This window comes from Methanobacterium sp. BRmetb2, assembly GCA_003491285.1.
Classification (GTDB): domain Archaea; phylum Methanobacteriota; class Methanobacteria; order Methanobacteriales; family Methanobacteriaceae; genus UBA117.
In genome coordinates, this window is sequence record CP022705.1 from 1,968,528 (window position 1) to 2,083,870 (window position 115,343).

Below are 115,343 nucleotides of genomic sequence, written 5' to 3' on the forward strand. Positions count from 1 at the left end.
CAAACCAGACTTTGAATTTTCAACTCCTAATGCTGCTGTTGCTGCTTCGAAAAGAGGTCTTAACGTACTAGTTTTCACAGTTGGAAAGATGAACCGGAGCATAATTCGAAAATTAGATGATGATGGAATAGAATATAAATTGTATGATGTGGTTTTAGAGGATCAGGAAAATTAAGTTAAATTCTAATTTTTTCATAAAAAATATTTAAAAAGTTGAAAATAGAGTTAAATTGAGATATTTGATTATTAAAGATTATAAACGTATTTTGCTGGAACTATAGTGGCACCACCATCTTTTAATACTTTTATTAACTGGTTTATATCTTCTGTTCTTAGCAGTACAATTGCTTTTTCTTCTTTTTCATCAACAAATGCATAAAGATATTCCAGGTTGATGTCAGAGTTATTCAGGATTTTAAGAACTGAAGCTAATCCCCCTGGTTGGTCTGATAATTCCACTGCAACTACTTCATTCATTTTTACAATGAAATTGTTTTCATCCAGTATTTTTCTTGCAGTTTCTGGTTCAGGAACAATCAGTCTCAAAATACCAAAATCTGAGGTATCTGCAATGGACAATGCCCTAATATTTATTCCAGCTTCACCGAGAACATTTATAGCTTTCCATAATCTTCCTTTCTTATTTTCTAAGAATATTGATATTTGTTTTATTTTCATGTTCATAACCCCTTTGATTTATCATTTCTAAATTTAACTCTTTTAATTAAATTTCCCTTTTATCAATAACTCGCACCGCTTTTCCTTCACTTCTTGGAATAGTTTTTGGTTCAACTAAGGTAACCTTAACTCTTAATCCTATTTCATCTTCAATATAACTTTCTATGCTCTTTTTAATACCTATTAATTCTTTAACTTCATCAGAGAAAAGTTTTTGGGATGCTTCGACCCTTACTTCAAGTTCATCCATTAAATGTGGTCTGGTAACAATGATCTGGTAGTGGGGTTCTATACCATCTATTTTTAGAAGAGCTTTTTCAATTTGGGAGGGGAACACAGAAACTCCACGTATCTTAAGCATATCATCAGTACGGCCAGTAATACGTTCCATCTTGATAAATGTTCTGCCACAACCACATTTTTCATTTTTGAGAGAGGTTATATCCTTGGTTCTAAACCTTATTATGGGCATACCTTCACGGGTTAGTGTGGTTAAGACCAGTTCTCCTTTTTCTCCCGATGACAGAGGTTCTAATGTTTCAGGATCAATTATCTCAGGATAAAAATGATCTTCAAATATGTGCAGTCCACTTTTTTGGTTACATTCAATGGCAACACCAGGCCCCATTATTTCCGTCAATCCATAAATATTGAATGCAGGCACACCAAACCTTTTTTCAATTTCCTGTCTCATTTCTTCAGTCCACATTTCTGCACCAAAGCCTACGGCTTTTAATTTGCATTTTTTAGGATCTACACCTTCACTAATTGCTACTTCGGCTAAATATAACCCGTATGACGGGGTGAAGATCATCAATGTGGATCCAAAATCGCACAGTATTTCAATCTGTCTTTTGGTTTGTCCAGTAGATATAGGAATCACTGTGGCCCCTATTTTTTGTGCACCATAATGTACTCCAAATCCTCCTGTAAATAGGCCGTATCCATGAGTATTCTGTATAATATCCTCTTGGGTAAGACCCATCATTGTTAAACCACGAGCCATTACCTCACTCCATATATCAAGGTCCTTTTTAGTATAACCAGAAACCACAGGTTTACCAGTTGTTCCTGAAGATGTATGAACTTCGATTATATCTTTTCGCGGGACTGCAAACATTTCAAAAGGATAGGCTTCTCTTAAATCATTTTTAGTTGTGAATGGAAGCTTTTCAATGTCTTTCAAGCTTTGAATGTCCTCTGGTTTCAGGTTTACATCATCGAATTTTTTTCGGTAATAGGGAACATTTTCATAGGCTGTCTTCACTATTTCCTGTAATCTTTCTAATTTTAATTGTTCCAAGTCATCCTTGGTCATGCATTCTGCTTCTTCATTCCAGATCATATATTTTCACCTGATTTATATTGATTTAAATTGATAGGTCCCTTATCAACCTTATTACAAATAATTAATGAGTTTACTTAATCAAAAAATTCTTGTTAATAAATATTTCTTGAATTAATATAAAATTTACTAAAAAAGGATGAAGTTTTTTAAATTATTAAATAAATTTACTAAAAATAAATAAAGAAATAATTTCAATAAAAGAGTTAATCCTTTAATTTTTAGAGTTAAATTTTTCTAATTAGGAAAAATTTTAAGAATTAATATCATTTAAGCAATTTAATAGAATTTATTTAAATAATAAATTAAAAAAAAGATTTAAAAAAATAAGAAAATTTTTTTTAGCTATGGTGAGTTAAGCCATACTTCTGTTCTTTTGTTTACCTCATCCCAGTTTACGATTTTCCAGAATGCATCTACAAAGTCAGGTCTTACATTTTTGTAATCCAAATAATATGCATGTTCCCAAACATCAAGTACCATGAGTATTCTAAAGTTTGGAATGACATTCACATTGTGTTTTTCAATTTGCATTATGAAAAGTCGATTAGTACCTTTGCATAGTGTTAATGCGGCCCATCCAGAACCTTCTGTACTATTAGCAGCCTGTGAAAATTCTTTTTTGAATCTTTCAAAACTTCCAAAGTCTTTTTTGATATACTTAGCAAGAGTACCTTCTGGTTCTCCTCCACATTTGCTGGCCGGCCCCATGTTCTCCCAGAATAATTTGTGTAACATGAATCCTCCCACATGGAAGGACAATTCTTTGGCCACAGCCTTAACATCAAAGTCTATATCTTGATCCCTTTTGTCAAATTTTTCAAGTAAGGCATTAGCTCCATTAACATATCCTTGATGATGTATAGTGTGGTGTATTTTTAGTTGTTCTTCTGAGATGTACGGTTCTAAATCTGTATAGTCATATGGTAATTTTGGTAATTCATAAAACTTTTTTTCCATTGTTTTCCCCCCTTATATTTTTTAATTACCATTTATAGTATGTTCTGTAACATAACCACCAGTCATAGCAGGTATATTGTTCGCACCGTTTTTTAGCGGTTTCAACATCTGCGGCAGGTGGAATTATTAGGCCTTTACCGATGAGTTCATTTTCTGGCCAATTAGCGGGTATGGCCACTCCTTTTTCTTCTACAGTTTTGAATCCTTCTAACATCCTCAATATTTCATCCATATTACGGCCTAATTCCTGTGGATAATAAAGAATAGCCCGTATAATTCCTTCAGGATCAACTATGAACACGGCCCGGACTGTGTTTGTTCCTTTTGCCGGATGAATAAGTCCCAGAATATCTGCTACCTTACCAGTATCTGCAATTATAGGGAAGGTAATTTCAGTGTCTAAATTGTCCTTTATCCATTCAGTCCATTTTATATGTGAAAATACTTGATCAACACTTAAACCAATTAGTTCACAGTTTAATTCACGAAATTTATCATATCTCTTCTGGAATGAAACAAACTCAGTTGTACAAACTGGTGTAAAGTCTCCAGGGTGGCTAAATAGTACAAACCATTTTCCTTTGAACTCTTTTGGTAATTTCATCATTCCATGGGTGGTTTGAACCTCAACTTTAGGGAATTTGTCCCCAATTAATGGCATTCCTCTACCTTTTTTCTTGATTTTTCTTAATTCGTATATTTTTTCTCCCATAATATATCCCCATTTTCTATCAAATAACTTCCTACGCTATCCTTTTTTATTTTTTATATTTATTTAATTATTTGGAAAAAATGAAAAAATAAAGAAAAATTATTCTGCAGCAGGTGGGTTAAATACTCTTTGACCTAATTCGTTATCTAACATGAATAGACTACCAGAATCACCAACTGCAAGTTTAATTTTCTGCAGTACTCCGCTGGAAGATTCTTCTTCTTCGACCTGTTCTGCAACAAACCACTGTAAAAAATTGTTGGTGGCATGGTCTTTTTCTTCAATTGCCAGATTTACCAGATCGTTTATCAAACCAGTTACCTTCTGTTCGTGTGCATATACATGCTCAAAAACTTCCAGTGGAGATTCCCATTCAGTTTGAGGTTTCTCAATCTCATCCAGAATAACCCTACCCCCTCTTTGAATTATGTAGTCATGAAATTTCATTCCATGGGAAACTTCCTCTTGGGCTTGTATCCTCATCCAGTTTGCAAAGCCACCTAAATCAATGGATTCAAAATAGGCGTTCATTGCCATGTACAGATATGCAGAATATAATTCTGCATTTAATTGACTATTTAATGCATTTTGTATTTTTTCTTCAAGCATACTAAATACTCCTTTTTTGTTTGATTTTGGTCATTAATTTGACCTATTTTTTAAAACAATTTCATCAGCCAATTTTTCTATTTTTTCAAGATCTTCATCTTTAGGCAGTCCCTTAACTAAAACTGGTTCCATAATTTCAATATTAAGATTGGATATCATATTTTTTAACTGTTCAATGGTTCTACCGCCCCACCCGTATGACCCAATTATTGATAAATATTTTGTTTTAGGCCGTAGTATATTGGCTAAATAGGCTAAGTAAACTGCTAGGGGATGAGGACCCGTTAAAACTGTGGGGGTAGCAATGATTAGGGTTGAAGCATCGACTAATGCTTCAGCTATATCTCCAGTATCTGAATTAACTAAATTAAAAGGTTTAACTACCATACCTTTATTCACAAGCGATTCTATGAGGTGATCAACCATTATCCTCGTGCTACCATGCATAGATACATAGGTAAGAACTACCTCAGCATTTGTTTTATCGGATATCCATTCTTTATACAATTCTAAAACGAATTCTACATTTTTATGAAGTGGGCCGTGACTGGGGGCGATTATGTCTATATCCACTTTACCAATTTTATTGATATTACCTGCAATAATTTTGCGAAATGGCATCATTATTTCAGCGTAATATCTTTTAAGGGGACTATATAGCTTATTTTCATCTTCAATGGATAATTCACTTGTTGCCATGTGGGAACCGAAAAAATCACAGCTAAATAATAACTTATCTTCCCTTAAATAGGTGACCATGGTTTCGGGCCAGTGCACCCAAGGAGTGAAAATGAATTCCAATGTTTTGCCTCCTAGGGCTAAGGTATCTCCATCATCAACTGTGTAAAATTTTTCTTCTGGAATTAATAAGAGATTTTTAAGTAATTCTTTGCATTTATTGTTTGTAACAACCAGGGCACGGGGGTATAATTGAATTATTTCAGGTAGTGTTCCAGAATGGTCCTGTTCGGCATGATTAACTATGATATAATCCACGTCGGCGTTAATTTGTTTAAGTTTATCAATTAATTCTTGGCCTTTAGTGGGGTCCACTGTATCAATTAATGCTGTTTTTTCATTGCCTACCACGAGATAAGAATTGTAACTGGTACCTTGGGGCAAAGTTATTAATTCATCGAATAATCTTCTATCCCAATCTTCTGATCCTAAAAAATAAATATTTGGTTTAATTGTCCTTAGAGACATATTAATCCATCTTTTTGAAATTTTAACTTTTAAATATTAATCTACTTTTTTAAACTGGTCTTTACCTACACCGCAAATAGGGCATATCCAGTCGTCTGGAAGTTCCTCGAAAGGAGTCCCTGGATCTATTCCTGAGGCAGGATCTCCTTCTTCGGGGTCATATACGTATCCACACATCTCACATATATATTTATCCATTTTATACCTCCACACTTTATTCATGCACATTTTTATAGTTTATTTAATTATTGTAGTTTTCTATTATATTTTTACAAATGATCTTTTTGGCGCACCACAGGAAGGACATATCCAGTCATCTGGCAATTCTTCAAACGGTGTTCCTGGTTTTATTCCTGAACGTTTATCCCCTACTTCAGGGTCGTAGATATAACCACAAATTTTACATTTATACCGATCCATTAAATTCACCTTTTTAGGTTTTACCACCTTTTATTCATCGGCCGGAAACGAATTTTCCCTGCTCCACAGTGAGGACATGCCCAACTGTCAGGTATATCTTCAAAATTTGTTCCAGGTTCAATTCCAGACCTCGCCTCACCTTTTTCCGGGTCATAGATATAACCACACACTGAGCATTTATAGGCCATCATTTAAACCTCCCCCTTTTTCAAAATTAAAAATTTAACTCATATATTATATTGATTTTCAATATTTATACATTTGTCCTTTTTTTTATTTTTTGATTTAATAATTGTTTTTTTAAGGATTTATATATGCATTGCTCTTTTTTAGTTAAATAAATTTTTTATAATCATATTTCTTGGATTTATTAAATAAAAATTAGTAATATACTTAATTAAGGTCAAAAAATATGTTTGCATTGTTCAAAGAAGATTTAAATTGATTAAATTTTAAAATTTATTATAAATTTGTTAAAAATCAAAAAAATAATCTTTAAATCTTAGTTTTTATAAAAAAAATTAATTATAATCTAGTTAAAGGGTTAATAAAAATTAAAATTAATTAAAAAAATAAATAGGGCATTTTAGTAATCGAATTTTTTCATGATTAAATTCACCTTATCTATTTTTTAACAAGCAGAACAGGAATATCCGTTGATTTTATGGTGCTTTCTGCCACGCTCCCCATTAGAAGTTTTTCTAAACCACTTCTTCCATGAGTTCCAATCACAATGGTATCGGCGTTGGACTTTTTTGCAATCTTATTCATATCATGGACTGGATTTCCCACAATCAATATTTCTTCAACAGGAACTCCTTCTTTTTCTCCTTTTTCTCTAACATTTTTAAGGATGTTATTCCCCTCTTCTTCTAGAACAGAGTATGGATAAATGAGCTTTTCATCAATTACATATACCGCTACAATTTTGGCGTCTACCTTTTTTGCAAGTTCTATAGCCACATCTTCAGCTTTAGATGCGAATTTTGAGCCATCTGTTGGAACTAAAATTGTTTCAAACATTATTTCACTTTCCTTAAGTGATCTCCAACTACAAAATCAACTCCACCTAAATGAAGAATGGGTTTAATCTTTTCAACATTCAAAAGACCATCTTTAAGGGCGTTTTTCCTGATTTGGGTGCTAACAACTCTACCTACTATCAAGTTGTGATCACCAGCCTCTTTAATCCACTCCACTTTACATTCTAAGTGCCCAATACATTCCTCAATTTTGGGCGGAGCCACACTTTCGGATGGGATTTGAGTTAAACCAGCTTCTTCAATTTCATTAACACCATAAGGGAACTTTTCTCCAGTAACCCACAGTTTTTCTAAAATATCTTCGTGGGGAATATTAACTACAAATTCTTCAATTTCAGAAATATTTCGGTAAGTATCATGGCTTGGTACTGATGCAAAGGCAATTAAAGGAGGGTCCATTGACACAGGCATGGTAAATGAGAATGGGGCTGCATTAACTTCATTTTTTGAATTAATTGTGGTTACAATAATGGTTGGTCGGGGTGCCAGTATTCTATAAGCATTATTACTATCTAAATTTTTGAATGCCATTTTAACATCTCTAAATATTACTCTATTAATTAAATAATATGTTTTAACCAATTTTAATATTATTCTATTGTTGTTGATCTTTAAGAGTTTTAATTTGGAATTATTCTGTTTTAAGTGGTCTTTTTTTTAAGTATTTAGCTTCACTTATTTTAATAAATTCGTTACATAATTTTCCGGGTTTACCATCCATAACTAATTCACCATCTCGAATCATAATGGCCCTGGTTGAAACTTCTTCAATAAAATCAACATGATGGCTTACCATGATAATAGTAGTATTGAATTCTTTGTTAATCTTCTTGAGGGCATTGGATACATTTCTTAAAGTTAGGGGGTCCAGATCCCCAAAGGGTTCGTCAAGTATCAATACTTCTGGGTTTGATGTCAAAACTAATGCTAAAGTTGCCCGGACTTTTTGGCCTCCAGACAATTCATAAGATTTCCTATCAAGAATTTCCAATGGTAAATCCAGTGCTTCAAAAATAGGTTTGGCATATTCTTTCACAGCTTTTTCAGGGAAACTAGGGAATAATTCGTGTAAAATTTCAGGGTCTAGTCCAATATTTTCTAAGCGGAATTTTGCTTCATTTTCTGGAAGGTCAGTGAGTTGATAGAGAACATCCAGAATAATATCACTTATACCCATTTCTTCTGCTTTTTTACGGGCCTCACCAATAACATTCTCACCTTTAACTCCTAATCGTGAGGCTATCTGCTCTTTCACGGTTGAATGATGTACTAGAGAAAATTCCTGATGCATAAATCCTAATTTACGCCTTAAAGCCATTCTCAAAAGTCCAGGCTCATGCATATTAATCCATTCACCATCTAACTTGAAATAAACTTCACCTGAATCAGGGAAATCTAGACCAGCAATCATTCTAAGTAAAACCGTTTTTCCAGATCCACTGGGTCCTATTATGGATGATATTTCTCCTTTATTTATTTCAAAATTGATATTTTCCATTTGAAGGACATTTCCTCCTTTTAATAGGAAAAATTTTCGATTAAGATTTTCAACCTTTATAACAGGTTTACCTAACTTGGAATCATCCACGTTTTCATATTTACTGTCAATATCCTTTAAAAATTCTCCAACTATCTCTTTAGGATTTCCTTCGTCGATAATTTTCCCTTTTTCCATTAAAATCAATTTATCAGCTAAATATTCATGAACTTCCGGCAAATGTGAAACTAGTATTACTGTAACACCTAACTTTTTGTTGATATTTTTAATTGCATCTAAAATTTCCTGTTTAGTTTTTGGACAGGACATAGTTGCAGGTTCATCTAATAATAAAATTTTTGGTTTTTTTGCAAGTTGCCTGGCCATAATTAAGCGTTGTTTTTCTCCCCCACTTAATACTGGTGCAAAATGATCTTTTTTATTTCCTAGCCCTACAACATTCAAAATTTCTAATGCTTCTTCTCCAAATTCGTCGAAAGCATTGTCAAAATCAGTTAAAGCCTCGTCACCATATTTAGTTCCGTTTAACTTTCTTAAAACATTTTGAAGTGCAGTTTCTGACCATAAACCAAAGGATCGCTGTAGGTGAATTGCGGTTGCTTTTTTTAGTTTAGTGAAGTAGTAAGGGGTAGAATCTGGTGATAATTTGATATCATCTACAATAATTTCGCCATGATCAAATGATTCCACACCTCGTAAAATTCTTAAAAGAGTGCTTTTTCCTGAACCACTCATCCCAATTATTCCAACAATCTCTCCATCTTCTGCTTTAAAACTAATATTATCTAAGGCTTTTATCTCTGTACCATTTTTAATTTGAAATGTTTTGGATAAATTTTTTACTTCTATCATTGGCTATCCCCGTTAATTGTGAAAAAATAACTTTTTTTTATTGAATTTTATACTAAATTTAATTTGTCAATACATTATAATAGATTTTCTATTAATAAATTTCCAGATAGTAATTAATAAGATTTAATAAGTTTATATTATATAGAATGTTTAATATCTTTAAAAACATCAATATACAATAACAGTATTAAAATTTGGAATATAGTATTAATAGTACAATATGTGGTGATATTATGAGGGGTTTACTAGTTGGGAGAATGCAACCAGTTCATAAAGGTCATCTTCAGGTTATTAAACGAATTTTAGAAGAGGTTAATGAAATAATAATTTGTGTAGGCAGTGCTCAACTAAGCCACACCATTAAAGATCCTTTTACTGCAGGTGAAAGGATTATGATGCTTACTAAAGCCTTAAGTGAAAATGGTATATCTGCTTCCAGGTACTATATTATACCGGTACAGGATATAGAGTGCAATTCAGTATGGGCAGCACACATAAAAATGTTAACTCCTCCTTTTGACCATGTATACACAGGTAATCCTTTGGTTCAACGGCTTTTTATCGAAGACGACTTTGAAGTTACCGAACCTCCGCTTTTTAACCGTGAAATTTACTCGGGAACAGAAGTTCGAAGAAGAATACTTGAAAAGGAAGATTGGCAGGATTTAGTTCCAAAATCAGTTATCAAAGTAATCAAAGAGATAGATGGTGTAGAAAGGATGAAACATCTTTCCAAAAAGGAAGCTCATTAGACATTTTAAATTGGAGATAAGAGTTAGTGATATAATGCTGATTAAAATCATCGAGAAAGGTGAAGATATAGTAACAATCAATGATTTAATTAATTATGTTGAGGATAATCCAAAAATTGACCATTGTGGTGCAATATTCACATTTCAAGGAATAGTAAGAAGTAATGAAAAGGATAAAAAAATCAAAAAATTGGATTTGAGCACTCCAAATACTAAAAAGACAGAAAAAGAACTGGAAACTATTATAAAAAAAATCAAAAACAAGTATAAAATAATAGATGTTGCTGTAGTCCATTATGTAGGCGAATTTTATGTGGGAGATCCATTATTTTTAGTGGCTGTTGCTGGTTCTCATAGACAGGAAACCCGCGAAGCATTAAATGAAATTATTGAAAAAACGAAACATGATTTAGATTTTAAAAAAGAAGAATATACAGATAGTGGAAAGAATATTATTATGTCTGGAGGTTAATTTTCAATAATATTTCTTAAATAACTTTTTAAGCTCATGGGGGTATGAATTGAAATTTATAAGGGACAGTGTGCATGGGAATCTTCAATTAAAAAATTTTGAAGTTAAATTAGTGGATACGCCTCAAGTTCAAAGGCTTAGAAGAATTAAACAATTAGGTTTTACCTATCTGGTTTATCCTGGTGCCAACCACACCCGTTTTGAACATTCCATGGGGGCTATGTTTTTAGCATCAAAGTTAGCTGATCATCTTGATTTAGATGATGATGAAAAAGAAATAGTGAGAATTAGTGCTATTCTTCATGATGTGGGGCACGGCCCATTTTCACATGTATCTGAAGCTGTTTTAGATTATTCGCATGAAATTTTTACATCGAAGGTTATTAAAGAATCCCAAATTGCAGATATATTATCGGAATCATTCGATCCAAGGGAAATTATTGATGTAATTAATGGAAAAGGTCCACTAGGACAGATTATATCTGGAGAGTTGGATGTGGATCGAATGGATTATCTTCTTAGAGATTCCCATTACACAGGGGTTGCTTATGGAGTAATTGATGTGGAACGTCTTATATATAATATGAAACTTAAAAAAAATTTAGTTCTTGATATAAAAGGAGTTCAAGCTGCTGAATCAACTTTAGTAGCCCGTTATTTTATGTATCCCAGCGTTTATCAGCATCACACCACCCGTATTGTTAATTCCATGTTTAGAAGGTGTTTGAGAAAACTTTTTGAGAATGGAGACGTTGTTCAAGATAAAATTTATGAATATGATGATACTGATATTATTTCTATTTCTAGGGCTAAGGAAGGATTCATCAAGGAAATAATGATTCGGTTAGATAATAGAGATCTGTTTAAAAATGTATTCTGCTTAAAACTTGATGAAATAGACTATCCTGAGGAAATTTTTAAAATAAGTCGAGAAGATATTAAAAAATATGAACATGAAATTTCAGAGGATTTAGACATCCCTGCTGATTATGTTATAATTGATGTACCGGAATATCCTTCTTTTGACGAAATGCGGACTTTAGTATCAGTTGATGAAGATATAGTTAAATTAAGTGAGATATCTAGTATTGTAGGTGCTTTGAATGCTGCTCGTTTTAATCATGCAGATTTATGCATCTATCTACCAGAAAATTATGCTGGTAGAGCTTCAACATTTTCCTTTGAAGAATATCTTAACCTAGGACAAAAGTAAATTTATTAAAGAAAATTTTTGGACTGGAGTAAATGTAAATTAATTTAATCTTAAAGAATTATAAATAACATTCACAAATAACTGAAGTGAAACTATGATAATCGTAGCTATTACCGGTGCTAGTGGAGTTATATACGGATTAAATCTTTTAAAAGCTTTAAAAGATCTTGAAATAGATACTTCACTAGTTATTACAAATCCTGCAAGTATAATTTTGGAACATGAATTGGGCATGGATGAAAATGATCTAAAAAATCTTGCTACTCGTTTATATGACTCTAATGATCTTACTGCATCCATTAACAGTGGGTCTTGCCGTTTTAATTCAATGGTTATTGTGCCTTGTACCATGAAAACTTTGTCTGCCATAGCTAATGGATATGCCAGTAATGCCATAACCAGAGCAGCTGATGTGGCTCTCAAGGAAAAAAGAAAGTTAATTGTTGTTCCGCGTGAAACTCCACTAAGATCAGTTCATTTAGAAAACATGCTAAAAATTAGCAGTGAAGGTGGAGTAATTCTTCCTGCAATGCCTGGTTTTTATCATAATCCCAAAAACATTGATGATATGGCTAATTTTATTGCTGGTAAAATATTAGATGTGATGGGAATTGAAAACCATCTTTTCAAGCGCTGGCATGGTGAAAAACCATGAATGATGATTCTAAATTTTTAAAATTAGATGATGTCCCCGGCCCAACCAAGGAAGAGGTTCGGTGCTTAGTTGTGTGTAAATCAGGCGTTTCTAATGATGATGTAGTTCTTGAAATTGGATGTGGCACTGGAGGTTTAACCTCTGAATTTGCAAAAAGGGCTAAAAAAGTTTATTCTATTGACAAAAATCCCAAGGCAATTAGTTTAACCTCAAAAAATTTAAAACTGCAAAAACTTGATAAGAAAGTGGAACTTATTCCTGGAGATGCCCTTGATGTAATAGATAAAATCCCAAAATTTGATATTTTAATGGTCGGTGGAAGTAGCGGCGATCTTTCTCAAATCCTTAAAAATGGGTTTTCCAATCTCAATGAAAACGGCAGGATTATCATTACTGCAATCTTGCTTGAAACACGTGTTGATGCAATAAAATCCTTACAAAAATTGGGTTTGTCACCATACATTGTAGATGTGTCCATTTCAAGAGGTAAAATAATTGAGAGAGGAACTATGATGTATGCCCAAAATCCTGTAGCAATTATATACGCGTTTAAGGGCAAATAATTTTTTTAATGGATAATTCCTTTGTTAATGTTTTATAGAATATGGAAAAAAATGATTTAAGGTGTTAAATTAATCATCTACCTTTGAAATATCCTATCAAATTTATTATTTACTATCATTAAATATTTAGGGAGATAATATGCAAAAACTGGGCTGGAGATTTCGATTAGGTGTATTTTTGGTAATTTTATCTATAGCTTTTTATGTGTTTCAGTACCTTATTTTTCATAAACTGGACACGGAACTTTTTTATATTGGTATTGACATCTCATTTTTACCTATAGAGGTTTTAGTGGTTGTACTGGTGATAGAAAGGGCTATCAATGAAAAAGAGAAAAAGATCATGCTTGAAAAGTTAAATATGGTTATTGGTGCATTTTTCAGTGATGTTGGAACCGAACTTATTAAAAATATCGGATTTTTTGATCCAAATCAAAAGGAAATTCGAAATTATTTAATAGTGAATAATGAATGGGATGAGGATCGTTTTTTAAAGATTTCAGAGCAAATTAAAAATTTGGAATTTGAAATTCAACTGGACAGTTCGCATTCAGATTCATTGAAATACTTAAACGATATGAAAACTTTTTTAGTAAAAAAGAGGGAATTCTTGTTACGTTTGCTTGAAAATCCTAACTTACTGGAACACGATAGTTTCACAGATATGTTATGGGCAGTATTCCATTTAACAGAAGAATTGGAAAAGAGAGAAGATCTATATAATCTGTCCAAAGTAGATTATGAACATCTTGCTGGTGATATTAATCGTGCATACGGTTTATTAATATATGAATGGTTGCAGTATATGGAACATCTTATGAACAATTATCCATATCTATTTTCTCTAGCCCTAAGAACAAATCCATTTGATCCAGATGCCAGAGTAGAATTTACGGAGTAAATCCATACGCACTGTAAAATTGAAGGACAAAACTAACAGTTCTTTAAAATGAAATCCAAATCATTTATATACCTTGAATAATATACTTCTAAAAAACTCAAGGTTGGTATTAATGAAGAGACTAACTTTAGAACAGTATAGAGAAATGGTTGATGAAGTAATAGAATTTAAAAAGCAAAATGGTGAAATGCCTGAATTCACCATGATAAACGGAACAAAAATTGAGAAAAAAAATATTATTGATATAATTGAAAGGGTTAATAAGTTCGTTCTCGAGATGGGCCGAAACCCTCGAAGTGTAGATATCCAAACCTTTGATGTTGAGCAATACAATTTAGTTACAATGAAGTAATATCTTCTGGGCGGTTAATATTTTTAAAACTGTCTTTTGACTCATCTAAATATTTAACATTAATATATTTCATCTTTAAACATTGAGTCAAAGATTTAACATCATTTACTCCATTTTTAAGGAGTTTTTCAATTTTAGGTACGGCCTTTTTTTTGTAGATAGAGTGTAGTGGCTCTATTTTTCCATCATCCCACTGGGGAATAATTCCATCATATTTATTAGTTTTTTGATATGAATTTTCTTTTTCAAAATAATAGAAAATGTTTTTTATAAATGATTCAGATACGAATGGAGAATCGCAGGGTAATATTAAAGCATGATCAGATTTTATTTTTGATAAACCAGTCATTATTCCTGCAAGAGGACCTTGATCCGGTATTTTATCATTTAAAAATAATATGGAGGTTTGCTGATATTCTTTTTTTTTAACAATCTTTTTATAAACATCAATTTGCTTTTTATCTCGAAGTACAATTAATATTTCATCAAAAAAATCTTTTAAATTATTTATACTATGTAAAATCATGGGTTTATCATCTAAGAAAAGTGATCCTTTATCTCTACCCATTCTTATGCCTTTACCCCCACATAATATTATGCAAGATTTCATAAAATTAAAATCCTTTCTTTTTTAATTTAGTTTAAGAGAATTTGTTATATCTAAAAAATAAAAATAGTTTATGCCTTTTTAGGCATATTACATTAGTCGAGTGCTTGGATAATTAGGACTTTCATTGGTTATCAAAAGGTCATGGGGATGGCTTTCGGTTATGCCGCTGGCAGTTATTCTAATTAATCTGGCTTTTTCCTGCATTTTTTTAATATCTTTCGCACCACTGTAACCCATAGATGCTTTCAGTCCGCCTACCAACTGGAATAAAATTTCGCTTACTGGTCCTTTATAAGGAACTACGCCTTCAACACCCTCTGGTACTAATTTGGCGTGTTTCATTGGTCCTTTGACTTCCTGGAAATATCTGTCAGTTCCAGCTCCGAATCCACCAGTCATTGCTCCTAGGGATCCCATACCTCGATACTGTTTATATTTTCTTCCATTCATTATCACTACCTCGCCGGGAGCTTCGTATGTTCCTGCAAGTAAGTTTCCAAGCATTACAGAGTCAGCACCTACAGCTATTGCTTTGGCAATGTCGCCTGAATATCTTAGCCCTCCGTCGGCTATTATCGGAACATCATACTCTCCTGCAACATCTGCAACTTCCGATACAGCAGTTAGTTGCGGAACTCCTACACCGGCAATTATGCGGGTTGTGCACATTGATCCAGGACCAATACCAACTTTTAACCCATCAACTCCTTGTGCAATCAAATCTTCTGCTGCTTTTTTGGTGGCTATGTTACCAACGATAAGATCGGCATCAATATTTTCTTTTATTGTTCCTGCATACTTTACTACATTCAAATTATGGGCATGGGCACAATCCACAGCTATGATATCTGCACCAGCCTCATCTAAATCCATAGCACGTTCTAGATCAAAAGGTCCTGTGGCTGCAGCTACCAAAAATCGTCCTTTCTTGTCTCGGGATGCATTTGGATATTTTTTCCGTTCCAATATATCTTTTATAGTTACAATTCCCACGATTTTGTCATTTCTAACCACGGGAAGTCTTTCAACCTTGTTTTCGTAGGCTATATCTAATGCTTCTTCAGGAGGTATATCTTCAGAGATAGTTACTACCTCTTCAGTCATTATTTCCTTAACCTTTTTTTGAGCATCAGAGTTTAATATAGGTTTAATATCCCTTCTACTTATAATACCAATAACTTTTTCATTTTTTACAACAGGTAGTCCGCTGATTTCTTGTGATTCCATGATTTCATGGGCATCTTTTAAGGTAGCATAGGGTTCTGTGGTTATAACATCTCTTATAGTAAGATCACTGGATCTTTTTACCTTTTTCACTTCTTCGACCTGTTCATGTATGGTCATGTTTCGATGAATTACACCAAGACCGCCTTCCTGTGCAATAGCAATTGCCATCTCAGATTCAGTAACAGTATCCATGGCCGAACTTACCACAGGTATATTTAAATCATGGTTTTTAGAGACCCTGGCTACAGTGTTCACATCTTTTGGTTCAACAGATGAAGGGTTGGGAATAATTAAAAAATCATCAAATGTATAACCAACTTCTGCATCTTTTAACTTCTTAGAGTACATTAGAGCACCTCATAAAACTTTAAAGGTTCAAATCCATATGAAGAATAAAAAGTACTATTAAAATATTGCCAAAAATATGAAATTTTAATAATATCAATTTATTTTGAATGGAATTAGTATTAGATCAATTATTTTGAATTTATAATTATTAAAATTATATCCTAATTTTCTTATAATATTAGGGAATTAAAAATTTTCAATCATTTTTTTTAAATCAGCTACAGCACTACTCTTTATGGTTCCAGAATTTCTGTCTCCATCTGAACATACAGCACCTCTAATACCTACAACATCACATTTTAATCTATATAAAATTGATAATTGGTCTTTTTGGATTGAACCGGCAAGGGCAGACTTTAACCCATGATCATGGGCATCCTCTACAAATTTTTCTAGAACTTCTGTGTTCATAAAATCAAATAGTGTTTTACCGTCTTTAACTGCAGTATCTACCATGGCCAGATCAGCATCAGCTGCAGCTGCAACTTTAGGTATTTCCATAGGATCCACTGCACCAACTCGATGAGCATCTGCATATCCTGATGCTACAACCAGCGCATCTTCATTCAAGTCTTTAACAGCTTTAACAACATTTTTCATAACTTCATAGGCCTGATCATAATTTTTAGTTCCGTACAATCCTACTTTTATATAATCTGCCCCTGAAACTACTGCACCTGTTGCTGCCAGAGAAATTGTACCTGGTTTGTATGGTACATCTCCCAGAGTAGCACTGACCTGCATACCTTCAGGAGTGATTTTTTTTATACTTTTAATAATCCATGGAAAATTTGCACCTAATGATCCTTCTTTTGGATTTTTGACATCGACTATATCTGCACCGCCTTTAATGGATTCCAGTGCTTCTTCAGTGTTTATTGGACTTATCAACAGAAGCAAATCATATACCTCCTATTACTATTCAAGTCTTAAATCTAATATTTAAATTTATGGTTACAAATCAATTAAAAACCATTGTTTTTGGTTAATACTGAAATTAATTTTCATGTAAGATAACACTCTCTCTTAAATAAAAAGAAATTGTTTGAATTTATTAGAAGGGACTTCCTTTTTTCTTTATGTTATCTACAATTTTAACATGTTTTTGGTGGAAACATCCTGATTTTACAGAACCTATACGTAATTTTTCTATAATTTCGTTAGTGGGAATATTCACGGGACATTCCAGGGTACATAAACCGCATAAAGTACATGAAAACAGTCCAGATTTGAATGATGTTTCCTGGTTTTTAATAAATTTACTAAAAGCAACACCTCTTCCTCCTAAATAACCACGGTATCCAAAGTCAAATCCCACAGCATTGTAAACAGGACAGGAAACAATACAACTTCCACACCCAATACACCATAAACATTTTTTTAGTGCACTGCTTCTTCCATTATCCATTAGTATTACCACAACTTTTTTGGCACCATACATATCTTCTATCAATCTTTTTTCAATATCTGCAGTTTTTGAAGGTCCAGAGATAATATTAATATATGAGGGGACTCTGGTACCTGTAGCATACATAGTTTCCAGTTTCACTACGGATATTGCCTCTTCTATAGTAGTTACTAGCTTGTCTATACCCACTAATACTATATGTGTATCCATCATTGAAACCAGGTTTACATTACCTTCGTTATGTACAATAACAATTGATCCATCATCAGCAGCCACGGAATTGGCTCCAGTTATGCCTATTGAACATTCTGATAATTCTTCCAGTACATTGGATTTTACTATATCTATAATTTCCCGTGGTTCAGGATTTACCTTAGAACCTAAATTTTCTGAAACAATCTCTGCAATTCTCTCTATATTCAAATGAAGAGCTGGACCAATAGGGTGACATGATTTATTGTTTTCAGGATTTAGCTGAACAATTCTATCGCCTAAATCAGTTTCTACAAGTTTTACTTGTTTAGATTTTAGATAATCTGAAAGGCCTATTTCAGATATAGTATTTGATTTGGATTTGCCAATTATCTTATTATTACCTATAATTTTATGGATAATTCCAAGGGCATCATCAGCAGTTTCTGCATATTCTAATTCTATTCCATTTTCTTTAAATCGATTCTTAACACTCTCTATCAAAATAGGCAGATTATCTATAGCGTTTTCCCTTATATTTTTAACTCTATCTATAAGGTCTTTAGTTGTTTTATCGTCTAACAAATCTTTCCTGCGCTGTTCCATCAATTGAAATGATTGCCTCATAGTTTTTAAATGGGACTTATTCATCTTCCAACCCCATTAAAATGATTTCAGATAAATCCAATACTTTTTCACCTTTTTTACATGCGGAATTAAGATTTAAAGTGCAAAAAGAACACGCGGTTGTAATAAGATCTGCACCAGTTTTGCGGGCGTCTTCCATCCGCATAGATGCTATTTCCTCAGAAATTTCGGGGTAAGCGGATCTTACACCACCCCCAGAACCACAACATCGGGCATTTTCTCTATTTTTTTCCATCTCAACTAAACTTCCTAAACTTTCAACTACAAAGCGGGAAGCATAGTATTGGTTGCAGTGACGACCCAGATGGCACGGATCATGGTACGTAATTTTTTTTGGAATTTTATTCAGTTTGAGTTTTCCAGATTCAATTAAACCCTGGAAAAATTCAGAACTATGAACAACATCAAGTTTCACGTCAAATAATTCTTTATAATCCTGTTTCAGTGTTCGATAGCAGCCTGCACATGAAACTAATATCTTTTCATCTTTTAAAATTTCGAGATTAGAATTCATTAATTCAAATGCCTCTTTGCAAAAACCAGTCCTCATAAGGAATGAACCACAACACTTTTCATCACTTAATATTTTGTAATTTACGCCTGAAACTTCCAGAATCTTTTGAGTGGCATCAGATATTCCTGTAAGTTTTTCTCTTATCACACATCCTCTAAAATATAACATTATGACACCTTTAAATGAATACCAGAAAATAGTCCTCTTATGAGCTATTTGGAAATATTTTTTACTTGCAAATAATTTATTTTTATTTTATATTTTTATGTCAATAAATCTTCTTGCACTACCAATTTTAATGACTTAACTTTCTGAACCTACTGTTCTTCTAATTTAAAAATTTCATTTATTGTTAGAAAGTTTCAATTACTTTACTAATTCATTATAAATCTCTTCAAGTTTTGACGCTATTTTTTCTCCTTTATACATTCTGACATAGTGCAACCCTTCAGATGATAATTTATCATATGTCTTATTATTTTTTAATAAATTTTTTATCTTTTCAGCTAAGTCATTATAATTTTCTACCTCATAAAACAATCCACCTTTGCCATGACTTGCTTCTAATAAAGGAGGGATATTGGAAGCTACAAATGGAACTCCTAATCCCATGGCTTCTACAATTACTATTCCAAATCCTTCAACATTACTGGCCAAACAGAATACATGTGATGCTTTAATGGTTTTTAAAACATTTAAGTGGCTTTCTACAAAACCATAAAATTTGATATTATCCTCTAAATTGAACTTTTTAACCATTTGTTTAAGGTCTTCTTCTTGGGGACCGGTACCTATTACGATGCATTGAATATTAGGGATATCTTTTTTCAAGATATAAATAGCTTTAATTAAGTCATCAACTCTTTTATAATCAACTAAACGGGACACGCAGCATATTGTAGGATTATTAAATTTATTCTCTTTAATTGATGGTACTTCCACAATATTGGGCACAACTTTTATTTTTTTTTCTGGAACATATTTTTTTAATTTTTCTTTTGTATAATTGGAAACCGCGATAAACTGGTCAAAGTCTCGGGATAATGTATATCTTTCCAGAATCTCCCCGGTTATACCTGTAAAACCAACATTTTTCACCCATTCACCAATCCATACATCATGATATCTGGCTATGCAGGGAATTTTGAGTTTCTTAGACAATTTCCAGACTACTGGATAGGTTATGAAGTTGTAAGCAGCAATTATATCAAAACTCTCTTGTCTACCCTTATCATAAGCTGCCTTCATAAAAGATAATCTATCCTTAAATGAACCTGCTTGAACATATTTTCTGCTTTTTCCACATCTAATTATGTTGATACCATTTATATTATCCTTTTTCTTGCTTCCTTTTTCATTGGAGGTAACAACTGTAATTTGATGTTTTTTGGAGAGATAATAAGCTTCATTAAAAGCAGAAGCTTCAGCACCACCTTTAACTTCTAAATCTCCTGTTTTTGGAAAATATTCAGTAAATATACCTATTCTCATTTTAACTCCCTAAAATAATAACTTGAAATCATTTAAAATAAATATATAAAATTATAATGAATAAATTTGATATTTGCCCTGAAATTTATTCTTTTTCTTCTTTTTTTGACTTTTTCTCATTTTGCAGTGCCATTTCCCTTACCAGCTTGGTCATCTCATTTTCCAGACTTTCAATCATGGTGTATATTTTGAAAATAAGGTAATAACATCCAATTAATCCTAAAATAAGGGCTAGATCTAATCCTCTTCCAATATTTAGGATATTTGCCAAAATACTGGTGGATTCAGGTAAAAGAGAAACAATGATAATTATTAACCAAATGATCATCCATAAAAATAACATCCCTAAAGATGTTTTTCCTTCTTTAAATCTTATTAAAGAAATTATTATACCAATCAACCCAATAAAAACTCCCACTACTTGATATATCATATTAACACCCTTTTCAAAATATCTACTACCATTTTTGAAAGAATTTTTAATCCTTCTACGGTATTTGTTCCTTTAGAAAGCGAATAATCTGTGTATATAGTTTTAATGGGTATTTCTTCCATTTTAATATTATTGTTTTTAATCTCACGCAGTATTTCAGATGAAACCCCATATCCTCTCAAATGAATATTTATCTGTGTTGCTGCTTTTCTATTAAATGCCCTCAATCCTGATTGAGAATCTTTTACATTAACTCCATAAAATATCCTGGTTAAATTATTCATTATTTTATTACCAATTTTTTTAGATTGTGGCATACAATCAAAGTTCCTGCTACCTATAACAGCGTCTGCTAGACCTTTAAGAATAGGATCACATATTTTTTCAATATCTGCAGGGTCATGTTGTCCATCAGCATCGAAGGTTACAATGATATCAGCACCTTTTTTTAACGCAGCATCAATTCCAGTTTTTAAAGCAGCGCCCAAGCCTAAATTTAAAACATGTTTGTATAAATATAATTTGTGTTTATTAAGGATTTTTGAAGCAATTTCATAGGTTTTGTCAGTTGAACCATCATCTACTATGATAATATTATAGTCTCTCTTGATCAAACTGTTTAAAACATTTTCAAGAGTATTCTCTTCATTATAAGCTGGTACAATAATAAATATTTTTTCTGAATTGTTCATGAGATTATAGCCTCTAAACCAGCTGATTATTTTTATTTAGATAAATTTAATGATAAAAAGTTCAAATATATTTTCATTTTATCTAATTCCTACTAAATATTGGGGACTTTGTGAATATTAATTATTTGATTATTCAGTTATCTTTTTTGCAAGTTCTGCTACTCTTTTACCAAGATTTTGGGAGCTTTCAATACCAAATGCATCGTTTTCTGTGTCTCCTATGGCTCCGCCTTTTCCAGTTCCACCATAATGGGCCAGGGGTTTCCCATCTCCCACAATTACCATGTCATGTATTAACATAAAATGATGAATTGCAGCACAGGTTGTTTCTTGGCCACCATTGCGAGCCCCTCCAACAGTGATTGCTCCACCTATTTTATCTCTAAGTTTGAAATCTGTACGCAGTGGTCTGGTTCGATCCATGAACATCTTAGTTTGGGAGGTCATACTGCCGAAATAAACTGGGCTTCCTATGATTATGCCTTTGGCAGTAATTATTTCGTCTATGATACTTTGCATATCATCATAAATAGAACATTCACCAGTGGATTTACATATGTCGCAGGCAATACATGGTTGGATATCCATCAAACCAATATTAATTAACTGCGTATCAGCACCAACATTTTCAGCAGCTTTTAAAGCTTCTTTAACTAAAATACTGGTGTTACCTTCGTTTCTAGGACTTCCCACTATTCCTACTATTTTGACCATGTTCTCACCTTGTAAATATAATTTTATAAATTCTTTTTTCACAAATTCTGAGTAATAATTTAAACTACAAAACTATAATAATCAATAATAATATCAAATTTCAAAGAGGACCAACATTGGGTCTTCCTTCCCTCATACCCATTCCAGATTCTCTCTTTAGTTTATCTGGTTTAAACAACATTTTAACAACGTTCTGTGCATGTTCACGGGCGCGGTTTTCAGCTAACATTTTCAAATCTTTGGCGTCCTGACCTTCATCTTCATGTACAAATACTTCGATTATATGGGTGTTTGTCATTAGCTGAGCATATATCAATCCCATAGAAGCTTCATGGGCACATGTTTTATCAATCTTCTCGGGACCGGGCATTCCAAGGGCCATTACAAGTTCACATCCTTCCTCTTCAATCAGTTTTTTTGAAGCCACAGGAAGATCCTTTATACCAGGCACAGTACGTCTAATAAATTTCATGTTACCTACACGCATTTTAATTTCATCGATAACATGTTCGGCCATGTTAAAACGTGCAAAAGTGGTGTCACAGATACCAATTTTCATTATATCACCTTAATAATGGTTTTAATTGATTTATATGAATTGAAGAACTATTTCTTTTTGGAAATGTTCTATGAATATGTAATTTCCATCCTATTAATACAGTTTTACATTTTGTTTAACAGTACTAATACTTATGACTGTTGTAATTATCATTATTCTAACATTAAAGAAAAAAATGAGTTAAGGAATTAACTGTTTAATTTATTAAAAATTCTTTTTATTGTTAATTTTTCTATTTATTCTTGTTTTGGCTTCATTAACCGTGAGTGGGTATGTTTCTCCAAATGATATTTGATCTTCATTTTGAAGTCTCTCAAAAAGGTGAGCTATGTGTGGAAGCCTTAACTTAGCATCTCTTATTATTCTAGCATCTTCAAATACTTCTTGAGGGCTTCCTTCTTTAATAATTTCGCCTTCACTTATTACATTAACTTCGTGGGCATATATGGGCACCATGTCCACATCGTGGGTGGCTATAATAATTGTCATGCCCTCTTTATTTAATTGGTAGAGCAATTTCATAATATGGAAAGCTCCCTTAGGATCGAGGCCGCTTGTGGGTTCATCGAGCACCATGATTTTGGGTTTCATGGCCAGTATACCTGCAATGGTTACACGTTTTTTTTGGCCTCCGCTAAGGTAATGCGGGGCTTTTTTTTCAAAACCTTCCATACCAACTCGTTTTAAAGCTTCTTTAACCCGTAATTTAACTTCTTCTTTTGACAGATCCAGATTCAGGGGACCGAAGGCCACATCTTGCTGGACAGTGGGGGCAATAAGTTGATCGTCCGGATTTTGGAAAACTAAACCAATATCTTGTCTAATTTTGATGAGGCTTTGTTTTTCGTATTTTATTGGAATATTATCTATTTTTACAGTTCCTGAATTGGGTTTAAGTATACCATTGAAATGCAAGAATAGCGTGGACTTTCCAGAACCATTTGGACCGAGAAGTGCAACAATTTTACCCTTAGAAGCTTTGAAATTTACTTTGTTGAGGGCTTTTGTTCCATCAGGATAAATATAAGTGATATCTTTTGTTTCAACAACATTCATAGTAATGCCTCATGTGGATTTAAATTCAGATTATGGTAATACAATTTACATCTTTTCATGTAACCAGTAATAATTTTATATGATGGAAATATCTTGCTTCTTCTATAATCTCTAAAAAATTACCATATAAATTTAGTAGGTTAAAAAATTTTGAAATTTCCTGTGACATATACTCCAATGGCAAGAATTATTTCAAATAATATTAACAAGGTAAAGTTACGAGTTCCAATACTTTTTATATTTTCAGATTCTTTTATTGTTTTCATTGAACCATCATAGCATCTTGATTCCATTGCAATATATGCTTGTTCACCTTTGTTCCATGTTTTTATGAAGAGATTGCTACCTAACATGCCCATGGACTTAAAGGTTTTTTTAAGGGAAGAATAACCCAAACGTGTTTCCTGGGAGTGGTAAATGTTAATTGCTTCATCCAAAAATAAGAATATGTAACGGTACATTAACATTGCAATTTCCAGAACAATTTTGGGGATTTTAAAAAGTTCTAGTATTGAAAAAAGCTCAGTCATTGGCGTTGTGAGGGCCAAAAATGCTAAACAAGTAAAACAACCCATTATTCTTGCAAATACGAGAAGTCCAAGTTGAAAACCGTCCTGGGTCACTGCAAGATTAAATATTCCAAGTTCCAGGATATGTGTGCCAATTCCAAAAAATATGGCCATAAAAGCAAAGGTTAATAATGCAAAAGAAAATGGAAAAACGAGAAATTTTAAATAGAATTTTACCGGAATTTTAGCTTTAAATATGATAATAACTGACATAAAAAATGCTATAATGAAGGGTACAACTGGTGATGTAGATATTAAACTCAACAACATAGTCAAAATTGCAAATAGAACTTTAAAGTATGTATTTGTATCTTTGAGATTGTTGGAATGAGCATAGTTATCCAGTGTGTTTTCAAACATGTGATCAACAGTATTTCATTTTCCTTCATTATATTTTTTTCACTATTTACATTTAATCAAGTATTCCATATTTATTTTCCGCTTTTTTTCTTTTTTTCACTGTCTTGGCCTTTATAATATCCTAAAACGTAGCCTATGATAATTGCTCCAATTGCTGCTTGTAGAGCAAATAGTAGACTTTCTATTTCACCACTCGGTGGTTCCCAGATGGAATTATACCATGGTTCATAACCTGTTTCTTCTACAATTTCAGCAGCTGCACCATCGGCTCCACCAAAATAACCTTCATCTTCTCCTAGACCACTATACATAGCAAGGGGGATGATACATATTATTGCAACTAAAGCCAGTAAAATAATGGGTTTTTTGTCTACCATTTAAGTCACCTCGGGTGCTTTTTTTGCAACTTCTTCTGTTTTTTTAGGCCCTATGACTTTTAAAGTTCTTAAAATATCTGGTCTTAGTTTCATGATATAATCAAATATCACAACTGTAAGAAGACCTTCAGCAATTGCTAGGGGTACTTGAGTGTAAGCAAATACTACCATAAACTTGACAAAAGCTTCTCCAAAGGTGGGTATTGGGAAAGCTAATGATAGTTGAGTTGCAGTAGTTACATAAGTTAGCCAATCTCCAAGAACCGCAGCAAAAAATATTCCAATTGAAGGGGCCCAACCTATCTTCTGAATACCTTTATACACTAACCACGCAGCAAATGGACCTACAATCCCCATAGAGAAAATATTAGCACCAAGAGTCGTCAACCCTCCATGTGCTAGAAGTAACGCCTGGAATACAAGAACGATCGCTGCTAAAACACTTGCAGCTGCAGGACCAAACAATACAGCTCCTAAACCATTACCTGTAGGGTGAGAACAACTTCCTGTAACAGAAGGCATTTTCAAAGAAGATAAAATAAACATAAATGCACCTGAAACAGCTAATAATGGTTTTGATTCTGGATTTTTATCTGTAATTTTTTTAATCTGAATTATACCATATACAACAACAGGTATTGAAATTAAATACCATAATAAACACCATTGCCAAGGTAAGAAACCTTCCATAATATGCACATTAAAGCCTCCTTTAATTTTTATCAACTATACTTGAATAAAAATAAGTATATAAAGTTTGCTATATGGATCTGGTAATTGATACAAATTTAATTAAAATTAGAATTCTAAATAAAAAAAAGTTAAAAACAAAAAATAATAAAATTCATGAAAATATAAATTTTCAAGAATTATTTTAATATAATATAAAAATCAATTTATTCCACTATTTCAGCAAAAGCAAAATTTCTTCTAGTTGAAGTAATTTTTATTTTAACTTCATCGCCAACTTTGGCGCCTGAAACAAATACAACAAAACCCTCTACACGAGCAATTCCGTCGCCATCTCTTCCGAGATCTTCAATTTTAACATCATATTCGTCTCCTTCATTAATAGGAGAATTTCCTCTATTTGAGTAGTTATCTCTACCGTAACTATTTTTAAACAATTTATCACTTCCGAAATAAGCCATGAAAATGGCTAATCTTATATTGATTTTTAGACTATATAAAGTAAATGGTAATTTAGCTTTTTTAAAACATCAAAAATAGTCATTATTTCAAATTTCATCAAAAAAAAATTTTTTATCAAAAATATTTATCAAAAATAAGATTAATCAGTTAAGTTTTTCTCATTATTATGGTAATGTTTTCTTAATTTTTCAATGCTTAAAAATGGATTAATTTGAATATCCATTTCAAAAATAATTTAAACAAAGCCTCCCAATTAAGATCATGGAAGTACAAAACAATATTATTCTGGCAATGGATGTTCGCAAACTATCTAAAGGTTTGCAGATAGCCGAATCCATATCTGATTATATTAATACCGTGAAAGTTGGTTATCCTTTAGTTCTAAGTGAAGGACTCGAATCTATATCTATAATTAAAGATAGTTTTGATTTCAAGGTTATTGCAGATTTTAAGGTTGCAGATATTCCAGAAACAAATAGTAAGATATGTGATCTTACCTTTGAATCCGGGGCAGATGCGGTTATTGTTCAGGGATTTGTAGGGGAGGACAGTGTAAAAGCCTGCTTAGATCGGGCAGTAGAACATTCCAAGGAAGTCTTCCTTCTAACTGAAATGTCCCATCCTGGAGCATCAAGATTTCTTCAAAAAGTCTCTGAAGATATAGCTCAGATGGGGGTTGAAATGGGAATAACTAATTATGTGGCCCCTTCCACCAAACTTCACAGATTAAAAGAGATCAGAAAAATAGTAGGAGATTCCTTTATTATCTCACCAGGGGTCGGTGTACAGGGAGGTACTCCTAAAGAGACGCTTCACTATGCTGATGCATTGATAATTGGAAGATCAATTTATGAGTCCCAAAACCCTAGAGAGTCTACTAAGTCTATTATAGACAGCATCAAACTTTAAACCGGCAATTTCATAGAATAATTCAAATAGTATGAAATAGATGATGGTATAATATTGCATAAACTCTATTCCTATAATTTTAAAATTAGGATGGAAAATCTGGATTAACCCAAAAAGGGATAACACTAAAATAACCAGTTTAAGCGTAAATCTGTATTTAAAAAATAATCCAAAAAATTTACTCCTTTTTGAAATAGCTGTATTATCATTTCCAATTTCATCGATATAGGCAGCTAAAGCGCAGATCACTAACGTCCCTATCCCCATCGAAGGAATGCCGAATATTAGAGCAATACTTAGAAAAACCAGAGCAGTGATAATATGATGGATTCCATCAATTTTTTTAGAAAGCAGAGTCCCAATAAATATTCCAAGAAAAATATAAGCTGCATCAGCACTGGTTACAACAAGATAACCAATTGTCAAACCGCAAATTACTCCAAAAATTATTGCAAGGGTCTTGTTGTCTTCCTGGTCGTAGCTGTCATCGGATAATTTCATAAAAAATCCGGAAAGGCTGTAAAAAATGGCTTCTAACATGCAATATTTCCTCAAAATAGTAAATAATTGTTGATATTTATCTTAATATTATAAAAGTATTCAATTCATTAAAACTTCAATCTTTTGCATCATTTTTATTTAAAATTTCCATGGCCCCGGCCAGTATTAGGGGAAATATAATAGTTACATCTCCAATAACAGTTACCAGATTTGATCCCGCCTTAGCTTTTGCCCAAGATTTTGCTTCTTCTAGTGGTGCTCCTCCCAGACTTCCTGTCTCGCTTCTATCCATGGTTATCTGTATGGCTGCATCAACACCTCCTTTTAGAAGGTTAGATGCTAATGCGTAGTGTTTCGGAAGGCCTCCACCTAGTATCACTGCAGCTACTTTTTTGGAGCTAAAAACTTTATCTGAAAGTTCATGCATATCCCCTACTGCATCAAGTATTAGATCCTTAGTTTGTGTATACATCCATAGCTGCAAACCCAACATACTATCAATTAATCCTGGAGCATAAATAGGAACATTATTTAAAGAGGCATTCCTTAAAATTGAATTTTCGTCGTCAATCAGTTCTCCTATTTTAAATATTAGTTCTCTAATATTAAGCTGTGAAGATTTAGAGGTGATTTCATCCAAAATTTCACTAATTCTCTTTTCCAAAACTTCAAAATCTTCTGATCTGGTGTAGAGATCACCAATTCGGCCTATTCCCTTTTCACATAATTTTTCGTCGTCTTTTTCATAGCCACGGTAGTGATGACCACCGAAAGCCTCCAAAAGATCGTGGGTTATATTGGCGCCGCTGGTGATAATTATATCCACATATCCATTTTTGATCAAGTCGGAAACAACTTTTCTAAGGCCACCTGGTACTAGGGGTCCGGCAATACTTAAAAAAACAGAGATTTCCGGATCATTGATTACTTTGGCCAGTAATTTGGTTGCTTTTTCAACTTTCCCAGCACCTAAAACTCCTGATTTACCCATCTCTTCTATTAATTGGAGAACTGTCATCTCCTCTTTTATGGCCATGTGTTCAATCTTCAGCTTTTCCACATCCTAAATAAATACGATTATTCATCATGTAAAAATAGTTTAAATAAAATTCATTAAAGTTTAATAATTTGAATATGCATTTTAAATGTAATTTAAAATTAGATATTTATATAATATAATTTGATGGGTATATTAAGAAAAGTTCATTAACTATATAATATGATTCATGTGTTAAGAAAATTAGTATATCCATTTAAAATTATTTTAAACCTGCAATTTTATCTAAAAGGTCTGTGCGGGTAACAATGCCAGTTGCTATTCCATTTTCATCCACAACAATTAACCTTCCTATCTTCTTTTTGTTCATGATTTCTATTGCGTCGGCTATCATTAAATCATTTTCAACTGTGATGATATGTTTAGACATGACTTCTTCCACTTTGAAATTTTCCTTTCCCTGAGCAATAGCATGGGTTATATCACTCAAGGTTAATATGCCCACAACATTTCCTTTATCAATAACTGGGGCCCCTTCAATACCATTTTCCGATAGGGTTTTAGCAGCCATTTTAATATCAAAAGAAGGGTTTAATTCAATCAATTTTTTTGTAGCCACCTGCATAACAGTTTTCTTAGGAATACTCCTTATGCTGGTGGTATCCAAGAGTAATATGTTATCCATATCATCTCTACCTACTACCACACCGTTAACCACCAGTTTGTTTACAGGTGTTGGACCAACTCTTATTTTATCTCCAAGATCCACCTGTTTAATATTGCCTACAGCTTTTATTGCAGCTTCACACTCGCCAGGATGGGGAATACTGGTAAATTCTATCTTGGCCACTGTTAAATCTTTAATCTTTACCTCATCTTTGTAGATAGGTACCTGGGTCTCCTTGTCACTGTAATTAATATTCAGTTGGTGATAAGCTTCTATGGTAGGTTTATATCCCCCTCTGGGACCTGGAACTCCTTTAACCAGCCCTAAACTTCTTAGAGATTGCATCTGATTTCTTATGGTTCCGGGATTTCGGTTCATTATCTCGGCAATTTCTTCACCCTTAATTGACTTACCTTCTGCATTACGGTACAGATTAATCAGACTTTGCAAAATCTCTTTTTGGACGGATGTGAGCATTTTATCACCAAATATTATTTGTTATTATTTATAATTATAATTATAAATCTATCATGGTTATACATATATATGTCTTTGTATTTTTGGTGAAAAAGAGTCTGGACTTTTTTAATGTTTAACTCTCTGCTTATTAATCTTAATTTATTACTAAACTATAGTGTTTGTTATTATCAAATATTTCATAAGCATGTGGGCTGATATTCATTTAATAATTGTTTTTTTATTTGCTTCTGAAAAATTATAAATTATTCATATTTTTTAACTTTTTATTAAAATAAGAATCCATAGAGAGTATACAACTCTTGGGGGTGGGAGAGGGGTGATATAAGAGAATTTAATTGCATCCCTTATATCTACCAGATGGGATTTGAATCTGGTAAATATTAATGTAAAAGTTTATGTATATAAACTTTTCTATATATTAAAATTACGGGTAAAATTAATGATTTAGCTGTTTATTTTTTGCTATTTTTTTATAAAAATAAAAAAAGTATATTATCTAATTTAATTAAGATTTGGGAGGTGGAGGATATGGAAAAAAGTAATTGGGGGGTTTTTTCTCCATATCCTTTAATTCATGAATGATTTTTGAATGATTCACTCATGCTCAGTTATAATGTAAAAGTTTATATATATAAAAGTTTCTATGATATACACATTAATAAAAAAAGGTGATTTAAAATGTAAGATTTACTTGGAATTGGAAAATGGGAAATGCTAAGTGATGTTAAGCCTGTAAACTGTAAAATGAATACTCAATCTGGAGCAGTTATAGTTGGATAGCTTTGTGATGTTACTGAGTGTTCAGTCTATGGTGTACTGGTGTCCTTTTAACTGGTAGATCCTATTCTATAAAAAATTGGTAATTAAAGAAAAGTATTGAATTGAAAAATTTTTTAGTTTAAACTATTTCATAACTTTAAGTTTTATATTTAGGAGGCGAAAATATGAAAACTTTAAAAATTACTTCAGTGATTCTGCTATTTGCATTTTCATTGAGTTTGGTATCAGGAGCTACTGCAGTTGAACAATCTAAACTGCAAGACTTTAAAATTCCTGAAAAAGAATTAAATGTAAAATTAAATCATAAATTTAAGATTAATCTGAAAAGTAATCCTACAACAGGTTATAAATGGGTTGTTTATTACAATCACAAGTTTTTAAAACTTGTAGGTGAAAAATATATCCCTGATAAACCTATATTTGATGGAAGTGGTGGGCACACTATATTCTTATTCAAAGCTTTGAAAACTGGTAAAACTGACGTAGTCCTTAGATATACTAGACATACAACCAAAGAACTTCCAGCAAAAGTGGTTGTTTACCATGTTAAAATCCACAGATAATATCGGGTAAAATTTATTTTTATTTTTTTAATTTAATCTTAAGAATTTCAATATAAAAAAAAGTTCTTTTTTGTTATATTTTTCCAAATGGGCTACAAATTAGAATTATTTGTGACTTATTTAAAATTTATTTTTATTTTGAGGTGATATGGAGGATATGTACAAAAACTTGGGCTATAAAAACATCCTCCATATCTATGCATTTTCGATGATTTCACTTCCTCAATTATAATGTAAAAGTTTATATATATAAAAGTTTCTATATATTAAATAAAAATATATATTAAATAAAAAGAGTGATTGAAAATGGAAGACTTGCTTGGAATTGGAAAAATAGGAAACATCAAAAGCGAGTTTAAACCCATAATTTGTAATTTGAATCATCAACCTGGACAGGTTTTAGTGGGATGGGCTTGTAGTCGCACTAACTGTAATTTATATGGGATATGTCCTTTTAGTTGGTAAAATTTTTATTTTTAATAGGTTTTATTGGATATGTAATAGTTGAATTTTAAATTATATCACGATTTTAATTACTTTTTTTAAACCATACAACTTTAAATAAAATCATTAAAAGTGACAATCATGATTAAAGAGAGTTTCAAATTCTTTTTTAATAAATTTATAAGAAAACATGTCCTAACAATTATTATTGTATTAGCATTAAGTTTTTTCACTTTAGTATTCTCTTTTATTAGTCCTTTACTAATAAAATCCCTGGTTGATAATGTTTTTATTGCAAGGAAAGACGATTTATTTTTTTATATTGTAATGGGAATTTTAGGAATGTATATTATATCATCTGTTTCCAGTTATTTCAACAGTTATGTAAGCGGAAAACTGCAATTAACACTCTTAAAAGAAGTGGCAGAAAGTTCATTCAGCGTAGTACAGTACACATCCCTCAAAAATAATCAAAGCATCAAAGTAGGAGATTTAATAACCCGTATTATGAGCAACAGCCAGGTAGCTATAAACATACCGGTTAGGATCATTCCTCAGTTTTTCATGATTATCGTAAGTATCATTGTCCCATTTTTAATTATGTTGTCTCTTAATCTTCAATTAGGACTTATTATCCTGAGTCCTGTAATCCTATTTGCATTAACATCTTCTATTTTTGGTAAAAGAATGGAATCAATTCAAAAGATATTTCTGGAATCTAATGCTTCTCTATATTCATTTTTAAAGGAAAATTTTTCTATAATTCCCTTAATTAAAATATTTAGATTGGAAAAATGGTCTCAAAATAAATTTAAAAAGGAAATGGACAATTATTATAGTATTTCACTGGATTATACTAAAACCGTTTCTTTAAGTTCTGCTTTAAACTCTTTAATTTTAGGTGTACCTATTGTTTTACTTATTATTTCCGGGGGGTACAGGGTTATGGATGGAACTATTAGTCTTGGAACTTTCACGGCTTTTATAGCTTATACTTCTATTTTTTTCTCCCCCATATCCCAGCTATCCAGTATATGGACATCTTATAAGAGTTCACTACCTGCTTTTGACAGAGTAAAAGAAATTTTTGACATGGAATCTGTAGATAATGGAGATCGGGAAATTGAAATAAAAGAGGGAAAGATACAATTTGAAAATGTTTGGTTTTCATATAATGGTAGACATATTTTAAAAGATTTTAATGCCACATTTACTAAAGGTCTAAACTATATAGTGGGTGAAAATGGTACGGGGAAAAGTACTCTTCTTAAACTGATCTGCGCCCTTTATCCTGTGGATAAAGGGGTTGTTACAATTGACAGGCAACCTATAATGGAGGTAAAAAGAGAGAGTTTAAATCATAATGTTGCTCTGGTATTTTCAGATCCCTATCTATTTGACAGCTCAATTTATGAAAATATTAGAATTGGAAACTTAGAAGCTGACAAAGATGACATTGTACGAGTAGCAAAACAGGTCAAAATTCATGAATTCATTGAAAGCGCTCCTTACAAATACGATACAAATGTAGGTGAAGATGGATTATCCTTGTCCAGTGGAGAAAAACAGAAAATTGCCCTAGCACGGGCCATTTTAAAGGATTCACCTATTATTCTTTTAGATGAAGTAACAAAATCTATTGATGCAGATTCGAGAGAATCAATCAACGAAGTTATTTATAACCTCAAAGAGGATAAAACCATTATTATGGTTACTCACAATGCACATGAAATTGATGTAAATGGCAATATCATATATTTAAATCACTAATGATTTTTTCGTTTTATCAAAATTTTATAACTCTATTTTACTATTTTTTAACTGAAACCAAATTGCGAACATAAAAGCAATTAGAATGAATATTGTGTAGGTTTCATTAATTCCTACTACAAGGTATAAAAAAGATCCCAACAACATGTATCCTCCAATAATCCATCTAAAATTTTTTATTATTTCTTGCATTATTTCATCCTTCTATATTATATTTAGATATTTTTTTATTGAATTAGACATGGAATAGCGCATTCAAAGGTCAAAAGGTCTTCCATATACTTCAATCTTACATTTCCTCTTTCTCAATTATAATGTAAAAGTTTAAATATATAAATATTGCCATAAATGTAGGTGAGGAGGTTAAATAAAATGTCTGATATACTTGGAATTGGGACTTTGGGAACTTTTAAAAGTGATGTTATTATGGTCGATTGCAAAATGAATGTTCAAAATGAAATGGTAAGATATGGATGGGTTTGCCGCCGAACACATTGCGTATTTTATAGTAAGTGCCCTTTTAGCTGGTAATATATGGGGTATTACTAATGAAAATAAAAAATAGACTTGCTAAAAATACTTCATATTTACTAATTGCAACCATTATCAGTAATGTAACTTATTTTTTCGCTGTAATGTACATGGCACGATTTTTAGGTGTGGAAAAGTTTGGAATTATTGCTCTAGCCATATCATTTACTGGAATTTTTTCCATATTTACAGATTTAGGTTTGAACATGTTAACTGTAAGGGAAGTATCACGAGATAATTCCTTAAAATCAAAATATATTGGAAATACAATAGGCATGAAAGCTGTTTTAGCTATCATAACTCTTATATCTGTTTTAATATTTACTTTACTCCTAGGTTACGACTCCAAAACAATTATGGTCATTTTTATGGTTACATTAGCAATTGTGATCAGTTCTTTTTTCTTGACATTTTTTTCTATCTACCAGGCACTGGAAAAAATGGAATATCAAGCCATAATAACTGGTTTTGACAATATTTTTATGTTAGGAGTGGTAATGATTGCAATGTATTTTTCACTGGATGTCATTGCTTTTGCTTCTATTTATTTAATTAGGAACGCTCTTGTTTTAGCTTACATGTTTGTGGTTTACATTAAAAGGTTTAAATTGCCACAAATCCAGTTTGATTTCTCATTTTGGAAGAGAACTTTAAAAGAGGCTCTACCTTTCGCATTATCTGGAATATTTTTAACCCTATTCATCTGGATTCCCTCTATCATTCTTTCGGTCATGGCTGGTAAAGAAGCCGTTGGTTTTTATGGTGCTCCTAATAAACTAATATTTTTCTTTATATCTCTTTATTCTGTCTATATGATTGCAGTATTTCCAGTAATGTCTACTTTTTATAAAAATTCTAAAAAGTCTCTCAAATCTGTTTATGAACATTCAGTTAAATACACACTAATTATTTGCGTTCCCATAACTATGGTTATATCCTCATTATCGCCTCAAGTTATCGAAATCATATTTGGAAATGCATATCTTCCTTCAAGTATTGCTCTGGCTATTCTTTCATGGACACTGGTACTGGTTTCTTTAAATGGAATATCTTCAAATCTTTTAGGTTCTGTTAACCGACAATTAACAGTAATCAAAATCACAGTCATTGGTATTATAATAAACGTATCAGCAAGCCTTCTTTTAATACCAAAATTTAGTTTTATGGGTGCTTCTCTTGCTACAATAATAACCGATGTTTTTGTTATGATTATTTTATTGTACAGCATTATACAAATTAATTATGCAGATTATAATCTATTTAGAGATATACCTAAAATTGTAATGGCCATTTTTATTATGGCACTGGTTATTTTTGATTTAAATTCGATAAATTTTATTTTTAAAGTATTAGCAGGCTTTGTCTGTTATTTAATCATCATAATAACCGTTGATAAAAAGGATTTTTCATTAATAAAAAAAATTTTTAGAATTAATTAGTAATTATACTTATCTAATGGAATTCGCATTGTTTTTGAATGTACTATATGGACCATTTTATAATAATAGAAACATATATAAATATTAAATTTAAATTTTTAATTGAAACATCAGTTTAAAAAATACATTGGAAATTAAATTCTTTAATAACCAAAAAAATAAAAAATGAGGAATTATATGGGCTGTATTACTATATGCATATCTGATGAATTGGAAATTGCTTTTAGAAGAATTTCAAGACTTTCTTATGGTGAAAAACAGGGAAAATTATCTAGAGGGGCTGAAGAAGCATTATATAAATGGTGTAAACAGAAAATTGAAGAATTAAACGTGGATGAAAATGAAATTTTCGATTAAATGGGGGATAAAATGTCAAAAAATGAATACAAAAGCTCTCCAGGAAATTCAAACGATAAAAAAGTTGATGATGATATTTTTGGCGAAGTAAACAAATTTTTAGAGGAAAAAGAACAGTATATTAGAGAATCCGTTATCGGAACCAGAATTATTGAAGAATTAGGAGTGTTTAAACTGGATGTGGGCATTAAAAAAACTTATTTGTGCACTAAAAACGATAATCCTAATGTTTACCGAGTTTTAACTAAGATTATTGAAAACTTTATTCAATCCTACGGTGGTACTGCTACAATTTACCCGAAAGGAGACCAGTTATGTGTAGAACTCATTACACCTAAACGAGGAGTATAGGGTGGAAAAATGCCAAAAGTTAAAATATTGGTTGTTGAAGATGAGAAGATCTTGGCTATGCAGCTAGAAATGAAACTAGAAAATCTAGGATTTGAAGTAATTGGATTAGTTTCATCAGGTACGGAAGCAATTGAAAGTGTTAAAAAAGAACAACCAGATCTTATTTTAATGGATATATTACTCAAAGGAAATATGGATGGAATAGAAGCCTCTAAACTTATTCTTAAGCTGTATGATATTCCTATTATCTACTTAACTGCTTATTCTGATGATGAAACTCTTATAAGGGCGGAAAAAACTTGTCCATATGGATATATATTAAAACCATTTAAAGATAATGAACTTAAAGCCAATATTAGGATGGCTATCTACAAACATAAATATCAAAAAGCCAATGTTATGGATTTCGAAGATATTTATCGTGAAGTAACCATGTTCTTGGACGAAAAAGAAGATTTACTTAGGAAAGGCCTTTTTGAAGGTGAAGAGTTTGCTTGGCCATTCCATATTGATATAGGGATTAAAAACATCTACATATCTATTGATAGAAATAATAAAGAATCTTATAATGCTTTTTATAAATTGTTAGAGGATATAATCTCAAAATATACTATATCTGAGGAAAATGAGATTAGTGTATATCCCAAAGGAGATGAACTTTGTTTAGAATTTACTAAACAATAATATTCATTTCTATTTAATCTACTCTTTTTATTTTTATATTACATTTTTTAAAGGCAGTTTTAACTGATAAAGCATCGTAATTTATTTTCAATAAGTCCATTTAATGATCATCCCATTTAATTAATTCCATGCATCATTATTGAAAGCTTTTTGCTAATAATTAACAAAATTACAGCAGCTATTGCAGACATAACCACAAAGATCATGAAAAATGAAAATAATCCATCGATTGGTATTCCACATAAAGTAGGAAAAGGGTTTGAAGAGCTGGGATACAAACTGCTTAAAAGACCAGCAATAATATTGGACGCTGCTGTTGAAAGAAACCACACTCCCATTAATAAACATGAAAATCTGACTGGAGACAATTTAGATACCATTGACAGTCCAATTGGGGAGATACACAGTTCACCAAGAGTCATTACAAAATAAACTGCTACAAGATACCAAGGACTAACCTCTGAGCTTCCAGCGTCTATCATTTGTGCTGCAGGTAAAAGAATTATAAAAGATAGTGAAAGTAAAGCTAATCCAATAGCCATTTTTAGAGGTGTTCCCAGTTCCCAACCATTATTTTTTAGTTTAGGCCATATAGTAGCAAAAAGGGGTGCAAGTAACAGGATAAACAAAGGATTAATTGATTGGAAGAAGCTGGGTGGGATCACATAATTATTAAGTGAAGAAATAGTTCTGTCAACGCTAAATTCCGCAAAAAAGGTTAATGAAACTCCTGCCTGTTCAAATGAAGCCCAGAAGAAAATAACAAAGAATGCCAAGATAAAAATAATTGAAATGCGTTGTTTTTCAATCTTTGTTAAAGGGCCATTACAATCTTTTTTTAGTTCCATTAAATGGGATGGTTTTAATCCTAAACCTTCACCACTGGGAGTTACAATATACTTATTTTTACCTAAAACAAAGATTATCAGTCCTATAATCATCCCCACACCAGCAGCTAGAAAGCCGTACATAAAATCTGCAGGATTTCCAGTATTACCTAAAGTTCCAACTACAAGAGGTGAAAAAAGAGCTCCTAAATTAATACCCATGTAAAAGATAGTAAATGCAGAATCTATCCTATGATCATTCTGAGGATATAAAAATCCCACCATTGATGATATATTTGGTTTAAAAAAACCATTACCTATTACCAGTAAAAAAAGACCGGTTAAGAAAAAAATTTCCTGATTGTTAAAAATAAAATAAGAATAGCTAATAGGGATGGTGGAAGGAACATAAAAATAACTGCTTAAGGCCAGTGAAAACTGTCCAAGAGCCATTAGTATACAACCGGTAACAATAGATTTTCTATTTCCCCAATATCTATCAGCAATATAACCGCCAAGGAGTGGTGTTAAATATATGAGTCCAGTATAGTAACCATAGATGGTGGATGTAAAGCCTGTGTTAAATAGTAAGGCTTGAATCATGTACAGTGATAAAATGGCCCTCATCCCATAATAACTAAACCTTTCCCACATTTCTGTGAAAAAAAGAATGTAAAGACCTTTGGGATGTCCATGTATCATTTGATGTCTCCTGACTATTTAGAGTTCTTTTTATGTAATTCGGAGTCAATTAATCCACAATAGTTTTTATTTTCATTCAGCATCTTTTTTTATTTCTTAATTTACTGTTGCGATGGCCATAAACAAAATAAACAATTAATCCAATGATTAGACTAATGGCAAATCTCTCCAGAGTAGTTGATGAAAGTTGAAAAATCAAAAAACTACAAAACAGTATAGATAAGATAGGTATAACTGGAACTAGAGGACACTTGAATTTACGTGGAATGTCTGGGCGCTCTCTTCTAAGGATTATTATGGACAAAGCTAGGAAAATAAATGCAGATAAAGTTCCAATATTAACCAGTTCAATGATTAAACCTAGGGGAAGAAATGCTGCAATTAAAGAAGCTATTGCTCCTACAATAATAACACTGGCAATTGGAGATCTCCAATTTTCATGTACTATTGAAAAAATGTTAGGTAAAAGACCGTCACGGGACATGGAAAAGAAAATTCTTGTCTGTCCAAATAGACTGGTTAGTAAAACAGATGTTAGTCCAAATATTGCGCCAAAAGATACGATCGAAGCCGCCCAATTAGCCCCCACTTCTTCTAATGCAAATGTAACCGGTGCAGCAGTATCTAAAAGACTGTAAGGTACCATTCCATTCAATACAGCTGCAACAACAATATATAAGATAGAACTAATAATTAAAGACCCAATAATACCGATAGGGAGTGTTTTTTGAGGATTTTTTGTCTCTTCGGCTGCTGTTGAAACTGCATCAAATCCAATATAGGCAAAAAATACCATGGCCGCACCTTGAACTACTCCAGTCCAACCATAGGGTATAAAAGGCTGATAATTAGATGGTTTAATGAAATTTATTCCAACCAAAATAAAAAGCAGGATTATGGATATATTTATGATCACGATGACTGCATTAAAACGGGCGCTTTCTTTTACACCTAGAGCAAGAACTCCTGTTAATAATAATATGATAAAAAATGCAGGCAAATTTATAATGCCTAATCCTGGTGGATTAGTAATTAACTGGGGTAATATCATTCCCACAGAATTTAAAAGTCCCACAATGTAGGACGACCATCCAACTGCAACAGCAGATGCAGAAATGAGATATTCAAAAATCAGAACCCATCCAATCATCCAGGCCCATATTTCTCCCATAGCCACGTAGGTATAAGTATAAACACTTCCGGATATAGGAACCATGGATGAAAACTCTGCATAGCATAAAGCTGTAAATACACATGCTACAGCCGAAATAACGAATGATAATACTAGCGCCGGTCCAGAATAATTAGCTGAAGCGACTCCTGTAACAATAAATATTCCTGCTCCAATAATGCAACCTAAACCCATTATTATTAAGCCTAAAGGGCCTATAGCACGTTTAAGTGATTTTCCAGAATTTTTTTCATCCAGTAAATCGTCTATAGGTTTTTTAGAAAATATTTGACTCTTCATTATTTCCCTATGCTTTTTATTTGGCTGAAATTTCTTCGTGTGTTGGAATCTGTTCTTTGTCTAAAAGTTCTCCCATTTTATTCGTGCCTAACCTGTGCCTTCTATATAAGAAATAAATTAAAAGTCCTAGTATCAACCAGACTGCGAACATTTCAATTGTAAGAAAATTTAATTGTGTTATTAATCCTAAACAGGCTATTATTGAAATAAATGGGACAATGGGAACCAATGGACATTTAAATTTACGTGGGATATCTGGTCTCTCCTTTCTAAGGATAATTACGGATATTGCAAGAAATGTAAAAGCAGAAAGTGCGGAAATATTTACCAATTCAAAAATGCCTTCCAATGGTAAAAAAGCAGATATTATGGCAGCAGTAGTCCCCACCACCAATATACTAATGATAGGTGATTTAAATTTGCTATGAACTTTAGTTAATTTTTTAGGCAGTAAATTATCCCTGCTCATGGCAAAAAGAAGTCGAGGCACTACAAATAAGCTAACTAAAATAACGGTAGTAAGTCCTGCTATTGCACCCACAGTTACTATGGCCATGGCCCAGTTAGCTCCTACCAGTTCAAGGGCAAGCTGGACTGGAGCACCATTATTTGCAAAGAGGCTATAATTGACCATTCCATTCATAACTGCTGTAACTATTATATACAGTATGGAACACACTATAAGGGAACCTATTATTCCTATAGGTAATGACCTTTGAGGATCTTTAGCTTCTTCGGCAGCTGATGCTACTGTATCAAATCCAATATAGGCAAAAAATACCATAGCTGCTCCTTGAAGTACTCCGGTTAACCCATGGGGAGCAAATGGTTGATAATTGGAAGGATTGATGAACTGGGCTCCTACCACTATAAATAACAGAATTACTATCATTTTAACTGTTACAATTGTTGCATTAACTCTGGCACTTTCTTTAGCACCTAAAACAAGTACACCAGTTAATAAAGCTACTATTAAAAATGCAGGTAGATTAATCAGACCAGTTCCAGTTAAAGGTGAACTGGTTATAACATCGGGTAAAACAAATCCCATAGAACTAAAGAATCCGGAAGTATAGGTGGCCCAACCAATTGCTACTGTAGAACCAGCCATAATATATTGGAGTATGCCAGTCCAGCCTATCATCCAGGCCCATATTTCCCCCATGGTTATGTGGGTATAGGTATATATGCCACCAGTAACGGTAATCATGGATGCCATTTCTGCATAGCACAATGCTGTAAAACCACAGGCAATACCTGCAATAACAAAAGATAAAATTAATGCGGGACCAGAAGTAGCTGATGCCATTCCCGTTACAATAAATATTCCCGCACCAACTATGGCTCCGATCCCCATAATAATAAGTCCTACAGGACCTAATGATCTCTTCAATTTTTCATGGGAAGCATTACAATTTAAACATGATTCTATATCCTTTTTTTTAAATAAACTACACATTATTACCACTTTTTTTTTAAAAACAAGACCTATTTTCCAAGTTGGATCTGTTTTTTAAGTTTTTTTGCCTTTATAAGGCATTTTATACATTATACCACGGAATCCATATTTTTTTATCATATCTAAGTATTTTTTTTCGGGCATTCCAAATGTTGGAGGTGTCATGGTAGGATCATAGATTTTACCATCCCATAATACCACCATGTGAGAATATTGTCCCGTTTCATGTTGTATTGTCACCAGCTGTATATTCCCTACTCTTTCCTGGTAAAGTACACTTGCAAAATCCTCTGATTTATTTTTACAATTGTATGTTTTTTCATTATACTCAAGATCGGCAATTTCATAAAAGGAGTTATTAATTAAAAGATCGTCATATATTACTTCTGTTCCTGTTTTTAATCCACTATTTACTAAATTTGTCTTATTAGAATCATATTCATAAGATAATACTGTATCTGCCGTAAAAAAGATCAATATAAAAAATATGATAATAATTTTTAGTTTTTTCAATTATCTTGACCCAACCTTTATAATTTTCACTTTTCAATGAAAATTTAAAACTTTAAATATATAAAGATTGTGGTATTTATTGTTAATATATTATGAAAAAGTAGTATTTTTCATATACCTTTTTTAAAATAAGGAGTTTTTAATTCCATTTCTGTATATCAGGGATTTATGAATTATTCAGATAGCTTAAACATAAAATTTAAATTAATAATCAATCATTCACAATTTAAGAAAAAGGTGATGCATATAATTAAAAAATTATTTATTAAATTATCAAATTCCCTTTTTTAACAGTTTTTAAATGAAAGGTTTAATTGAACAACGAATAAATTTTAATATTGTATATGTAGATAATATAATACATGGGATATAATATAAGGGGGAACTTAAATGAATGAAAGCGAAATTAAAGAATTTGTAAAGAATTTCAAAGGCATGACCTGGGATGAATTGGATGATGTGTTATGTGTAATGAGCAAAGATGATATGGAAAATGCAATCCGTATGATCAAAGCGAGATTTGGATAGTAAATAAAATTATTTTTTTATTTTTATTTTGAATTTTACAATATTTCCTCCATTTACATCTTATTCTTCTTAAAATATAGTTAAAGTATTACTTTTTAAATTGTTATTGAAATTATTAGATTCCCTCATTTTTTATCTTAGTTTAAAGAATAAATACTTTAGAGAATCTAATTTGGTAAAGATTTGGGTATAATTCTGGAAAAACTATTTTTATACTCCCAAACTAATTTTAATTAAATAATAAAAGATTATTTTCGAAATTAAAAATTTGTAAATAAAAAAAGAGGAATTTTATGGTTTATGATATGTTATTACCCTCCCTACCTTTCATAATAGGTTATTTAGGAACCTATTTTTTGTACAGGGGAGGTTTTATAAGAAGATCAGTCCATGTAAACATTTGGAATTTAATAATTTGCTTTGCATTTATTGTTTCTGGAGGAGCAGGTTTTATATTACTGGTCTTATTAGAATTAGGAATTATATCACCTATAAGCTTGCCGTTATTGTACTGGCATGTTGAATTAGGTTTAACACTTGCACTAGTAACAGTATTCCATTTTCACACATATTGGAAGACGTCTAAGAAGATGTTCACTATAAATAAAAGGAGGCTGAAATCATAAGGGAACGTTTAATAAAAGCCTTAGCAACCATACCTCTTGTGGCTGCATTTTCAATGTCTGGAAGTTGTGCGGCTGGCTGTCCCTATGGTCTCATAAATGATCCCTACCCTGGTCAGTGCCCTCGTTACCTTGATGCTAATGGGGATGGATTTTGTGATCTGTCCCAAACAACTACTACAACAACCGATACCTCAACTTCTTCATCAGAAGATGATACAGTATCTACTGGTTCTGTAGATGATTCCACAAATGGTAATGGCCATAATGTTGATATTGTTGATACAGATGATCCACAAAATGCAAGTTCCTTAGGTGATACTGGAAATATTGACGGAAACTTGGCTGATGAGGGTGGTGGATATTATTTACTGCCAGTTAGTATACTGTTAATATCAGGATATCTTTTTACCCATTATTTGTTTAGTAAAGGAATATTAAGTCGTCAAAAACACAAAAAACTATGGAATCTATTTGTAACTGCAGGTTACTTAGGTACAGGAGTAACAGGAGTTATTCTTACATTCATGATAAATATGGGAATAAAAACTGCGTTGAATCCTTCTATAACTTTTTGGCATGTTGAATTTGCAATTTTGATGGTTATAGGGACATTTATACATATCCATCTTCATTGGAAACCATTCAAGAACATATTTAAAGTTTTATTTGGTTTTAAATCTTTTAAAGACAAAATTAAGTTTAAAAGGACTGTTAATACGTTGAAATAATAATCTTTCCTTTTTATTTTTATTTTAAATATTCTCGAATTTCAGCTTATATCCTAACTTTATTTGTTCAAAACTCTCGGGGAGAATGATTTATTGTTTATTGAATTGATTTAAATTCATTAAATATAAATTAATCAAAAAATAAAATATCATTATAAATATTTTTTGGGGGGGTATTACATTTGGATAACGAGCTAAGAAGAGAAATAATTGCAAAGTCTCCTATTACTTTTAAGGGGCTTAGAAAATTGAATATTGCTGCGGGAAGCCTGCACTTTATTCAAGGAATTTTGATGCTGATTTTAGGGGTATGGTTAGAATGGAGCCAGGAACTGTATACCTTTTATTTAAACTTTGAAGTTATTCCACCAGACACATTTAAAATATTGCCTGATCCTCAGGTAGTGTTTACTGTGGAAAATCTGGGAGCTATACTCGCGTCATTTCTACTGATTTCTGCCATTGCCCACTTTTATATTGCCTTTGTTCGAAATAAAACATACAATGAAAACCTTAAAAAGGGTATGAATCCCTACCGATGGTACGAATATGCATTTTCCAGTTCTATTATGATAGTGATTCTCGCCACATTTGTAGGTGTGTGGGACCTATGGTCACTGGTAATGATCTTTATATTAAATGCCATGATGATTATGTTTGGTTATTTAATGGAGAAAATTAATCAGTATCCAAAAAAGACCGACTGGACACCATACTTATTAGGTTGTATTTCAGGATTAACCCCGTGGGTAGTTTTAGCAGCGTACTTTGTTGCGGCACTGGGATCTGCAGAAACTGAACCACCGTCCTTTGTATATGCCATACTTTTAATTTACTTTGTACTCTTCAACACATTCTCAATCAACATGGTCTTACAATACAAGGGAATAGGGAAATGGAAAGACTATTTATACGGTGAAAGAGTTTACATTATTCTCAGTTTAGTAGCTAAAACACTACTAGCATGGATAGCATTTGTTGGAATATTTGCACCTTAATTCCACCTTTTATTTTTTTTAATGAGGTGATTAAATGGCATTATTAAACGATTTAAAGAAGAAAGCAACTAAAGAACTTGAAAAACAAACAAAAAATAAAGGCAGTAAAGAATTAGAGAAAATAGCTAAAAGGAATTGAAAAAACGGCTTAAATTTTAATACACCCATTTGTAACGTCAATTTTTTTATCTTAAAACAAATTAATCATTTTTTTATATAATAGTTCATAGCAAAACTCGATTTAGATGATCACAAAAAAATCGTTTGGAGAAGAACGGAAAGATTTTAACCATTATGAGTCTGTTTGGGGAAGTAATTTTATAATATATCCTGAAATTCCCTTAAAAAGTGTTTTAAATCTAGATCTTCTAAAATTTAATTCCACAGCTGCAGATATCCTCTTAGAGTCATCAATAAATTATGTAGTATGTGATAAAAATGGAAATCCTTTGTTTTTTTTAGATTTTTGTCTTTGGAATTCAGACCTAAACAATGGGTTTAAAGACTATAAAAATGTATTAAAAAAAGAAAGAAAAGATAAGATCAAACTTAAATTAGATATTTCCAGAAATAATAACATTCCATTTCATTTTGTATCATTTGAAGAACCTTGGGAATATCTACCTGATAATTCCTTAAATGAAAATGGGCTCATTTTAACTATCATTGATAGTATAATAGGAGAAACTCTGATAAAAAAAGATCTTAATGGTTTTCTCGAAAATCTACTGGAAGATTTAGGGATGGATTTAAATGCCATGAATCAGGAGGAAAAAAAGCAATATTTAGAGGATCTAATTTCTAACTCTCCTTTGGAACTTAAATGGGATCCACTGGTCAAAAAAATCGAAAAGGTTCATAACATTTTATTATATAAAGGAATAATAAAAACCGAGTTTAAAATTCCTTTATCTATACCAGAACTTCCACTGATCAATGACCTAAATGATGAATTGAACCTGCAAAAAAGGAGAAAAATCTTCCAAAGGAGTAATTGGCATGGAAGTAGAATATCATGTAAAACTGATCAGGATAATATTCAAAAAGAGGCATGGATTAGGAATTTTGAGGATTCAAAAGGTTCAACACTAATAATTACTCAAAATATTGCTCGTATGTTGACATATTACCAAATTGCAAATACTCATGGATTAAAAATATAAATTAATACTGTTTGTAGAATTTTAAATAAATATAGAATACTGAAGTAACCAACTATATAAATTAATAGAAATTATATAACCTATTTTCACGATATATAGTGTAATATAATTCTATAAAATTTTAAATATAAACTGGAACATAATCCTATAAAAAATGGGTAATAAACTGATTAAAGTTTTAGATATATGATTACAAGGTGTTTAAATGGCATTTCATGTAATGTTAGTACCTACTTTAGGTTGTCCTTCTAATTGTGGTTATTGTTGGAGTTCTGAAGAAGGATCTCCTGTGATGAGCATTGAGGTAATAAAGGAAGTAGTAGAGTGGCTTAAAGATTTTCGCGATGAACCTGTAACTTTCACATTTCATGGTGGAGAACCGCTCCTGGCTGGATACGACTTTTATAAAGAGTCTCTTCCATTATTATCTAAAGATTTAAGTCATCTTAAACCGGCTTTAGCGCTCCAAACCAATCTATGGTTACTTACTCCGGAGATGGCATCTCTTTTCAAAGAATATGATATTCCTATTGGATCCAGCATAGACGGTCCCCCTGAGTTAAATGATTTTCAACGTGGAAAGGGATACTATGAAAAGACTATGAAAGGATATGAAATTGCAAAAGAACACGATCTTCGAGTCAGTTTTATATGTACATTTACTTCCCATTCTATAAACTATAAGGAGGACATATTCAATTTTTTCCTTGAAAATAAATTTAATTTGAAGTTACACCCTTCATTGCCATCTATACGTGATGAAGAGCCTGAAAAATGGTCACTACCTCCAGAAGAGTATGGAGAATTATTAATTTATTTGTTGGATAAGTATTTGGAACATATGGATGAAATTTCTGTCATGAATATTGACACTTTATGTAAAAGTGCATTCATCCGCAGGGGCACAGTATGCACCTTTGTGGATTGTATGGGAGATACCTTTGCTATTGGCCCTGATGGGAGTATTTACCCATGCTACCGTTTTGTGGGAATGGATGAATATATAATGGGAAATGTCCGGGACCATCCCAGTATGAATGAATTGAATCAATCTGCTCCTATGAAACTTTTAGATGAGTTCAAAGATTTTGTGGATAAAGAATGTAAAAGATGCACCTATATTAAATTCTGTAGAGGCGGATGTCCTTACAATGCTTTAGCCGTCAGTGAAGATAAGATAAACTGTGTTGATCCTCACTGCACTGCATATAAAACCATATTTAAAGAAATAACTAAAAGAGCTACTAAAGAAATGTTAAAATCTGCCACCATGGGGTTAAGTCTTGAATCGGACACAGAAAAGAAGACCAAACCAACTATAATGTCCATAATGTTGAGGAGTTCTTAAATTTTAAAAAACATGTATTATAATGATACTGAGATGATAAATAATGAAACTTGAAGATTTGATAAAAGAATGCCCAAAATGCGGATGTAAAGATAAAACAGTAAAGAGAGATATAGAACCAGTTCACAAGGCCCATGCAACAACGAAGGATATAACATGCAGTGAATGTGGATATGTATTTGAATCAGCTAAAGAAGATAAAAAAGAAGATTAGTTAAATGGCATAGTGGAATAAAACAGAAAATATTCTTATTATATAATTTACATAACTTTTCAGGTTTCCACTTTTTGTGAACATGTACTAACTAAATTAATATATAAAAAAAAATAGTATTACACTTGTGTGAATTATTATATAATATGATGTAATAATTAATATTAATGTCTTCTAAATTTATTACTCACTTAAATATTTTTTATCAGTTAAAATAATATTCTACTGAAAACCTATAATTTCAATTAAAATAATCTAAATAAATTAGTTGATTTAAGAAATAAAATAGAACTTTTAAATAGTATAAAAGATTAAAAGAGTTAAATCGATAATAATGGGAAATAATTAGAAAATAGAAAGGTTAGATAACATGAAAGTAATGGAATGGTGTATGTACTGTGGGGAATGTGCAGGTGTTTGTCCACGGTGTTTAATTGAAGTTCGTGAATCCAACTTAAGATTTGACGAGAAAAATTGTAAAGATTGTCAAATATGTATACAAGTATGTCCAGTCCGGGCATTAGAAAAGGAAGAATAATTAAGGTGATTATATGATAATAGATACAGATGTTCTGGTAATAGGGGCTGGGCCGGCTGGTTCTACCGCCGCAAAACACGCTGCTATCAATGGAGCAAAGGTTATAGTAATAGATAAAAAATCAGAGATAGGAGCACCAAAAAGGTGTGCCGAAGGAGTATCAAAGGACGGTTTGGCTAAATTAGGAATTGAGCCAAGCAGCCGATGGGTAGCCAAGGAACTCAGCGGAGTAAGACTAGTTTCACCAAATGGTACTGATGTGCTTCTTGACGATGACAAAGTAAAGCTGCCTGAGTCTGGATACATATTGGAAAGGAAAGTTTTCGATAAACATATGGCCATGGATGCTGCCCGTGCTGGGGCAAAAATATTGATCAAAACTATTGCCACCGGCATGGTAAGAGAAAACGGCCAGATTGTGGTAGACGTGGAATCTATGGATGAAAAGTTTCAGATTAAGGCTAAAATAGTGATTGGTGCTGATGGTCCTGAATCAAGAGTGGGTAGATGGGCTGATCTTAAAACAACAGTTAAACCTAAAAATATGGAATCATGCGCCCAATTTGAGATGGCCAACCTGGAAATGGCATATCCGGATTGTATTGACTTTTACTTTGGCAGTGTAGCCCCAGGAGGATATGCATGGATATTCCCTAAGGGAGATGATATGGCCAATGTAGGTCTTGGAATTTTAACCACCCAAACCGATAAAACTGCCTACGAACATCTTCTGGAATTTGTAAAAAACAATCCAGCAACGCGTAATGCTCAACCAGTGGAATTAAATGTTGGAGGCGACCCCGTGGGAGGTATGCTTAAAGATATTATCGCCGATAACGTTATGGTGGTTGGAGATGCAGCCAGCATGGTTAATCCATTAACTGGCGGCGGAATCATCAGCGGAATGACCGGTGGTATGATTGCAGGACAAGTAGCAGCAGATGCTATCAAAGACAAAGATTATTCTAAAAAGAGACTAACAGAATATAAAGATAAGGCTAAAACAGAGATAGGAGATTCATTCATCAAGTATCTCAAAGCCAAGGAATATCTTCTAAGTTTATCTGATGAAGAGTTAGACTCTATTGCAGATGCATTCCAGGATGCGGAACTTGATTCAATAAATACGAGTGAATTGATCAAACTATTAATTAAAGTATCTCCAAAGGCCCTTCTAAAATTAGGCAAGCTGTTTTAGATTCTGAATAAATCCTAAAACATAACCTTCTTTTTTTTATTATATTTTCATCTCCAGTAAGTTACAATAATCTCAAATACTTTTATCTGAAAAATTATACTCATTTTTTTAAATTTATTTTAGTATAACTATTTTTTGAGATGTGTTTTATTCTTGTTATTTCCTGTGAAATTCAGGTATAGGCCTACTCAAATTAGATATCAACCTGTAAATAGAATAAAAATTATACAAATTAAAAAAAATACCATCGCTACCTTGTGATATAAAATATCTGCAAGCTTAATCATTTTATCTTTCGCATAGAAATTTGATAGATAAAGTGGAATAGTTGATAGAAATGAAGGTAAAACTGCTATTACAAACTGGAATATATTCATTTCACCTACTGAAAATATGTATATTAATAAAATTGCGAATATTATGGAAATTATGGTGGTAATTACTTTTTTAGATTTATACATAAGATAAGTTCCCATACCGGCCAAATACATCAATAAATACACACTTAAAGGGACCAGAAATATATCTCCAAGTAAAACACAACAGGATGCGATTCTAAGAATAGTATTAGTAGCAGTACTGGTTAAAGGAGCTAAAAATGTATCTTTAAGTCTGATGGGGGGTACAGTATATACAAACTGGTTTAAAACCATTAATCCTAATATTATACTGAAAAGAGGGGTTAAAGTTGTCAGTGAAATTATAAAAACTGATGATAATATAACTACAATAAATGTAATTATCCATTTTTTGTCGATTTTATTCTGGATAAATGCTCTTGATCTTTTTATCTTATCTTTTCGATCAACTTCCAGGTCAGTTAAATCATTTAAAGCATATAATGCTCCCCATAAAACACAAACCAGTAATAACCCTTCCAATATCTCAAATGGATTTTTGATAATCATATCTGAAAAATAAGCATAAGTTAGGGCGAGTAGATACATATTAATATTTTTAGCAGCCCAACTAAGTCTTGTGGATTTTATAAGAGTTTTAATCATTTCAATACCTATGAATAAATAATGTGAATTTTTTTAAGTTTTTAAAGTATTTAACCATTTTTTAGATTATAATCTTTTTCTATATGGGATAATATGTATCGTGGTTTTAATCCATATTTCTTGATATATTTTGTTATTTCTCTTTCATCTAGAGTGGGGTAATGCGCTTTAACTATTTTAATTATTTCTTCATCTGTATATGCTATGGTTACCACATCAAAAAATAAATTCAACATTTTTTTAAATATTAGAGAGATTACTCCCAGATCCGAGAATAAATCATATTTTTCGCCACGTATATAAATTCTCCAGGCAGTTTGAAATACTATGTTGATATTTTTAAATTTCTCCCGCTGAGAGAAGTACTCCTTAATACATAGCCAGTAAAAATAAAATGATCTAAAACCTTTTGAATCACTCCATCTACTAAAACCCACCATTTTATCATTATTTAAATGGGTGTCATGAAATTTATCCGCAAATAAAATAGCATCATACTGGGATAATTTTTGAAATAGTTCATCAGAGGATTTCACACCTAAATCTTTTTTAAGTTCATGAATAACTTTGTTGAAAACAATTAGGGGGCTTGCATTTTCATCTTTTAATATAAATTTAGGTTCATAATATTTTAAATCTAGATCATAGAGAGCAAAATAAATATTAGTAGATTTACCAGTACCAGGGGCCCCAATAATATGGATAATCTTTCCTCTACTTGTTTTTAATGTATTAAATAATTCGTAAATTTTTTTATAGGATTTTGATTTAATAAAAATAGCATTATCCAAGATAGAACTCACCTTATGTTTTACTTGGATCTTTGCTGAGTTAACTTCATTATTTACCATCATTAATTAATAAACTTTATTTAATTATATAATTTACTTATTATTATAAAAAAATCGTTCTAAAAATAATTATTAGGATTAAGGAGGGACTAGTTCCCATTATTTATCGTAAAAAAATATTTAATAGTATAATAGCATATAACATTAGATAATTAACTATGAATATAAATAATTAGTAATTGATAATTTTATTGTAAAATTCATTATTAAACAGGAGTTATAATTTTGAAAATAAAGGGTGAGGAAATTAAATGTTAGGATTTCAAGCATGGGTTATTATAGCTGCATTTTCATTTATTGGTGAAATGTTAACTGCAGGATTCTTTTTGTTATGGTTTGGTATAGGTGCATGTGTGGCAGCAGTACTAAGTTACATGGGATTTTCAGAGGTCATCCAGATATTGGCATTTATAATAATATCATTAATTCTACTTGCAGTTTCAAGGCCATTAGCTTCCAGAATCACTAAAGAACCAACAAAAAAAGCAGCATCAGATAGATTAATCGGGAAAAAAGGATTGGTAATTGAAGACGTATTGCCTGAAACCGGAGGTCTAGTTAAAATTGATGGAGATACATGGAGAGCAATTTCAAATCAGAAAATAGAGAAAGATAAACCGGTTGTAGTTGAATGTATTGAAAGTGTGAAATTAGTGGTTAAACAAGTGGAAGATGAGGTTAACCATTAAAAATTATGTAAGATTTTTTTTGGAATAAGAATAATTATCTTAGAATATGAGAATAAATTGAATAATAGGAGGATTTAATATGGATTTAATAACATTGGGAATTATTTTACTGGTGCTTTTTGTACTTGCATTTAAGGCATTAAATATTTTAAGACCATATCAAAAGGGAGTTGTTGAAAGACTAGGAAAATATCAAAGAACCGTTGAAAGTGGTTTAGTAGTTATAATACCCTTCATTGAAACCATTAGGAAGGTGGACTTAAGGGAACAGGTAGTGGATGTTCCTCCACAAGATGTGATAACCAAGGATAACACAGGAGTGGTTGTTGACGGTGTCATCTTTTATGAAGTTGTTGATCCATTCAATGCAGTATACAATGTGGTTAACTTTTACCAAGCCATAACTAAACTGGCACAGACTAATTTAAGGAATATAATAGGGGATCTGGAACTTGACCAGACACTTACTTCCAGAGAAATGATTAACACCCAATTAAGAGAAGTTTTAGATGAGGCTACTGATAAATGGGGTACCAGGGTTGTCCGTGTGGAAATTCAAAGGATTGAACCTCCTAAAGATATAGTAGATGCCATGTCCCAACAGATGAAAGCTGAAAGAATGAAAAGAGCAGCTATTCTTGAAGCTGAAGGTTACAAACAGTCCAAAATTAAAAAAGCTGAGGGTGATAAACAATCTGTGATTTTGGATGCTGAGGGTCGAGCCGAGTCTATAAAGAAGGTAGCTGATGCAAATAAGTACCAGGAAATAACCATTGCTGCTGGTGAAGCACAGGCAATACTAAGTGTTTTTAAGGCTATACATGAAGGAGATCCTACCAATGACCTACTGGCGTTAAAATACATGGAAACTCTTCAAAAAGTAGCTGATGGTAAGGCCACTAAAATATTCTTACCTCTGGAAACATCAGGTGTTTTAGGTTCAATAGCCGGGATAGCTGAGTTATTCAAGGATAAAAAGGAAATTAAAGATTTAAATATAGGGGAAGTTAAAAAATAATTTTTTTTAAATCTTTTTCTTTTTTTATTTTAATTATAATTCATGAATTGTATTTAAAAAAATTTAATTAGTTTAAGGTAATATAAATATTTTAAATAGGTTTTTGAATGTTTTAGATTGTAACTATTTATTTATTCATGGTGGTTATTTGAATAAAGCACATGGAGTAGAAACCGATGGCAATGGTGCCAATTGGAAGCCAAAAATAAAAAAATATATAGTTCCAGTAACACTATTGGTAATTTTAACGATTATAGTAAGTTGGATTGCATACCAACGTGTTTTAATTCAAGTAAATATAGGTCCTGGTTGGGATACTTTTGCGTTTCTGGCTAATGCAATGGATTTTGCAGGTAAAGGATTTGGATATGCAGAATTTGACAGACCACCATTTCTATCATTTTTAACTTCAATACCTTTCAGATTAGGTTATACTAATGAGGCCACTATCTTCTTTGTGGACGGTATATTATTTGTCTTTGGAGTAGTAGGATTATATCTATTTTTAAAGTTGCGCTTTGACAGTATTCAAAGTTTTTTAGGAGCTTTATTGTTTGCTTCATTTCCTGTTATATTGTCATGGGTTGGTTTAGGTTATACTGATGTGGCAAGTGTTTCTTTCTCTATATGGGCTTTATATTTATTGGTATTGGCAGTTAAAAAAGATTCAAGGTTTTTTTATTTATCTTTTCCAGTTGCCATGATGGCTTTTTTAACAAGGTATACTGCAGGTTTAATACTTTTTCCCATACTTTTTTATATTTTAATAAGTGGTCGATATCTTCAAAACTTTAAGAATATGGTTATAGGAGTTATTGGATCCTTTATTGTATTAATGCCTTTTTTGATTTTAAATAATGAAAAATTAGGCGATCCCTTTACACCATTTTTCTCATTTTTTGCAGGGTCAGAAACCTCTGGTTTAGAATCAATAGCATATCAACCAAATCCTTTCTACTACTTAGTTAATTTGCCCTCTTATATTTCTAAAGACTCGACTTTTAGTATGTGGTTAGTGTACATAATCGTTTTTATTATAATAATAGGCATCGTACTATACTTTTACGATATATTCAAATTGGAATTGATGAAAAGACGGGTTAAAGGACACATTTCCAAAATTTTTAATATTGAAAGAACTAGTACTAAAATTCAAGCTGTTATATTCCTTATTTTTTTAGTATTATTTATTGGTACATTTAATAGAGTATCTTACATGACTAGTGAGCTTATCTTCTTTGTCCTTGGATTTTCTGCATTTATTCTCTTAAAAGATGTAAAAATAAAAGATGTAGAAATCGATTTACTGTTCTTATCATGGTTTATGACATATTTCATATTTCACAGTACATTTGCAGTTAAAGTTGATCGCTATTTTGTAACAATGGTGCCAGCATTCTCCTATTTCATAATTTTAGGATTAAGTGAAATATCCAATAAATTAAAACTTAAAAGTAAAGAAATCAATTTTACTTCTTGGATAATCTCAATATTTTTAGTGATTATTATACTTTCATCTACAATATCATTCATTAATGCTATGCCTAACAAGAAAGATTATATTGTTGAAGATTCCAAAAAAGCTAGTGAATTCCTCAAAAATTATGATTCATCTTATAAATCAAAATTAATTTATTCAGATGTTTGGCCCACATTCAGTTGGTATTTAGAAGCTAATATTAAACCCATGCCTTCATTTAATGATATTAGGGCTTATAATCATGAATTAGAGAAATACAATGTTGATTACTATTTGACTATTTATGGAAATAGAAACTTAACTTCTTATGATAAAATTGGACAATTTGGAACAGTAGGTGTGTATAAGAAAAACTTAAATAAATTTGAAACTAAACCGGTCATGCTTTATATTGGAAAAAACTGGCAAAATTATGTAGAAAATGTTTTGGGTTTCAAAGCATTTATTATAAATGGATTAAGTATGGATTATGGTGCCAAAGAATATGATATTAAAAAGATGAATGAAGATTTGTATCTAGATGATTATTCATTAGATGAGCTAAAAAAATATGATGCAGTACTCCTTTACAATTTTGCTTGGCATGACCAGCATAAAGCGGAAAATTTAATATTAACTTATGTTAAAGATGGTGGCACGGTAATAATAGATCTTTCTGGTAATTTAGATGGCATTTATTATGGTTTAGATGATTCTATATTTTTAAATACATTAATAACCAGAAAAAGTTTGAATGAAAATCCAAAAATTGTTTTTAGCTCGAACCTTACAAACGAATCGATTAAATTCTCTCCCTTTATAACTGAAGATGGTGGAATTTGGTATGGGGCTAATTACGAAGCTCTTGGAGAAAATAAGATAAAAAATCTTGTTGTTGCTGACGGGAAGACGTTGATAGGTATTCAAAAAATAGGAAAAGGAAAAATCATTTGGGTTGGATATAACTTATTTTTCCATGCTTTTTATTATAATAACACTATTGAAAAAGAGATGGTAAAAGATATATTTTCTCTATATACTAAGAATTGATCTTCAAAGGAAAGTTAATTTATGAATTTAAAAGTTATTCTTGCCAAAAGAGACAAATTAATCAAACTTACCATATCTCTTTTAATATTAATCTTTTTATTCAATTTTATTGACTTTAAACTATTTTTTGATAGTATTAAAAATGTAAATCAGTTATTCCTTTTGGCCCTTCTGTTTGTGCCATTGAATATTTTGCTTCGAGCTTACAGATGGAAGATAATTCTAAATCATTACATCAAAATTGTATCTATTAAAGATTCATTTGTACTTAATCTTGTAGGTATTGCTTTAAATATATTTTTACCTGCTAGTTTTGGTGATGTCGCAAAATCTTACTATGGTTACAAATGGCATGGATATAAAGAAGAAATGTTGTCATCCAGCATATTAGATAAATTTTTGGCTCTTTTTTCAGTCTTTATTATTGGTAGTTTAACATCGTTTTTAATAGGATTATATGTATATTCTACATTATCTATAATTTTATCTGTGTTAATGGGAATTACAATATTCTATCCAAAAATAGTTCCCTGGAGCATATTAAATAAGATAACATCTTATTTTATTAAACAGGAGCTAAATGAAAAGAAATTGAAGTTTGCGTTTAATGTTTCAAATAAAATCAAAATCTATTCCTTGTCTATATCGTTGTTGGCATGGTTATTGTTATATTTACAATTTTATTTAATATGTTTATCTTTTTCTATTGAAATTAGTTTTATTTACATCCTAGCAGTATCACCATTAATGAATATAGCTCTATTGTTTCCTTTTACAATTAATGGATTGGGAACGGGGGAAGCTATGGTAACATACCTTTTTAGTATTATTAACATATCCCCTACATTGGCTGTATTGGTTTCTTTAGTTTCACAGATAGTAAATGCCATAATACCAGGAATTTTTGGATTTTTCTTTATTTTAAGGAAATGATTTTTATCTGGTTTCTCATATATTCCATTGGAGTTGAAAAAAATTGAAAGTTTGTATTGTTCCATCTATGTTCCCGAAATATCTAGGGGATTATTATGGTTCCTTTGTTTTTGAAGAAGTTGTTAAACTAGTAGAAAATGAAAATGAAATTCATGTTATTACTCAACACAATTCTGGAATTCCTTATGAAGAATTTATGGAAGGAATTCATGTTCATAGGTTCAAATGGTTAAAACCTAAAAAATTTAAAGCTCTTGTACATTTTACTGGATTTATTGACTATTTAAGATTAATTACATACTTATTTTCTTTATTTTTCTCTTTGATGATTTTGATGAAAAGATATGATTTTGATGTTATTCATGCTCATTCAGTTATTCCAACAGGATTTATCGCATCAATTGTATCTAAACTATTTAATAAACCTTTAATAATAACAGTACATGGAATGGATATTAATAATTTCTTAGGGAATTTTCTCATGTTAAAGTTAATAGTCTTTTCTTTGAATTTATCTAATAATATCATTACAGTAAGTAAAGACCTATATGAAAAAATAATACAGTTGGGTGTAGATAAGGATAAAATAATAATTTTAAGAAATGCAATTGATATAAAAAGATTTAAACCAAAAAAGAATAAACAAATCAGGAAAAAATTCAAAATTGATCCTGAAGATAAATTAATTTTATTTGTTGGGTATTTAGACAAATTTAAAGGTATTTTTGAGGTTGTTGAATCATTTAATATATTAAAATCTAAATATAAAAATTTAAAATTAATGTTTGTAGGTAAAGGACCAAAAAAGATGGAAATACAAAAAATTGTTTCAAAAAATAAAATGGAAGATGATGTTATTTTCACTGGGCAAGTTAAGCCTAAAAAAATTCAAGATTATTATCAGGCTGCTGATTTTTTCGTTTTACCATCCTATTCTGAGGGAGGAGGTCCTCCATTAGTTGTCTTAGAAGCTATGGGATGCGGAATTCCTGTAGTAGTTAGTGATGTTGGTGGCATTCCTGAAGTATTGGAAGATGGAAAAAATTGTTTTTTAGTGCCTCCTCAAAACATTGAAATATTAACCGAGAAATTGGGAAAACTTATTGAGGATGAAGAATTATCCAAAAAATTTTCAATTAAATCGGTTGAATTAGTTCGTAATTATTTTGATATTAACAAAAAAATTATAAAATTGCTTAAAATTTATGGAGAAACATCCTAATTTTCATTTTTTTATTAAATATCTTTTTAATAATTTGTTCTCTTTTTGAATAATATAAAGTTCCCTTTTCAAATTACTTATTTGGGTTGCCACAAATCCGAAAATTAATATTTGAATACCTGAAATTATCATTAAGACCATAAACAACATTAATGGTCTGTTAGGATCAAGAGAACCGTTTAAATATTGGTTAAATAAGTAAATTGCACTTATAATCCCTATAATTAGCATGAAAAACCCAATAAATCCAAATAATATCATTGGTTTTTCATAGAATGAAAATAATAAATGGGAAATGGTGGTTGCTCTAAATCTTAGCTTTGACTCCCCCAATTTTCTCCCCTTTAAAACAGCAGGTATTTCCTTAAATTTATACCTTGTAGCACTGGCTTTGGATAGGATTTCAAGGTTAATGGCTGTACCACTTGATTCTAAATCAAGAGAATCAAGAACATCTTTTCTATATGCTCTTAAGATTCCAGTGACAGTACTTAAATTTTCATCCATGGAAAATCCTACGAATTTGTTTGCCATTTTACTTATAAAAAGTCTAAAAAATGGCACTTCTTCAACTGTTCCTCCAGCCATGTAAGGAGAACCAACCACTATGTCTATTGTTTCATCCTTTTCAAGCTCTTTTACCAGTAAGGGAATATGATTGGGAGAATAACTAAGATCAGCATCTATTGTTACAATTATATCGTATTTAGCTTTTTCAAAACCAGTCCTTAACGCATAACCCATTCCCAAGTTAGTTTGATGTTTTAGTACTTTTACATGTTGATTATTAGATGAAAATTTCTCTGCCAGTTCATAAGTCTGGTCTTTACTACCATCATCTATAACCAAAATTTCATAATCATCATAATTTTGTAGAACTGCTGCAATTTCAGCCAGAGTTTTTGTAACATTTTCCTCCTCATTATACATGGGAATGATTATTGATAGTTTCATGGTACTAATTGAGAAAGAATTATAAATATACTTTGCTAATCTTTGTATAATGAAAATATTAACCATACTTGGAACTAGACCCGAAATTATTAAATTATCTCCACTAATCCCATTGTTGGATAAAGAATTTGAACACACAATAGTCCATACTGGACAACATTACTCTTATCAGATGGATAAAATATTTTTTGAGGAATTGGAGTTAAGGGACTGTGAATATATTCTAAATGTAGGTTCTAGTACTCATGCCAAACAAACAGCAAATATGATGGTTAAAATAGAAAAAGTTCTGATAAAAGAAAAACCGGATATTATTGTTGTTCAAGGTGATACTAACTCAACACTTGCTGGTGCCCTTACTGCATCAAAAATGAACATTCCTGTAGTTCACGTTGAAGCGGGGTGCAGGTCATTTGATAAAAGCATGCCCGAGGAGATAAATCGTATAATAACTGATCATTGTTCTGATCTTTTGTTTGCACCTGATAATCAAGCTTTTAAAAATCTAATTAATGAAGGTATTAATGAAAATCAAATTTATATAGTGGGAAACACTTCGATTGATGCTTGCATACGAATTATGAAAATATCTAGTTATGATATATTAAAGAAATTAAATTTAGAGAAAAATGAATTTGTTTTACTAACCATTCATCGCCAGGAAAATACCGAACATGAAAAATTAAAGGATATTTTAAAGGCTATAAACGAAATTTCAGAAAAAATGAAAATTGTATTTCCAATTCATCACAGAACAAAGAAAGTGATTGATAATTATAACATTAAATTATCTGAAAATATCATTTTAACTCCGCCTTTGGGTTACAAGGATTTTGTTGGTTTACTATCTAATTCAAAATTAGTCATGACTGATTCTGGAGGTATCCAGGAAGAAGCAGCTGTTTTAAATGTTCCTTGTCTGATTTTAAGAGATAATACTGAATGGGGGTATCTGGTTGAGATTGGAAAAAACATGTTAATTGGTTCCAATTACAATAAGATAATGGAAAAAGTAGAGGTTTTAATGAATAATAAGACACTTTTAGATAATATGAGAAATATTAGAGCACCAATAAAAGTTGGCGCAGCTAAAAAAATTGTTGATATATTAATGGAAGTCAATACTAATTTATAGGCCTATTGCTTTGAAAATAAAACCTTCATTAGTCACATCTTCTGGTTTGAATATACGCCTACCATCTACAAAAATACATTTATTAACTACATCATTTCTCACTTTATTCAAATCCAGCTTTTTGAATTCTTCATGTCCAGTTGCGATGATTATGCAATCTACTTCTTTCAAGCATTCATACATGTCATTGTAATGTTCAACATTTAGATCAGTAACATGGCTTATGTAAGGATCAAAAGTCTTAATTTTTAAATTATATTTATCTAAATAATTAATTATGTCTTTAGATGGTGAATATCTGTAATCATCTGTATTTTCCTTGTACGAAACTCCTAAAATACCTATAGTTGATCCTTCAAGATCTTTCCCTGCTTCTTTTAACCCCTCTTTTACAAGATCTACTACATGCTGTGGCATAAAGTCATTTATTTTACGGGCATTTTCAAGCAGATTAACATCCAATCCTATTTTTTTGGCTTCATCAATTAGATAATAGGGATCCATAGGTATACAGTGGCCTCCTACACCTGCACCTGGCCTTAAAATGTTACAAAATGGTTGTGTATTGGCAACATCTATAATTTCCATAACATCTATTCCTAATTTTCCAGATAGTAATGCCAGTTCATTGGCAAAGGCTATGTTAATGTCACGGTAAGTGTTTTCCACAACTTTTTCCATTTCTGCGGTCTTAGGATTTTTAACAGTTATAACACCCTTTTCATTTATGAAACTGTACAGTGCTGAGGCAATTTCAGTACTCTTTTTATCAATACCACCCACAATCTTAGGATAGTTTTTTCTTATATCATCCACTACCTGGGGTGATTGTACTCTCTCTGGACAAAAAGCCAGGCCAAAATCTGCACATGCTTTAAGACCACTTTCCCGCTCTAGAATATCTTTAACTACTCCTTCAGTTGTACCTGGAGGTACTGTACTTTCAATTATTACAATACTTCCTTTTTTAAGGCCTTTTCCTACAAATTCAGTTGCTTTCTCGACTGCTGTAATATCTGGCTCTTTGTCAGTGCTTATAAGGGTGGGTACAACCATTATGATTATATCACTGTCTTTTGCAGCTCCTGTTGAATCAGTGACGGCTTTGAATTTACCATTTTCAATACATTTTTTTAGTAATTCAGGAACTTTAGGTTCATAGTGTGGTAAAATTCCTTTGTTCAATAGTTCAACTGTTTTCAGGTTAATGTCCACGCCAGTAACGTTTAATCCACTATTTGCAAAAACAAGTGCCAGAGGTAAACCTACTTTACCTAAACCAACCACCATGATTTTTAAATTTGAGTTTTGTAACGATTTTTTTATTAAATCATTATCCATTTCCATAAGATTCATAATATCACCTGTAATGGTTAAATTTTCATATTATTGACTTTTTCTATTGATAATATATTTAATAATGGGATTAAAAAAGAAGAAAATTTTTTTAAAAATTAACCTATTCTGTTAGGTACTTTAAGGTAGGGAGGAAGTGGTTTTATTCGGGCTGGTGCCCCTATAGCAAGATACCATGGTGGAACGCTTCGAGTTACAATTGCACCTGCAGCAACCATGGCTCCTTCACCTACTTCCACGCTTGATAAAAATGTGGAATTTGCACCAATGGACGCTCCTCTACGTATAATGGGACCTTTAAGTTTATAATCAACTCGAATAGGGTATTTGTCATTAGTAAAACATGCACAAGGACCGATAAATACATTATCTTCTATTAAAACATTGGTAGGTATGTATACATTGGATTGGATACTTACATTATTTCCTATTCTGCAGTGACCTTCTATCACTGAATTAGTACCTATTAATACATCATCACCGATTACTGTTTTTTCACGAACTATAACGTTGTGACCGGTTCTGAAGTTATTTCCTATTTTTACATCGTCATAAATAATGGAATTAGATCGTATAAGTGAATTTTTTCCTATAAGGGGAGATTTGCTTCCTTTCTTATATTTAACACCAATGTCTACATTTTCAGTATTTTCAGTTCTAACTGGTATTTTGGTGTTTTCATTTTTGAAGAAAAATTCTCTGAAACTTGACATTATTTACCCCTTCTTTTTATTAGATTTATATGGTTAAATAGGTTTCCAATATGAAATATGGCATTGGTCACACTTACACCTATATCAGTTTTGGCATCTTTAACTCCATTTTTAAATCCATTTACAGGTCCTTCCACTTTCCAATCTGCAGGTTCATTTAAAACATGTAAAAATGCGGATAGTCTAAAGCAGAATATTATTAATCTGTATATTGGTAGTAATAAAACATAATGGAATGATTCTTCAATTTTTTCCTGAGTAGCGGGATTAGAATGATGGTATGCAAACAATATAACAACAGAATCAATGAAAACATAGAACAGGTACATTAAAAGAGCTACTAATGGTAATATTGATATATAAAGCCCTAAAATAGGGAACATCAATAATATAAATACCCATATTATCCTGGGAAAAGCAATGGTGTGATCAATAAATAAGATTCTGGGAAGTCCCAGTAAATCGTAGTATTTGAAGGTCTTTTTTTTCAATGTTTTTATGTAATTAGTAATTTTGGATTTGATATAGGAACCTGCCAGATTTATGAGTTTAGGGTCTCTTTGATCTTTTATAATTCCCAAAATATCTTTTAAAGTTTCCTGATCTAGGCGAGGTTCTTCCTGACGCATTGCTGCAACTTCCAGCTGCCCCCGAGACCATCTAACTCTCTGAGAATAGAGGGTGTCATAATCAGTTATAGCATCTGCAAAGGCAACTGCATCCGGAACATTAACTATTTTGATCTTCTTTTTATGAAGCATCATGGTTGCGTGCATGTCTTCAGAAACAGTCACTGGCCAGTATCCTCCGATTTTTCCGATAATATTTCTTCTAAATGCTGAAAAAGCTCCGGACATTGTATAAATTGAATATACAAATGATTGATAGCTTCTTTCAAAGTTGAAAGAGCTCAAATATTCTAAAAATTCTGATTTAGAAAAGAACATTTTCATAAAATCGTCTTTTTTTGTTTCATCCCACTGTATTTCTATGTATCCGGTGGCTGCTCCTACTAATGGGTTTTCAATGAAAGGTTTTGCAATATTTATCAGTGCACTGCTAGCAATTTTTATGTCGGCGTCAATGGTTACTATTATTTCGCCTTGGGTTTGTTTTATTCCTGTATTTAAGGTGTGAACTTTACCTGTATGACCTTTTTCAATAATTTTAATTTCTTTTCCATGAATAATGGCATCAACCTGACATCTTTTAACAATATTTACAGTCTCATCCGTAGAGCCGTCGTCAACAACTATCAATTCCAATTTATTTTTAGGATAATCACTTTCTATCAATGAAATTAAACATTTTTGAATATTAGCTTCTTCGTTATGGGCTGGTATTACCACACTCATTTTTGGCAGAAGATCCACGTTAACTGGTGTTTTATCTAGTTTTAGAATAGATTTACGGGATAAGTATAATTTTATTGGTATTAAAAGTCCGTCAATTAATACGGCTATTAATATCCAGGTCGTCCAGACCATTAAACTTACCCAAAGGGGATCTTCCATTAAAAACACCTATTATTCAAATTTGCCTGATTTTATCTTGTCTCGTACAATGTCCAGTGTGGGTCTGGTTAAGAGATACCAGTACAGAACCACCACAAACGCAAAAAATATTAATTTACCCACTATAGCATGGGCAAAGTACAGGGAAGTTTTTCCAAATATATTAACAATATATACTATACTTAACATCCTAATTAAATTTGCCACATAAGTTATAGCAATCCCTATAAATGCAAATTTAAATTTTCTACTCCAACTGTAACCGGGATAGAGTAATAATAAGCCTGCAAGAACACTAATTTCTATTATGGATGAGCATTCGAATCCAATCCCAAATATACTCCACCCTGTTGGATCTGGGAAGATGAATGCATTGGGAGGTAAAAAATTAGAGGGAATACCCAAAAAGGATGCAATGTAAGCAATGTTTAAGGCTTCTATCCCCATAAGATAATTGTCATATCCAGTTAGAATAAGGAATGAGATAATGAATGAAACTACAGCTATTGCTCCAGCAGCGTAAAATGTCAGCCACCATCTTTTTTTTCGAGCCAGTGCTGCTATAGCCATTAAAAACCCAGCGATAGCTACTATGAACCAGGGCGAAGGTACTGAGTAAAAAGTAGTAACTCTAGTAACATGACCAATGCGACCCCTACTGGTTCTATAAGTCCAATAAGCTCTTATAGTATAGGTACCTTCCGATGGAAAATCTTCGTTATCTGTATTCCAGGTATAAGTATAATCACGGTTCTGGTTGTCTAATCTAGGCACGTTATATGTAATACTTTTACTATAACTACCACGGGTTATGGTGAGAGTGCATTGACTTGGTCGTATATATTCTCCACCACCACTCATATGATTAGTACATATAAATTGTATAGGACCTTGAGTTTCATATGGGGCCCCAACTGGAGTTAATTCTGTAATTGAACCATGGGCTGCAGCATTTACAGGATTCGCCAGTAAAGATATTGCACTTATTAATGCTATAAATAAAATAAAATATTTTATTTTCACTTAAACACCGTTTTGTATAAATTTATGTTATAATGGTTTATTTTTTCTTATTGTTATTATATATAAGTTCATAAATTATTTTTAGAATACTGATGATAAATCATAATTAAATTAGTAAATAATAGGAATGAGAGATTTGAAATTTAGGGAAGAATCAATTGTCAAAAAAATTGCTAAAATAAGGAGTGAAATTGGACATAAACCAGTTGAATCCAATATTATACGAGTTCTTTTTGATGATAAAAATAATGATCTGGTGATTGTAGCTGCAGATCGTAGTGACAAGTCTAATATTATAGGAAAAGGGGGATGGGTGGTAGGCAGACTCAAAGAAGAACTTGGAGTAAAATCAATACACGTGGTTTCTAATTCAGATATAATATTGCGCAGATACAACATGGAATTATCTTTAACAAAATTAAAATCAGTTATAAATATTTACAATAAGGAAAATCCCCTTAACAATTTAAAAATTCTATTAAAATACAGAATGGAACATATCTATAATTTTAATTTTAAAAATTTCATGGAAACTAATTTTTATAAAGAATCAAAACAAAATCAAGCAGTTGTTGCATTGTCAGGTGGTGTTGATAGTAGTTTTTCACTAATTCTGGCTAAATATATGGGTTTTAATCCTGTTGCAGTGACAGTTGATCCAGGCAGCATAATTCTTCCTAAACATTTTCATTTTAATATTGACAATCTATGTCATGATCTAGGTGTGGAACACCATTACATAACTGTGAAAATGGATGAAGTTATAGAAGAATCTTTAGAAGGTAAATATCATCCCTGTGGTAGATGTTCTAAAATTATTGAAGATACAGTAATTGAATACGCCAAAAAAATGGATATCCCCATGGTAATTTATGGTGATATGTTATCAAGTGGTTCCCAGTCTATATTATGTGAAAATAAGTTAATTAAAATTAATTTACCAGCCCTATTATCTGTTACAAAAAGTGAAATAAAAAATTTAACATTAAAACTAGGTATAAAAGGGTCAGGCTTTTATGGCTGCCCATTACTCTTTGAAGTGCATAAAAAATATCCACACATGAAGAAATTTTCTCTTCAAAGGATTTTTCGCGAAACCAGGGCTGGTGCCTTGGAACCGGGCGAAGCGCTAGATTTAGCTTGGAACTTATTTAAAAAGGGTAAATAACCCGTATATTATAAGGAAGATTCCAACTAAATATCCCACTAGCTGTGGATATATAAGCATAATTATACCGATTATTAATGCAATAACTCCGATAATTCTAGGGTCCATTTTATCTGTCATGACTTTTATTATGATCTAGAACATATATAAAATTTATGAAATTATCTAAAAGAAAATTTTGTCCTAACTGTGGTTCTTCCCAAATTAAATGGGTTATTCCTCAAATGTGGTCTGTATGGGAGTGTAATAATTGTGGATACACTGGTGCAATTGTAATTGAAGATGAAGAGCTAGCAGAAGAAATTAAAAAGAATTACTCAAAGAAAGAGGATGTTAAATAATTTTATTCTTTTTAAATAAAAATAAGGGTTTAAATCATTACAACAGGTTTATGACTATTAATATTGTAAAACCGGTTTTTTAAAACGGTTTAAATTATTGTTCTTGGATATATTTCCTTAACTTAACAATAACCTTTTTAACAGCATCAGGGGAACATCCACCCCAAACATTCCTCATTTTAATATTTTCATAAGGATTCAATGCTCTTTTTAGTTTTTCATCATCTAAGTCCAAATTATTTCCAGTAACATCTTTGGAGATGGTGTTTAAGAATTTTGAATCAATATCTGTAGGTGTTAAACCTTCACTTATAGCAACAGTTACCATCCGACCCACTATTTTATGTGCAACTCTAAATGGTAAATTTTTTTCTCTTACCATTAAATCGGCAACATCAGTTACCGTGGAAAAATTAGAATTAGCCTGCTCAAGGCAGTGTTTTTTATTTATATTAACGGTTGTTAGCATCGCACTGACAATATTTAACATTTCCTTAGAAATATCCACTGTATTCCATAGATGTGGAGTTATTTCTTGAAGGTCACGATTGTAACTGTAGGGTAAGGCCTTTAATATGGTTAAAATAGTTGTTAACTCGCCCTGTAGAATTGCAGATTTTGCCCGGGCAATTTCAGCCACATCAGGATTCTTTTTCTGAGGCATTATAGATGAAGTTGATGAGAATTCATCTGAAATTTCCACATAACCAAATTCATAGGTACTCCATATTATTAGCTCTTCACAAATCTTACTTATAGTAGAAGAGAGCATACTCAAAGCAAAAACAGTTTCTGCAATAAAATCTCTGGAGCTAACCCCATCAATAGAGTTATCCATCATAGAATTAAAACCTAGGAGTTCTGTGGTTCGTTCCCGGTTGATGGGAAAAGTAGTTGTAGTTAGGGCAGCAGAACCTAATGGATTCATATCCACCCGTTTATAAGCATCAGATAACCGTTCACAGTCCCTCTTCAAGGCATTTGCATAGGCCAGAAGATGATGTGCAAAGGTGGTGGGCTGGGCATGTTGGAGATGAGTATAACCTACCCAGACTGTGTCAGTGTGATTTTCAGCCATATCCAGGATTTTTTCCATAAAATTGAGTATATCCTTTTTTATGGATTCAATTTCATACTTTAAAACTAATCGAAGGTCAGTTGCCACCTGATCATTTCTGGATTTGGCAGTGTGCATAAATCCAGCAGTTTCCCCAATCTTTCCGGTGACATAGTTTTCAACAGCCATATGAATATCTTCAACCGAAGGGTCAAGATCCAGGGCATCAATGCCTTCACCTTTCAATTCTTTAAGGGCTTTAAGTATTTTCAGAGCAGTTTCTTCTGGAATGATTCCTTCCTCTTTGAGCATGGTGGTATGTGCAATGTTACAATCCACATCTGCTTCAAATATTCTTTTATCAAATTCCAGGGATGAAGTAAAAGATGCTGCTTCATCACTCATCTTTTTTTTTAGTCTACCTGCCCTTAAATTCAAGAATTACACACCTAATTTTGTTTAATCAAAAAATTTAATATTATTGTATTCCCCAAATTTTCTCATTTGAAGGAATCCCTCAAATTACAAAAAACCTTTTAGTACAATTTTTATTGTTTTTCTTTAGTTTTCCATTCAGTGTATCCACATTTTCCACATGCAAATCGATCTCCATGGTCAGCCATGAAGACTCCGCTGGAACATCTTACACAGAAAGGATTTTTTCTAATTATTTTGTTATCTTTAACCTCATAGAGTTCACTCTTTTTCATTCTTTTTCCTCCACTGCTTCTTCTTTTTGAGGTTCTTTATTTTTTTCTATGACATGTTTGGTTTCAATATCAGCTAAACTTTCCTCGGAGTCATAGAGTTTAGCGTAACCGTCTGCTCGACCTTCACCAAAACTCGGTTTAAGTTGATCTATTACTAAAAGTTCTTTTTTAGCGTTTAACATTGCTACCAATTTATTTTTAACGTCTAAAACTTTAGGAGTTGCTTCTCCTTGATATGTACAGTCAAATTGTATCTCTGTTCTGTTTAATAATGCATTTTCTTTTTGATCTTTTATGTTAATTTCCATAAATTATACCTCCTCAAATTCTTCAATTATATCCTTGGTCATATTTCTTACTTCATCAGCTTTTACCACCACTAAACCCTCATTGGGTTGACCATATAAAATTATAGAGTCTGGAGGTGAACTTAAAATGCAGGGAAGTACTGATAAATCTTCTTCTCCTTCTACTATTATAAGTACCTGCACCTTTTTTTCCACCAGTTTTATAGCTTCTTTTATAGTGGACCAGAGCTCTTGGGTTATGGTTCCTGGAGGATTTTTCGCATATAACGTGACTGAATCGTAGTCAATATTATGTTTTGATTCTTTTCTTTGAATTTTATGATCAATAATTCCAATGTCAGGTATTAATCCTGATTTTAGCAGGTTTTTAGTTGTTACATCCCCTACACTTATTAAAATATTATGTTCTGGTAGGGAATTTTTAGCCTCATCTAATGAAGAATACAGCTTTCCAAAGGGCTTTTTAAGAACAGATCTAAGTTCTTTTTTAAGTATTAACACTATCTAACCCTCAAAGCATATTCCCCTGGAAGGGTTATATTTAATTCCTTTGCTATCTCTGATTTTTCTGGATCAATTATTATAAGCAAGCCGCTCCAATTGGTAGATGAAGGTAAATTGCATATTGCACATCGATCTTCATTCATGATCCTGTGACATTTTGTGCAGGCTTTAATAGTCATTTCTTCTTCTTCCTCTTTTCTTTTTCAATCCATTCAAATCTTCCTAAACCTGGCTGTCTCATGGTTAAACCAATTTTAGTTTCTTTAGAAGATTTTCCTTTAAGGCTCAAAGCAACAACACGAGCCCGAACTTTATTACCTTCTTCCAATGTTTTCTTGGATTCTTTGCCGATTAATGCTCCTCTTTTTCCATCATAATTAATGTAATCATCAGTTACCTGGGATACATGGACCAGACCGTCCATAGGGCCTATCCTTACAAATGCACCAAATTCAGTGACTTCAATTACTTCACCTTCTACTATTTCATGCAAATCTGGCTTGAAAAAGAGGGCTGTGAATATTACATCATGATACGCCGCACCGTCTCCCATTATTACTTTTCCTACTCCAATATCTTCAATTTCTTTTACTGTTACCATTAAACCCAATTTTTTGTCAATTTTACCCACATAGGTTTCATTTATAGTTTCTACAGCAACATCTTCTAATGGTTCTTCGAAGCGGCTAGGTGGGATTCTCACCGTGTCCTCGATTTTTGAGATTAAATACAATCAAATCCCTCTGCATATTTTTTAAATAATATTTTTATCATTATTTCAGATTTTTTTAGTTAAATTTTATTATAAAGATCTATAGAATGTTTAATTGCTTCAAATGCCTCTTTTTGATTTACCCATCCTAAAACTTCAGTTTCTTTTCCTTCAAGCGTTTTATATTCCTTGAAAAAATGTGCAATTTCTTTTAAGAGATGTTTTGGTAAATCAGTAATATCATTTACATCCACAAATCTTGGATCTTCCACAGGAACAGCTAATATCTTATCATCCTTATCTCCGCCGTCAATCATTTTCATCATGCCTATGGGACGACTTTCTATGACGCAACCCGGAAATGTGGGCTGTTCCATCAGTACCATAATATCCATAGGATCTCCATCATCATATAGAGTTTGCGGAATTATACCATATTCAGCAGGATAATAAAAGGGTGAGTACAATACTCGGTCAAGTGCAAATGCTTCCATATCTTTATCGTATTCATATTTATTTCTTGATCCTTTGGGGATCTCAATTACTGCATAAACTACCTCTGGAATGGATGGTCCAGGTTTTAAATCTTTCCAAAGATTCATTAAACTCCTCCTCTATACTTTAAGTCCTAAATAGAATTTATGATATTTAAATTATCTAACATTTATATTATGAATATACTCCAATAATTATCTAACTATATTACAGACAATTAATTAATTAAACAATAATTTGACTATCTGGGTTGGTTAGATCAGATTATGGCTATTAATTTAGATATCTTTTATATGTCCATCAGTTACCAAATATTTTCTTTGACGCAGATAAATAACTGAAATATTTTTTTCCCGGGCTCTTCTTCGAAGGTCCCGGTCATTAGTGCAGAGAACTTTTGAAATTCTAAGAAGAGCATCATCTACCTTTTCGTTTTTGTTTAATTCAATTTCAACGATTTTAACTGGTTCTGATAAAGCAATCTTAATGGCAACCGAAGCTGCAATACGATTTTTACCTTTACTTCTAGCTTTGATCTTCTTAAGTTCATCTACTACAAATGAAGGAACTGTAAATCTATATGAAGGCAGTATCTGCTCTAATTCTGTGATAATATCTACATTGAATTGAGCAGGTATCATAAAAAATTTGCATCAAGTATGACTTCTTTTGGCTCATTTAATGATACCATATCCAATTAACCTCCATCTAGCCCCTACACGTCTACTTAGAGCTACTCTTTGGCCAGCCTCAGCACAGACAGGTAATTTGAGTGTAACATCTGCATCCTTTTTCCTGGCACTACTTACCACACCAATAGTGGTTGTAGTTCCAGCATTAATCATTAAAGGTTCACCAGTTTTTATAGGTTCGACTTTTCTCTCCTCTTTAGTACCCACTACACGGTCTAAAAGATTGGTTTCCATGGTAAATTCATGTAAAATTGGAGGAAGTGTTCCAGGTTTTCCTGCAACTGATCCTGAGAGTGAATCTGCTTTAGTCAGAGCTGGATCTAAAAGTGTTCCAACACCCACCAGTCCTCCCGGACCTACTTCTTCAACAGATTCTCCACCAGCAATTAAACCGGTTATAGTGGAATTTAAACTCGTCCACTCTTTTTTAATTTGTATACCTGGCTTTATTTCTAGTTCATCTCCGACCTTCAGCTTTCCCTGTACAAGAGAACCGCCGATAACTCCTCCTACAATATCTTTAGGAGGGCATCCTGGTTTGTTAATGTCAAATGATCTAGCTACATACATCCTGGCTGGTTTTCTAATTTGTCTGCGAGGAGTTCTTATCTTCTCTTGAATAAGTTCAATTAGAATATCTATATTAGCTCCTTGCTGGGCTGAAACTGGAATTATAGGAGCATCTTCTGCACATGTTCCTTTAACAAATTCTTTAATTTCATTATAGCTTTCTATAGCTCTTTCTTTGGATATTATGTCAATTTTATTTTGAACTACAATAACATTGGTTACGCCTATAACGTCAAGGGCCATCAAATGTTCCTTGGTTTGTGGTTGAGGGCATGGCTCGTTGGCTGCAATTACCAGAACTGCTCCGTCCATTATAGCAGCACCAGACAACATGGTTGCCATGAGAGTTTCGTGACCGGGTGCATCTACAAATGATACTTTTCTTAGCATCTCAGTTTCAGTTCCGCAATGTTTACATATTACTGCTGTGGTGAAACATTGAGGAGGTGGACACTCCAAACATCTGCGGAAGGTTATGTCAGCATAACCTAACCTTATCGAAATCCCTCTTTTTGTTTCTTCACTATGAGTATCCGTCCATATTCCTGAAAGGGCTTTTGTTAAGGTTGTTTTCCCATGGTCAACGTGACCTACAAGCCCAATGTTTATCTCTGATTGTATTTTCACAGATTACACCCGAATTCATTTATATTAATCATTTTATGTAGAATTTAATTATTCTTCTTTAGCTTCTAGAATCTCTTCCAGGCTTTTTTTTCCTTTTTCACTAACAATAGTGTTGACTTGGACGATGTCATCAGAAATAGTGTTTCCACGGACAGTCTTTCTTCTCCTTTCTCCTGATCTTTGAGGTTTGTATCCAATACCTCCAGAAGTAAGAGTTTTTATCCTTCTTGGTCCGCTGATATCTTTCTTCATTGGAAAACCGTTTTTGTCACTTCCGCCGGTTATTTTTAGTTTATATCCTTTTAAACCAATATCTGATGCATCAAATTCTTCACCAAGAGTTAATCCGATTAATTTTTTTGATTGTTTAGCATCAATCTCAATCTGATGGCTTTTTTCCTTTTCTGAAATCACCAATTTAAATGCCAAAATATCTCCTCCTTCTTATTCTGGTTTTATAATAGTTATCCATATTTATTGTTTTCTATCTATAAGATTCAATAGATTATAAGATTCAATAGATCTATCTTTTTTTGTCTATATATCTAATAGACTCCCCAATCTGGTTCTACTTTTCTTTTTATTTCTACTGTATCATGAAGTGTTTCATATTCATCTTCACTTAGTTTATTTTTAAGTTCAGATTCAAGTATTTTATAATGCTTTTCAGGCAGGTCAACGTAGAGAACGTCTCCTTCTTCAAAATTTTTACTGAAAACTGCATCTTTTATGGCCATTGCGACTTGTTGGCCTTTAGAAACAGATTTTTTGTTATCTCCCTTATCCTGCATGCTTTCAACTTTACCAACAATGGTTCCATCCTCTCTTATAAGAGTGTAACCTTGTTTGATTGTGCCGCTTAAAACTTCAATTCCTGCAATAGCAGGTTTGCTGTAACGAAAAACTAGTTTTGGTATTATCCTGATTTTTCCAGGTTTTGTTATAGCATCAAGCCATTTTTTCCTTTTTTCTTCTTCTGATGCTTTAATCCATTCTTCATAGTCTTCAGTTATCTGGTATATAACGTTTCCAGCGAAAATTTTTATACCGGAGGATTTAATTTCCTCTGCAGCAGAAGGTAGAATTTTTACATTAAATGCAATTATCACACCATGCAGGGGATCTTCACCTTTAACTATATTAGCATCAAACACATCCCTTCGGGATACGTCTCCTATGTCTGCAATCCGGATAGGGATCTTCATACTTTTAAGAAGATTTACCAGTGCTTCTAGTGATCCAAGGGTGTCAGCTTTTACAGTTACTCCCATTTCGTTAGTGTCAATTTTAATGTCTTCTACTTCCTTTAAAAGATCTTCTTTAACTTTTTGAATGTCATCTTTTGCAACAATAAGTGGAGAACCTGCAACTACATTTTCAATGTTGGGTGCTACAATTTTAATACCAGCAGCAGCAACTACTTCATCCACTTTTTGGAACTTTTTTTTGGACTCTCTTATCTCTTCTAAGGCTCTAGGCTTTAGAAGAGATCGAATCTTCGTTATTATCACATCGTCGCTGGCCATCAATGCAATGTTGTCGTTTTTCTTTATGATTCCATCGTAAATTACTGCGTCTATCGTCAAACCAAGTCCTACTTCTTCTTTAACTTCTAAGATAGTACCTTTGGCTGGTGCGGTGGCTTCTATTTGTAATTGTGCTTTTAAGTATTGTTGTGCCAGTCCCATGAGCATGGTTAAAAGTTCAGGTATTCCTTCTCCATTAATTGCACTTATTGGAATGATGCTAACCATTTTTGCAAAATCTTCAACACGGTCAAATCTTTCTGATTCAAATCCTTCATCATGTAAAATTCCAACTAGCTCGTATAATTTTGTTTCAAGTGCTTGCTGGACACTTGAAGGTTGTTTAGAGAAACTTTCCAGAAAAGTCTTTCCTTTGTCTGTTTCCCAGCCGTATATTCTATCGACTTTATTAGCTGCAACAATAAAAGGAGTTTTATACATTTTTAAAATACTTAACGCTTCATAAGTTTGAGGTTTAAAACCTTCATTTATATCTACAATAAGAATAGCCAGATCAGCAAGAGCTCCTCCTCTTTTTCTAAGTGTGGTAAAAGCTTCATGGCCTGGAGTATCAATGAAAAAAAGTCCGGGAAGAGACTCTTTAATATCAAATTTTTTTAGAAAATCACCACATATATTTTCTATAACCTCTATGGGGATTTCTGTGGCACCAATGTGCTGGGTTATTCCACCAGCTTCTTTTTGAGCTATGGCACTACCTCTTATATAATCTAAGAGACTGGTTTTACCATGGTCTACGTGACCTAACACTGATACTATTGGTGATCTGATATTCATTTAAACCTCCAAATTGAAAAAAGAGGATTGAAAATATTTAAAACTCGAGCTTAACTTTCGTATATTAGATGTTCATCTGGCATCTGGTATTGGCAGATTTCAGATTCATCGAAAAATAGGGCTATTTCTCTTTTTGCGGATTGGGCTGAATCAGAAGCATGTATTATGTTTCTTCCAGTATCCAGGGCGAAATCACCCCTGATAGTTCCCAAATCAGCTTCTTTAGGGTTAGTAGCACCTACCATTTTTCTAATAAGACTTATACATTCATCTCCTTCAATTACCATAGCTAAAACAGGAGAGGATGTAATGTATTTTACTAAGTCATTGAAAAATGGTTTTTCTTCATGTTCGCCGTAGTGCTCCTTAGCCAGATCTTCGCTAATGTGCAACATTTTAGCTGCGACAATTTTAAGTCCCCGATTCTCAAATCTAATTATAACATCGCCCATGAGTCTACGATTAACCGCGTCGGGTTTTATCATAACAAAGCTCTTTTCTATCATTTTTTAACCCATTTGACCTTTCTTGGAACTCTTTTTAAATTTATCATATTCTTTTCACATTTACTACTGCAGAAAAAGTACACTGTACCATCTTTTTTGACGTACATCATTCCTGTACCTTCTGGAATATTTTCGTGGCAGAATGAACATTCTCTCATATTAAACACCTGCTATTTAAGGGGTACGAATTTCCTTAGCCTCTCTGATTGTGTCCAGTAACATCAATATGTCACCTTCTCGTATAGGGCCCATAACATTTCTTGTTAATATTCTACCCTTATCTCGTCCTTCCATTATTCTGCACTTAATCTGCATGACTTCTCCAGTCATCCCAGTTCTTTTCAGAACTTCGATCACTTCTGCTGGAGTTCCTTCTTCCATATAATCACCTGATATAATTAAAGTGAGAAAGGCATACGCCTTTCATTTAAACATCTTGTAGTGTAATAAAACTATTTTTTAAGTTCTTCAACTTTTTCAACAACGTCTTTTACAAGATCTTCAGCTTCACCAGCTTCTACGATGCATGCAGATGCTGTACCTACATTCAAACCTGCTGCTCCACCTACTTCATCTTTAGTGGGCAAGTATACATAAGGTATTTCCTTTTCTTCAGCAAGTACAGGAATATGAGCTACTATTTCAGCAGGATCAACATCTTCAGCCACTAATACTAAAGCTGCACTACCTCTTTCAATTGCTTTGGTAACTTCATTGGTACCTTTTGCTATTTTACCTGTTTCTCTTGCTATCTCTAACGCTTCAGAAGCTTTGTCAGCTATCTCTTGTGGTACGTCAAATTTTACATATATTGGTTTTGCCATTTTCATTTACCTCCTTTTTCATCTGGTTTTTTTACCATCCATCAGCAAATCTACTTTTACATTGAAATATATAAAAGTTGTTGCCAAATATGATTAAATGACTTCAAAGAAATCAGAATCTAATTTTCAAACTTAAAAAATTTATTTTAAATATTAAAAGAAAATTAGCAATTAAATGTTAATCTATTATCCCTTATATAGTTTTTCTATAAATCATTACCATAAAGATAAGTTATTAATTTTAGGTTCATTTTTACTCATATCTTTTTCTTAAATCTATTGAGATGTTTTAGATTATATTAACCTATTAAACATTTATACTCTTTGGAATAGGATGATTTTTAGGTAGTTTTAGTGAGAATATGTTTATTTTTATAATTATTTTTAATTACACAATTAACTGAATTTGTCTAAATTGTAATAGTGTATTATATTCCTGTATTATGTTCAAATATTTAATAGGACTTATAAAATCAATTATAGAATTATTGTTTAATTTTTCTGGGATAAAATATAAAAAATAGAAGAAAAAAGAAATGTATGATTTAGTAATTAGAATTTTTTAACAACCATTTCAACGTCTGAAGCTTTGATAGTTTTTCTTCCAGCGTGTTTTGCTAATTTAACAGCTTCAGATGCTATCTCTTCCCCCATTTCTTCTAAAGTTTTTGCCAATTCTTCTCTAGCATCATCACTTACTCTTTCTGCACCAGCATTTTTTATTATTCTTCCGATTGGAGCAATTGGTAATTCCATAATTAATCACCTCAATTTATGTAATATAATCTGTGTTCATATTCTTATATATATTTATCGTTTTTTTCATTGATTTTTAGGATAACTATATGATCTTTGGTGATCTAATGGCTAAGTATGAGATCATTGCTTATTTTCTGGCAAACTATATGATTTTTGGTCATCATAAAAAAATTAGAATAATATATGAAGTCCATTTTGACAAATAATAAAAAAGAAAAAAGAGCTTATTTGATGGATTAGTTTAGTAAAAAAGTTTTATAATCCTGTAATAAATTTTGACAATTTATTTATATTTGCATCCATCTCAATCGGCTCAGTGCATGCATTTATAGCAGTATTCGGATCCTTTAGAAGATGTCCAGTTACTATACATACTATCTTCTCGTTTTTATCGACCACGCCGTTATCAACCAGCTTTATAAGGCCGGCTATTGAAGCTGCAGAAGCTGGTTCAACTCCGATACCCTCGGTTCTTGCCAGAATCTTTTGAGCGCTTAAAATTTCCTCATCAGTAACGGTTTCTGCATAACCATCAGATTCATTTATGGCCCTTATAGCTTTTAGAGCACTGACTGGTGCGCCAATTCTTATTGCAGTTGCCACAGTTTCAGGGTGTTCAAAAGGAACAATTTCTTCTTTACCCTCCCTTATAGCTCTTACAATAGGAGCAGCCCCTTCAGCCTGTATACCAGTCATCATAGGTAAATCTTCCATAAATCCTGCTCTATTAAATTCTTTTATTCCTTTCCATATAGCAGATATGTTTCCTGCATTCCCAACAGGTAATATGATCCTTTCAGGTGACTGCCAGCCCAGATCATCTATTATTTCATACCCAATAGTTTTTTGTCCTTCCAAGCGGTAAGGGTTCACTGAGTTTAAAAGGTATAATTTACCTTCCAGTGCCAGGGCAGTGACTGCTTCTAAGGCTTCGTCAAAATTCCCCTTAACTGATATTACATCTGCTCCGTGGAACATAGCTTGGGCCAGTTTTCCCAGTGCTACTTTACCTGAAGGAAGAAGTACAATACATTTTAGCCCAGCACGGGCTGCATATGCTGCCAGTGAGGCAGAGGTGTTACCAGTTGATGCACATCCCACCGCATTTACTCCAAGTTCCATAGCTTTGGTAATTCCTACACTCATACCCCTATCTTTAAAGCTTCCAGTGGGATTGGAACCTTCAACTTTCACGTAAAGATCTACACCAAGTTTTTCTCCCAGTTTGTCACATTTACAAAATGGAGTTCCACCTTCCTCCAAAGTGACAATAGAAGATTCATCAACAGGCATAAATTCTTTATACTTCCACATAGTGGATCTTCTGCACTTAAATATTTCTTTGGAAATATCTACGTCACATATTACTTCAAGTATTGATCCACATTTCTTACAAGTGTAAATTATTTCGTTATCTTCATATTCCATACCACAACTAATACATTTAATCATTATTCCACCAACAAATTAATTTTAACTTAATTATAAAATAAAACTATTCTAACTTAAAAATTATGTAAGTTTACATTAATTAGGTAATTATATTAAACCTTGAATATAATTTGCCCACGGTAATGTGAGATTAGCTTCAATAATAGCCGCTATAACTAGTAGAACAAGTGCAATTGCAAAAAGAATCAGTGACTCCTTGACTTCGTCCAGATTTTTCTTGAAAATAAATCCGATTTTTTCTAGGATTGATCCATACCAGGTCTCATATAACATTCCATCAATAAAGTAGTATACGCTAGTAGCCAGCCTGAAACCAGCCGCACCTGCAATTATGATAGCAACAACCTCAAAAATACCGTGAGGTATAGTGTATATTATAAAATCTCCTAAAGGAACTTTAGAAGCAACATAACCAATAAAAGCGCCGTTGATAAAGAGGAATATAACTGTGAATGATCCGAGTAAAAGCCCTCCTCCATAAATTATAAGTGCGATTCGAATGTTATTGAGAAAGATGGGAATAGTTTCCAGCTTAAGTTCTCCACTACGTGCACCATCCTGGAGGTCTTTGAAGATAGTTCCAAAATATTGATCTAAGCCACTAAAAATCCCGGAAAGGAAGTATCCAATGAAGATAGAACCTAGAAATATAGCTGCGGAAAGGAAAAGAAATTTTTCATTTCTACGATATAATGCTCCCAGGGTGCTTTCAAATTTTTCTTTTTTCACTTCTAGTCCTCACTTAATATAGTTGCTGCTATTTCTTTGGCTTCATCTCTTTTAGTTGATAATTTGTTAAAGTATTTTTTAATAATATCTGCTGATCTATTTTTACATTCACCACACATAAGTGTACCGTTTTTACATTCACGGTATATTTTTTCAAGTTCCCTGTCTGATTCAATCAGATGATACAGTAACAATTCATAAACCACACATTTTTCAGGTTCTCCACCCTTTTGTCGTTGAACATCTAAACTTTCTCTACCACCCGTTTTTGCAGATTTTAGCTTTTTTTGAGCCTCTCCAGGAGAATCACTTAAGAAAATTGCTGTTTTAGGTTTGCTACTTGACATCTTTTCACCAGTCAATCCAGTTATGAAGCGATGATAGGTAGAAGAAGGTGTAATAAAGTTATACTGGGATTTGAATCTTTCGGCAATGTCTCGGGTGAGTCTTATGTGTGGGTCCTGATCAGGGCCTACGGGAACCACAGTAGGTTTTGGTCCGCCACATTCTTCCAGTTGGGGATGTATAATATCTGCAACCTGTATCATAGGAACATAAAGATGAGCAATATTTGTGCTACCTGAAAATCCATATATGGCTTTCATCTCATTAAAATTGACTTTTTTAGAGAGTATATATGCTAAATCGCCTACTACTTTATTTTTTGATTGCAGATAAACATGTACATTACTTTTTTCTAGATCCAGTCCTAGTGCTATGTAATTGGTAATATATTCATTTATGGCCAATTCTTTGGAAGTTTTAAAATCAACTCCTCTGGCTGAGTAAGATTCCATATCTGCAATAGGAATATAAATATCTGCTCCCTGATTTTGGTACCATATCAATTGATCTACCACCATCTTGTGGCCTATATGCATTTTTCCACTGGGCATCATACCGCTTACAACTGCAAATTCTTTATTTTCTCTGATGGCCTTGATTATCTTACCAAAATCCCGGTGCCCAAAAATTATCTTTCTCTTCATAAGGGGATTAGGATCAGCAATATCATTAATTAAATCTGCAAATGGTTTAATTCCGAATTGATTAACCAGCTTTTCATAATCTATTATGGCTGAACTCCATGGATCTATCAATTAATCACCTTTTATTAATGTAGATTTAAACATATTTATTTTTAAGAATGTTTAGGTTTAGGGCCTCATCCATTCAATATTATAGTAAGTTATATCTCCTTCTTCATCAACAACTGCAAGTAGCAGTTTTTTATTTACACCATGCGCCACCCGGGCATAACTTGAAAAATCAGAGGCCGATATCTTAGAATTTTCTGTTATAACTTTTACCAGGTAATTTGAATGTCCATCACCAGGAGATGTGCCCCTTTCATATAAACGAAACTCTGAACCATACTTAAATCCTGTTCTGACAATATATCCCCTATTTCTCAAGTCTTTAAAAACAAGATATTTGGTAAATATCCTATTTTTATGCAGTATCTGTCCCATTTCCTTTTTTTTGAGCTTTTTATCTGATTTATAAATTTTAATTTTGTCCTTTTCCATTAAAAAAAAGGCTTCTATTAATGAAAGCTGAAGGCCATCATCAGTAAGTGTACCGTAATGACTCTTTTCATTGAGTGTTACGGCTTTAGGATCTCTAACTGTAACCATGTTTTCTGAAAACTCTGAACGCATCAAAAGCACCTGATTAGATTAAGTTATTCAATTATAGCGTGTCTCATTTTGAGATCGTCTTCTTTTTTACTTAAACGCACCATAAACTCTGCAATTAAACCATCAAGGAATAATAAGGTGGTATCTTCGAAAAGAGTTCCCATGGGTGTTAAATCATCATAATCCCCTTTCAATACACTTGAAGTATAATATTTCCAGGCTTCCTTTGTTTTAGTTTCAATGTTGATAACCACATCCAACAATTCCTTTAAAGTAGATTGTATATTTCCAGTAATACCAATTACAAATGCACCCACATCTTTAGCAGTTGTAGCTGCTAATGTAACAGTTTTTGTCTCTCCAGAACCAGATATAGCAATTAAACAGTCATTATCATTAATTGCAGGGGTTGTTACATCCCCAACAACGTAAACTGTAAATCCAAGGTGCATTAAACGCATGGCAAATGCTTTTCCCACTAATTCAGATCTTCCAGTTCCTACAATAAAAATAGATTCTGAATGAATAATTTTTTCAATCATTAAGTTGATCTGTTCTTCGTCGATTTTTTTAATTACTTCCAATGCGTGTTTGGTTATTCCTTCGGTTGTTTTATTTAAGATATCCATTTTCTTCACGATTATATATTTTTTAATGTAATTGAACTAATTTAGGATAAAAATAAGTTAAAAAAATGTTTAAAGATGATATAAATAAATTTTTCTAGATCAAAGTCCTGTAATGCGCAGTCCTGCTAATTTGATTTTATTTCGCATATTAAGATTTATTAGAAGTGGTGTAATTTTTTCTACTATACGTGCATTCTCCAGAGGGCCGCAGTCAATTGATCTGACTCCCGGAATCTTTTCTGCTAGTTTCATAACTTCTACTTTGGCATCTTCATGATCTCCAGAGACTAAACAGTCGCACTTTATATCTTCTTTTATATTGATCAAACTGGCAGAGCTGATATTATTAAATGCAGAAACTATTTTTACGTCTTTGTCTTTTAAAAGTCCGGCGGCTCTTTCTGCAGCAGATCCTTCCCACAAATCAACATATCTATTAGGTTTACCACTTAAACAGGTTTCCAGCGGCACAGTAGCATCAACCAGTATTTTTTCATCTACATACTCTTTGATACTTTTTAGGGATATAACCTGAGCTTGCAAAGGCACGGTTAAGATGAGTAGTTCGCCTTGTTCTGCAGCTTCTTCATTGGTCATCCCTTGAATATGCATTTCATCTCCTTTAATCATATTTTTTATTATATTTACCGTATTTTCAGCCTTTTTAATATCTCTTGATCCTACAATGACATCCAGTCCGGCCTGAACAAATCTTAATGCCAAACCAAAACCCTGGTCTCCAGTTCCGCCAATTATTGCAACTTTCATATAAAACTCTCCACTTTAATCAATATATTTCCATGAAAAATTGATATTTACTACTTTATTCAAAGTTTTTATAAATATATTCATATTATTTTTTCTTATAAGTATTCGGCAATCTTTATTAAAACCTATTTATATAAAAATTTAGTTATCTAAAAGGGATTTTAGATTTTATCCAGATATTCAAGACTCTTTAATACTTCTTCTTTATTTTTAACCTCAACTGTGAGAACTCTCTTATAGTTTAATCTCCTCAATCTATTAATAAGAGATTTAAAATCAATCTCATCGCTGCCTAGTGCATTGTGGCTGTCATAGGAACCATTGTTATCACTAAGATGAATGTGTTTGATTCTCTTCAAGCTTAACATATCTTCAATATTGAATTTATTGGTGTGAGCATGGCCCACATCCATAGTTATGGAACTGTCAATTTCATCAGCTAATTTTTGAAGTTCTCCAATATCCTGACAAAGAAATCCATTAATATTTGGCATGTTTTCCACACACATGTCTATGCCGTATTCATCGGCGTATTTTGAGCATTCTTTAAGTGAGGATATACAGTCCTTGTGTACTTTATCCTTGAATTTAGTAGCAATTACAGAAGTAGTTCCCGGATGAACTACTACTATATTTGAATCCATATTTGATGCAGTTTCAATTGAATTTTTTATCTGAGAAATCGAAGCTTTTCTAATTGCATAATTCGAAGAAGCTAAGTTAATATCCGATAAAGGGGCATGAATAAGGATTTTAACATTATATGAATTGGTAATGGCACTGTCAACTTTATGGTATGGATATTCATTTATTATTTCGCAGTATTCCACTTTTATATTTTCTAGAAATGATAAAATGTCACCAAGAGAATCAGGATATAATGCTAGGCTTGATACTCCAATTTTCATTCGAATTCACCAATTTAGCGAAAATTTTGAATTTATTTTATTAAATATTATAAAAATTATTCGTTTCTAATTCGAGCCAGAATAGGTATGTTACGTTTTAATGCTTTTATAATTATATCTGCAAGTTCTATATCTTTTTTAATTTTAATATTTCCTTTTTTACCCACAGTTGCCGTAAATAAATATTCATCATCTACGATTATATCAAAAGGAGTTCCAATAAAGTCTTTTCCAAAGTTTAGAACCACATAATTTCCGGCAATTTCTACATTCACAGGTAATGTTTCTTCAACAGTCTTTAAAGTTAACGACTCCACGCCGATGCTTATACCAATTTTGTTTTCAATTTCATCAATGGTTTTTCCTTTCTTTCCAATGAGTTTGGCCACATTTTTTTCGTCAATCCAAACGTTAGCTCGCTTATCAGATTTCATATCTACTTCTACAGTGGCTTTGGGAATCTTCTTTTTTATCTCCTTTATTATTTCTCTTTCAACAATTTTCAAAACTGGAGATTTTTTATATTCTGATTTTCCCACATCCATTACAATGGTCTGCTCACCATAGGTGTATATTTCATGGACCAGATCTCCTGATTCAAAGTCCCTGATCTCTATAACCGGCCGGGCTAAGTCCGCTTCAACCATTCCACTTGGTACTTTTACAGTTAATGCCACATCATAAATTGCTTTAACCATCCCATCATCAATAAATATGGTTGTATCTACAATTGAGGGAATCATACCCAGCTCTACTCGACTAATTATTCTCTGGATAGCATCAATGGGTCGGGTGGCATGCACCACTCCGATCATGCCTACTCCAGCCAGCCGCATATCAGCAAATATTTTAAAATCCTTGGTTTTTCTCAACTCATCATAAATAGTATAATCCGGCCTTACCAGTAAAAGTATATCGGCAGTTTTTTGCATATCCTTCTCTAGGGGTGCGTACTGGGTTATTTCATCACCTACTTGAAGGTCCCGAGGGGATTCCATGGTTTTAACTATGGAATTAAGTTCATTACTATAAAATTCGGTTATTGCCTGGGCAAAAGTCGTTTTACCTGCTCCAGGAGATCCTGCAATTAATACACCCTTGGCTACGTTGGTCAAACGGTCGATTAATTTTTCTGGAAGTTTGTAATCCTCAAGTGAAACCGTGGCCACTGGCCTTACCGCAGTTATTTCAAAACCATCGGAAAATGGAGGTCTGGCAATAGAAATACGATATTCTCTGAATTGAATTACAGTGGCGCCCTCTCTTTCAATTTCAATAAAACTATTAAAATCAGATTTGGCCCGTTCTACAATTTCACGAGCCATTCCATGTATTTCAGAGAATGATAGACGTTTTTTACCAATTTTTACCAGTTTAATATTTCCTGGCCGCCCTTTTTTGGCCATAGGAACCACATTTTCTTTCAAGTGAACTGACATGGTATGTTTATCAAAAAATTTGGTTATCTCTAGATCACCATATTCAATTATTTCCTGTTTTATATAGATTACTTCCAGGCCTTGGGCTTTTGCCACTTCAGATTGTACCTTGTCACTGGTAATTAGGGTGCCATCATGTTCCTGGGCGGTTCCCCTTATCAAAGCGTCTATTTCGCCCCCTCTAGCAAGTGATATCTCGTTTAAGGTTGGCCTTCTGCCTACATAGTTTAATTCAATTTTTTGTTTCTGGTTCAATTTTTGTAAATTCTTAAGTTCTTCAAGACCATTAAAACCTGTTTCTCGTCCTCTATTTGCCTGATATTCCAATTCAGATACAACTGCTTCTGGAATTACAACTTTACATCCATCATATTCTTTTTCCTGGACAATAGTGGTGATACGGCCATCCACAATAACACTTGTATCTGGAATTATTTTCATTTACTTCTCCCCATATATTTTGTCAGGTTCAAAAACCTTTTCTTTAATTATTTTCAGATTTTTATCCTCTATTTTCCTGAAAAAACAGGAATAATATCCTTCATGACATGCTCCGCCTTCTTGATGAACTTTTATTAGAACTGCGTCCTGATCACAATCCACGTAGATTTCTTTCACATTCTGTAGGTGACCGGAACTTTCTCCTTTTAACCATATCTTATTTCTAGAAGTACTCCAGTAATGAACTTTATTAGTTTTTAATGTTTTCATGAAGGATTCCTCATTCATATAAGCAACCATCAAAACTTCTGATGTTTCATAATCCTGAGAAATTGCAATTATAAGGTTTTCATCATTTATTTTGTGTCTAAAATTTAAATTAAATTTGTTAGTGCTCATTATATCAACTAAATATTTTTTGATTAAACCATATTTTTCAAGAATTAATCATATGCATTGGCTTTTTCAATCATTTAATTGTAACATAATTTATTATGTTTAAACATAAATTAATTTTTTTAGGTTTTCTTGTATGGAATCAATTTCAATCATTTCCTGGGTGCCGGTTCTCATATCTTTTAAAGTGACCCTACCCTCTTTTAGGTCTCGTTCTCCAATTAAAACCACATAGTTTACACCTAAATTATTAGCATAATTTAATATTTTCTTTAATTTTTTACGTGCTAGATCAACATCTGCAGCGATACCTGCACTTCGAAGATTTTGAACTACTTCAAATGCTTTACCACGGGTTTTCTCAGATATAGGCGCCACATATACCTTCAGATTATTTTTAATTTTTAGATTGATTTTTTGACTCTCAAGTGCGCCCATTACTCGATCAAATCCAAATGCAAATCCAGTGGATTCTACTTGTTCTCCACCGAAAACTTCGATTAGGTTATAGGTTCCTCCACCACATATTTGTTTTTGAGCTCCTAAACCATGAACATATATCTCAAAGACCATTCCAGAATAATAATCCAGTCCACGGGCTATTCCTAAATTCACCACGTAATTGTCCATTCCAAAATCATCCAGAGTTTTCAGTAATTCTTCAAGGTCATTTAATGCTTCAAAAGATGCATCAATGTCTTTTATAAGCATTTTAACATGGGATAGTAAGTTTTTTCCCCCTTCCATTCCAATCAGTGTTAAAAGAATTTCACGATACTTTTCAGGTAAATTAAGGTCGTCCAAATAAGATTGAAGTTCTTCCATATCTCCTTTGTCAATGATACCCATAACCTGGTCCTGCTTCTCGTCAGTTATATTGGCCTCTTCAAGAACTCCTCTTAAAATTCCTAAATTACCAATATGGATTTCGAAGTTGTCAAGGCCCAAATCTTCTAAGCTCTGGTTGGCCATGGTTATAACTTCTGCTTCTGCTTCAGGAGATTTTCCACCGATTAATTCACATCCAAACTGCCAGAACTGTCTCCATCTTCCTGCTTGGGGTCTTTCATATCTAAAACAGCTCCCGAAATAATACATTTTGATGGGTTTAGGACTTTTCTGAAATTGGTCCATATAAAGCCGAGCAACAGGTGCTGTGAGTTCGGGTCGAAGTGCCAGTTCCCGTTCACTTTTGTCTTTAAAGTGATAAATCTGTTCTTTAATCTCTTCACCAGATTTCATGGTAAAAAGAGTTAAATCTTCAAATAAAGGGGTTTTAATTTCACCGTAACCATAAGTTTCAAAAACTCTTCTTAGAGTATTTTCAGCGTATTTTCTCTGTTCCATTTCATCAAATAGAAAATCACGAGTTCCTCTGGGTCTCAATATTTCCATTATATATCCTCCACAATAAAAAGTGTCAAATTATTTCAATTTTATGATAAAAATAACATTCTTATCTAATTACTCCATTAATAAAATAATAATAGTTCATTTATGTATTTACTAAAAAATTACATTAATTATTTAAGAATGATATAAGTTGAGTAGATTACTCATAAAACTTTAAATATTCTTTTAGCATTTTAGGGAATGATTTGGCGCTTAAAAATCTTAAACCTAATCTTTCAGCCCATATTTTTATTCCTTCGTCTGCTGCAACCACACCAGCACCTAATTCCTTGGCCAGTAATAATACGTCAAGGTCGGGGGCACTATCTAGTGTTCCTTTCCTTAAGGCAGCCCGGTATTTCTTTCTAAAATCTTTTATGGCTTTACCAATAATTTTTACTTCGATATCAGTTTTTTTCTGACCGCGGGATGCCATGACCATAGATTCAACTGCTGCCTCCCATACTGCACTTTCAGAAATGCGCATACCCTTATTCATTCTCTCTCTCATGTCATGAACATATTCATAAAATATTTCAGAGGGTATTTTAGTATCATAACGGTTGGGTGATTTCTTAACAATCCAAGTTTCAGCTTTGATCATTATATCTTCCGGGCACTCATAGCGGGCCATATAATCTGAGAATTCTTTATAGGTAATTGGCGGCATATGACAGCTCATGTTAAGTTTTATCCTGGACCTGGCAATTAGATCTAATAAAACATCAACTGTTTTTAAGAGTTCTCCATCACCTAGAACATCACGCATTTGATTATCAGTAAATGCTGTTGTATCCAGAACAAATCGTTGTTTAGCTGGCAATATTTATACCCCCATTATCTAGTTTAATATAATTTCTTAATGTAATTTATTACTTAAAATATTGTGATAATAATTTATTTTTTTTATATATCTAGTTCTTAACTCGACTTAATAACAATTTTAATCTATAATTTAATTTACACATTAAACAAATTTATTTTATTTAATATAATCTATATTTTATTAATTTTATGTATTATACCTATATAAAATCAGTTGCATTTTTTAGATTTGCTCTATCTGGAATTTAAAATCAATTTATTAATTAACAAGTTTTAATAAACCATTCATTTGATTTGATGATATTATATTACATTACTAATAATAATTTACTGTTAAAACCGGATAAATTATTGGTTTAATTATAATTAACTACTTAACTTAATAATTGGATAAATTATATGTGATAATATGATTACTGGTAAAACTAATGTGGTAGGTTTAATTGGTGATCCGATAGAACACAGCTTATCTCCTTTGATGCATAATGCTGCGTTTTTGGAACTGGGATTAGATTATGTATATGTTCCATACAGAGTTTCAAAAGAAGATCTGGAAACTTCCATTAAAGGAGCACAGAGTCTTAACATTAAAGGTTTAAACGTTACCATACCCCATAAAACTGCGATTATCAAATTTTTGGATGAATTAGACAGGTCATCCCAACTCATTGGAGCAGTTAATACTGTAAAATTTGAAGACAATATAATCAAAGGATATAATACTGATGGGATAGGTTTGGTAAGAGCTTTGGAAGAGGTAACATCTATAAAAAATAAAAGGGTTGTAATAACTGGTGCAGGAGGAGCAGCACGTGCTGCTGCTTTTCAAATACTTTTAGAAGGTGCAGGTTCCATGGTCATTGCTAACCGAACAGTTAACAATGCTATAACTCTTAGAGATGATATTCTAAATAATTTCAAAGGTGATGTTGAAGCCGTAGATCTTGGCCAATTAAAAACAGAATTAAAAGATGTAGATATCCTTATTGACACCACTCCCCTCGGAATGTATCCAAATATTGATGAAAATCCAGTTATTACTGCAGAATACATGCATTCTAATTTAACAGTGTTTGACATGGTTTATAATCCACTTAAAACTAGTTTGCTTATAGAAGCAGATAAGGCCGGTGCAAAATCAGTATCTGGGATTAAAATGTTAATTTACCAGGGAATAGAATCATTTCAAATCTGGACTGGTATCAAACCTAGTGTGATGTCATTCCAGAATAGTTTAAAGGATAAATTATAAAAATTAAAAGGTAATTCAAATAAAAATATTAATATAATAAAATCCAGATTTTCTAAAAAAATCTGACGAATGTTAATAAATAAATTTATCTAACTGGAAATTACTATTTTTAAATAAATCAAATAAAAATTCTTACAATCCAATCATGGAATTGGTTTTGTAAAAATAGTATGAGTATTTAAGATAATTGTTTTGATTAAAAAATTTAGTTTAATCTCGTATATATTATTAAAATAACTAAAAGGTAGATGGTGATTAGATGAACGGGCCATGGGTAGAAAAATACAGACCAAGCAGTTTAGATGAAGTAGTAGGTCAAGATCATATTGTACAAAGATTAAAAAGATACGTTGATGAAGAAAGCATGCCAAACCTTATGTTTACTGGCCCAGCAGGAGTTGGTAAGACAACAACTGCCTTAGCACTGGCTAAATCTATTTTAGGGGAGTACTGGAGACAGAATTTTTTAGAGTTAAATGCTTCTGATGCCAGGGGTATTGACACAGTACGAACCAATATTAAAAATTTCTGCCGTTTAAAGCCGGTTGGTGCTCCTTTCAGAATTATATTTTTGGATGAAGTAGACAATATGACTAAAGACGCTCAACATGCGTTAAGACGTGAAATGGAGATGTATACCAAGACTTCTTCATTTATTCTTTCCTGTAACTATTCCTCTAAGATTATAGATCCTATCCAATCTCGATGTGCCATCTTCCGATTTGCACCGGTAAAAGGTAATCATATCATAAAACGGTTAGAAGTTATTGCCAAAAAAGAAAATCTTGATATTGATGTTAAAGCCATTGAAAGCATTGTATATTTTGCTGAGGGTGATCTTAGAAAAGCTATAAACATCCTCCAGGCATCAGCATCTGTAAGTGAGGAAATAACCGAGGAAAGCATTCATGAAGTGGTTTCCAAAGCACGGCCCAAAGATGTTAAGAAGATGATTAACAAGGCATTAAGCGGAGATTTCCTCGGAGCCAGGAATATACTCCGGGAAGTCATGGTGGTTCAGGGAATCAGTGGAGAGGATATGGTCACCCAGATTTATCAAGAAGTATCCCGTATGGCCATGCAGGATGCTATAGATGAACAAACCTATATGAATCTTATTACCAATATTAGTGAATATGATTTCAGAATAAGAGAGGGTGCAAATCCCAGAATACAATTGGAAGCACTTATTACAAAATTTTTATCAAAATCAAGGGCAGATTAAATGTGGACAGAGAAGTATCGTCCTAAAACATTTGACCAAGTAGTTGGCAATCTAAAGGCAAAAAAAGAGATAATGGAATGGATTGACAATTGGAAGGAAAACAATCCCCAAAAATGTCTCTTACTGGTGGGTCCTCCCGGCACGGGAAAAACCACCTTAGCCCATGTAATAGCCTCCAAATTCTCTGATCATGTAGAACTTAATGCCAGTGATAAACGATCATACGATATTATAATGAGAACAATAGGTGAGGCTTCCGCTACAACTTCTCTATTTAATAAAGGTTTAAAACTTATAATACTTGATGAAGTGGATGGTCTTCATGGTCGTGATGACCGGGGTGGTGTTAGGGCTATAAATAAAATAATTAAAGAAGGAAAACATCCCATCATAATGATGGCTAACGATCCATACAGTAACCGTATTAAAGGTTTTAAAACCAAATGCAATGTTGTAACTATCAGGAAGGTTCATACCAATTCTATTGCAGCTCTTCTTAAGAAAATATGTGTTCAGGAAGGTATTGAATTTGATGATGCAGTTCTAAAGGATCTGGCAAAAAGATCCAGTGGGGATCTTCGATCTGCCATAAATGATCTGGAAATAATGGCCCAGGGCGAGGAAAAAATAACTTCCAACGACCTTGATTTAGTATCCCAAAAAGATAACGTTTCTAATATTTTTGATTCAGTTAGAACCGTTCTTAAAAGCAAAACATTAAAGCGTATTAAAGAGGCTATGCGTCTGCAAGAAGATCCAAACTTTGTTCTTGAATTGATAACTGAGAATATTCCTCGTGAATACGAAAAAAATTATGAAATTGAAAAAGCTTATGATATGGTGTCCTTGGCTGACCTGAATTTTGGAAGAGCTTTCAACACACGTGACTACACATACTGGAGATACACCTTTGATTTTATGGGTTTGGGTGTGGCACTGGCTAAAGATGAAACTTATAAAAAATTTGCAAGATATGGAACCTCATCAGTATACACGTTACTTTCAAAAAGCAGAGCTAAGAGGGATTTAAGAAATAAAGTAGCTGAAAAAATTGGTGAAAAACTTCATGTTTCTAAAAAAGAAGCAATAACCCAGTTTCCTTACTTTGAAACCATGTTTCAGAATGATGAAACCGCCTATGAACTTGCTAACTATTTCGATCTGGATGATTCAGAAGTGAAACTTTTTAGGTCCAAGAAGATAAAAGTGAAAAAATCTAAAAAGAAGAAATCAACAACTAATAAATCAGGACAAAAAGGAGTTTCAGGTTCTGGTCTATATTCAACTACTAACTCTAAAAAATCATCAAAAAGCCAGAAAGAACCTAAAAAATCAAAAACCACGAAAAACAAGAATAATATAAAAAAGGGTAATAATACTGGTGGGAAGTTTTCACAGAGTAATTCAAAGAAAGATTCCAAGCCCGATAAAAAAGTGGAACAAACATCCCTTTTCAGCTTTAAATAGTTTTTAATATTTTATCTTTAACCATTCTATTTTTATATTAACATTCTACCTCATTTTTTTACTTTATTTTTACTTATAAAAACAGTTGATTTATAAATATTTTCTCTAACATCAGGAACATATTTTTCCAGAAAATCCAGCAGAGATTTAGCTAGATCATCATCCATACTCACAAGTTCATCTTTTTCAAGGTCTAACCAGGAATAAATCCATTTTTTTGGAACATTTAAAAGAGGATAAATTATTTTTATTTTATTACCTTCATTAGAATCGTAATAATCTTTTGAACTTAGTAGGTCAACTTCTTTTCCATTTAAAATCCGATTTAGGATGGTTTCCACTTCATCGTCTAAGGTTAAGTTGGAGGCAGTAGCATCTATCTTTTGATTATCAATTTTATCGAAGGAATCTTCAACAAATAGTTTTATGTCGTATTTCCTTTGATATGGTTCTAAAACTGTTAAAACTGCGTAATCTAAACATGTGCTTTTATTAAGTATGAAAATGTTCTCGTGAGGTTTTATATTTTTAACCAGAACTTTAGATGCTCTGCTACAAATCTTCTGGAAAATTTTAGATCTTACTACCTTAAAATCAGGATATTTATTAAGAAATACTTCTTCTTTTCTTTTGGAAAACTTTGAAAATCTGAGATTATTAATGTAGACTATTTTATCCATTAAACTGATAAAACGCGTGTCTACGTTAATATTATTCAGATATTTTAATACATCTCTGGTCATGTTATTCATATTATAAATTTAGTGGAATAATAACTTTGAATATTATAATTTGAATATTCTACAATAAAATAATAGTTTAGAATTAGTATAATTAATATGGGGATAGGTGACAATGTTTTAGATTTTAATATTCTAAAATTTTTGTATTATAATAATTGAAAGGGGATTTAGATGCTTAAAATTTTTGGTAAAAAGTCAAAGAGAGATAGATCAGACGATAATGTACTTGAAATAGATATTGAAAAGCCGGTTGATTGTTTGTGTGATTTTACCTATAATTTTTACTGGCAGCATAAAGGGGAAAAACTATCTCCAGAATGGAAAATTCCAGATACAGAATATAGCTTTGAAGATCTGGTGGAACACCTTAAAAATGGTGGGGATATCAAGATTAATGGCGATGTTGGCCACAGATTCTGTTCCAGTATGGGAGTGGATTTAAAATACTTTGGTGGCAGTGGAAAAGAAGTAGATGTGGGAGATGTTATTGTAGACGGGAATGTTGATACTCGAATGGGAATCAGCATGGTCAAGGGCAATATTTATGTTAAAGGAGATGTAAAAGAACCAATTGGGAATTTGGTACAGGTTAAATCTGATAAAAGCGGGTATAAGAAGTACCGTTCCATCACTGACATTATTACCAATGTTGAGGATGGTGATCAACTTCTGGAATGCCAGTTAATTAATAATATGCTTATAATTAATGATGGTTCAGTAAAAGACACTGTAGGGGCTAGATTAGATAAAAATGTTGACGTTGTTTTTAACGGTAATGTTGATTTAAGTACGGGAATACTAATGAAAAAAGGACGGGTTAGAATTAATGGAAATGGGGGAAGAAATACTGGTGCTCTGCTAAACGGTGGCTTGGTAATAATTAATGGTGACACTGATGATTTTACTGCTATTGACATGATATCTGGCACAATAATCGTCAACGGCAATGCTGGAAAATTTTTAGGGGCCAATAAAAAGAGTGGCGTAATACTCGCCAAAAAAGGAAGCCCTATACCCCCCACTTCCAAGGTTCAATTGAGTAGTTATGATCAAAATCTTATTCTAAAGCAGGGTTTTAATCCCCGGGAATTTTCTAAATTTGAATAAATTATACGTACATGGATATAAACTTTTTAATATCCATCTATCACTTCAGATTTTCATGATGTAATAGTTGATATATTCTAAAATTCATAATTAGTTGTAGTGTATAGCTTATGTGGAGGGGGATTATGGATAAAGAGCAGATTATAGGCTTTGTTGCTAAAAAATTAGAAGATGAGGATCCAGGTGTTAGAAGAGTTGCTGTTGAAGCTTTGGGTGATATGGGTGATAAAAAAGCGGTAGATTCTTTAATAAAAATGTTAAGTGATAGTAATCAACGCATCAGATCCAAAACTGAAAAAGCTTTAATAAAAATAGGAAAACCATCAGTTAAACCTCTTATTAATGCACTAAAATTTGAAGAAAATGTTGTACGTGCCAGTGCAGCAAGAGTTTTAGGAAAAATAGAGGATAAAGATGCAGTTTTGCCATTAATTAACATTTTAAATGATGGAGATAAACAGGTTCGTAAAGAAGCTGCCCTATCCTTAATGCACTTGGGATGGAAAGCTAAAAATGTTGAAGAAGAAGCTTATTATTTAATTGCAATGAATTCGTGGAATTTTGCGGAAATTGGCGGCCCTTCTGCCGCAGTAAATGCATTGACCCAATTTTTAGATGATAAAGATATTGAAATTAGAAAACATGTCATAAACAGCTTAAGCAAGGCATATACTGATTTAAAAAGGGGAACATAAAGTTTAAGAAGAGTTCTCTTAACTTATTTTTTTATTATATCTATCTGAATCTATTAAATTATTCTAAAATTAAATTGATTATATTAATTTTTTAATCTCTTAATCTTATGATAGAACTTATTAAAGTTTTAATGGCTGTTTTTGTCCTTTAAATTTCCATTCCAATATGAAAACAATAACAAACCCAAATGCGGCAGCCCCTAAAATAGGCCATATTGATCCCATATTCAATACAATTTTTTCGTAAGGAAGTCTCAAGGTACCCACCATTAAACCTACCAGAAATGCCATGGTTATGGATTTATGGTGTTTTAGAAGGTAGTCCAATAGTCTTGAGAATGATAAAATTCCAATTAAAGCACCGGCAATAAAGGTTATTATATCGACGATTTGCATGTTATTTAATACATTTATCATGTATTCATATTGATTTAGAAGGAGCAATATAAATGCTCCGGATATTCCCGGTAGTATCATTGCACATATGGCCACTGCACCAGATAAGAATATTATAGGTAGGGAATGATTGGCCTGTATTGGATTTAATCCGACAAAAATAATGGCAAATACAAATCCAATAATTGCAAATAAAATGTTTTTTATGCTTAGTTCGTCAACATGCCCATAAACAAATATGGCTGATGCTAAAATCAATCCAAAGAAAAAAGCAAAAGTAGGTGCTGGAAAACTTGTTAAAAGGTATGATATAACCTTGGACATGGTGAGAATGGCAAGACCTATACCTGCCAAGAGTGGGATGAATAACTCAAAATCTATTTCCTGCATTGCATTTTTTTTGAAACTTTTAAAATCTCCTTTAAAAAGATATAAAATGAATTTAAAATCTATTTTACTTATGGCATGAATCAGTCTTTCATATATTCCTGTAATTAATGCTATGGTTCCACCCGAAACTCCGGGTATTATATCAGCAGTTCCCATGAACAATCCTCGTAAAAATATAAGAAAAGTTTCCATTGACATCAAGTTCTTTTTCATTGATTCACCCTACAAATAAATCATAATATTGAATCAACTTATAATATTTCTTAAATATATAAATTGAATTAGTTTATTCATTTTTTCAATAACAACGATTAGAATTAATTACATATCTACATATCAATCTGTATATAAAATAGTTTGTTTTTTTAACTATTTGTGGAGATAAATTAAATAATATTCATACAATTTTTTTATTGATTAAATATTACAATGATAAATTATTTATAGTAAAAATTTTATATTTTAATAACCAATATTAACTATAAGATTATTATAAATTAATAATCAAAATTAATTCTTTAAAGTAATATTTAAATGAATAAAATAAAAATTAATCAGATTATTTGAAATATAGAACAATAAAGAGGTAGATGTTCAAATGAACGGTTCAAGTATTTGGAAGTTAAGACTTCGACTATGGTTTGCAACAGTACTATTATTCGGGCTACTTTATGCTATAGTGGCTGCTGTAAGCTATTATTTTGGATTTGGCAGTCCATTAATGTTTGGTTTCTTTGCACTAGTCATTGTACTGGGGCAGTACCTCTTGGGTCCTTTTATGGTCGAATCCATGATGAAAGTTAGATATGTATCCGAAGCAGAGGCCCCCAATCTTCACCGTATGGTGGGAGAATTAGCCTACAATGCAGGCATACCTAAGCCAAAGGTAGGTATATCTGAAATTGGAGTACCTAATGCTTTTGCATTCGGTAAATCTAAAGGAGATGGAAGGGTTTGTGTAACCCGTGGAATTATCAATTTATTGGATGAAGATGAACTAAAAGCTGTTTTAGGTCATGAAATATCCCATATAAGGCACATGGACATGATGGTAATGACTTTACTTAGTGTAGTGCCTTTGATATGTTATTACATATTTATAAGCACGTTATTCTCTGGAGGTCGAAATAGGGAAGGTGGAGCCGCACTAATTGGAGTAGCTGCACTTGCAGGCTATATATTAGGTAACTTGCTGGTTCTATTTGTATCAAGAGTAAGAGAATATTATGCCGATCAGGGCAGTGTTGAACTGGGGAATCCACCACATAAACTTGCCAGTGCCCTATACAAACTTGTTTATGGCTCAGCAGCAGCGAACAAAGATGAAATAAAAGAGGTAGAAGGAATAAAGGCCTTCTTTGTTAATGACATATCAGATGCAGGTAACGAAATATCTGATCTCAGGCAACTGGACATGGACATGGATGGAGTTATAAGTGAAAGTGAACTTTCAAGGCTTAAATACAGTGAGACTAAGGTCAGCTTATCTCATAAAGTCATGGAAATAATGTCCACCCATCCAAATATGGTAAAAAGAATAAAAAAACTCTCAGAGTTAAGTTAGATACAAATTCTTTTTATCTACACTTTTTTTAAATTGAAATTAAGTTTTATAATAAATTCCTACATTTAATTTATATTATTGTTATTCATCTTTTACAAATTAGTTTTTAAGGGAATTTTATTATTGAAAATTAAAAAGAAAAAAAATTTAATTAATCATTTTTAGGTTAAACCGGGTATTTGCTGTTTAATAAACTTTCACAACACCAATAACACTATCTTTAGGAAGCCAAGTGTTTAATGGAGTTTTAGTGATTACTTCGTAGTAGGTGGAATGGTATATGGTTGTAGTTTCTACATTCTTGTTGTCACTGGTTAAATAGACTCGGTCACCTTCAATTTTTGACAACCTTTTTACTATAAGATCATATTCTGGATGAACCGCCACAACTATGTCACCAACTTTATAGTTATCTGTTTTAAGAACAACAATTTGCTGTCCGTTTTTTAAAGTAGGCACCATAGAATCTCCATTTACAACAGCAGGCATAGGGAGTTGATTTAATCCAAACTGGGAGTTAATAGTTACTGTAGCCTCTTTATAACCGTATGATTTAACAATCTCCTGAACATCTTTCTGTATGCTTTCTACCGTGCTGTGATAATCTTTAACTGCATTGGTAACATATTGTTCAATTTCTGTCGTCATCTCGGGCGGTGCATTATTAAAAATTGAAGCAGTAGTTTTGACGGTTATTTCCGTTCCATTTGTATCTATGGTTACATCAACTTTATCTAACCCTTGGTATAAATAGGCAGAAGCTGCCGCTACAATAAAAACCACGATTATACCTGCAATTATCCATGATCTTGATTTCAATTAATCACCACCAATTAAATTTTTTTAGGTCCATTTTTATAAATTTTTTTCATTTATTTTATAAAATCTGGTTTAATATATTTTTTGTAGATTCAACATCCAATTGCCCTGGGGCAGATGCATTATCTAATGATGCGTAAGTTATGGGAGAACCAAAAACTGGGGCAATAATTCTAGTATATCTTCCCATATCACCCATGGCTATTCCAATAGTGTCTTCTACATTGGTTAGTACTTCTAATACTGTCAAGGTATCTTTAAGTGTGTGTGGCATTACTGCAAATTTAGCTATGTCACCAATTTTTTTAGATTCATCCACAATTTTGAGAAGATCTTTCAGGGGAGGGGTCTTTTTAAAATCGTGAAATGAGATAATTGTTGAATTAGCTTTATTTATCACGGGTTTTCTGTATTTACTTTGAGTTTGAAGCTCAATGTCAATAAATTCAGCGTATTTTGCGGCTTTTATTAATATATCAGTTCGTTCTACTTCGGAACCAATGAAGAAACCACCTTCATTTTGCATCCTGTTGGTTGCTATAATAGGATAATCAAGATCGTATATTAATCTTTGCATAGTGTGGGGATCAGGGTTTTTAAGAAAGTCAATCCTCAATTCCAGTATATCTGCACCTACATCAATAGCTTTTAATGCTGATTTTTCCAGCAGCTTAGAGTCTTTTTCCATTATAGGGATACATATCCTAGTTTTTTTTGACAAGACCTACACATATCCTATATTTTTTTTAAAGATTATCAATTGAAAATAATTTGAAAATATATACAATTAAAATATTTATATTGTATTTAAATTATAAATATCCTTCCTTAAATAAATGAAATACATTTAGTTTTTAGAATTTTGAGCTATTATTATTAGAAATAGTCTCATGAGTTTTAAAACAATAATTAATTATAAAAATCTTTAAAAACAAGTTTTTTTATATTGATATTAAATATTGATTCAAAATTTTAGTATGGTACAAAATAGGGGTTAATGAGAATAATGATAAATAATTTCAGATTTGATCTCAATAACAATACTACTGATTTTGAATATTAGATTATAAGTGGTGATCTTTTGAAAATAACTGCTATAGGTGCTGATATCTCCCGAAACGATGTTTCATGTAGTCAGGACCTTATAAAAAATCTTGAAAATGATATTCCCCAATTAATGGATTTTGGTGCTCATAGTGCTGCTCTTACCAATATAACTGGTGATGATGTGGTAATTAGTGCATTTGTACCAGATAACAAGTTGGAAACTATCAATAAAGAAATAATGAATATTTTAAGGAATAACGCCGAGGATTTAGGGGATATTAGCGGCGTATCAGAGGATCCTGAGAATGCAGGAGAAGGAATTTCCTATGTAGATGCAAAGATTAACCAAGATTTTTTTCCAGATGCAGTAATCCTGGCCTTTGACACTTATGGTGGTGAATCATTTGTAAACGATGTGGCAAGTTCTGCAATAAAAGCTGCTAGTTCCATGGACAATGTATTTGATGTTCAGGGAAGTGTGGTTAACAGTCTGAAAAATATTCCTGGAGTGGGTTATGTCTCAGATATGACTGATGATCCCGTGGTAGTGGCCACAATCGAAAATATTGAAAGTGTCGGAGTCGTAGCCGGGGCCATGGTTGGCGCTGCCCTTGGAAATAAGAATGTTTACTTAGTAAAAAGAGGCTCCCCTTCCTATATAATACCTGGAAGTGTTATAGTCTCAGTAACAGCATATATGAATGGCAATGTCATTGATCTTGCAGTTCCTATAGAGCAGAGAACCAGAATTTTAAATCTATAAAACATAACATCTATAATAAATTTCCACCATAATATAATGAAGATATATTTATAACTTGAAATAATTAAGAAGAAAATAATATTATTCATAATAATAAAAGGTAGGTTTTCGATGATACTTCTTGATGAAAATACCAGATGCATTGTGCAGGGAATAACTGGAATGCAAGGATCATTCCACACAGAACAGATGCTTAAATATGGAACAAAAATTGTGGCTGGAACATCGCCAGGAAAAGGTGGCCAGAAATTCCAAGACATTGATATTTATAACACCATTGAAGAGGCAAAAGAAGAGATAAGTATAAATGCTTCCATAATTTTCGTTCCTGCACCATTTGCTAAAGATGCTGCATTTGAAGCAATTTCACAGTTAGATTTAGTTGTAATTATAACTGAGCATATACCCATCCATGATTCAATGGAAATAGTAGAATATGCTCGCAGAGAAAATTCAGTGGTTATTGGACCTAACACGCCAGGTATAATAACCCCTGGAATAGGTAAATTGGGTATTATGCCCACCCATATATTTAATGATGGGAACATAGGTATCGTATCTCGAAGTGGAACTTTAACCTATGAAGTTGCCAGTCAAATTACCAATTCTGGAATGGGACAGAGTTCATGTTTAGGTATTGGTGGAGATCCAGTAGTTGGGCTTGATTTTTCGGATGTTTTGTCTCGCTTCGAAGAAGACAAAAGAACTGAAGCAATGGTAATGATAGGGGAGATCGGTGGAAATGCTGAGGAAAAAGCAGCTGAATTTATAGCAGATAATATATCCAAACCAGTTGTAGCTTATATTGCCGGCACCACCGCTCCACCAGGAAAACGTATGGGTCATGCAGGGGCTATAATAGAAGGAGAAGCAGGAACTGCTGCAACTAAAATGAGGGCACTTGAAGATGCAGGCGTTCAAGTTGCAACACGTCCTTCAGATATTGTTGGAATTATAAAAAACATTTTATAAACTGATGTTTACAAAATTATTTTTTCCGTGATAACATGTTAAATGAAAAAGAATTGATCAATAAAATATCTAATGGTGAAATAAAATTACATGAAATTGAAAAACATGTGAAGGACTTCAACAAAGCCGTGGAAATTAGAAGAAAGTACATTGAATCTATTTCCAATAACAAAATGGAACATGTAGCTAATTTCTCCATGAACATGGAAGATGCAGGTAAAAGAAACATAGAAAATCCTATTGGGGCTATACAAATACCAGTAGGTGTGGCTGGTCCTTTGAAGATAAATGGTGAACACACCCAGGGAAATTTTTATGTACCTCTGGCAACATCAGAAGGGGCTTTAGTAGCTTCAGTTAATAGAGGATGCTCTGTAATATCTCAATCAGGCGGTGCCACTGTTAGAATAATTGATGATAAAATGACCAGAGCACCAGTTTTAAAGACAGAATCTGTAACTGAAGCACTGGAATTGAAAAAATGGATAGAAAACCATTTCAGTGAACTTAAAAAGGCAGCTGAGGTAACAACCAGACATGGAAAACTGATTAAAATTGAACCTATTCTGGTTGTGGGTCGATATGTCTACCCCCGTTTTGTATATACCACTGGAGACAGTATGGGAATGAACATGGTTACCATAGCAACAGAAGCTGCTTTAAATCTTTTGCAGTATAAAACGGGAGCACATGTGGTGGCTTTGAGCAGTAATGTATGTGTTGATAAAAAACCAGCAGCAATAAACCTCATTGAAGGAAGGGGAAAAACAGTTGTTGCAGAAGTTATCGTTCCAGAAAGTATTGTTGAAAAGAAACTTAAAACATCTATTGAGGCTATAAAAGAAGTTAATCTATCAAAAAATTTCATGGGATCTGCCATTGCCGGTTCTATGGGATTTAATGCTCATTATGCTAACATGATCGGGGCGGTTTTCCTGGCCACAGGACAGGATGAGGCACATGTTGTTGAAGGGAGTCTGGGTATAACCATAGCCGAGGATAAAAATGGAGATTTATACTTTGCAGTTACCCTGCCAGATTTGCCACTGGCCACTTTTGGTGGAGGTACCCGGTTAGAAACTGCTAAAGAATGTTTAGAGATCATGGATGCTTATGGTTCTGGAAAGATTGGAAAATTCGCAGAAATTGTGGGAGGAATAGTTTTAGCTGGTGAACTTTCATTAATGGGAGCTATTGCAGCCGGACACCTTGCCCGGGCCCATAAAGAATTAGGTAGAGGATAATCCATTCCTTTAATTATTAAAATTTTATAAATAAAGTTTCTACAAGAATTAAAAATCAGATTGAGGATTAATTTTAGATGAATATCAAAGAATTTATCAATGAATATTTTAAAATGAGCAGATACGTTGCTTTAGGTAGTCTTGACGGAATTTTAGCTGTTATGGGTGTTACATTGGCTGCCAGTGGTGTTGCTGCTGTGGGAGATGCAAATATTCCTAATTACATCATCGGCCTTACTGGTTTGAGCGGAGGAATAGCTTTAGCTTTATCAAATGCATTCGGTTCTTTTATTGGTGAGCGAGCCGAAGAAGTTCGTACCTTACGTGAACTGGAGCGTAAAATGGTCCGGGAAGAAGGATCTTTAGATGATACTTTAATTCACCAGCAAGCTAAAAGAAGGATATATATGAGTATGGTTACCCATGGTTTTTCCAGTTTTATCGGGTCATTTGTACCTGTTGTGCCCTTTCTTTTTTTAGGAGATAGGTTAACTGCTATAATTGTCACAGTTTGTTTTTGTTTTGTTGCTTTAGTATTTCTGGGAATTTATCTTGGAAAAGTTTCCAAGGAAAGTATATTAAAAACTAGTGTGGAAATCGTGGCCATAGGAATATTTATATCACTGGTCAGTTTCCTCATTGGAGGCGGTCATGGTTAATAAGGTTTAAATAATTCTTTAGTAAATTGTTTCTAAAAATCAAGGTCTATACCATAGACCTTCTCCACGTTCTTCACATGAATTGTGTATGCATCCTCCAGACTTAAAATTTCTTTTCTTATTAATTCATTGGTTCTTCTGGGAACTGTTTTAGGACCTAAAACTGCACCTGGCCGATTTAAATCATCCAGATAATCAGTTTCCATTAAAAAGTTTTTACCTTTCTTTAAACCTTCTATTACTACAGTTCTGGTTGATATAAGTGAGGGAGTTAATCCAAAATTTTCTTTTTTATTCACTAAAGGCCCTGAAAAATGTTTGACTACTTTGTATGCTTTTAGTTTACTTTCGTGGGCCATGTTTGCAAATTCTTCGAATTCTTTGCTAGTAGCACTTTCAGTATGCAGCTGTACAGCACAATCTGCATCACTTGCAAGTTCCATAGAATATAAAATGAGTTTATTATGGATTTCTAGTTCTTCAGGGCTTACTTCATAATGAGGTCGTCCTATTTCCCCTATACCAATGGCATCACCCTTTTGGACTATTCGCTGTGCAGTCTTCAAGGCATCTTTCATCATTTCTTCTGCTCTGTTATGGGGCACTCCATTTTTGATCAGTCTGGAAAGTTCGGCGGGATGTACTCCAACAATGGCATATGCTTTAGTTTGGGTTTTGGAGTTTATTTCATTTACATAGGAAACCACTAATTCCATAGCCTCTTTAAAAGAGCAAGTATCACTAACAGTCCAGGTAGGTTTGTTAGGTATTATCATTATATTCCCACCAGCTCTTTCAAATTTTTTAGCAACTTCTAAAGGACCTTCCCCATTAATGGGATCTACGTGGATGTGATTATCCGTTACAGGTATTTCAGACATATAATTTCTCCATAATTACTAGAGATATTCATAATGTTTTAAGCATATTGAGTTATAATTAAAGGAATTTATAAATTTTCAGATATTGCATTGTTATTTTAAAAATAAGATTCTAATTTTATAGATATTTTTTATAATTTTTAAAAAAAGAATTTTTAGCTATTACTCCTTTAAATAGTTTATAACTAATTTTTGCTGTATAAAAAGTGTTTGAAGAATAATACCTTTAAATAAGTTACTTTAATTTTATAATAAATAATAAAATTAGTTAGGAAATTAATGCCATCCAGGGATTAATTGATATGTGGGAGTAGGTTATAGCAAAAACATAAACCCCTGGAAGTGACATTATGGCCCCTATGTTAGATTGATACATAGGTATCTATACTATTTACATATACCCTAATATAAATTTTACCATTTTTATAAAATAATTAATCATTTCATTATTTCATAATATAAGATGATGAAATTTTATGTCACTGGTCTAATGAATCACAAATATTATTAAAAATATAAATTATTACGTTGAGGGAAATAATATTAAAGTTATAAAAGTTTCGTTAATAATTTTTTGTATTGAAACATCTTTCTAATGGATTCTTGTTATGCAGAAGACCCAGTTGTAAATTTAGAGAATAACTCGAATGAACCAACATATACTGCTTCTGCAGAGATTCAAATCGAGCCATTTCATTTCTATTCAATGATATTTTCAGTTAATTTAATGTAGATAACTGTAAAATTAGTTTAATTTAATTTATAACTACAAGAATCCTATAGAAATTATTAAATGTAACTTTTTTTGTCTGGTTTTGAGTTGCAAGAAACACCGTTGATCTTCTTTTTTGGTGTTGCCGCACCCATCTTTTCTAATACTTCATTGTAGTCAACTTTAGTGTTTATACATCCATCTTTCAAGAGTGGCACTCCTTGACATGAGAACTTGGAGAGTTTCATCATTGCCAGATTCAAGTCTTGATAACATGCCACACCTAATACTGCTTTAAACCTGTTTTTTTCCGCAATTTTCTTAAGGAAAGTTGATCCGGGTATTATGAAAACTTTATATCCCATATTTTCTGCCTTCTTCTTCAAGGGCCCTATTACACATCGATTGCAGTCTGTACATTTTAATCCGGATGAATCAAGTTTTGCCTCGCAATCAGCATGTCGGAGACAATGAGGGAGTATCAATAATCTTTCTTCAGGTTCTGAATTGTCAAAAGCTTTTTTGTTAACCTTATTTCTTACCTCAACACCTATCTGATCAACTATTTTTTCTTCTAATCCCAAATTTTCTGAAAACTTCTTAAAAGGACCATAAAATATATCTATGGTAAAAAGTAGTAATTTAGGGAAAATGAGCCTATCTTGCCTTATCAAAATTTTTCCAAGAATTAAACTTAGTGAAAGGAGCAGTACAATAATTATACCTGCAATAAAAATTAACTGTCCAATTATTTGATAAAAATCGTACATTATCATGTTAATCTCGTTATTTATGTCTAAATATTACAAGTGCATTTTTTAATATTAAAAATCAAAAAATCATTATATTTAATATGTTCTAAAGACTATTTAAGTCTTCTATAATTTCTGTCCTTTTGATAATTAATGAATAAATTATCAAAATTCATTATTAGAATGGTAGTTATCTGGTTCTACTCTTTCCTATATTAATATGTTTCTGAAATTGGAGATTCTTTATCTTTTAATTTATTCAGTGATCTTTCTATAGTGTCTCTAACATGATCATCTTCATCAAAGAGAAATGGAAGTATTTGGTCGGTAACTTCTTTACCTCCCAGTTCCACCAGGGCTTCTATAGTACTGCATCGAACAACCCAGGAATCATCCTTAAGATAATCACTTATGTGAGGGATAAGATCTTTTTCGCCGATATATGCTAAAGATTGGATCGAAACAGCTCTAACTGCCCAAAATTTATCATCTAACATATCTAAAAGAGATTTAATGGTTTTTTTTCCAGGTATATATCTCAGTGCCTCTGCAGCTTCTTTACGGATGTAATCGTTATCACTTTTAAGTGCTAAACTCAAACCATTAATATCTCTGTCCCATTTCATGTTTTCAACATCAATAAGAGAGATATTGAATTTTTTATCCATTAAAAGAACTCCGCTGACTTCGGCAAATTTTATCAATTAATAATTCTATAATACTTAAGCTAGTTTATCTATTTTATTTCTAGATGCATTGCCTATTATTTCTACACCATTTTTAACAGAATTAATTTCTGTACCTGACAAATCATCTCCAGAACATAGTATATCTTGTTCCGGATGTGTTCCTGGAACAATATTACAGTTAAGACGTATATGATCTCCAGAGGCTACCACCATTTTAAGTCTATTGGATGTGGGATGATTTTCTGGAAGAACCACAATAGGGGATTTAATTTCTTTGATTAAATAAATTAATGCTTTTATACCTTTTTCTATCTTTTCCCCAGTATCAAATGCAGAAACAACTATTAAATCGTCAGGATCAAGAAACTGAACTATTTCTTCTTTTTCAGGCATTCCAATAAATAAATGGAGGTTATGGGATGATCTAGCAATCCCAACAGTACTACTTTTTCCCATTAAAAATAAAATTTCATCGTCTCTTATTCTAACGCTTCTAGATTCTCTGACTGGCATGACGGACATATAACTCTTTTTCCAATACCTTTAAACTCATTTTCACAGTCTAAGCATCTATATCTTTTGGTTTTAAGTTTTTTCATTTTTATGTCAGCCATGGGGCCGCCAACAGTACACATTATACATCACCATTTTTAAGGTATATTGGGAAAGTTATTTATTCTTTTTGTCTCCATCACAGTTAATAAAAATTGTATTAATATTATTCCTAAATGAATCAATTTGATTATCAACAACAAATTTATACTTCATAAAATGGAATATAATTCTAAAGGTATTATCTCAGTTTATATAACAGTTTAAAATGTTATTATCTTAAAAAATAGCAATAAAACACTAAAAATAAGAAAAATACATTATTTTTTTAAAAAACGGTGAGAATAGTGAAAAATCTCGTTTTCCCATTTAGCGCAATTGTAGGACAGGAAAATATAAAAAAAGCTTTAATCTTGAATGCTGTAAATCCATCAATTGGTGGAGTTTTAATAAAAGGTGACAAGGGAACTGGTAAAACCACAGCAGTAAGGGCTTTAGCTGATCTTCTTCCATCTTTGGATGTGGTTAAAGGATGTCCCTTTTACTGTGATCCTGCAGAAGAAACTTCCATGTGTGAAGCATGCAAAACTGGCGATATAGAAATTGAAAAACAAAAAATGCGTGTAGTAGAACTTCCTCTTGGTTCAACTGAGGATCGGGTGGTAGGATCTATCAATATTGAAAAGGCTCTTAAAGAAGGAGTTAAATCTTTAGAACCAGGTATCTTAGCTGAAGCTAACCGCAACATTCTTTACGTGGACGAGATCAATCTTTTGGATGATCATTTAGTTGACGTTTTACTGGATGCTGCGGCCTATGGTGTGAATATTGTAGAAAGGGAAGGAATTTCTGTCAGTCATCCCTCCAAATTTATACTGGTAGGTACAATGAATCCAGCGGAAGGAGAACTTCGACCCCAACTTGCAGATAGAATTGGGCTGCATATTGACGTACACACAATTATGGATATTGAAGAAAGAATAAAAATCATGGAACGTAGGGAAAGATTCGAAAACGATCCTAAAAGTTTCATAAAGGAATATGAAGATCAACAAAAAGAAATTCTAGATAAAATTTTACAAGCACGTGAAATTTTAAATAGAGTAAAAATTTCTAACGATTTAATGGAATTAATTGCCAGAGTATGTGTTGAAGCAGGTGTAGATGGGCACCGGGCAGATATTGGAATTTTAAAAACAGCTAAAACCATTGCTGCATTTAACCATCGTAAAAATGTTGATTTAAACGATTTAGAAGAGGCCACTTTACTGGTACTGGGACATCGGATGCAAACGAAATCATTTAATAAGAATGATGTAGAAAAAAAACTGGAAAAAGCATCAGATGATATGAAAAATGAAGAAACAGAAGAAAAACCAGTTCAACCAGAAAAATCAGAGGATACTGAGAAAGAAAAACAGGACAAAAAGTCAGTTCAACCAGAAAAATCAGAGGATATGTCTGGAAAAAAGGGTATGCAACTTAAAACTTTAAAGCAGGAGGAAAATATTCCTGAAACAGACCAAGAGGATGTCGATATAAAAAAATTGCTGAAAATGAAAGGTAAAAAAAAGAGGAAATTATACGGGAAACGAATGGATTCAAAAACTGAAAAAGGCAAATATGTTAAAAGTAAAATTCCTAAAGTTTCTTCTAAAGATATAGCAATAGATGCAACACTACGAGCAGCAGCAGTAAGATCCAATGGTGAGATTAAAGTTAAAAGTGAAGATCTACGGGAAAAAATTAGAAAACACGGGGCCCGAGCATCTATAGTACTGGTAGTGGACATCAGTGGATCCATGTTCTCAGAAAGAAAAGCAAACCGGGTGAAGGGCATATTAGAAGCTATAGTTGAAGATAGTAATAGACATAATGATAAAGTTAGTGTTGTTGGTTTTAAAGGCCAGGGAGCAGAGGTTATTATACCCACCACAAAACGAGCTACTGCCTTTCGCGAAAAAATTGGTAATATAAGCGTGGGCGGGACTACCCCCATGGCGTCTGGATTAAAAAAAGGTTTGGAAATACTAAAAAGTGAGCAGAAACAGGACGAATTTGTACCATTAATGGTAATATTAACTGATGGAATGCCTAATGTGGCATTAAATGAGGATCCCTCCCGGGATTCTCTAAAATTAGCTGAAGAACTAAAAGAAAATTATTTCCACACTATTGTAATTAATTTTGAAAAAACAGTAACATTAGGAAGAAATTTCAACATGGAACTGGCCTTAGCAGCAGGAGGACGTTACTACGAACTGGAGGATTTAAAGAATCCAGGGGGATTAGTATCAAAGATTTTGAACTATGAGCGAACTTTTATTTAAGTTATTAAATGACACTTTTTAATATTTTATCTTAAATTAATTACTTGATTAGGAAATTATTAGTAAAATAAATAGATTTAAATAATTTAATGTTATATTAAAATTATTAGTTTATTGGAAACTATTTTTAAGTAATTTTAAGAGTTAACCTTCTAAAATTAGAGAATATGAATTTTATGAAAATCGTTGCTTATCATGCAGAAGAGTGTGATCCTAAAAAGTGCACCACCCTTAAACTGGCACGTAAGGATAAACTTAAAATAGTCAACCAGCTAAATAAAATACCTAAAGGTGCGATAGTTTTAAATCCTTTCAGTGAGAAATCTGTATCACGTGAAGATCAAAAGACCATTATGGATACGGGCCTTGTTGCTATCGATTGTTCCTGGAAGAAAGTTGAAAGATCTTCTTTTATGTTTAAAACAGCTAAATATCATAGATCACTTCCCTACTTAGTAGCAGCCAACCCTACTAATTATGGTCGGCCCTGCATACTGTCTACTGCAGAGGCAATTGCAGCAACCTTTTATATAGTTGGATTTAAAAATATTGCTGTTGAAATTATGTCCCAATTTAAATGGGGACCTCATTTTCTAAAGCTCAATCATGAGTTGTTAGAAGCTTATTCCCATGCAGAAAGTAGCATGGAAGTTGTTAAAGTTCAAAATGAATTTATAGGAGGATAAAAATGGCTAGATTTGAAGAAGCAGAGAAAAGATTATTTCATATCAAAATATGCTTAAAATGTAATGCTAGAAACCCACCAACTGCAAAGGTATGCAGAAAATGTGGATACAAAGGTCTTAGATTCAAGGCTAAAGAACCTAGAGGATGAATAATTTTATGGGGAGAGTTAAACTCTTCCTCAAATCTTAATATAGTACTAATATTTAGTTTCAATGTTTTAAGTGATTTAAAATGAATGTAGAAAATTTCATCAAATTATCCTTAAATGATCATAAATTACATTTAACACTTATAGATCCTGATGAACAAGACCCAGAAACAGCTCTTAAGATTGCTCAGGAAGCAATTAAAGGGGGAACAGACGGGATAATGTTGGGTGGTTCCATTGCAGAAGCAGCAGATCTGGATGCAACAGCTAAAATATTACAGGAAACTATTGGCGTTCCCATAATACTATTTCCCGGTAATACCAGCGGAGTAAGTAAATATGCTGATGCTATGTTTTTTATGAGTCTACTCAACTCCACCAATCCCTACTGGATTATAGGAGCACAGGCTTTAGCAGCTCCAAATATTAAAAAAATAGGTATTGAAACTCTTTCTATGGGGTACCTGGTAATTGAACCTGGTGGAACTGTTGGATGGGTAGGTGACGCCAAATTGATACCTCGAAAAAAGGCGGATATTGCTGTAGCCTATGCAATGGCAGCAGAATTAATGGGAATGAAATTATTATATCTTGAAGCAGGTTCTGGTGCAGTAGAACACGTACCTGTGGATATGATAGCTAAAGTAAAAAAATTAACTGACATGATTCTAATAGTAGGTGGAGGAATTAGAACTAAAGAAGATGCTCAACGTGTCAGTGCTGCTGGAGCAGACATAATAGTCACTGGGACAGTAGTGGAAAATACTTCTGATGTTGAACATAAAATTAAAGATATAATATCTGGCATTAAAGATTGAAAACATTTTATAGTTGAATAATTCTGATTATACTTCATTTTTATAAAATATTGTCCTATTTAAAGAGTTTTAATTCTTTTATTTCATTCATAAACCTTTTTTTTAACTTTTTTTCTTATAATTATTCAATTTTTTATTGATATAAATTAATTACTTAGAATAATTAGTTAGAATGAATAGTTTTATAAAATCAATTGGAAATATTATTATAGGTGATAATATGTGTGAATGTGAAGTAAATGGTTATGAGGTTATATCTGACAAGATAAAAAATGATTTAGGTTTAGAGAAATCCCCTGTAGCAATTAAACTAGTTTTAAGGGAAGAAGATCTTCCTGATAATCTTGATAAGATAGATTCAAAGATGAGACACTGTGAAATGGTTCAAAAAGCCAGTCATGGAGATTCATTTTACGCTACTTCAGAAGATCAAATGTGTAAAGGGGGAGCAGCAGCTATTGGGGCAGATGAAGCTCCGGAGAAACTGAAAACAGGTGAATTTTATTATGAATTAGGTAGATTCTCATCAATAGGTGCTGCAAAAAGAACCTTAGATTCAATTCCTAAAATTGATCTTAGAACTTACGCAACAGCTTATTCACCACTGGAAAAGGTTAACTTTGATCCTGATGTAATACTGATTATCTGTAACCCTGCCCAGGCTATGAAACTTGCCCAAGCCCTTGTTTACACTTTAGGTGGTCGTGTTGAAGCTGACTTTTCAGGTATTCAATCTTTCTGTGCTGATGCTGTAGCCGGTCCTTTCATGAGAAAACAAGCAAATATTACTCTGGGATGCAGTGGATCCAGACAATATGCTGGAATAAAAGATGATGAAGTAATGGTGGGTTTAAACGGCGAGAATATTGGCTGTGTTGTTAATGCTCTCGATGCACTTTAAAAGTGCATTTTAAAATATTTTTAGGGGGATGTTTTATGGGTGAAACAAAAATATATGAAATCCTGGAAGAAGCAAAAGGTTTATGTAATAAGATAAAAAACTATGAAGAAGAAGCAGACCAAGAATTAGTTGTAAACTGGATATATGATACTCTTGAAGTTGTAGCTAAAATGGGTAAAGCCTTAGAAGAGTTAGAGGAAAGATTCGAACTTTTAGAGGATAGCTTAGAAAAATAATTTAAAGCATTCCATGGATATTATATTATAAATTATTTTTTTCCATTTTTTTATTTATTTTTAGATAATCATCATAACGGTTAATATTCACTAATTCTAACGAATTTAGAGGTTCCAACCCATAAAAGATTATCCCACTTTCTATCATTTTCCTTAAAACAGGATTTAAATTGCTATTATTTTGTTTAATATACCTTTTAAGAGTCGTTGAATGACATACAAATGGCATGCCAAGGCCTTCAGCTGAATTTAAAAACCCTGATTTGCCCCGGGCAAGTATGGAGATAATTTTTTTGGGATCATCAAATTCACTGGCGGCTTTTATAAGATTTTTCATAGTATCAGTAGTTACAGTGGGTTGATCACCAGCTAAACATAGGCATAATTCCTTTTTAGCCCTTAGAATGCCATTATAAAGTGATTGGGATAATTCAACATTCAAATTCTTATTTATTACTATTATTATCCTTTTATCATCAATTTGTTCAATTACTGGTAAAATTTCTTCCCTGTAATGTCCCAGAACTATTATGCACCGGTTCACTCCAGAATTTAGAACATTCTCTATTGTTTTAACTATTACCGGCTTCCCATTTAGATCCATGAGCAGCTTATTTTTAATGGGTATTTTTTTAGCTTTTAGATCTTCTATCATTCGTCGATTTCTGCCGGCGGCAGTAATTATTGCAGATACCATATAATCACAAAATAAATGGGATGATATAATAATGGTTATATATTGATATGGAATTGGTTAGGGTTAAATTATTATAAAAAATATTTTTTATTTCAAATTTATGTTGGCACTAATTGGATCATTTCAGCATAAATTACAGTGTTAGCTCCGCTACCTCGGGTCCACATACGTATCTGTACTGGATAATCACCAGTATTAGTAACCTTTATACCGCTGGAAGGACTGTATCCATAAATTACTGCATTATGTTCACCAGTCATTCCCTTAGGCATGGGAAATCCTGCTATTAATACCACATCTCTAAGTGCACGAGCTGGTGGACAAGTTCCATGAGTAGCATATCCTCCAGGAGCCTCTGGATCTTTCACACTAGCCAATCCTACCCTTTCTTTTCCACTAGATGAAGTAGCGGGTGGTATTATTGTGCCGTTCCATCCATATGAAAAGGTTTTAGCATTGTATGCTCGGGTATAATCTCCATATTCAGGATAAGACCCTAAATAACTTGCAGAACTAGCAATTACTTCTTCCGTATAGGAATTTTTGTAAACCATAATTGGATTACCTTCTGGATATCGGACCATATACTGGAAAACTTCTGTTCCAAAGTAGGTTTTAATTTTATTCGGTGGAACTGTATTTCTTCCATCATTAAAGTTGCTCAATTGAAAAATTATATTTATTTTATCTCCTTCATTTGCATATTTGTACCATTGTTTCAAATATTTAATATCAACAAAATCATGGGGCACGGTATCATTACTTATATAATCATAAGCAACACTTGAAATTTTATTATTATTTTCATAAATGTCTATACCTGAACTGGTTTTTACTGCATATGCAGTAGGCGTTTTATATCCCCAGATGAAATTAGTTGGAGGATCTACTATAAGTTTATTACCTCGAACAACAAGCATACCCGGTCCTTCAAATCCCTGGGCAGAGCCGTTTCGGGATATGCTACCACTGGTTAAGTGAATAATAGGTGTTTGCACAGTTCCTGTCATCAAAGTATAAATTATATTGAGAATATTAACATCATTTACATAATCAATAACATATTCTGGATGATTTAGAAGGGGTACCTTTCTAATATTATTATAATTAACCACCGGGGTGCCGGGCATTATGGTATCACCCAGTTTTAAATCTGTAATTTCGCTGGCATCTTGGGGAGGATAATATGATTCTAATGTTCGTCCTAAGGGATACATTACAAAAACTAGAATTATTAAAACAACTGCTACTTTAACGGTTTTATTAAATTTTGCCACTAAAACACCCCTATCAACTTCTAATCCAATTCTTAGAACTTAAATTGATTTTATTATAATTTAAAGATATAATGATTATCATATTTAATTCTATGAATATCTATGCAATTAATAGTATATATAAAATATAGTCAATTTTAATTTTTACTTACAATTAGCATTGATGTTCATTAATTTATTTAATTAACAGCACTATTCTTTAATTTGTTTTGAAACTGATATTAGGATTTAATTCAATTTATTAGATGTTTTACGTTCTAATTTTTTTTCAATCTGCATTATTTTGGATTGGCCATTTCCTCCCACAAAGATATTTGGGTATTTATAACTGAATTTAATTATAAAATCAACAATTTCTTCAATTTCATCAAATATTTTTATCTTACCCTTATATCCTTTACTCTCCACAAATTGAAAACAATCATCAACTGTATTATCTAAACCATTAAATAACCCTATAAATACAGGATTGTGTTTTACTGCCTCATTTAAAATATCCAATCGATATATTTCATTTTTTCTAGGCGTACCCAATATTACAGCATCAAATGTCATTTCATTAAATACAGCAGCAACTGCATCTACATTATCAGTTTTACCAATCACTATACTTGCATTTTGGATATTTATCTGTTTCAGCCGGCCATCAACGGTATTAAATTTTTCTAATGCGCTCTTTATTCTATTTTCCGGTATTTTTAAATGTTCAGCCACCTTTTCAGCGGCGGCGGCGTTGCTTTGGTTAAATCTTCCGAATAATCTAAGTTTTTTATCTGAAAAATCAAAGAATATGGCTGTATTTGCACAATATCCTATGTTTGCAAGATATGGATCATTTTTATTCAGTATGGCACTTTTTCCTTCAATAAATCTACAGAGACTTTCCTGATAATTCTTCAGTGTTTTATGGAAATTAAGATGATCTCTTCCAATGTTGGTTGCTACTATTAAGTCAAAATCAAAAAAATCAGCTGCAAAATCCATGGTCATATCACAGACTTCCACCAATAAAACATCATATTTTTCTTTAGAAGCTTCCAGTATTAGGTCAGTGTAACCTTCAAAGCCGCCACCGGCATTTCCACCCATTAACACTTTTTGGCCTGTTTCTTCCAGAATAGCCTTTATCATAAAGGAAGTGGTGGTTTTGCCATTGGTACCAGTAACACCAATGGTGAAGATGGATTTATGCTCATCAATTATTTCTGATAGAGATTTTTTATTCTGTCTTATTTTATGAGCAAAGTCATTATTCCATAGACCTGGACTGATAAGAACCGCGTCTGATTCATTGATTTTCTCAAGATCGTGAAAGCCTAAATCTAGATCTAACAGTTCATCAACTTCAATGTGAATATCATTGTTTAAATCAGATGCATAAACTTCGTATCCATTTTTTAGTAGTGAGTGAACAGCTTTTTTACCTTCTACTCCTAATCCAATTACTGCTATTTTCATTTTAATCTTTAAAAATTTTTAATAAATGAATTTTTAGTTTTTCGAAACTAAAACAAAGTTTATCTGATAAAAAGTATCGGTGAAATTAATTTTTATAATTAACAAAAATTAGAGTTTATTCCTCTTCAGTATCTTCTTTTTCATCCTCAATACCATATTCTTCCTTAAGTTTTTCAACTACATCCATTTTAGGCTTTAAATCATCTTCATATTTTTCTAACTTCTTTTCTTCTTTATTCATTATCCGAATTCCAACTAACCATAAAAGAAAAACTGCTATAACTACAGCAGCTACTATTAAAATTATTGGCACATAATTAAATATATTTATTCCGGCTCCAGGTCCCATAACAAACACTTATGTTAATTTAATATTAATTATATATTATAATAGACAATATAGTATTTATAGATTTATTTATGATAGAGGTGGGTTTATGAGGATTTTTGATGAGGTTAAAGGACAAGGATCAACAGAATATTTATTATTGTTAGGGGCGATACTGTTTATAGCAATTGCCGCCATATTAGCATACTCATCTTATTTCAACATTCCCAACAACAATACTCCAGTTAAAGTCACACTTACCATAACTAATATTGGACCTAATCCATCAACTTTTATTTATGAAGCAAACAACACTACCAATGGTAACGAATGGATCAAAAGCGGATCATATGGAAATCAATTTTTTACATTAGCAGTAAACCGTAACCGTACCTTTAATCTAGGAGAAATGCTGCCGGGCACTACTTTTACCATTGAAGGTGGTGTGGGAAATCCAACCAGTGGATCAAGTCAGCATAAAGGTATTGGACAGTCTGGACGATGGACTTTAACCATTGGTGATCAGACCTATTCATGGGTAATTACTGGACCCTTTGACTATATGAAAACTCCCACTGGAAGTGTTTTAAGATCATTTAGAATAACTGGAGGAACTGGAGGGGGCAGCCCATACAATACCACTTCCGATATAAATGAAGTTAGAACCAATGTATCCTGAGTAATTGATTAAAAAATTATGTTACTAACTATCAATTTCCTAACTGGAGTATATCGTTTTGTAGACCCATAATCGCCTCGAACAGTACTACTTAAAGTATACTCATGGTTCTTATCATAGGTAGCTTCATACAAATCATCAAATAAAGATTTTTAAGATAGGGTGGATTTAATGAGTGAAAAAAAATTGGATAAAGCTACATTTGCAGCGGGATGTTTTTGGGGAGTAGAAGACGCATTTCGCAGGGTTAAAGGAGTTGTATCTACCAGAGTTGGGTATACTGGCGGCCATTTTGAAAATCCAACCTATGAAGATGTGTGCACTGGTCTTACTGGTCATGCAGAGGCAATTGAAATACTTTTTGACCCTTCCATGGTTAGTTATGATGAATTACTGGATGTATTCTGGAGCATACACGATCCTACCACTCTTAACCGACAGGGTCCTGATACTGGTTCACAGTACCGTAGCGCGATTTTCTATCATAGTCAAGAACAGGAAAAAGCGGCCGTATTATCTAAAGAGAAATTACAAAGTTCTGGTCGTTACATAAACGATATTGTAACAGAGATAACAAATGCATCTTATTTTTATCCGGCGGAAGACTACCATCAGCAATATTTTGAAAAAACTGGTCGTCGAAGTTGCAGATTTTAGTCATTTAATGTTCTCCACCCAAATTAGGTCATAGAAGGATATTATAACTATCGACTTTTATTTTTAGAATTACTATGAGTAAATTTAGTTTTCTAATGCATTTTCTTTAATTACTTCAATGATGCAGGGTGTATTCCATCCAACTATGTCCTGTGCGAGATTTTCAATAAAAGTGGGAACATTTTCCATTCCATAGGGTCTAACTACAATTAATGGTTTCTTAAATTTTTGGGCAATTTTTATCTGTTTTTCTACTGATGAAGGGTTTTTTGAATATTGTCCCGATAATATGATAACCACATCCACATCTTTAATCTGCAGTTCTAGGTTTTCATTTCCATCCCCGGGTTTGGCAAGATTTATCCATTCAAATTCATTTGCAGCATTTAATTTATCTAAAAATATATTATACTCCTTAAAATCTTCAATATGGCTGATATATATTTTATATACTCTTGATTCTTCTTCCCACAATTCTATTCCCTTCCATTATTTATTGATTTTATACATTCATTATTTATTGATTTTTTTAATACTTAAAACTGAAAATAACAATCCGATAAATGATAAAAATGCGAATATTATAAATGAAAGTGTTGAACTGGCTAAAAAAGATGAATAATTAGCCGGTATAATATCCACGTTTCCTAAAAACAGGGCCAAAGCCAGCATGGATATTCCCATCCCAGTCATT

132 protein-coding genes (2 of these 132 cut by a window edge) are annotated in these 115,343 nt (G+C 32.4%); 49 read left to right on the forward strand and 83 right to left on the reverse strand.

Annotation, left to right across the window (positions count from 1 at the left end; all coding sequences use genetic code 11):
• Positions 1–175 carry the final stretch of a transcriptional regulator gene (locus CIT01_09870; GenBank protein ID AXV38489.1) on the forward strand. It extends 626 nt beyond the left edge of the window, so the window shows 175 of its 801 coding nt (coding positions 627–801); its start codon lies beyond the left edge, outside the window; the stop codon is at positions 173–175.
• A 71-nt stretch (positions 176–246) separates the two neighbouring features.
• Here the strand turns inward: CIT01_09870 and CIT01_09875 are convergent, their stop codons facing one another.
• From CIT01_09875 to CIT01_09930, 12 genes are all read right to left on the reverse strand, one after another.
• Entirely contained in the window at positions 247–678 is a 432-nt protein-coding gene (locus CIT01_09875) for an acetolactate synthase (GenBank protein ID AXV38490.1), read from the reverse strand.
• 46 nt (positions 679–724) lie between these two features.
• Positions 725–2,023: a phenylacetate--CoA ligase gene (locus tag CIT01_09880; protein ID AXV38491.1), complete on the reverse strand. Its 1,299-nt coding sequence runs from the start codon at positions 2,021–2,023 to the stop codon at positions 725–727.
• Positions 2,024–2,368: 345 nt separating this feature from the next.
• Positions 2,369–2,983 carry a superoxide dismutase gene (locus CIT01_09885; GenBank protein ID AXV38492.1) on the reverse strand — a complete coding sequence of 205 codons (615 nt, stop codon included), beginning with the start codon at positions 2,981–2,983 and terminating at the stop codon, positions 2,369–2,371.
• A gap of 25 nt (positions 2,984–3,008) precedes the next feature.
• Complete coding sequence (locus CIT01_09890) at positions 3,009–3,695, reverse strand: peroxiredoxin (GenBank protein AXV38493.1); 687 nt, start codon at positions 3,693–3,695, stop codon at positions 3,009–3,011.
• 99 nt (positions 3,696–3,794) lie between these two features.
• Complete coding sequence (locus CIT01_09895; protein ID AXV38494.1) at positions 3,795–4,304, reverse strand: ferritin; 510 nt, start codon at positions 4,302–4,304, stop codon at positions 3,795–3,797.
• A gap of 33 nt (positions 4,305–4,337) precedes the next feature.
• Positions 4,338–5,510: an MBL fold hydrolase gene (locus CIT01_09900; protein AXV38495.1), complete on the reverse strand. Its 1,173-nt coding sequence runs from the start codon at positions 5,508–5,510 to the stop codon at positions 4,338–4,340.
• A 36-nt stretch (positions 5,511–5,546) separates the two neighbouring features.
• Positions 5,547–5,708 (reverse strand): rubredoxin, encoded by a 162-nt coding sequence (locus CIT01_09905; protein ID AXV38496.1) that lies wholly within the window; start codon positions 5,706–5,708, stop codon positions 5,547–5,549.
• Positions 5,709–5,771: 63 nt separating this feature from the next.
• Positions 5,772–5,930, reverse strand: a complete 159-nt coding sequence (locus tag CIT01_09910) for a rubredoxin (protein ID AXV38497.1) — start codon at positions 5,928–5,930, stop codon at positions 5,772–5,774.
• 20 nt (positions 5,931–5,950) lie between these two features.
• A complete protein-coding gene (locus CIT01_09915) occupies positions 5,951–6,121 on the reverse strand; it encodes a rubredoxin (GenBank protein ID AXV38498.1) in 171 nt (56 codons plus the stop codon).
• Positions 6,122–6,554: 433 nt separating this feature from the next.
• The gene (locus tag CIT01_09920; GenBank protein AXV38499.1) at positions 6,555–6,953 is read right to left on the reverse strand and encodes a universal stress protein UspA; all 399 of its coding nucleotides are present in this window, start codon (positions 6,951–6,953) and stop codon (positions 6,555–6,557) included.
• Positions 6,953–7,504, reverse strand: a complete 552-nt coding sequence (locus CIT01_09925) for a hypothetical protein (protein ID AXV38500.1) — start codon at positions 7,502–7,504, stop codon at positions 6,953–6,955. Before CIT01_09925 ends, CIT01_09920 begins: the two co-directional genes overlap by 1 nt.
• A gap of 100 nt (positions 7,505–7,604) precedes the next feature.
• Positions 7,605–9,323 carry an ABC transporter ATP-binding protein gene (locus tag CIT01_09930; GenBank protein AXV38501.1) on the reverse strand — a complete coding sequence of 573 codons (1,719 nt, stop codon included), beginning with the start codon at positions 9,321–9,323 and terminating at the stop codon, positions 7,605–7,607.
• A 233-nt stretch (positions 9,324–9,556) separates the two neighbouring features.
• Here CIT01_09930 and CIT01_09935 point away from each other — a divergent pair, with 233 nt between their 5' ends.
• The 7 genes from CIT01_09935 to CIT01_09965 all read left to right on the forward strand — a co-directional run bounded on the left by CIT01_09935 (position 9,557) and on the right by CIT01_09965 (position 14,231).
• Positions 9,557–10,075 (forward strand): nicotinamide-nucleotide adenylyltransferase, encoded by a 519-nt coding sequence (locus tag CIT01_09935; GenBank protein ID AXV38502.1) that lies wholly within the window; start codon positions 9,557–9,559, stop codon positions 10,073–10,075.
• Between the two features lie 31 nt (positions 10,076–10,106).
• Positions 10,107–10,547, forward strand: coding sequence for a molybdenum cofactor biosynthesis protein MoaE (locus CIT01_09940; protein AXV38787.1), 441 nt, complete (start codon positions 10,107–10,109; stop codon positions 10,545–10,547).
• 49 nt (positions 10,548–10,596) lie between these two features.
• Positions 10,597–11,760, forward strand: a complete 1,164-nt coding sequence (locus CIT01_09945; GenBank protein AXV38503.1) for a phosphodiesterase — start codon at positions 10,597–10,599, stop codon at positions 11,758–11,760.
• 94 nt (positions 11,761–11,854) lie between these two features.
• Positions 11,855–12,415, forward strand: a complete 561-nt coding sequence (locus CIT01_09950) for an aromatic acid decarboxylase (protein ID AXV38504.1) — start codon at positions 11,855–11,857, stop codon at positions 12,413–12,415.
• A complete protein-coding gene (gene cbiT, locus CIT01_09955; protein AXV38505.1) occupies positions 12,412–12,978 on the forward strand; it encodes a precorrin-6Y C5,15-methyltransferase (decarboxylating) subunit CbiT in 567 nt (188 codons plus the stop codon). The genes CIT01_09950 and cbiT overlap by 4 nt, the downstream gene beginning before the upstream one ends.
• Positions 12,979–13,117: 139 nt before the next feature.
• Complete coding sequence (locus tag CIT01_09960) at positions 13,118–13,879, forward strand: hypothetical protein (protein AXV38506.1); 762 nt, start codon at positions 13,118–13,120, stop codon at positions 13,877–13,879.
• 112 nt (positions 13,880–13,991) lie between these two features.
• The gene (locus CIT01_09965) at positions 13,992–14,231 is read left to right on the forward strand and encodes a pseudomurein-binding protein (GenBank protein ID AXV38507.1); all 240 of its coding nucleotides are present in this window, start codon (positions 13,992–13,994) and stop codon (positions 14,229–14,231) included.
• Here the strand turns inward: CIT01_09965 and CIT01_09970 are convergent.
• From CIT01_09970 to CIT01_10040, 15 genes are all read right to left on the reverse strand, one after another.
• Positions 14,218–14,841 (reverse strand): molybdenum cofactor guanylyltransferase, encoded by a 624-nt coding sequence (locus CIT01_09970; protein ID AXV38508.1) that lies wholly within the window; start codon positions 14,839–14,841, stop codon positions 14,218–14,220. The genes CIT01_09965 and CIT01_09970 overlap by 14 nt on opposite strands.
• 87 nt (positions 14,842–14,928) lie before the next feature.
• Positions 14,929–16,416 (reverse strand): IMP dehydrogenase, encoded by a 1,488-nt coding sequence (locus CIT01_09975; GenBank protein ID AXV38509.1) that lies wholly within the window; start codon positions 16,414–16,416, stop codon positions 14,929–14,931.
• A 186-nt stretch (positions 16,417–16,602) separates the two neighbouring features.
• A complete protein-coding gene (locus CIT01_09980; GenBank protein AXV38510.1) occupies positions 16,603–17,316 on the reverse strand; it encodes a hypothetical protein in 714 nt (237 codons plus the stop codon).
• A gap of 154 nt (positions 17,317–17,470) precedes the next feature.
• On the reverse strand, positions 17,471–18,667 hold the full coding sequence (locus CIT01_09985; protein ID AXV38511.1) for a lactate utilization protein B/C: 1,197 nt from the start codon (positions 18,665–18,667) through the stop codon (positions 17,471–17,473).
• Complete coding sequence (locus tag CIT01_09990) at positions 18,660–19,346, reverse strand: hypothetical protein (protein AXV38512.1); 687 nt, start codon at positions 19,344–19,346, stop codon at positions 18,660–18,662. The genes CIT01_09985 and CIT01_09990 overlap by 8 nt, the downstream gene beginning before the upstream one ends.
• A gap of 198 nt (positions 19,347–19,544) precedes the next feature.
• Positions 19,545–20,669 carry a glycosyltransferase gene (locus CIT01_09995; protein ID AXV38513.1) on the reverse strand — a complete coding sequence of 375 codons (1,125 nt, stop codon included), beginning with the start codon at positions 20,667–20,669 and terminating at the stop codon, positions 19,545–19,547.
• 85 nt (positions 20,670–20,754) lie between these two features.
• Positions 20,755–21,102: a hypothetical protein gene (locus tag CIT01_10000; protein AXV38514.1), complete on the reverse strand. Its 348-nt coding sequence runs from the start codon at positions 21,100–21,102 to the stop codon at positions 20,755–20,757.
• Positions 21,099–21,794, reverse strand: a complete 696-nt coding sequence (locus CIT01_10005; GenBank protein AXV38515.1) for a dolichyl-phosphate mannose synthase — start codon at positions 21,792–21,794, stop codon at positions 21,099–21,101. The genes CIT01_10000 and CIT01_10005 overlap by 4 nt, the downstream gene beginning before the upstream one ends.
• 129 nt (positions 21,795–21,923) lie before the next feature.
• Positions 21,924–22,508, reverse strand: coding sequence for a flavodoxin (locus CIT01_10010; GenBank protein AXV38516.1), 585 nt, complete (start codon positions 22,506–22,508; stop codon positions 21,924–21,926).
• A gap of 100 nt (positions 22,509–22,608) precedes the next feature.
• Positions 22,609–23,067 carry a riboflavin synthase gene (locus CIT01_10015; GenBank protein ID AXV38517.1) on the reverse strand — a complete coding sequence of 153 codons (459 nt, stop codon included), beginning with the start codon at positions 23,065–23,067 and terminating at the stop codon, positions 22,609–22,611.
• A gap of 204 nt (positions 23,068–23,271) precedes the next feature.
• A complete protein-coding gene (locus CIT01_10020) occupies positions 23,272–24,123 on the reverse strand; it encodes an energy-coupling factor ABC transporter ATP-binding protein (GenBank protein ID AXV38518.1) in 852 nt (283 codons plus the stop codon).
• Between the two features lie 140 nt (positions 24,124–24,263).
• Positions 24,264–25,052, reverse strand: a complete 789-nt coding sequence (cbiQ, locus tag CIT01_10025; GenBank protein AXV38519.1) for a cobalt ECF transporter T component CbiQ — start codon at positions 25,050–25,052, stop codon at positions 24,264–24,266.
• Between the two features lie 71 nt (positions 25,053–25,123).
• Positions 25,124–25,429 (reverse strand): cobalt ABC transporter substrate-binding protein CbiN, encoded by a 306-nt coding sequence (locus CIT01_10030; protein ID AXV38520.1) that lies wholly within the window; start codon positions 25,427–25,429, stop codon positions 25,124–25,126.
• Positions 25,430–26,128, reverse strand: coding sequence for a cobalamin biosynthesis protein CbiM (locus CIT01_10035; protein AXV38521.1), 699 nt, complete (start codon positions 26,126–26,128; stop codon positions 25,430–25,432). It abuts the gene before it with no gap.
• A 197-nt stretch (positions 26,129–26,325) separates the two neighbouring features.
• Positions 26,326–26,580 (reverse strand): deoxyribonuclease, encoded by a 255-nt coding sequence (locus CIT01_10040; protein AXV38522.1) that lies wholly within the window; start codon positions 26,578–26,580, stop codon positions 26,326–26,328.
• 262 nt (positions 26,581–26,842) lie between these two features.
• Here CIT01_10040 and pyrF point away from each other — a divergent pair, with 262 nt between their 5' ends.
• Positions 26,843–27,490 carry an orotidine-5'-phosphate decarboxylase gene (pyrF, locus tag CIT01_10045; protein AXV38523.1) on the forward strand — a complete coding sequence of 216 codons (648 nt, stop codon included), beginning with the start codon at positions 26,843–26,845 and terminating at the stop codon, positions 27,488–27,490.
• Here the strand turns inward: pyrF and CIT01_10050 are convergent.
• From CIT01_10050 to CIT01_10060, 3 genes are all read right to left on the reverse strand, one after another.
• Entirely contained in the window at positions 27,425–28,030 is a 606-nt protein-coding gene (locus CIT01_10050; protein ID AXV38524.1) for a hypothetical protein, read from the reverse strand. The genes pyrF and CIT01_10050 overlap by 66 nt on opposite strands.
• A gap of 76 nt (positions 28,031–28,106) precedes the next feature.
• The gene (locus CIT01_10055; protein ID AXV38525.1) at positions 28,107–29,027 is read right to left on the reverse strand and encodes a deoxyhypusine synthase; all 921 of its coding nucleotides are present in this window, start codon (positions 29,025–29,027) and stop codon (positions 28,107–28,109) included.
• 223 nt (positions 29,028–29,250) lie between these two features.
• Positions 29,251–30,132 (reverse strand): hypothetical protein, encoded by an 882-nt coding sequence (locus CIT01_10060; GenBank protein ID AXV38526.1) that lies wholly within the window; start codon positions 30,130–30,132, stop codon positions 29,251–29,253.
• A 947-nt stretch (positions 30,133–31,079) separates the two neighbouring features.
• Here CIT01_10060 and CIT01_10065 point away from each other — a divergent pair.
• The 6 genes from CIT01_10065 to CIT01_10090 all read left to right on the forward strand — a co-directional run bounded on the left by CIT01_10065 (position 31,080) and on the right by CIT01_10090 (position 37,054).
• On the forward strand, positions 31,080–31,478 hold the full coding sequence (locus CIT01_10065; protein AXV38527.1) for a hypothetical protein: 399 nt from the start codon (positions 31,080–31,082) through the stop codon (positions 31,476–31,478).
• 585 nt (positions 31,479–32,063) lie between these two features.
• Positions 32,064–33,692, forward strand: a complete 1,629-nt coding sequence (locus CIT01_10070) for a multidrug ABC transporter ATP-binding protein (protein AXV38528.1) — start codon at positions 32,064–32,066, stop codon at positions 33,690–33,692.
• A gap of 548 nt (positions 33,693–34,240) precedes the next feature.
• Complete coding sequence (locus CIT01_10075; protein AXV38529.1) at positions 34,241–35,662, forward strand: hypothetical protein; 1,422 nt, start codon at positions 34,241–34,243, stop codon at positions 35,660–35,662.
• A gap of 177 nt (positions 35,663–35,839) precedes the next feature.
• On the forward strand, positions 35,840–36,019 hold the full coding sequence (locus CIT01_10080) for a hypothetical protein (protein ID AXV38530.1): 180 nt from the start codon (positions 35,840–35,842) through the stop codon (positions 36,017–36,019).
• 12 nt (positions 36,020–36,031) lie between these two features.
• Complete coding sequence (locus CIT01_10085; protein ID AXV38531.1) at positions 36,032–36,370, forward strand: hypothetical protein; 339 nt, start codon at positions 36,032–36,034, stop codon at positions 36,368–36,370.
• A gap of 9 nt (positions 36,371–36,379) precedes the next feature.
• Positions 36,380–37,054, forward strand: coding sequence for a hypothetical protein (locus tag CIT01_10090; GenBank protein AXV38532.1), 675 nt, complete (start codon positions 36,380–36,382; stop codon positions 37,052–37,054).
• A 116-nt stretch (positions 37,055–37,170) separates the two neighbouring features.
• Here CIT01_10090 and CIT01_10095 read toward each other — a convergent pair whose 3' ends face one another.
• From CIT01_10095 to CIT01_10110, 4 genes are all read right to left on the reverse strand, one after another.
• A complete protein-coding gene (locus tag CIT01_10095; GenBank protein ID AXV38533.1) occupies positions 37,171–38,583 on the reverse strand; it encodes an MFS transporter in 1,413 nt (470 codons plus the stop codon).
• A 76-nt stretch (positions 38,584–38,659) separates the two neighbouring features.
• Positions 38,660–40,054 (reverse strand): amino acid permease, encoded by a 1,395-nt coding sequence (locus CIT01_10100; protein AXV38534.1) that lies wholly within the window; start codon positions 40,052–40,054, stop codon positions 38,660–38,662.
• A 16-nt stretch (positions 40,055–40,070) separates the two neighbouring features.
• The gene (locus CIT01_10105) at positions 40,071–41,513 is read right to left on the reverse strand and encodes an amino acid permease (protein AXV38535.1); all 1,443 of its coding nucleotides are present in this window, start codon (positions 41,511–41,513) and stop codon (positions 40,071–40,073) included.
• 54 nt (positions 41,514–41,567) lie between these two features.
• On the reverse strand, positions 41,568–42,026 hold the full coding sequence (locus CIT01_10110; protein AXV38536.1) for a hypothetical protein: 459 nt from the start codon (positions 42,024–42,026) through the stop codon (positions 41,568–41,570).
• Between the two features lie 821 nt (positions 42,027–42,847).
• Here CIT01_10110 and CIT01_10115 point away from each other — a divergent pair.
• The 8 genes from CIT01_10115 to CIT01_10150 all read left to right on the forward strand — a co-directional run bounded on the left by CIT01_10115 (position 42,848) and on the right by CIT01_10150 (position 49,367).
• Positions 42,848–43,180 carry a hypothetical protein gene (locus CIT01_10115; protein ID AXV38537.1) on the forward strand — a complete coding sequence of 111 codons (333 nt, stop codon included), beginning with the start codon at positions 42,848–42,850 and terminating at the stop codon, positions 43,178–43,180.
• On the forward strand, positions 43,174–43,908 hold the full coding sequence (locus CIT01_10120; protein ID AXV38538.1) for a hypothetical protein: 735 nt from the start codon (positions 43,174–43,176) through the stop codon (positions 43,906–43,908). Before CIT01_10115 ends, CIT01_10120 begins: the two co-directional genes overlap by 7 nt.
• 182 nt (positions 43,909–44,090) lie before the next feature.
• A complete protein-coding gene (locus CIT01_10125; GenBank protein ID AXV38539.1) occupies positions 44,091–44,906 on the forward strand; it encodes a hypothetical protein in 816 nt (271 codons plus the stop codon).
• 245 nt (positions 44,907–45,151) lie between these two features.
• Positions 45,152–46,069: a hypothetical protein gene (locus tag CIT01_10130; GenBank protein AXV38540.1), complete on the forward strand. Its 918-nt coding sequence runs from the start codon at positions 45,152–45,154 to the stop codon at positions 46,067–46,069.
• A 205-nt stretch (positions 46,070–46,274) separates the two neighbouring features.
• Positions 46,275–47,417, forward strand: a complete 1,143-nt coding sequence (locus tag CIT01_10135; protein ID AXV38541.1) for a TIGR04083 family peptide-modifying radical SAM enzyme — start codon at positions 46,275–46,277, stop codon at positions 47,415–47,417.
• Positions 47,418–47,460: 43 nt separating this feature from the next.
• Entirely contained in the window at positions 47,461–47,631 is a 171-nt protein-coding gene (locus CIT01_10140; GenBank protein AXV38542.1) for a TIGR04165 family Cys-rich peptide, read from the forward strand.
• 370 nt (positions 47,632–48,001) lie between these two features.
• The gene (locus CIT01_10145) at positions 48,002–48,169 is read left to right on the forward strand and encodes a ferredoxin (protein ID AXV38543.1); all 168 of its coding nucleotides are present in this window, start codon (positions 48,002–48,004) and stop codon (positions 48,167–48,169) included.
• 16 nt (positions 48,170–48,185) lie between these two features.
• On the forward strand, positions 48,186–49,367 hold the full coding sequence (locus CIT01_10150; protein ID AXV38788.1) for a digeranylgeranylglycerophospholipid reductase: 1,182 nt from the start codon (positions 48,186–48,188) through the stop codon (positions 49,365–49,367).
• A gap of 200 nt (positions 49,368–49,567) precedes the next feature.
• Here the strand turns inward: CIT01_10150 and CIT01_10155 are convergent, their stop codons facing one another.
• Entirely contained in the window at positions 49,568–50,371 is an 804-nt protein-coding gene (locus CIT01_10155; GenBank protein ID AXV38544.1) for a prenyltransferase, read from the reverse strand.
• Between the two features lie 50 nt (positions 50,372–50,421).
• Positions 50,422–51,162 (reverse strand): hypothetical protein, encoded by a 741-nt coding sequence (locus CIT01_10160; GenBank protein ID AXV38545.1) that lies wholly within the window; start codon positions 51,160–51,162, stop codon positions 50,422–50,424.
• 311 nt (positions 51,163–51,473) lie between these two features.
• Between CIT01_10160 and CIT01_10165 the strand changes: the two genes are divergently transcribed.
• The 5 genes from CIT01_10165 (at position 51,474) to CIT01_10185 (ending at position 57,593) form a co-directional block, all read left to right on the forward strand.
• Positions 51,474–51,911, forward strand: coding sequence for a hypothetical protein (locus CIT01_10165; protein ID AXV38546.1), 438 nt, complete (start codon positions 51,474–51,476; stop codon positions 51,909–51,911).
• 79 nt (positions 51,912–51,990) lie between these two features.
• A complete protein-coding gene (locus CIT01_10170) occupies positions 51,991–52,929 on the forward strand; it encodes a hypothetical protein (protein ID AXV38547.1) in 939 nt (312 codons plus the stop codon).
• Between the two features lie 205 nt (positions 52,930–53,134).
• Positions 53,135–55,438, forward strand: coding sequence for a hypothetical protein (locus tag CIT01_10175; protein AXV38789.1), 2,304 nt, complete (start codon positions 53,135–53,137; stop codon positions 55,436–55,438).
• Positions 55,439–55,459: 21 nt separating this feature from the next.
• Positions 55,460–56,371, forward strand: a complete 912-nt coding sequence (locus CIT01_10180; protein AXV38548.1) for a hypothetical protein — start codon at positions 55,460–55,462, stop codon at positions 56,369–56,371.
• Positions 56,372–56,438: 67 nt separating this feature from the next.
• Positions 56,439–57,593, forward strand: a complete 1,155-nt coding sequence (locus CIT01_10185; GenBank protein ID AXV38549.1) for a hypothetical protein — start codon at positions 56,439–56,441, stop codon at positions 57,591–57,593.
• A 3-nt stretch (positions 57,594–57,596) separates the two neighbouring features.
• Here the strand turns inward: CIT01_10185 and CIT01_10190 are convergent, their stop codons facing one another.
• Complete coding sequence (locus CIT01_10190) at positions 57,597–58,547, reverse strand: glycosyl transferase family 2 (protein AXV38790.1); 951 nt, start codon at positions 58,545–58,547, stop codon at positions 57,597–57,599.
• Positions 58,548–58,596: 49 nt separating this feature from the next.
• Here CIT01_10190 and CIT01_10195 point away from each other — a divergent pair, with 49 nt between their 5' ends.
• Entirely contained in the window at positions 58,597–59,682 is a 1,086-nt protein-coding gene (locus tag CIT01_10195; protein ID AXV38550.1) for a UDP-N-acetylglucosamine 2-epimerase (non-hydrolyzing), read from the forward strand.
• On the opposite strand, the gene CIT01_10200 is transcribed toward CIT01_10195, so the two are convergent.
• The 4 genes from CIT01_10200 to CIT01_10215 all read right to left on the reverse strand — a co-directional run bounded on the left by CIT01_10200 (position 59,677) and on the right by CIT01_10215 (position 64,288).
• Positions 59,677–61,038, reverse strand: a complete 1,362-nt coding sequence (locus CIT01_10200) for a hypothetical protein (GenBank protein ID AXV38551.1) — start codon at positions 61,036–61,038, stop codon at positions 59,677–59,679. The two genes, CIT01_10195 and CIT01_10200, sit on opposite strands and share 6 nt — an antisense overlap.
• A 98-nt stretch (positions 61,039–61,136) precedes the next feature.
• On the reverse strand, positions 61,137–61,751 hold the full coding sequence (locus CIT01_10205) for an acyltransferase (protein AXV38552.1): 615 nt from the start codon (positions 61,749–61,751) through the stop codon (positions 61,137–61,139).
• On the reverse strand, positions 61,751–63,265 hold the full coding sequence (locus CIT01_10210) for a hypothetical protein (GenBank protein AXV38553.1): 1,515 nt from the start codon (positions 63,263–63,265) through the stop codon (positions 61,751–61,753). Before CIT01_10210 ends, CIT01_10205 begins: the two co-directional genes overlap by 1 nt.
• 12 nt (positions 63,266–63,277) lie before the next feature.
• Complete coding sequence (locus tag CIT01_10215) at positions 63,278–64,288, reverse strand: hypothetical protein (GenBank protein AXV38554.1); 1,011 nt, start codon at positions 64,286–64,288, stop codon at positions 63,278–63,280.
• Positions 64,289–64,424: 136 nt separating this feature from the next.
• On the opposite strand from CIT01_10215, the gene CIT01_10220 reads away from it, so the two are divergent.
• A complete protein-coding gene (locus CIT01_10220) occupies positions 64,425–65,456 on the forward strand; it encodes a hypothetical protein (protein ID AXV38555.1) in 1,032 nt (343 codons plus the stop codon).
• On the opposite strand, the gene CIT01_10225 is transcribed toward CIT01_10220, so the two are convergent.
• Positions 65,436–65,549, reverse strand: coding sequence for a hypothetical protein (locus tag CIT01_10225; GenBank protein ID AXV38791.1), 114 nt, complete (start codon positions 65,547–65,549; stop codon positions 65,436–65,438). The two genes, CIT01_10220 and CIT01_10225, sit on opposite strands and share 21 nt — an antisense overlap.
• A 62-nt stretch (positions 65,550–65,611) precedes the next feature.
• On the opposite strand from CIT01_10225, the gene CIT01_10230 reads away from it, so the two are divergent.
• Positions 65,612–65,797 (forward strand): hypothetical protein, encoded by a 186-nt coding sequence (locus CIT01_10230; protein ID AXV38556.1) that lies wholly within the window; start codon positions 65,612–65,614, stop codon positions 65,795–65,797.
• A gap of 94 nt (positions 65,798–65,891) precedes the next feature.
• On the opposite strand, the gene argH is transcribed toward CIT01_10230, so the two are convergent.
• From argH to CIT01_10365, 27 genes are all read right to left on the reverse strand, one after another.
• Positions 65,892–67,292, reverse strand: coding sequence for an argininosuccinate lyase (gene argH / locus CIT01_10235; GenBank protein ID AXV38557.1), 1,401 nt, complete (start codon positions 67,290–67,292; stop codon positions 65,892–65,894).
• Between the two features lie 110 nt (positions 67,293–67,402).
• Positions 67,403–67,564, reverse strand: a complete 162-nt coding sequence (locus tag CIT01_10240; protein AXV38558.1) for a 30S ribosomal protein S27ae — start codon at positions 67,562–67,564, stop codon at positions 67,403–67,405.
• Positions 67,561–67,872 carry a 30S ribosomal protein S24e gene (locus CIT01_10245; protein AXV38559.1) on the reverse strand — a complete coding sequence of 104 codons (312 nt, stop codon included), beginning with the start codon at positions 67,870–67,872 and terminating at the stop codon, positions 67,561–67,563. Before CIT01_10245 ends, CIT01_10240 begins: the two co-directional genes overlap by 4 nt.
• Positions 67,873–67,875: 3 nt before the next feature.
• Entirely contained in the window at positions 67,876–68,373 is a 498-nt protein-coding gene (locus CIT01_10250; GenBank protein ID AXV38560.1) for a hypothetical protein, read from the reverse strand.
• Positions 68,373–68,555 carry a DNA-directed RNA polymerase subunit E'' gene (locus CIT01_10255; protein ID AXV38561.1) on the reverse strand — a complete coding sequence of 61 codons (183 nt, stop codon included), beginning with the start codon at positions 68,553–68,555 and terminating at the stop codon, positions 68,373–68,375. Before CIT01_10255 ends, CIT01_10250 begins: the two co-directional genes overlap by 1 nt.
• Entirely contained in the window at positions 68,552–69,109 is a 558-nt protein-coding gene (gene rpoE, locus CIT01_10260; protein AXV38562.1) for a DNA-directed RNA polymerase, read from the reverse strand. Before rpoE ends, CIT01_10255 begins: the two co-directional genes overlap by 4 nt.
• A 59-nt stretch (positions 69,110–69,168) precedes the next feature.
• Complete coding sequence (locus tag CIT01_10265; protein AXV38563.1) at positions 69,169–69,690, reverse strand: inorganic pyrophosphatase; 522 nt, start codon at positions 69,688–69,690, stop codon at positions 69,169–69,171.
• 171 nt (positions 69,691–69,861) lie between these two features.
• On the reverse strand, positions 69,862–70,224 hold the full coding sequence (locus tag CIT01_10270; protein ID AXV38564.1) for a twitching motility protein PilT: 363 nt from the start codon (positions 70,222–70,224) through the stop codon (positions 69,862–69,864).
• A gap of 33 nt (positions 70,225–70,257) precedes the next feature.
• A complete protein-coding gene (gene eif2g, locus CIT01_10275) occupies positions 70,258–71,472 on the reverse strand; it encodes a translation initiation factor IF-2 subunit gamma (protein ID AXV38565.1) in 1,215 nt (404 codons plus the stop codon).
• Between the two features lie 48 nt (positions 71,473–71,520).
• Entirely contained in the window at positions 71,521–71,901 is a 381-nt protein-coding gene (locus CIT01_10280) for a 30S ribosomal protein S6e (protein AXV38566.1), read from the reverse strand.
• A 116-nt stretch (positions 71,902–72,017) separates the two neighbouring features.
• Entirely contained in the window at positions 72,018–73,796 is a 1,779-nt protein-coding gene (gene infB / locus CIT01_10285) for a translation initiation factor IF-2 (GenBank protein AXV38567.1), read from the reverse strand.
• Between the two features lie 50 nt (positions 73,797–73,846).
• Positions 73,847–74,302 carry a nucleoside-diphosphate kinase gene (locus tag CIT01_10290; protein ID AXV38568.1) on the reverse strand — a complete coding sequence of 152 codons (456 nt, stop codon included), beginning with the start codon at positions 74,300–74,302 and terminating at the stop codon, positions 73,847–73,849.
• Positions 74,299–74,460: a 50S ribosomal protein L24e gene (locus tag CIT01_10295; GenBank protein AXV38569.1), complete on the reverse strand. Its 162-nt coding sequence runs from the start codon at positions 74,458–74,460 to the stop codon at positions 74,299–74,301. The genes CIT01_10290 and CIT01_10295 overlap by 4 nt, the downstream gene beginning before the upstream one ends.
• A gap of 16 nt (positions 74,461–74,476) precedes the next feature.
• Positions 74,477–74,683, reverse strand: a complete 207-nt coding sequence (locus tag CIT01_10300; GenBank protein AXV38570.1) for a 30S ribosomal protein S28e — start codon at positions 74,681–74,683, stop codon at positions 74,477–74,479.
• 71 nt (positions 74,684–74,754) lie between these two features.
• Positions 74,755–75,126: a 50S ribosomal protein L7ae gene (gene rpl7ae, locus CIT01_10305; protein ID AXV38792.1), complete on the reverse strand. Its 372-nt coding sequence runs from the start codon at positions 75,124–75,126 to the stop codon at positions 74,755–74,757.
• 552 nt (positions 75,127–75,678) lie between these two features.
• Entirely contained in the window at positions 75,679–75,882 is a 204-nt protein-coding gene (locus CIT01_10310; GenBank protein ID AXV38571.1) for a histone, read from the reverse strand.
• Between the two features lie 258 nt (positions 75,883–76,140).
• The gene (locus CIT01_10315; GenBank protein AXV38572.1) at positions 76,141–77,337 is read right to left on the reverse strand and encodes a threonine synthase; all 1,197 of its coding nucleotides are present in this window, start codon (positions 77,335–77,337) and stop codon (positions 76,141–76,143) included.
• A gap of 87 nt (positions 77,338–77,424) precedes the next feature.
• Positions 77,425–78,066: a hypothetical protein gene (locus tag CIT01_10320; GenBank protein ID AXV38573.1), complete on the reverse strand. Its 642-nt coding sequence runs from the start codon at positions 78,064–78,066 to the stop codon at positions 77,425–77,427.
• A gap of 2 nt (positions 78,067–78,068) precedes the next feature.
• Positions 78,069–79,166 (reverse strand): tryptophan--tRNA ligase, encoded by a 1,098-nt coding sequence (locus tag CIT01_10325; protein AXV38574.1) that lies wholly within the window; start codon positions 79,164–79,166, stop codon positions 78,069–78,071.
• A 57-nt stretch (positions 79,167–79,223) separates the two neighbouring features.
• Positions 79,224–79,727 carry a tRNA-intron lyase gene (endA, locus tag CIT01_10330; protein AXV38575.1) on the reverse strand — a complete coding sequence of 168 codons (504 nt, stop codon included), beginning with the start codon at positions 79,725–79,727 and terminating at the stop codon, positions 79,224–79,226.
• A gap of 23 nt (positions 79,728–79,750) precedes the next feature.
• Entirely contained in the window at positions 79,751–80,335 is a 585-nt protein-coding gene (gene hxlB, locus CIT01_10335; GenBank protein ID AXV38576.1) for a 6-phospho-3-hexuloisomerase, read from the reverse strand.
• Positions 80,336–80,434: 99 nt separating this feature from the next.
• Complete coding sequence (gene npdG / locus CIT01_10340; GenBank protein ID AXV38577.1) at positions 80,435–81,103, reverse strand: NADPH-dependent F420 reductase; 669 nt, start codon at positions 81,101–81,103, stop codon at positions 80,435–80,437.
• Between the two features lie 161 nt (positions 81,104–81,264).
• The gene (locus tag CIT01_10345) at positions 81,265–82,011 is read right to left on the reverse strand and encodes a sugar phosphate isomerase (protein AXV38578.1); all 747 of its coding nucleotides are present in this window, start codon (positions 82,009–82,011) and stop codon (positions 81,265–81,267) included.
• Positions 82,012–82,067: 56 nt separating this feature from the next.
• Positions 82,068–83,891 carry an ATPase gene (locus tag CIT01_10350; protein ID AXV38579.1) on the reverse strand — a complete coding sequence of 608 codons (1,824 nt, stop codon included), beginning with the start codon at positions 83,889–83,891 and terminating at the stop codon, positions 82,068–82,070.
• Positions 83,892–84,290, reverse strand: a complete 399-nt coding sequence (locus CIT01_10355) for a phosphoribosyl-AMP cyclohydrolase (GenBank protein ID AXV38580.1) — start codon at positions 84,288–84,290, stop codon at positions 83,892–83,894.
• 99 nt (positions 84,291–84,389) lie between these two features.
• A complete protein-coding gene (locus CIT01_10360; protein AXV38581.1) occupies positions 84,390–85,682 on the reverse strand; it encodes a histidine--tRNA ligase in 1,293 nt (430 codons plus the stop codon).
• A gap of 157 nt (positions 85,683–85,839) precedes the next feature.
• Entirely contained in the window at positions 85,840–86,502 is a 663-nt protein-coding gene (locus tag CIT01_10365; protein AXV38582.1) for an RNA ligase partner protein, read from the reverse strand.
• Between the two features lie 411 nt (positions 86,503–86,913).
• On the opposite strand from CIT01_10365, the gene aroE reads away from it, so the two are divergent.
• From aroE to CIT01_10380, 3 genes are all read left to right on the forward strand, one after another.
• Positions 86,914–87,756, forward strand: a complete 843-nt coding sequence (gene aroE / locus CIT01_10370) for a shikimate dehydrogenase (protein AXV38583.1) — start codon at positions 86,914–86,916, stop codon at positions 87,754–87,756.
• A 259-nt stretch (positions 87,757–88,015) separates the two neighbouring features.
• Positions 88,016–88,981, forward strand: coding sequence for a replication factor C small subunit (locus CIT01_10375; GenBank protein ID AXV38584.1), 966 nt, complete (start codon positions 88,016–88,018; stop codon positions 88,979–88,981).
• Entirely contained in the window at positions 88,982–90,448 is a 1,467-nt protein-coding gene (locus CIT01_10380) for an AAA family ATPase (GenBank protein ID AXV38585.1), read from the forward strand.
• A 50-nt stretch (positions 90,449–90,498) separates the two neighbouring features.
• Here CIT01_10380 and CIT01_10385 read toward each other — a convergent pair whose 3' ends face one another.
• On the reverse strand, positions 90,499–91,191 hold the full coding sequence (locus CIT01_10385) for a hypothetical protein (protein ID AXV38586.1): 693 nt from the start codon (positions 91,189–91,191) through the stop codon (positions 90,499–90,501).
• Positions 91,192–91,362: 171 nt separating this feature from the next.
• On the opposite strand from CIT01_10385, the gene CIT01_10390 reads away from it, so the two are divergent.
• Complete coding sequence (locus CIT01_10390) at positions 91,363–92,298, forward strand: hypothetical protein (GenBank protein ID AXV38587.1); 936 nt, start codon at positions 91,363–91,365, stop codon at positions 92,296–92,298.
• Positions 92,299–92,408: 110 nt separating this feature from the next.
• Entirely contained in the window at positions 92,409–92,993 is a 585-nt protein-coding gene (locus CIT01_10395; protein ID AXV38588.1) for a hypothetical protein, read from the forward strand.
• Positions 92,994–93,113: 120 nt separating this feature from the next.
• On the opposite strand, the gene CIT01_10400 is transcribed toward CIT01_10395, so the two are convergent.
• Complete coding sequence (locus tag CIT01_10400) at positions 93,114–93,992, reverse strand: DUF368 domain-containing protein (GenBank protein AXV38589.1); 879 nt, start codon at positions 93,990–93,992, stop codon at positions 93,114–93,116.
• A gap of 385 nt (positions 93,993–94,377) precedes the next feature.
• Between CIT01_10400 and CIT01_10405 the strand changes: the two genes are divergently transcribed.
• Positions 94,378–95,343 carry a peptidase gene (locus CIT01_10405; GenBank protein AXV38590.1) on the forward strand — a complete coding sequence of 322 codons (966 nt, stop codon included), beginning with the start codon at positions 94,378–94,380 and terminating at the stop codon, positions 95,341–95,343.
• A 186-nt stretch (positions 95,344–95,529) separates the two neighbouring features.
• Here CIT01_10405 and CIT01_10410 read toward each other — a convergent pair whose 3' ends face one another.
• Positions 95,530–96,162 (reverse strand): phage repressor protein, encoded by a 633-nt coding sequence (locus CIT01_10410; GenBank protein ID AXV38591.1) that lies wholly within the window; start codon positions 96,160–96,162, stop codon positions 95,530–95,532.
• Between the two features lie 58 nt (positions 96,163–96,220).
• On the reverse strand, positions 96,221–96,850 hold the full coding sequence (gene aroD / locus CIT01_10415) for a type I 3-dehydroquinate dehydratase (protein AXV38793.1): 630 nt from the start codon (positions 96,848–96,850) through the stop codon (positions 96,221–96,223).
• Between the two features lie 393 nt (positions 96,851–97,243).
• Between aroD and CIT01_10420 the strand changes: the two genes are divergently transcribed.
• The 4 genes from CIT01_10420 (at position 97,244) to CIT01_10435 (ending at position 100,847) form a co-directional block, all read left to right on the forward strand.
• Entirely contained in the window at positions 97,244–97,972 is a 729-nt protein-coding gene (locus CIT01_10420) for a hypothetical protein (GenBank protein AXV38592.1), read from the forward strand.
• Between the two features lie 111 nt (positions 97,973–98,083).
• Complete coding sequence (locus CIT01_10425) at positions 98,084–98,944, forward strand: succinate--CoA ligase subunit alpha (GenBank protein ID AXV38593.1); 861 nt, start codon at positions 98,084–98,086, stop codon at positions 98,942–98,944.
• 35 nt (positions 98,945–98,979) lie between these two features.
• Positions 98,980–100,188 carry a hydroxymethylglutaryl-CoA reductase (NADPH) gene (gene hmgA, locus CIT01_10430; protein AXV38594.1) on the forward strand — a complete coding sequence of 403 codons (1,209 nt, stop codon included), beginning with the start codon at positions 98,980–98,982 and terminating at the stop codon, positions 100,186–100,188.
• Positions 100,189–100,265: 77 nt separating this feature from the next.
• A complete protein-coding gene (locus CIT01_10435; protein AXV38595.1) occupies positions 100,266–100,847 on the forward strand; it encodes a TIGR00267 family protein in 582 nt (193 codons plus the stop codon).
• A 32-nt stretch (positions 100,848–100,879) separates the two neighbouring features.
• Here CIT01_10435 and CIT01_10440 read toward each other — a convergent pair whose 3' ends face one another.
• From CIT01_10440 to CIT01_10455, 4 genes are all read right to left on the reverse strand, one after another.
• Positions 100,880–101,728 carry a deoxyribonuclease gene (locus tag CIT01_10440; protein AXV38596.1) on the reverse strand — a complete coding sequence of 283 codons (849 nt, stop codon included), beginning with the start codon at positions 101,726–101,728 and terminating at the stop codon, positions 100,880–100,882.
• Between the two features lie 789 nt (positions 101,729–102,517).
• Positions 102,518–103,216 (reverse strand): hypothetical protein, encoded by a 699-nt coding sequence (locus CIT01_10445; protein ID AXV38597.1) that lies wholly within the window; start codon positions 103,214–103,216, stop codon positions 102,518–102,520.
• A gap of 191 nt (positions 103,217–103,407) precedes the next feature.
• The gene (locus tag CIT01_10450) at positions 103,408–103,860 is read right to left on the reverse strand and encodes a hypothetical protein (protein AXV38598.1); all 453 of its coding nucleotides are present in this window, start codon (positions 103,858–103,860) and stop codon (positions 103,408–103,410) included.
• 54 nt (positions 103,861–103,914) lie between these two features.
• The gene (locus tag CIT01_10455) at positions 103,915–104,394 is read right to left on the reverse strand and encodes a hypothetical protein (protein AXV38599.1); all 480 of its coding nucleotides are present in this window, start codon (positions 104,392–104,394) and stop codon (positions 103,915–103,917) included.
• Between the two features lie 386 nt (positions 104,395–104,780).
• On the opposite strand from CIT01_10455, the gene CIT01_10460 reads away from it, so the two are divergent.
• From CIT01_10460 to CIT01_10485, 6 genes are all read left to right on the forward strand, one after another.
• A complete protein-coding gene (locus CIT01_10460) occupies positions 104,781–106,763 on the forward strand; it encodes a cobalt chelatase (GenBank protein AXV38600.1) in 1,983 nt (660 codons plus the stop codon).
• A 176-nt stretch (positions 106,764–106,939) separates the two neighbouring features.
• Positions 106,940–107,449, forward strand: coding sequence for a ribosome biogenesis protein (locus tag CIT01_10465; protein ID AXV38601.1), 510 nt, complete (start codon positions 106,940–106,942; stop codon positions 107,447–107,449).
• Positions 107,450–107,451: 2 nt separating this feature from the next.
• Complete coding sequence (locus tag CIT01_10470) at positions 107,452–107,598, forward strand: 50S ribosomal protein L40e (protein ID AXV38602.1); 147 nt, start codon at positions 107,452–107,454, stop codon at positions 107,596–107,598.
• An 83-nt stretch (positions 107,599–107,681) separates the two neighbouring features.
• Positions 107,682–108,416 carry a geranylgeranylglyceryl/heptaprenylglyceryl phosphate synthase gene (locus tag CIT01_10475; protein AXV38603.1) on the forward strand — a complete coding sequence of 245 codons (735 nt, stop codon included), beginning with the start codon at positions 107,682–107,684 and terminating at the stop codon, positions 108,414–108,416.
• A gap of 220 nt (positions 108,417–108,636) precedes the next feature.
• Entirely contained in the window at positions 108,637–109,317 is a 681-nt protein-coding gene (locus tag CIT01_10480) for a hypothetical protein (GenBank protein ID AXV38604.1), read from the forward strand.
• A gap of 35 nt (positions 109,318–109,352) precedes the next feature.
• Complete coding sequence (locus tag CIT01_10485; GenBank protein AXV38605.1) at positions 109,353–109,553, forward strand: hypothetical protein; 201 nt, start codon at positions 109,353–109,355, stop codon at positions 109,551–109,553.
• Between the two features lie 25 nt (positions 109,554–109,578).
• Here the strand turns inward: CIT01_10485 and CIT01_10490 are convergent, their stop codons facing one another.
• The 4 genes from CIT01_10490 to CIT01_10505 all read right to left on the reverse strand — a co-directional run bounded on the left by CIT01_10490 (position 109,579) and on the right by CIT01_10505 (position 113,334).
• The gene (locus CIT01_10490) at positions 109,579–110,250 is read right to left on the reverse strand and encodes a molybdopterin-guanine dinucleotide biosynthesis protein MobA (protein AXV38606.1); all 672 of its coding nucleotides are present in this window, start codon (positions 110,248–110,250) and stop codon (positions 109,579–109,581) included.
• A 98-nt stretch (positions 110,251–110,348) separates the two neighbouring features.
• Positions 110,349–111,347, reverse strand: a complete 999-nt coding sequence (locus tag CIT01_10495; GenBank protein ID AXV38794.1) for a hypothetical protein — start codon at positions 111,345–111,347, stop codon at positions 110,349–110,351.
• A 408-nt stretch (positions 111,348–111,755) separates the two neighbouring features.
• Entirely contained in the window at positions 111,756–112,985 is a 1,230-nt protein-coding gene (locus CIT01_10500) for a UDP-N-acetylmuramoyl-L-alanine--D-glutamate ligase (GenBank protein AXV38607.1), read from the reverse strand.
• Positions 112,986–113,100: 115 nt separating this feature from the next.
• Positions 113,101–113,334, reverse strand: a complete 234-nt coding sequence (locus tag CIT01_10505; GenBank protein ID AXV38608.1) for a hypothetical protein — start codon at positions 113,332–113,334, stop codon at positions 113,101–113,103.
• 202 nt (positions 113,335–113,536) lie between these two features.
• Here CIT01_10505 and CIT01_10510 point away from each other — a divergent pair, with 202 nt between their 5' ends.
• Together CIT01_10510 and msrA are read left to right on the forward strand one after the other, a co-directional pair.
• Positions 113,537–113,992, forward strand: coding sequence for a hypothetical protein (locus tag CIT01_10510; GenBank protein AXV38795.1), 456 nt, complete (start codon positions 113,537–113,539; stop codon positions 113,990–113,992).
• 186 nt (positions 113,993–114,178) lie between these two features.
• A complete protein-coding gene (gene msrA, locus CIT01_10515; GenBank protein AXV38796.1) occupies positions 114,179–114,649 on the forward strand; it encodes a peptide-methionine (S)-S-oxide reductase in 471 nt (156 codons plus the stop codon).
• An 84-nt stretch (positions 114,650–114,733) separates the two neighbouring features.
• On the opposite strand, the gene CIT01_10520 is transcribed toward msrA, so the two are convergent.
• Both CIT01_10520 and CIT01_10525 read right to left on the reverse strand, forming a co-directional pair.
• Positions 114,734–115,123 (reverse strand): hypothetical protein, encoded by a 390-nt coding sequence (locus CIT01_10520; GenBank protein ID AXV38609.1) that lies wholly within the window; start codon positions 115,121–115,123, stop codon positions 114,734–114,736.
• Between the two features lie 39 nt (positions 115,124–115,162).
• Positions 115,163–115,343 carry the 3' portion of an MFS transporter gene (locus CIT01_10525; protein ID AXV38610.1) on the reverse strand. Its footprint extends 1,190 nt past the window's final position, so only the last 181 of its 1,371 coding nucleotides appear in the window; its start codon lies beyond the right edge, outside the window — the gene reads right to left on this strand; its stop codon occupies positions 115,163–115,165.

What these genes read in the sequence shown, in the direction of transcription:
- CIT01_09875 (AXV38490.1), bottom strand. Translation starts at nt 678, where the DNA reads ATGAAAATAAAACAAATATCAATATTCTTAGAAAATAAGAAAGGAAGA.
- CIT01_09880 (AXV38491.1), bottom strand. Translation starts at nt 2,023, where the DNA reads ATGATCTGGAATGAAGAAGCAGAATGCATGACCAAGGATGACTTGGAA.
- CIT01_09885 (AXV38492.1), bottom strand. Translation starts at nt 2,983, where the DNA reads ATGGAAAAAAAGTTTTATGAATTACCAAAATTACCATATGACTATACA.
- CIT01_09890 (AXV38493.1), bottom strand. Translation starts at nt 3,695, where the DNA reads ATGGGAGAAAAAATATACGAATTAAGAAAAATCAAGAAAAAAGGTAGA.
- CIT01_09895 (AXV38494.1), bottom strand. Translation starts at nt 4,304, where the DNA reads ATGCTTGAAGAAAAAATACAAAATGCATTAAATAGTCAATTAAATGCA.
- CIT01_09900 (AXV38495.1), bottom strand. Translation starts at nt 5,510, where the DNA reads ATGTCTCTAAGGACAATTAAACCAAATATTTATTTTTTAGGATCAGAA.
- CIT01_09905 (AXV38496.1), bottom strand. Translation starts at nt 5,708, where the DNA reads ATGGATAAATATATATGTGAGATGTGTGGATACGTATATGACCCCGAA.
- CIT01_09910 (AXV38497.1), bottom strand. Translation starts at nt 5,930, where the DNA reads ATGGATCGGTATAAATGTAAAATTTGTGGTTATATCTACGACCCTGAA.
- CIT01_09915 (AXV38498.1), bottom strand. Translation starts at nt 6,121, where the DNA reads ATGATGGCCTATAAATGCTCAGTGTGTGGTTATATCTATGACCCGGAA.
- CIT01_09920 (AXV38499.1), bottom strand. Translation starts at nt 6,953, where the DNA reads ATGTTTGAAACAATTTTAGTTCCAACAGATGGCTCAAAATTCGCATCT.
- CIT01_09925 (AXV38500.1), bottom strand. Translation starts at nt 7,504, where the DNA reads ATGGCATTCAAAAATTTAGATAGTAATAATGCTTATAGAATACTGGCA.
- CIT01_09930 (AXV38501.1), bottom strand. Translation starts at nt 9,323, where the DNA reads ATGATAGAAGTAAAAAATTTATCCAAAACATTTCAAATTAAAAATGGT.
- CIT01_09935 (AXV38502.1), top strand. Translation starts at nt 9,557, where the DNA reads ATGAGGGGTTTACTAGTTGGGAGAATGCAACCAGTTCATAAAGGTCAT.
- CIT01_09950 (AXV38504.1), top strand. Translation starts at nt 11,855, where the DNA reads ATGATAATCGTAGCTATTACCGGTGCTAGTGGAGTTATATACGGATTA.
- cbiT (AXV38505.1), top strand. Translation starts at nt 12,412, where the DNA reads ATGAATGATGATTCTAAATTTTTAAAATTAGATGATGTCCCCGGCCCA.
- CIT01_09960 (AXV38506.1), top strand. Translation starts at nt 13,118, where the DNA reads ATGCAAAAACTGGGCTGGAGATTTCGATTAGGTGTATTTTTGGTAATT.
- CIT01_09965 (AXV38507.1), top strand. Translation starts at nt 13,992, where the DNA reads ATGAAGAGACTAACTTTAGAACAGTATAGAGAAATGGTTGATGAAGTA.
- CIT01_09970 (AXV38508.1), bottom strand. Translation starts at nt 14,841, where the DNA reads ATGAAATCTTGCATAATATTATGTGGGGGTAAAGGCATAAGAATGGGT.
- CIT01_09975 (AXV38509.1), bottom strand. Translation starts at nt 16,416, where the DNA reads ATGTACTCTAAGAAGTTAAAAGATGCAGAAGTTGGTTATACATTTGAT.
- CIT01_09985 (AXV38511.1), bottom strand. Translation starts at nt 18,667, where the DNA reads ATGAATAAGTCCCATTTAAAAACTATGAGGCAATCATTTCAATTGATG.
- CIT01_09990 (AXV38512.1), bottom strand. Translation starts at nt 19,346, where the DNA reads ATGTTATATTTTAGAGGATGTGTGATAAGAGAAAAACTTACAGGAATA.
- CIT01_09995 (AXV38513.1), bottom strand. Translation starts at nt 20,669, where the DNA reads ATGAGAATAGGTATATTTACTGAATATTTTCCAAAAACAGGAGATTTA.
- CIT01_10000 (AXV38514.1), bottom strand. Translation starts at nt 21,102, where the DNA reads ATGATATATCAAGTAGTGGGAGTTTTTATTGGGTTGATTGGTATAATA.
- CIT01_10005 (AXV38515.1), bottom strand. Translation starts at nt 21,794, where the DNA reads ATGAACAATTCAGAAAAAATATTTATTATTGTACCAGCTTATAATGAA.
- CIT01_10010 (AXV38516.1), bottom strand. Translation starts at nt 22,508, where the DNA reads ATGGTCAAAATAGTAGGAATAGTGGGAAGTCCTAGAAACGAAGGTAAC.
- CIT01_10015 (AXV38517.1), bottom strand. Translation starts at nt 23,067, where the DNA reads ATGAAAATTGGTATCTGTGACACCACTTTTGCACGTTTTAACATGGCC.
- CIT01_10020 (AXV38518.1), bottom strand. Translation starts at nt 24,123, where the DNA reads ATGAATGTTGTTGAAACAAAAGATATCACTTATATTTATCCTGATGGA.
- cbiQ (AXV38519.1), bottom strand. Translation starts at nt 25,052, where the DNA reads ATGTTTGAAAACACACTGGATAACTATGCTCATTCCAACAATCTCAAA.
- CIT01_10030 (AXV38520.1), bottom strand. Translation starts at nt 25,429, where the DNA reads ATGGTAGACAAAAAACCCATTATTTTACTGGCTTTAGTTGCAATAATA.
- CIT01_10040 (AXV38522.1), bottom strand. Translation starts at nt 26,580, where the DNA reads ATGGCTTATTTCGGAAGTGATAAATTGTTTAAAAATAGTTACGGTAGA.
- pyrF (AXV38523.1), top strand. Translation starts at nt 26,843, where the DNA reads ATGGAAGTACAAAACAATATTATTCTGGCAATGGATGTTCGCAAACTA.
- CIT01_10050 (AXV38524.1), bottom strand. Translation starts at nt 28,030, where the DNA reads ATGTTAGAAGCCATTTTTTACAGCCTTTCCGGATTTTTTATGAAATTA.
- CIT01_10055 (AXV38525.1), bottom strand. Translation starts at nt 29,027, where the DNA reads ATGGCCATAAAAGAGGAGATGACAGTTCTCCAATTAATAGAAGAGATG.
- CIT01_10060 (AXV38526.1), bottom strand. Translation starts at nt 30,132, where the DNA reads ATGCTCACATCCGTCCAAAAAGAGATTTTGCAAAGTCTGATTAATCTG.
- CIT01_10065 (AXV38527.1), top strand. Translation starts at nt 31,080, where the DNA reads ATGAAAACTTTAAAAATTACTTCAGTGATTCTGCTATTTGCATTTTCA.
- CIT01_10070 (AXV38528.1), top strand. Translation starts at nt 32,064, where the DNA reads ATGATTAAAGAGAGTTTCAAATTCTTTTTTAATAAATTTATAAGAAAA.
- CIT01_10075 (AXV38529.1), top strand. Translation starts at nt 34,241, where the DNA reads ATGAAAATAAAAAATAGACTTGCTAAAAATACTTCATATTTACTAATT.
- CIT01_10080 (AXV38530.1), top strand. Translation starts at nt 35,840, where the DNA reads ATGGGCTGTATTACTATATGCATATCTGATGAATTGGAAATTGCTTTT.
- CIT01_10085 (AXV38531.1), top strand. Translation starts at nt 36,032, where the DNA reads ATGTCAAAAAATGAATACAAAAGCTCTCCAGGAAATTCAAACGATAAA.
- CIT01_10090 (AXV38532.1), top strand. Translation starts at nt 36,380, where the DNA reads ATGCCAAAAGTTAAAATATTGGTTGTTGAAGATGAGAAGATCTTGGCT.
- CIT01_10095 (AXV38533.1), bottom strand. Translation starts at nt 38,583, where the DNA reads ATGATACATGGACATCCCAAAGGTCTTTACATTCTTTTTTTCACAGAA.
- CIT01_10100 (AXV38534.1), bottom strand. Translation starts at nt 40,054, where the DNA reads ATGAAGAGTCAAATATTTTCTAAAAAACCTATAGACGATTTACTGGAT.
- CIT01_10105 (AXV38535.1), bottom strand. Translation starts at nt 41,513, where the DNA reads ATGTGTAGTTTATTTAAAAAAAAGGATATAGAATCATGTTTAAATTGT.
- CIT01_10115 (AXV38537.1), top strand. Translation starts at nt 42,848, where the DNA reads ATGGTTTATGATATGTTATTACCCTCCCTACCTTTCATAATAGGTTAT.
- CIT01_10130 (AXV38540.1), top strand. Translation starts at nt 45,152, where the DNA reads ATGATCACAAAAAAATCGTTTGGAGAAGAACGGAAAGATTTTAACCAT.
- CIT01_10135 (AXV38541.1), top strand. Translation starts at nt 46,275, where the DNA reads ATGGCATTTCATGTAATGTTAGTACCTACTTTAGGTTGTCCTTCTAAT.
- CIT01_10140 (AXV38542.1), top strand. Translation starts at nt 47,461, where the DNA reads ATGAAACTTGAAGATTTGATAAAAGAATGCCCAAAATGCGGATGTAAA.
- CIT01_10145 (AXV38543.1), top strand. Translation starts at nt 48,002, where the DNA reads ATGAAAGTAATGGAATGGTGTATGTACTGTGGGGAATGTGCAGGTGTT.
- CIT01_10155 (AXV38544.1), bottom strand. Translation starts at nt 50,371, where the DNA reads ATGATTAAAACTCTTATAAAATCCACAAGACTTAGTTGGGCTGCTAAA.
- CIT01_10165 (AXV38546.1), top strand. Translation starts at nt 51,474, where the DNA reads ATGTTAGGATTTCAAGCATGGGTTATTATAGCTGCATTTTCATTTATT.
- CIT01_10170 (AXV38547.1), top strand. Translation starts at nt 51,991, where the DNA reads ATGGATTTAATAACATTGGGAATTATTTTACTGGTGCTTTTTGTACTT.
- CIT01_10180 (AXV38548.1), top strand. Translation starts at nt 55,460, where the DNA reads ATGAATTTAAAAGTTATTCTTGCCAAAAGAGACAAATTAATCAAACTT.
- CIT01_10185 (AXV38549.1), top strand. Translation starts at nt 56,439, where the DNA reads ATGTTCCCGAAATATCTAGGGGATTATTATGGTTCCTTTGTTTTTGAA.
- CIT01_10190 (AXV38790.1), bottom strand. Translation starts at nt 58,547, where the DNA reads ATGAAACTATCAATAATCATTCCCATGTATAATGAGGAGGAAAATGTT.
- CIT01_10195 (AXV38550.1), top strand. Translation starts at nt 58,597, where the DNA reads ATGAAAATATTAACCATACTTGGAACTAGACCCGAAATTATTAAATTA.
- CIT01_10200 (AXV38551.1), bottom strand. Translation starts at nt 61,038, where the DNA reads ATGAATCTTATGGAAATGGATAATGATTTAATAAAAAAATCGTTACAA.
- CIT01_10205 (AXV38552.1), bottom strand. Translation starts at nt 61,751, where the DNA reads ATGTCAAGTTTCAGAGAATTTTTCTTCAAAAATGAAAACACCAAAATA.
- CIT01_10210 (AXV38553.1), bottom strand. Translation starts at nt 63,265, where the DNA reads ATGGAAGATCCCCTTTGGGTAAGTTTAATGGTCTGGACGACCTGGATA.
- CIT01_10230 (AXV38556.1), top strand. Translation starts at nt 65,612, where the DNA reads ATGAAATTATCTAAAAGAAAATTTTGTCCTAACTGTGGTTCTTCCCAA.
- CIT01_10240 (AXV38558.1), bottom strand. Translation starts at nt 67,564, where the DNA reads ATGAAAAAGAGTGAACTCTATGAGGTTAAAGATAACAAAATAATTAGA.
- CIT01_10245 (AXV38559.1), bottom strand. Translation starts at nt 67,872, where the DNA reads ATGGAAATTAACATAAAAGATCAAAAAGAAAATGCATTATTAAACAGA.
- CIT01_10255 (AXV38561.1), bottom strand. Translation starts at nt 68,555, where the DNA reads ATGACTATTAAAGCCTGCACAAAATGTCACAGGATCATGAATGAAGAT.
- CIT01_10265 (AXV38563.1), bottom strand. Translation starts at nt 69,690, where the DNA reads ATGAATCTTTGGAAAGATTTAAAACCTGGACCATCCATTCCAGAGGTA.
- CIT01_10270 (AXV38564.1), bottom strand. Translation starts at nt 70,224, where the DNA reads ATGATACCTGCTCAATTCAATGTAGATATTATCACAGAATTAGAGCAG.
- infB (AXV38567.1), bottom strand. Translation starts at nt 73,796, where the DNA reads ATGAATATCAGATCACCAATAGTATCAGTGTTAGGTCACGTAGACCAT.
- CIT01_10290 (AXV38568.1), bottom strand. Translation starts at nt 74,302, where the DNA reads ATGATAGAAAAGAGCTTTGTTATGATAAAACCCGACGCGGTTAATCGT.
- CIT01_10295 (AXV38569.1), bottom strand. Translation starts at nt 74,460, where the DNA reads ATGAGAGAATGTTCATTCTGCCACGAAAATATTCCAGAAGGTACAGGA.
- CIT01_10300 (AXV38570.1), bottom strand. Translation starts at nt 74,683, where the DNA reads ATGGAAGAAGGAACTCCAGCAGAAGTGATCGAAGTTCTGAAAAGAACT.
- rpl7ae (AXV38792.1), bottom strand. Translation starts at nt 75,126, where the DNA reads ATGGCAAAACCAATATATGTAAAATTTGACGTACCACAAGAGATAGCT.
- CIT01_10310 (AXV38571.1), bottom strand. Translation starts at nt 75,882, where the DNA reads ATGGAATTACCAATTGCTCCAATCGGAAGAATAATAAAAAATGCTGGT.
- CIT01_10315 (AXV38572.1), bottom strand. Translation starts at nt 77,337, where the DNA reads ATGATTAAATGTATTAGTTGTGGTATGGAATATGAAGATAACGAAATA.
- endA (AXV38575.1), bottom strand. Translation starts at nt 79,727, where the DNA reads ATGCGTTCAGAGTTTTCAGAAAACATGGTTACAGTTAGAGATCCTAAA.
- hxlB (AXV38576.1), bottom strand. Translation starts at nt 80,335, where the DNA reads ATGGATATCTTAAATAAAACAACCGAAGGAATAACCAAACACGCATTG.
- npdG (AXV38577.1), bottom strand. Translation starts at nt 81,103, where the DNA reads ATGAAAGTTGCAATAATTGGCGGAACTGGAGACCAGGGTTTTGGTTTG.
- CIT01_10345 (AXV38578.1), bottom strand. Translation starts at nt 82,011, where the DNA reads ATGAAAATTGGAGTATCAAGCCTAGCATTATATCCTGATTCTCTTGGT.
- CIT01_10350 (AXV38579.1), bottom strand. Translation starts at nt 83,891, where the DNA reads ATGAAAATAATTCCAGATACAAGTGTTATTGTGGATGGCCGTATCACC.
- CIT01_10355 (AXV38580.1), bottom strand. Translation starts at nt 84,290, where the DNA reads ATGAGCACTAACAAATTTAATTTAAATTTTAGACACAAAATAAATGAT.
- CIT01_10360 (AXV38581.1), bottom strand. Translation starts at nt 85,682, where the DNA reads ATGGAAATATTGAGACCCAGAGGAACTCGTGATTTTCTATTTGATGAA.
- aroE (AXV38583.1), top strand. Translation starts at nt 86,914, where the DNA reads ATGATTACTGGTAAAACTAATGTGGTAGGTTTAATTGGTGATCCGATA.
- CIT01_10375 (AXV38584.1), top strand. Translation starts at nt 88,016, where the DNA reads ATGAACGGGCCATGGGTAGAAAAATACAGACCAAGCAGTTTAGATGAA.
- CIT01_10380 (AXV38585.1), top strand. Translation starts at nt 88,982, where the DNA reads ATGTGGACAGAGAAGTATCGTCCTAAAACATTTGACCAAGTAGTTGGC.
- CIT01_10385 (AXV38586.1), bottom strand. Translation starts at nt 91,191, where the DNA reads ATGACCAGAGATGTATTAAAATATCTGAATAATATTAACGTAGACACG.
- CIT01_10390 (AXV38587.1), top strand. Translation starts at nt 91,363, where the DNA reads ATGCTTAAAATTTTTGGTAAAAAGTCAAAGAGAGATAGATCAGACGAT.
- CIT01_10395 (AXV38588.1), top strand. Translation starts at nt 92,409, where the DNA reads ATGTGGAGGGGGATTATGGATAAAGAGCAGATTATAGGCTTTGTTGCT.
- CIT01_10400 (AXV38589.1), bottom strand. Translation starts at nt 93,992, where the DNA reads ATGAAAAAGAACTTGATGTCAATGGAAACTTTTCTTATATTTTTACGA.
- CIT01_10405 (AXV38590.1), top strand. Translation starts at nt 94,378, where the DNA reads ATGAACGGTTCAAGTATTTGGAAGTTAAGACTTCGACTATGGTTTGCA.
- aroD (AXV38793.1), bottom strand. Translation starts at nt 96,850, where the DNA reads ATGGAAAAAGACTCTAAGCTGCTGGAAAAATCAGCATTAAAAGCTATT.
- CIT01_10425 (AXV38593.1), top strand. Translation starts at nt 98,084, where the DNA reads ATGATACTTCTTGATGAAAATACCAGATGCATTGTGCAGGGAATAACT.
- hmgA (AXV38594.1), top strand. Translation starts at nt 98,980, where the DNA reads ATGTTAAATGAAAAAGAATTGATCAATAAAATATCTAATGGTGAAATA.
- CIT01_10435 (AXV38595.1), top strand. Translation starts at nt 100,266, where the DNA reads ATGAATATCAAAGAATTTATCAATGAATATTTTAAAATGAGCAGATAC.
- CIT01_10440 (AXV38596.1), bottom strand. Translation starts at nt 101,728, where the DNA reads ATGTCTGAAATACCTGTAACGGATAATCACATCCACGTAGATCCCATT.
- CIT01_10445 (AXV38597.1), bottom strand. Translation starts at nt 103,216, where the DNA reads ATGATAATGTACGATTTTTATCAAATAATTGGACAGTTAATTTTTATT.
- CIT01_10450 (AXV38598.1), bottom strand. Translation starts at nt 103,860, where the DNA reads ATGGATAAAAAATTCAATATCTCTCTTATTGATGTTGAAAACATGAAA.
- CIT01_10455 (AXV38599.1), bottom strand. Translation starts at nt 104,394, where the DNA reads ATGCCAGTCAGAGAATCTAGAAGCGTTAGAATAAGAGACGATGAAATT.
- CIT01_10465 (AXV38601.1), top strand. Translation starts at nt 106,940, where the DNA reads ATGAAAATCGTTGCTTATCATGCAGAAGAGTGTGATCCTAAAAAGTGC.
- CIT01_10470 (AXV38602.1), top strand. Translation starts at nt 107,452, where the DNA reads ATGGCTAGATTTGAAGAAGCAGAGAAAAGATTATTTCATATCAAAATA.
- CIT01_10475 (AXV38603.1), top strand. Translation starts at nt 107,682, where the DNA reads ATGAATGTAGAAAATTTCATCAAATTATCCTTAAATGATCATAAATTA.
- CIT01_10480 (AXV38604.1), top strand. Translation starts at nt 108,637, where the DNA reads ATGTGTGAATGTGAAGTAAATGGTTATGAGGTTATATCTGACAAGATA.
- CIT01_10485 (AXV38605.1), top strand. Translation starts at nt 109,353, where the DNA reads ATGGGTGAAACAAAAATATATGAAATCCTGGAAGAAGCAAAAGGTTTA.
- CIT01_10490 (AXV38606.1), bottom strand. Translation starts at nt 110,250, where the DNA reads ATGGTATCTGCAATAATTACTGCCGCCGGCAGAAATCGACGAATGATA.
- CIT01_10500 (AXV38607.1), bottom strand. Translation starts at nt 112,985, where the DNA reads ATGAAAATAGCAGTAATTGGATTAGGAGTAGAAGGTAAAAAAGCTGTT.
- CIT01_10505 (AXV38608.1), bottom strand. Translation starts at nt 113,334, where the DNA reads ATGGGACCTGGAGCCGGAATAAATATATTTAATTATGTGCCAATAATT.